Origin of the sequence: Bradyrhizobium sp. (assembly GCF_047605465.1) — a bacterium.
In the GTDB taxonomy this organism is placed as follows: domain Bacteria; phylum Pseudomonadota; class Alphaproteobacteria; order Rhizobiales; family Xanthobacteraceae; genus Bradyrhizobium.
Genome location: NZ_JASGFS010000001.1, coordinates 1 through 110,849, shown reverse-complemented (window position 1 = coordinate 110,849; position 110,849 = coordinate 1). Strand labels below are relative to the sequence as shown.

Here is a 110,849-nt window from a genome sequence, read left to right as displayed (position 1 = left end):
AACCCGATCGACCTTGTGGTGACCGTGTGCACGGTGCTCTCGCCGGCGACCTGCGAAGAGCAGCATCTCGTGTTCAACTATGCAGGCTCGCTGACGCAATGCGCCATGGCGGCGCCGCCCTATATCGCGCAATGGGTCGGCGAGCATCCGAAGTGGCACGCGGTGCGGTGGCGCTGCGAATATCCGCACCCGAACGACAAGGCGTAGTGTCTCAGGAAACCCTGATCGCGGGAGCGCGGCCACGATTGCGACCCGCCGGCGCTACTTCGTGCAGTCCTTCAGGTCCTTGTCCGCGATCGAGAACACCGCGTCGGCCTTGATCTCGATGTCGCGCACCACGCATTGCCGCGCGTTGGGATAGCTGACCCTGGCGTCGTAGAGGCCGGGCTCGACACCGGTGATGCGCAGCCGCTCGTCGTGGTCGACCTCCTTGTCCTTGTCGTTCAGGGTCTGGTTCGGTCCCCATTCCGTCTTGCCGGCGGGCGAGAGCTGAAAGCCGGAGATCGTCTCCGACGTCAGGTTCCAGAGCCGGATGCCCTTGCCCTTGGCCTGCGCGAGCGCCGTAGCCGGCATCGCCGTCAACAGGATGCCGATCGCAATCAGCGTATGCCGCATGGTGACCTCCCTCGAAACGCTTGATGCAGTTGACCACGAATTTTCAATTCGCTTCAAGCCGCAATGCCGCGAGCTCGGCCCTGATCCTGACGAGTTCGGCATTGTCGCGATGCGCGCGCGGGACCTCGATCGGCACCTCCTGAACGATATGGGCCGGCCGCGGCGACAGCAGGAACAGGCGATCGCCGAGACGGATAGCGTCGTCCAGGCTGTGGGTGACGAGCAGCGTCATCACGGGGCGGCTCGCCACCAGCGCTGCGATCTCGTCGCGCAAGCGGCTCGCGAGCGCGTCGTCGAGCGAGGCGAGGGGCTCGTCGAGCACGAGGAGATCGGGCTCGACCGCAAAGGCGCGGGCGAGCGCGACGCGGCGTGCGAGCCCCAGCGATAATTCGCCGGGAAAGTGGTTGCGGTGGGCCTCCAGTTTGAGGATGCCGAAAAGCTCCGAGAGCCTGGCGTTGCTGACATCGGGCGCCGCGAGCCGAACGTTCTGTTCGACCGAACGCCACGGCAGCAGCCGCGGCTCCTGGAACACCATCCCGATCCGCGCCTCCGGCGGACGCGCGATGTGTCCCGCGAAATCGCGGTCGAGCCCGAGGATGACACGCAGCAGCGTGCTCTTCCCGCAACCGGACGGCCCGATCAGCACGCCGACTTCGCCCGAACGCAGCGCGAACCGGATCGGCGCCAGCACCTCGTGCGATCCGCCCGCGGCATTGCTGAAGGTCTTGCCGGAGATGTCGACCTCAAGCCGCACGGGGGCGCCACCTCGTTGCGCGGGCTTCGAACGGCTGCACCAGCGCGGTCTCGATCACGAGAACGACGGCGGCAAAAGTCAGTGAATAGGCGAGCAGCCGCGGCGTGTCGAAGAGCTGGAAGGCGACGCCGATCTCGAAGCCGACGCCGTTCGGCCGCCCCAGGAGCTCGGCGACCAGCACGATCTTCCACACCAGTGACAGTCCGGAGCGCGCGGCCGCGGCGACATAGGGTGCGAGTTGCGGCAGCACGACATGCCGGAACGCGCGCCAGCGCGGCATCGCGAACACTGTCGCCATCTCGTCGAGCGAGCGGTCGAGCGCACGGGTGCCCTCGCGCAAGGTGACGACGGCGGTCGGCAGCTTGTTGATGGCGATCGCCGCGATCGCGGCGGCCTCCGTGAGCCCGGCCCAGATATAGGCGAGCACGATCACGACCAGCGCCGGCAGGTTCAGCAGCAGGATCAGCCAGGGATCGCCGAGCCGCACACGCCCCATCAGGTAGCCGATGGCGCTGCCGAGCGACATTGCCAGCACGAAGGCGAGGGCGACACGGGCGAGGGTGGCACCGAGATGCAGGAACAGCGCGCCGCTCGCTGCCTCCGCGGCGATCACGTTGAGCACGGCGGGCGGAGAGGGCAGCTTTGCACCGCCGACCAGCAGCGCGGCAATCCACCAGATCGCAACGAACAGGACAAACGAGAGAAGACGCAGCACCTCAGTCTCCGGGGACCGCATGATAGAACGTGCCGGCATCGAGTTCGGGCGCCGGTCCGACCAGATCGGGGCCGCCGATGCCGGCCAGCACGCGGTAGAGCACGCGCGCGTCGGCTTCCTCGTCATCGATGCTACGGCGCGGTATGCCGTCGCGGTAGCGGTCGCGATAGGTCTTGAGCATCGCCGCGTCGGTCGCTCCTGTCAGTGGCGCGACCCTGTCCCAGGCGGCATCGGAGGTCACCAGCAACTGCTTGGCCTTGCGCGTCATTGCAATGAAACGCGCGACCGCGTCGCGATGGCTTGCCGCCCAGTTGTCGTCGAAGACATAGCCGACGGCAGAGACCGGCCCCTTGACGCCGAGCTTCGGCAGGATGTCCTCGATGCCGGCGAGGCGCCGAAAGCCTCTGGCTTCGAGCTGTGCGCAGAAATTCCAGAAGTTCAGGCTCGCATCCATTTCGCCGTCGATCGCCTTGGCGGCGATCAGGGGCGGGGCACCATAGACGATGGTGGCTTCCGACTTCAGGTCGATGCCGTCCTGCTTCATCCGCGCCTGCAGCAGCAGCCAGCTCTTGTCGATCGGTCCGCCGCCGACGGCGAGTTTGCGGCCCCTGAGGTCGGCCAGCGTCTTGATCGGCGAAGATGCCGGCACCATCACCGCACCCAGCGCGCTGGAATAGGGATAGAACGTCAGCCTGGCGCCGAGTGCGCGCTCGCGCGACACCCACAACCAATCCGACAACATGATGTCGGCATTCCCGGCGCGGAGCGCGATCTTGCCGGCCTCGGGACTTGCGAGCTCGGTCACCTCGAGCGAGAGGTTCGCCTCCTTGTCCAGACCTTCGGCGCGGATCGTCGCAAGTTCCCAGGAGAATGTTCCGGTTTTCTGCACCGCAAGGCGGATGGTGTCCGCGGCGCGCCCGGGGGCGGCCAGTGTCAGCAACAGTGCCACCGCGAGCGCGAATGTTCGACCAGATCCCGTCATCACCTTGTGAGCCGTTTCTCGAAGGGAGTGCTTTTCACGACAATACGCATAGCATAGCTTTCGTCGCAACCACGGGAGGACGCGCATGAGCTTTGCCGGACAGCTACGGCCGATCGTCGTCGCGTTGGCGGCGCTGGCTGCGGCGGTGTACGCGGCGCGAGCCGAAGAGGCCAACGATTACCCGACGTCCGCGCGTGCGGAATATGTCTATGGCTGCATGAAGGCGAATGGCGAGACGCGGCAGGCGATCGAGCAATGCTCCTGCTCGATCGATGTGGTCGCCTCGATCGTGCCCTATGAACGCTACGTCACCGCGGAGACGGCGCTCAGCATGTCCCAGGTGCGCGGCAATCTCGGCGTCCAGTTTCGGACATCGGAGCAGGCCAATTCCGCCGTGAACGATCTGCGCCGCGCGCAGGCCGAGGCCGAGGTGAGGTGTTTCTGACGGCAGATGCGTGCAAAGTCTCTCGTCATGCCCGGGCTCGTCCCGGGCATCCACGTTCCGACGTCAAGCGTGAAGATCGTGGATGGCCGAGGCGAGCCCGGTGTCACAACCGCGATACTCACGTCCCTGACTTCTCCACGTCCCACGCGTTGCGGAACACATGTCCGTCCGTATCCTTGGCTTCCGCGCGAAAGTGCTTGGCGCCGTTGGAAACGTAGGTGAAGCGCAGATTGGGATCTTCGGAGATCGAGATGCCGCCCTCCATCGCCAGCACCAGGCTGTCGTCCTGCGTCAGTCTCAACTGGTTGACGAAGAAGGCGGGAATGTAGAAGTGCGTCACCTGATCCATCTGCAGGCCGGAATTGTTGGGGTGGCCGATCATGATCTGGGCCTCGCGGGTGCGGCTTGCAGGCGTGTCCTCGCGCGCGAACTGCCGGTAACGCATCTGGCCGAGCCGGTTCCTGGCTTCCTCGGGATTCTTCACCGCCGGCGCCGAGCAGCCGCCGGACGCCTTCACATAGGTCTTCGCGACATAGAGCTGGCCGTCGCTGAGTTCGGCGACCGCATGGACGTCGGTGTAGTTGTTGACGCGCACGCGCGTCGAGATTTCCGTGACATTGGCGTCCGTGCCGAGTTCGAACTTCGCCGCCATCGGTGCCGGATTGCGGTCGATCACGAGTGTGATCGAGCGGATGCGGCGGCTGTCACCGGCTGACAGCTTACTGCGCAGGGTCACGGGCACGATGGCCGCGTCCTCGGCACGATACGGCATCTCGATGCCGATCACGTCTGTGCCGTCGTTCATCGGACGATTGCTGAAGATGTCCTGCACCAGCCCCGGCCAGGGATCATATGCTTCTTCCGCACGCGCGGGTGCAACGATGGCGATGCCGAGCAGCGCGGTCATCAAGGTGAAGCGGAGCGTGTATCCGATCATGGCCATGATCCTCAGGGACAGCATGACTGATCCCTGAACGAGCCTAGCGCGCCCGCTACTCCCATTCAATTTCGGAGAATGCTGCGGTTGCGTTACGGGCATTGTAGTCGTCGAACAGATCCCAATGCGGGCGTTCCGATGCGGCCGCCTTCCCAGCGGCGATCTGAATCGGCTCGCCTTTCTTGTTCGAGGCTCGGACATCGGTCAGGAGTGTCGACAGATAACGCCGCTCGTCGGCGAGCGCTGCAGGCCATTGGCTCACGGGGCCGTGACCGGGCACGACCCGCTGCGCCGGAATGGCTTCGAGTTCCCCGAGCAGGTCGAGCCAGCCGCGGATGCTTCCGTCGACCACCGGAATGTGGCGGAGAAAGACCAGGTCGCCCGCGAACAGGGTCTTCGTCGTCTCGTCGAACACGGTCAGGTCATTGTCGCTATGTGCAGGCGGCCAGGCTCGCAAGGTGAGGCGGCGCGATCCGAGATCGAGCGTCAGGGTGTCTGCGACGAGTATTGCGGGCGGCACGAGCCTGACTGGATCGATCAAGTCCCCGCCCATGATGCGTCGGAAGCTGTCGAGATAATACGGCCCGCGTGTCGCCATCGCCTGCGGGAGCCTGCTGTGCCCGACGAAGCGCGTCCCTTCGGCGACGAAGGCCGCGTTGCCGAAGACATGATCCGGATGGGCGTGCGTGTTGATGACGTAGCGGATCGGCTTCGTGGTGCGGGCGCGTATGGCCGCCAGCAGTGCCTCGCCCTCCCGCACGCTGCCGCCGGTATCGATCACGGCGACCGCGTCTGTGCCGATGATGAAGCCGACATTGGCGATGTCGCCCTCGTTGTCGCGCGTCATCAGGGCAATGCGTCCAGCATGCACGAATATTCCTGGCGCGACTTCGCTCACAGGCAATTCAGCCGGTTCAGCGCGTGCTAGCGTCGATGCTCCCAACAGGGCAACGACCGCGATCATTGAAGCGATATGAGCCATCTTCCCGCCTCAGTTCCTCAACAACGCGCTATTGCACTGCAACAAGACGTGCCGATGCGAAGTTCGGCGAAACATGGCGCGACGAGCGTTGCATGAATAGCATTTGGACAAAACCAGGAGGAAGCGCGATGACGGAGGCCGGACGACATCGTCGCTGGTGGTGGTTGCCGTTCCTGGTGGTTGCCTCTGGCGCGCTTGGCGACTTCGCCACGGCGCAGACGAGCGAGAGCGGCGATCTCTCCTTCGAGCTGGTCGATCCGAAGGTCCTGCGCGTCTGCGCCGATCCGCGCAACCTGCCGTTCTCGAACGAAAAAGGAGAGGGATTCGAGAACAAGCTGGCCGAGTTGTTCGCGGAGAAGCTCCAGAAGAAGCTCGACTACGTGTACTTTCCCCAAGCCACGGGCTTCGTGCGCATGACGCTCGGCGCGCACCGCTGCGACGTCATCATGGGGTTTCCGCAAGGCGATGACCTCGTGCAGGGCACCAATCCCTATTACCGCACGACTTACGCGTTGATTGCGAAAGCCGGCGGCGGGCTCGAGGATGTCGATACGCTCGAGGATGCGCGGCTCAAAGGCAAACATGTCGGCGTCGTCGCCGGCACGCCGCCGGCAACCAACATGGCCGTGGCCGGCCTGATGGGTGATGCCAAGCCCTATCCGTTGATGATCGACACCCGGTTCGACAATTCCGCGCAGGCGATGGTGGGCGATCTCGCCGCCGGCAAGATCGACGCCGGCGTGTTGTGGGGGCCGATGGCCGGGTTCTACGCGAAGAAAGCCGGAGCCTCGCTGCACGTCACGCCGCTCGTCAGGGAGACGACGGGGCCGAAGCTGGTCTATCGCATCGGAATGGGCGTTCGTCCCGCCGACCAGAACTGGAAGCGTCAGCTCAACAAGCTGATCCAGGAGAACCAGGGCGAGATCAACAAGATCCTGTTCGATTTCGGCGTGCCCCTGCTCGACGAGAACGACCGGCCGCTCGGCGCGGAGACGGCCAAGAAGGCGCCATGAGGTGGCGCGTTGCCGTTGCGCTCGTCGCCGTGATGCTGGCGGCTCCGGCGTCGGCGCAGCAACAGGAGCCGTTCGAGCCCGAAGGCTTTCGAACCGACAATTATCGTGCGCCGGTGCCCGCGACGCTGAAAGGCGCACGCGTGCTCACGACGGCCGAGGCGGAAGCAATCTGGCGTGAGAAGAGCGGGGTCTTCGTCGACGTGCTGCCGCGCCCGCCGAAGCCGAAGAATCTTCCGGAAGGGACAGTCTGGCGCGACATGCCGCGCCGGAACATTCCCGGCAGCATCTGGCTGCCGGATACCGGCTACGGTGTGCTGCCGCCGGCCATGGATGACTATTTCCGTCGCGGCCTCATGCGCGCATCTCACGGCGACAAGGCTGCGCTGCTGGTGATTTATTGCCTGGCCGATTGCTGGATGTCGTGGAACGCGGCGAAGCGTGCGCTGGCCGAGGGCTACGCGAACGTGGCTTGGTATCCCGAAGGCACTGACGGCTGGGAGCACGAGAAGCTTCCCACGGACGAAGCACAGCCGGAGACGCGTCCCGCGCAGGAGTGAAGCGCCGGAAACTTATTCGCGCTCACGACGCTCCGCGCAAGGCGAGCCTGGAAAGCCTCGACTACTGCTTTTCCAGCTTGGTCAGCGTGCCTGTGCCATCGGTGTCGGTCGCGGAGTAGGTCACCCTGTCGCCGGCATGGACGGCGTCGAGCATCGCGGCGTCCTTCGTCTTGTACTCCTGGAGCGCTCCGGCGCCGCCTGCGTTGCCGACCGTTCCCTTCTGCATTTGCTGGATCGAGATCGTGTTGTTGAGCCGATCGATCCGCGTCACCATGCCTGTCATATCGTCAGCGGCGAATGCGCTGGATGCGAGCACGCCGAGGGCGGCAGCGCCCGCGAGGATGAATCGTCCTGTTCCCATCGTAGCCTCCCACGTCTCGGGTTCATGTCGACAAGACATCGCGGATCGATTTGGTTCCGGCAGATATCGCGTCAAAGGTTAACGTTTGGGCCGGAAAATCGGGAACCTTTCCCAAGGCGGTCAGCGACACTGACGCTCTATTCGAGTTCCTGCTGGATGACGCGGCCGAGCGCGAACAGGCGCTGGTCGATCGAGGTCGGGACCTCGCAGACGAAGCGCACCACCTTGCGGCGGTCCTCGAAGATCCGGGTCTCCCAGACCAACTGGTTGCTGAGCGCTTCGACTTTCGCATCGTCGCGCGGCGTTGCGTCCTGCAGTGCCTGGAGCTGGATCGTCTCCTCGCGGATCCTGTCGGCGGCGTCGCGCTGCTTGCGGCTGACGCGTTCGAGCCCGTTCATGACCTGGGAACGCTGCCCGTTGAGCGTGTCGAACAGGCCTGCGAACAACAGCTTCGCGTTCGCGGTCTTGTCGGATGCGGAGCCGGCCAGAAACTCCTTCACCGATTTCTCGGCTTCGTCCAGAGGGATCTTGCGCGCCGACAGTTTCGAGACCAGAGCGCTGACTTTGGTATCGTCTTTCCATCTGGTCTCGGCATCGTCGAGCGCGGGGCCAGCCCAGACCGCCGCGAGCGAGATATCCGGCACCTTTGCTTGTGCGCAGGGCCAGTCGGGATAGCGCGGATCGGCCGCGTGCGCGGCTGCGCCCGACAGCGCAAGCACCAGAGCAGCCACGGTCGAGAGTCCCGATCTCATCCTTCGCCTCCCGCGGGCCCGCGGCGTGCCAGCCCGCGCGATGGATCATAGGCATAGATCGCGCCGATCATGAACACGATTGTGCAGCCCGCGACCACCGCCAGCGAGGCCCAGTTGATCTGTCCGTAGAGTGCGAAACGGATCAGTTCCACCGCGTGGGTGAACGGGTTGGCCTGGCACACATAGTAGAGATAGGGGCTGCCCTCCTGGACCCGCCAGAGCGGGTAAAGCGCGGAAGAGGCGAAGAACATCGGGAAGATCACGAAGTTCATCACGCCGGCGAAATTCTCGAGCTGCTTGATGCCGGAAGAGATCAGCATGCCGAGCGAGCCCAGCATCAACCCGGACAGGATCAGCGCCGGCAGCACGGTGAGGTAGCCGATCGGAGGAGGGGTGATATCCCAGAACCAGGCGATCACGAGGAACGTATAGACTTGCAGCAGTGACACGGCGGTCCCTGCGAGCAGCTTGCAGAACAGCAGGAACCAGCGCGGCAGCGGGCTGACGAGCAGCGTGCGCATGTTGCCCATCTCGCGGTCATACACCATCGAGAGCGAGGACTGCATGCCGTTGAAGAGCTGGATCATCGCCATCAGTCCGGGCGCGATGAAGACCTCGTAGAGAATGTAGGTCTCGTAAGGCGGGATGATCGAGATGCCGAGCACCTGACGGAAGCCGGCCGCGAAGATGAACAGCCACACCAGCGGACGCACCAGCGCGGAGACAAAGCGTTCGCGCTGATGCAGGAAGCGCAGGCCTTCGCGCCAGACGATGCCGGTGAGGCAGGTCGTGTATTCGGCGAGCGAGAAGCCGCGCGGGATATCCTTGACCGTGATGCTGCTCATGCGCCGCCTCCCGGCATGGTCTGCGCACCGGTCAAGCGCATGAAGGCGGTGTTGACGTCCTGCGCCCCGGCCTCCGCGATCACGCGGCTGACGGGTCCCTGCGCCAGCACCTTGCCCTGGTGCAACACCACGAGATCGTCGCCCGCCGTCACCTCGTCGAACAGGTGCGTGGCCCACAGCACGCCGATGCCCTGGTCCGTCACGAGTTGGCGGACATGGCTGATGATGTCCGCGCGTGCCTTGACGTCGAGGCCGACGGTCGGTTCGTCCAGCAGCAACAGGCGCGGCCGGTGCAGCAGCGCGCGCGCGATCTCGAGCCGCCGCATCTGCCCGCCGGAGAGATCGCGCACCTTGTTGCCGGCGCGGTCGGCGAGACCGATGCGGGCGAGCAGCTCCGCGCTGCGCGCGGCGGCATCGCGCCGGCCGATGCCGTGTAGCGCGGCGTGGTAGAGCAGGTTCTGCGTCAGCGACAGGTCGAGATCGAGCGTGCGCGGCTGGAAGACGACGCCCAGCAATCGCAATGCCTCGCCCGGATTGCGGCTGATGTCGTGGCCGAAAATGCCGACGCGCCCGGACTGGATGCCGAACAGGCGCGTGATCAGCGAGAACAGCGTGCTCTTGCCGGCGCCGTTGAGGCCGAGCAGGGCGGTGAAGCTCGCAGGCGGAACGTTGAAGGAGACGTCGATCAACGCGCGGCGTTGGCCGTAGGCATGGCTGATGCCGTCGATCGACAGCGCCGGCACGGCGGCGGGATCGGGCCTCGTTGTCTCGCGCTGTTCTGCGATGGAGGCTGGGCTGGTCATGGCGCGATCGTGATGCCCCAGGGCAGTTCGCCTACCTGGATGGTCTTGATCACCTTCTGCGCGGCGACGTCGATCACCGAGACGTCGTTGGAGACGCCGTTGGTGGTGAGCAGGTATTTTTCGTCGGGCGTGAATGCCATGTGCCAGACGCGCTGGCCGACCAGCAGATATTTCGCCACCTTGCGCGTAGCGGCATCGACCACAGCGACACGGTTGGCGGGGCCGAGCGCGACGAAGGCGATCTTGTCGTCCTTGGTCATGCCGATGCCGACCGGCTGGATCGCCTCGCGGCGCAGGCCGGGAATCTCGAAATTGACCTTGCCGATGACCTCATGCTTCCCGGGATCGATGATCGAGACCGTGCCGCCGATTTCGGAGGATACCCATAGTTCCGAGCTGTCGTGCTTGAATTCGGCAAAGCGCGGCCGCGCGTCGACCAGCACGTTGGCGACGATCTGGCGCGAGGCCGTGTCGATGAAATGCGCCATGTTGGTCGTTTCCGACGTGTTGATCAGCGTCTTGCCGTCGGGGCTGATGGTCATGCCTTCCGGCTCGACGCCGACCTGGATGTCGCCGAGCCGGGTGCGCTTCTCCAGATCGATCACGGTCACCGTGTTGTCGTTCTCGTTGGCGACATAGAGCGTCTTGCCGGCCGCATCCTGGGTGAACAGCTCCGGGTCGGGACCGGACGGCAGGGTATCCACGATGGTCTGCGTCTTGGCGTCGATCATTTGGATGGTGTCGTCGTCGCCGACCGCGACCATGACGAACTTGCCGTCGCGCGTGAACTCGATGCCGCGCGGGCGCTGGCCGACCTTGACGGTGCCGGTCACCGTCCAGCTATCGGTGTCGATCACCGAGACGGTGTTACTCTTCTCGTTCGAGACATAGGCGATGTAGGCGTGCGCCGGCGTGGCCGCGAGCGCCAACCCGGACAGCAGCCCCACACGCCAGATGCGCGACATCATCGTCCTCACTTCAGCTTGCATTTGCTCTCCGGGCGGTCATAGCCGAGCGTGTCGAGCTCCGAGACCTGGTGCAGGAAGCCTTCCTGCGGCGACACCGAAACCACCATGCGGCCATCGGCCAGCAGGACCGGCTGGCGAAGCTGCAGGTTCCAGTCGCGCACGGTGAGGCGCGTGCCCTTGAAGGCGGCGACCGAGAAATCCGGTCCCTTGATGAAATCGACGACCTTCTTCACGTCGCCGGAATTGGTGCGCGAGGTGGCTTCGCCGATCATGCGCACCGCGGTCCAGGCCTGCATGTCGAGCGGCGTCATCCGGCGCGCGTTCAGTCTCATGAAGCGGCTCTGCATCTGGGTCGCGCCCCACTGGTCCTGCGCCCCGTCCCAGCTTCGCGGGACGAGGCCGGCCGAGCCGGCGACGGGGCGCGGATCCCAGGTGCGATAGGGCAGGTAGGCGGCGAACACCTCGCTCTCGTCGGCGGCCACCAGCACGTCGTAGGCGGGAGCTTGTTGCGTGAACACCGGCATCTGGCGCTGGATCAGCGTGATGCCGCTGTCGGTGCGGCGCGCGCCGCCGGTGTCCTCGAAGGTGCGTTCCTGCACAATCTTGGCGCCGAAGCGCGTCGCGGCACGACGCAGCGCGTCGGCATAGAGCTTGTCCTCGTCGTGCGAGCCGACCACCAGCAGCCATCGCTTCCACTGTTTCCACACCAGATACTGCCCGATCGCATCGGCCAGCATCGACCGTGTCGGCGCGGTGTGGATGACGTTGGCGCGGCAGTCGGCCTCGCGCAGCCGCTCGTCGATCGCGCCCGCATTGAACAGCAGCGTGCCGCGATCGCGCAGGGCGTCGGCGACCTTCAGGAGCGCATCGGCCGGCAGGTCGGCGATGATGAAGCCGTTGTGTGCGGCGAGCGCGGTCGCGGCCTCGACCGCATCCTCGCCGTTCTTGAGGCGGCGCTCCTCCAGCGTGAAGTGCTGGTTGAGGAATTTTCCGGTGGTGTTGTTGTCCTCGATCGCGAGCTTCGCGCCGGCGGTGCCGTCGTTCTCCGCGGGCTGCTCGACCAGCGACAGGGTCGATCTGATGGCGGCGAGGCGGAGATAGCCGATGCCGATCTCGACGGGGTCGGCCGCGAGCGCTTGCGTCGCCGCAAGGCTCAGGCCGATCAGGCCGAGCAACCACCGGATCATGTTTCCTCCGTAGAACCTCCCCGGCTTGACCGCCGGTGGAGAATTGTCTCTGTTGAGCATGACCGATTTGGCCGGGCTTGCAACCCCGCATTTCGCGGTTGCAACGTGAAGAGCTGGAATCACGATCATGCGAGCGCCGCTCTCGATCGTCGTTTTGCTGTTGACGGCGACGATTGCGTTCGCCGATCCGCCCAGGCTCGCGGTATTCGATTTCGAATTGATGGACACCAGCCTGCCCGGCGAATTCTACGGCTCGAAGCCGGAGCTGGCGCGGCTCGATCGCATCACCGAGCAGCTGCGAACGGAACTGACGCAGTCGGGCCGGTTCCAGGTGCTCGACATCGCGCCGGTCCGCGATGCCGCTCATCACAGCAATCTGCAGGCCTGCGGCGGCTGCGATCTCGAATTGGCGGGGCAGCTGGGCGCGGATCTCGAGATCACGGGGCTGGTGCAGAAGGTCTCGAACCTGATCATCAATCTCAACATCTACCTGCGCGACGTGCACACCGGCAAGATGATCACGGTCGCCAGCGCGGACATGCGCGGCAACACCGACGAATCCTGGTCGCGCACGATGAGCTATCTGATCCGCAACCGCTTGCTGGCTCCCAATTACGGCAAGCCGTGATCGCCACGGCTCCGCGCCGTGACGTTGCTGCTCCGATTTCGTCGGGATGGAAGGCGTTCTAGTGCGGCGAGACGCTGAACGCGGTGGCGCTGCCCGAGGAGCCGAGAAGAAGCGGGGTCTGCGCCGTTCCTCCCGTGCCGGGGGAAGACGTCGTGAGGGCCGGGGTTATTCCGGAGTTGCTGCCGAGAGGACCGCTGGACGGTGAAGTGGGGCCGCCGCCACCACCTCCTCCGCCGCCGGCTCCTCCAATGCTGCCAGTGGTCAGGGAATCTTCCGCCTGGGCAAAGCTCATCGGACTGCACATGCCGTTGCATGCGGAGTCGAACGACCATGTCGACGACGGCTGAAGCTCGATGTTGATGCGGCTCCCGTTCGCCGTGATGACGGCCGCATCGCCGACCTTCGCCAGCTCGACGCAATTGCCGCCGGCACAGACGCGCGAGGCGCCCTCCTTCAGGACGACCGTGTTCTTGAGCAGTTCGAGGTGGAAGTCGAGGATCGTGCCCCGGACACCGAGGGTCGCGAGTGGCGTCGTGATGGCGTAGGATTCCTTGGCCGACATTCCCGTGATGAAGCGGAACGAGCCAAGCGTGAGCTTGATCGCGATATCGCCGACGCCCTGCTGATCGGAGAACACCGCACGGTCGAGCTTCATCTTGGAATTGGGGCCCAGCATCAGGTTCGTGCTGTCCTTGAGCACGAATTTGGCATTGCTGTCGGCGGATGTCTGCACGACCTCGTCGCGGATGACGTCGTCGCCCTTCAGGATCTTGGACGTCGCGGGTTCGATCTGGGAGACGTCGTTCCGGACGATGACGGCAAGCCCGATCCGTTCCGCCGCGGCCAGCGCCGGAGACGGCAACAGGGGCAGGATCGCCAAGGCGATCGACGATCCGGAGATGAAAACGGCAGGCTTACGCACGACGATTACTCCGAAAGTCGTAAAACTATCACGATTTTGGAGCGCAAATGCGGCAGCGGGCCTAGCACATTCCGACTAGTCGGCCGGCGAATGCTGAACGATTTCAGTGGCGAGAGAGGACAGCATTGCTGTCCTGATTTCCCGACGGCAGGCCGGCCACGAGGTGCGGTGCCCGAATTGAGACAAGGCGCGAGGCCGGCCGCAGCGGCAGACCGCGCTGCGCCACCGTCAGCCGGAAAGCCCGCGCGCGCGGCTCTTCCGCCGGAAAGAGGACGGCAAACGGCGGCTTACGCCGTCAGCCGTTCCGCATGCCAGTGCAGGTGGTCGGTCATGAAGGTCGAGATGAAATAGTAGCTGTGATCGTATCCCGGCTGCCGCCGCAGCGTCAGCGGGATGTTCGCCTTGGCGCAGGCGGCCTGCAGCAGATCCGGCTTGAGCTGTTCCTTCAGGAAATTGTCGGCATCGCCATAATCGACCAGGAAACCGGCGAATTTCGCGCCGTCCTCGATCAGCGCCACCGTGTCGTGGCTGCGCCAGGCTTCCCTGTCGGGCCCGAGATAGCCGGTCAGCGCCTTGATGCCCCAGGGCACCTGCGAGGGAGCGACGATCGGCGCGAAGGCGCTCGCGGCGCGATAGCGATGCGGATTGCGCAGCGCCACCGTCAATGCGCCGTGGCCGCCCATCGAATGGCCCATCACCGATTGGCGCCTGGCATCGACCGGAAAATTCTCTGCCACTAGTTTGGGCAACTCGTCGGTGACATAGCTCCACATGCGGTAGTTGCGCGCGAACGGCGCCTGTGTCGCGTCGACATAGAAGCCAGCACCGAGACCGAAATCATAGGCATTGTTGGGATCGCCCGGCACGTCGGCACCGCGCGGACTGGTGTCGGGCGCGACGAAAATGAGGCCGCGCTCGGCGCAGGCGCGGCGGAATTCACCCTTCTCGGTGACGTTGGCATGCGTGCAGGTGAGGCCGGAGAGATACCACACCACCGGCAGCGTGGCGCCATCCGCATGCGGCGGAACGTAGACCGAGAACACCATGTCGGTTCCGGTCGCCCGGCTGGCGTGGCGATACACGCCCTGCACGCCGCCATGGGATTCGTTCGTCGAGACAGTCTGAATCGTCATGCCAATTGCTCCGTGGCATTCAACCACATCAGGATTGCAACGCTTGTGTGACCGAAGTCGTGGCGGCCGTTGCGCGCGGTCAGGCCACGCCGCTGTCGATCGCGAGCCGCACCAGCTCGACCGAGGTCTTCACGCCGAGCTTCTGTCGCATGATCGAGGAGGTGTTGGCGACCGTTTTGTACGACGATTGCACCAGCCAGGCGATCTCCGACAGGCTCTTGCCGGCGCTGAGCAGTCTCAGGATCTCCATCTCGCGGGCGTTCAGCTTCGCCAGCGGGTTTTGCGCCAGCGAGGGACCCGCAAAGGCGATGCTGCGTGCGATCGCGCTCGGCAGGTAGGTTTCGCCCTTGCCGACCGCGCGGATCGCCTGGACGAGATCGTCGGGATCGCCGGTCTTGGAGACGTAGCCCCTGGCGCCGCATTCGATCGCGCGCGCCGCGAAGGCGGGGTCGTCGTTCATGCTGAACATGATGATGCGCGCCTCGGGCGCGCGATCGAGGATGCGGCGGGCGAGTTCGAAGCCGGAGACGGTGGGCAGGTTGATGTCGATCACGCAGAGGTCGGGGCGTTCCACGATGAAGACGCACTCGCCGCTTTCGGCGTCGGCGGCTTCCAGGATGTCGATATCGCCCTCATCGGCCAGCACGGCGCGGCAGCCGGAGGCGACGATAGGATGATCGTCGACGATCAGAATGCGCATAGGCGTTCCCCGCAGCATCACCAGTCTGTTTTGCGGCGCATGATGCCGAACAGGGGAAACACGCGCGAGCGGCGCGTCCCACGTCGGGTCATGCAACCCGGCCGGGATTGCTGTACGCTTCCGATTAGATATCGGGCGCTTCGGGTCTGTCAACGTTGTCGGACGGTCACGGGCAAACCTTGGCGGGCATCGGGCTAGAGCAATGTGGCAAAACCTATCCCTGCGTGGACGCATCAATCTGCTGCTGGCGCTGCTGCTTGCGCTGGGTCTTGCCGTCAATATCGGCCGTCAGGTCGCGGAGGCGGGGCCGCGTGTCCAGGCCGAGGACCAGAGCGTGATCCGGCTCGCGCGCGAGTTCATCGAGATGATCGTGGCGGATCTGAACGAGGCGCCGGATCCGGACGCAAGGCTGAACCAGATCGCGCGCGATCTCAGCCGCCTGCGCCATGTCAGCATCGCGCTGGCTGACGCCGCCGGGAACCCGCTGACGCCGCCGCGGACTGATCTCGACGAGGAGGCGCCGGGACCGCCGGCCTGGTTCGTCAGTCTGGTTCATCCCGAGCAGACGTCGGTGAGCGTGCCCGTTTCGGTCCACGGCAAGCCCGGCTCGCTCGTGATCACCGCGCATCCCAACGACGAGATCGCCGAGATATGGGATGCCATCGTGACCCAGCTCGAGGTCGGCTCCGCCATCGCGCTGGCGCTGTTCCTCGTCACGATGAGCGTGGTCGGCCGTGCGCTCCGGCCGCTGCAGTCCCTGGCGCAAGTGATGGCCGAGCTCGAAGGCGGCCGTTACGATGCACGCGTGACGCCCGGCGGCGCGCCCGAGCTCGCGGCCATCTGCACCAAGCTCAATCATCTGGCCTCGACGCTGGGCGAGGCGGTCGAGGACAAGCGGCGTCTCGCCGAGCGCGCGGTGTCGCTCCAGGACGTCGAGCGCAAGGAGATCGCGCGCGAGCTGCATGACGAGTTCGGGCCGTATCTGTTTTCGCTGCGCGCGCATGCGAGCGCGCTGACGAAGGTCGTGGACGCGCAATCGCCGGGCGCGGACTCCGTGCGCAAGCATGGCAGCGCGATGCTCGAGCAGATCAATGCGCTTCAGCAGTTCAATCGCCGCGTGCTGGAGCGGCTCCGGCCGGTGGGCCTCGCCGAGCTCGGCCTGCGCCAGGCGCTCGAATCGCTGTCGCGGTTGTGGCGGGAATCGCATCCCGACGTCGCGATCAAGACCACGATCTCGCCCGCGCTCGGGCCGACCGGCGAGACCGCCGATCTCACCATCTACCGTATCGTGCAAGAGGCGCTCACCAACGTATTCCGTCATGCCGGGGCGACTTCGGTCAATGTCGTCATCGAACCGGTCGAGCAGTCCGGACGCGACGGCCGTGCCTGTGCCCGTGTGCGGGTCAGCGACAATGGCCGCGGCATGGAGGCGGGCCAGAAGCTCGGCTTCGGTCTCGTCGGCATGCGGGAGCGGATCCTGGCGCTGGGCGGCACGCTCAACGTTGCCTCGGACAAAGGCGGCGTGACCGTCGAGGCCCTGATTCCAACGGCCGTGTCTTGATCGCGGCTCGCCTCATGCCGGGAGGATTCGAATGTTCGGCCGATGGCTCGTTCTGACTCTGGCCGCATCGTTGTTGTCGGGACCTGCCTCGGCGGCCCCGCGCGAGAGCTCGGTCAGGACATTCGATACGGACAATGATGGCACCCTCGATCATATCGAGGTGAGGAAGGCCGCCACCACCTTCTTCGCAAGGCTCGATCCGGATCATGACGGCACGCTGGATTTGCGCGAGTTGCGCGGCAGGCTGAATGCGCGGGAGATCGCTGCGGCCGATCCCGATCATGATGGGACGTTGACGGTGAACGAGTATCTCGCGGTGGTCGAGCAGCGGTTCAAGGCGGCCGATCAGGACCATGACGGGACCCTTGACGCCAACGAGTTGAGATCGCCCGCCGGCCGCGCACTGCTTCAACTGCTGCAATAGGTCGGAAGGCCGGGAGCGATTTCGGGCGATGGGCTCAGCGACGCATCAATTGGTGCGCCGATTGTGGCTTTCGTCCTCGTCCGCCAATTCGCGTGCACGACGCAGCAGGTCGCTGGTGCGGCGGATGCCGAGCTTGAGTCTCGCGCGCTTGATCAGCCGGGCGACGGCCCGCGGTGTGATTCCCAGCCCTTCGGCAATCGCAGGTTCCGAGTGACCTTCCCCGAGCAGGCCGAGCGCCTGCTTTTCGCGGGGCGTCAGGACCGCGGCGGGGCGGGCTTCCGTCATGTCGGGAAGGTGCACGCCGCGCAGGTCGATGCGGTCATCGACATAACGATGTCCCGACCGAACCTGGCGCACCGCTTTCGGAAGTTCGTCCGGCGACGAGTCCTTCAGCAGATAGCCGATGGCCCCGGCCTTGATCGCCGAAACGACGATGTTGGCATCGGCGTGCATGCTGAAGACCAGAATGCGCGCCAGCGGCGCGTCCGAGGAAATCCGGTGCAGCAGGTCGACGCCGCCGAGCGCTTCTCCGGGGAACGTCAGATCGAGAATGACCACGCCCGGCTGGTGCTCCTGGAACGCTTCATATCCGCGCCTCACGTCGCGCGCCGCCACGATGTCCTCGACATCTCCAAGCACGACACGGCAGGCTTCCGCGATGATGGGGTGGTCGTCAACGACGAGTATCGAACTCAATGGGGTCCTCTGGATAACCTGCATTTCAATGATGTGAAATCATGCGTTGGGCCGTGGTTGAACGCGTCGGCTGCGGCACGACCGGTGCCGCAGCCGCGCTTGTCTTGTCATTTCGGCCGGATCGCGTCGGCGGTGCCCTGGATGAAGGCCTGGATCTTCACGACGTCCTGCTCGGTCAGCTTGCCGGTGAAATCCGGCATGCCCCTGTCGCGGAACGGACCCTTGAACACGATGTCCTTCAGGTTCGCGATCTCTTCCGTCGGCACGTAACCGAGATTGCGGACGTTGCCGCCCTTGTCGACGCCGGGCACACCATGGCAGGTGGCGCAGGCCGCGACATAGAGCGCCGTGCCCTCCGGCACATCAGCGGGATCGTATTTCACGCCCTTGAGCAGGCCCTCGGTCTGGTACTTGACGAACTCCGGCAAGGCAGCCTTGCCGTTGAGTGCGAAGGTGTAGACCGTTCCGGGGTTCTGCCGCTCGGTTGCGCGCTGCGCGATGCCGTAGACGCCGCCCCAGCCCACGGCGATCGAGACGTATTGGACGTCATCGATCATGTAGGTCGATGCTGCCGCGACCACGCCTGTCCCGGTCGGCGTCTCCCACAACGTCTTGCCCGTCTTGGCGTCATAGGCAACGAAGCGTCCGTCGGCTGTACCCTGGAACACGAGGTTGCCCGCGGTGGTCAGCGTGCCGCCGTTCCAAGGCGAGGCATATTCGACGCGCCAGACCTCCTTCTGCGCGACCGGATCCCAGGCCAGCAGCCGCCCGAACGGGAGGCTCTTCGGCGGTGTCCCGTTGAGCACGAATCCGACGTTCCAGCCGGTCGTGCCGCCGAACTTGCCCGGCGTCGCGGCGTTCTGCTGGAAGGTCTTTTCCGGCATCAGGTTCAACGGCACGTTCTGCGCCGGCAGATAGGCAAGCCCGGTTTGCGGGTTGAACGACATCGGATGCCAGTTGTGAGCACCATAGGGACCGGGGATCGAGTCATAGGGCTCGTCGCCGCGCGCGGCCGGGATCTCCATCGGCCTGCCGTTGGCGTCATATCCGGTCGCCCAGTTCACATCGACGAAGTTCTTCGCCGAGATGAACTTGCCGTTGGTCCGGTCGATCACGAAGAAGAAGCCGTTCTTCGGCGCGTGCAGGATGACCTTGCGCGGCGCGCCGTCGATCGTGATGTCGGCCAGGATCATCGGCTGGGTGGAGGTGTAGTCCCAGTTGTCGCCGGGCGTTTCCTGATAGTGCCAGGCATATTTTCCGGTGTCGGCGTTCAGCGCCACGATCGAGGCGAGGTAGAGGTTGTCGCCGCCGGAGGGGCTGCGCACCTTTCTGTTCCAGGGCGCACCGTTACCCGTGCCGACATAGACCAGGTTGAGATCCGGATCGAAGGTGATGGTGTCCCACGGCGTACCGCCGCCGCCATTGAGCCAGTACTTGCCGGCGGGATCCCAGGTCTTGGCCGCCTTCTCCATCGACTCGTCCTCGAACGGTTTCGACGGATCGCCGGGCACGGTGAACCAGCGCCAGAGCTGGTTGCCGCTCTCGGAATCATAGGCCGTGATGTAGCCGCGCGCGCCGTACTCGGCGCCGCCCTGTCCGATCACCACCTTGCCGTTGAAGACACGCGGCGCGCCGGTGATCGTGTAGGAGTGCTCGTGGTCGATCAGGGTGTCCTTTTCCCAGACCTTCTTGCCGGTCGCCGCGTCGAGCGCGAACAGGCGGCCGTCATAGCTCGCAACGAAGACCTTGCCCTTGTAGAGCGCGACGCCGCGATTGACAGTGTCGCAACAACCCTTGTAGCCGAGCTCGCGATTGACCTCGGGGTCGAAGGTCCAGATGCGCTTGCCGGTGCGCGCATCGATCGCATGCACGACGCTCCACGATGCGCTCTGGTACATGATGCCGTCGACGACGACGGGCGTGGCCTCGACGCCGCGAGAGGATTCGAGGTTGTAGGTCCAGACCAGACCCAGTCCCTTCACGTTGTCGCTGGTGATCTGGTTGAGCTTCGAGAAGCGCGTTTCCGCGTAGTCTAGGCCGATCGTCGGCCAGTTGTTGGAGGTTGCCGTGTTGGCTTTGATGTAGCTGCTGTCGACCTGGGAGATGGCCGCCTTGATGCGCTCCGGCGTCGGGCTTTTCGATGCATCCTGCGCCGAGGCCGCCGTCAGCGATGAGCCGATGCCAAGGCTGATACCGAGACCGATACCAAGGCCGATGGCGAGGCTGCTCCGGGCTCCCGGCGTTTGTCGCGGTTTCAGCGCGGACCGATTGGAAAAACGAGCCCACCGTGAATGAGCCATCATGTCCTCCCCTGTTCTTGCTTGCCGTAAAAGCACCCCGCCGAGGAGGCGGGGTGAGTCTTACGGATGAATGACTTGCGATATTCGCGAAGTCGGCACCAAGGATTGCACAGAGGTCGTTCGTCCGGTTGGGCATAAAGTCTCGCGAGAGCCGGGAATAGTTCCCGGGCAGGTCCCGCCGAACCGCCGCCTCGGCTGAAAATCGGGAATAATTCCCGATATGGTCGGGAATTAACGCCCTGGATGGGGCCGACCTTTTACGGCTGGTCCGTTTTGGCCGATGGCCTGTATCGTTCGCTCAAACCGGCGGGGACAGAAGTTAGCCGGGAAAGCGGGTGGAGACGGCAGGCATGAGTGTTCGTGGCCTCATCATCTTTTCAATTTCCGCGGGAATGTTTGCCTCGACTGAAGCGGTAGCCGCACAGGACGAGGAGACAAATGTTCAAAATCTGCCGCCGGTCGAAGTGGTGGCACCTCAGCCGGCCGCGCGCCGCGCGCCGACACGGGCTGCGCCCGCACGAACCGCGGCTCCCGCCAAACCTCAGACCAGGCTCTACGTCTATCCGACGTCGCCCGGCGCCTCGGGCAGCATCGATGTCGACAAGATCCCGGCCAGCGTCAACGCGGTCGATCCGACCCAGATCAAGCGCACGGGATCGTTGAACATCGGCGATGCGCTCCAGCAATACGTGCCCGGCGTCAATCTCAGCGAGGTCACCGGCAATCCGTTCCAGCCCAACATCGAGTTTCGCGGCTATGTCGCTTCGCCCCTGGTCGGTACGCCGCAGGGGCTCGCCGTCTACCAGAACGGCGTGCGGATCAACGAAGCCTTCTCCGATGCCGTGAACTGGGACGCGATCCCAACCGCGGCGATCCGCTCGGCCACCATCGTCACCAACAACCCGGCCTTCGGCCTCAACGCGCTCGGCGGCGCGGTCAATCTGCAGATGAAGGACGGCTTCACCTATCAGGGCGCCGAGATCGACATCATGGGCGGCTCGTTCGGCCGCATCCAGGGATCGGCGCAATGGGGCAAGCGCATCGACAACAACTGGGCGGTCTATGGCGCACTCGAAGGCGCGCATGACGACGGCTTCCGCAATTTCTCGTCTTCCGACATCCGCCGCTTCTACGGCGATGTCGGCTATCGCTTCGAGGGCAGCGAATTCCACGTCAACATGGGCGTGGCCGACAATTACCTTGCCGGGCCGAGCACCGTTCCGGTCGAGCTGCTTCAACAATATTGGGGCGCGTCCTACACCACGCCACAGACCAACGCGAACAAGATCGGCTACATCAACCTGACCGGAAAGGTCGAGGCCACCCCGACCTGGACCTTCGAGGGCACGGCCCATGTGCGCGGCTTCAACCAGAAGACCCAGGACGGCAACCCGACCGATGCGCAGCCGTGCAGCGCGCCGGCCGGATTCCTGTGCTTCGGCGACGATACGACGCCGGCTTACGGCCTGAACGGCGCTCAGCTTGCCAATCCCTTCCCGTCGGGAGCGGTGCTCGGCGAGATCGATCGCACCACGACGCGGTCGACGACGTTCGGCATCTCCGGCCAGGCCACCAACAGCGACCAGTTGTTCGGTCATGAGAACCGTCTCGTGCTCGGCGCCAGCTACGACCTCAGCGTGACGCATTTCGACGCGAGCTCCGAACTCGGCACGATGGGCGAGAACTACGTTGTCTCAGGCAGCGGCATCTTTCTCGGGCAGTCCGGCGATCCGACCTCGATCGGCCCGGTATCGCTGCGCACCGTCAACCAGTATCAGGGCCTCTATGCGCTCGATACGTTCAACGTGACGGACGCGCTCGCCATCACGGCGGGCGGCCGGTACAACGCCGCGCGTGTCACGTTGGAGGATCAGCTCGGGACCGCGCTGAACGGCGATCACACCTATGATCGTTTCAATCCCGTGGTCGGGGGCACCTACAAGATCACGCCCGAACTGACCGCCTATGCCGGCTACTCCGAAGCCAACCGCGTACCGACGCCGCTCGAACTCGGCTGCGCCGATCCGAACAATCCATGTCTCATCGCGGCGTTTCTCGTCTCGGACCCGGCGCTGAAGCAGGTCGTCTCGAAGACCTTCGAGGCCGGGTTGCGCGGGACCAAGGAATTGAACATCGGTTCGCTCGGCTGGAAGCTCGGCGGCTTCCGTGCCACCAACTATGACGATATCCTGGCGATCCCGATTCCCGGTCTTCAGGGCTTCGGCTATTTCCAGAACGTCGGTTCGACGCGCCGGCAAGGCATCGAAGCCGAGGTCAGTCTGAAGTCGAATGCGGTTCAGTTCCATGCGAGCTACGTCTTCGTGGATGCGCGCTTCCTCGATGCGCTGCAGGTCGGCTCGAACAGCCCGTTCGCCGATAGCGACGGCAACATCCAGATCTCGCCGGGCAACCAGATTCCGAATGTCCCGCGCCATCGCGTCAAGGCGGGCATCGAATATGCCGTGACCGACGCCTGGAAGGTCGGGGGCGACGCGCTGTGGGTCTCGAGCCAGTATTATGTCGGCGACGAGTCCAATCAGGCGCCGAAGCTGCCATCCTATGCCGTGTTCAACCTCCACACCTCCTATCAGGTCACCAAGAACCTCCAGCTCTATGGCAAGGTCGATAACGTCCTGGACAACCGCTACGCGACCTACGGCACGTTCTTCGACACCACCGCGCTGCCGAACTTCGCCAATGGCGGCGCCAGCTTTACCGACCCGCGCTCGCTCAGCCCGGCAAGGCCGCGCGCGTTCTATGCGGGCGCACGGGTGACATTCTGAGTTTGGCCGTGTGAGGCCGGCGATCCCCGGCCTCACACGCGGACCCGTCCTCGCCGGTGCCGGGATGGCGCCGGCCACGCTTTGTTTTTGCATCTGCAATCCCCGGCGTCACCGCTTCTCAAATCGTCCGTGACCCGCCATTGTGCGCCGCCACAGTTCATAGCGGAGAAGCATCAATGTCGGAGAAGGTCTCGCGTCGCCGGTTTGCGAAGCTCGCGGGATTGTCCGCTGCGGGGATTGCAAGCCCCCTGGAGGTCCACGCCGCCCGGTCGGTGCGCGCGCCGCGGGGCGCGGGTGGTTTTCCGCCCGGCTTCGTCTGGGGCACGGCGACGTCGTCCTATCAGGTCGAGGGCGCGGTCAGCGAGGACGGGCGAGGGGCCTCGATATGGGATACCTTCACCCGCATCCCCGGCAAGATCGAGGACGGCACCAACGGCGACCGCGCCAACGAGCACTATCATCGGTACAAGGACGATATCGCTCTCATCAGGGAACTGGGCTGCAAGGCCTATCGCTTCTCGATCGCGTGGCCCCGCGTGTTTCCGGACGGTGATGGCAAGCCCAATCCGAAAGGGCTCGATTTCTACGATTGCCTGATCGACGAGTTACTCAGGAACGGCATCGAGCCGTGGCTGACCCTCTATCATTGGGATCTGCCCCAATCGCTCCAGGACCGCTTCGGCGGCTGGCGTTCGACCGAGACCTGCAAGATCTTTGGCGACTACGCGGCCTATGTCGCCGCGAAGCTGACCGACCGCGTCAAGAACGTCTTCACGCTGAACGAGAGCGGCCGCTTCGTCTATTTCGGTTACGGCATCGGCATCGACGCGCCGGGCCTCACGCTGCCGCAGGCCGAAGTCAACCAGATCAGGCACCACAGCGCGCTCGCGCATGGCATCGCGGTGCAGGCGGTGCGGGCTCACGGCCGGCGCGGCACGCGAGTCGGGCCGGCCGAGAACATCGACGCCTGCGTTCCCGCGATCGACGCGCCCGAGCATGTCCGCGCCGCCGAAATCGCGCTGCGGGAGATGAACGCCGGCTATCTCAACGTCATCATGGAGGGCCGCTACACCGACGCCTTCCTGACGTTCGCAGGTCGCGATGCGCCGAAATACACCGATGCCGAGCTCAAGATCATTTCATCGCCGGTGGATTTCCTCGGCCTCAACATCTACGCGCCGCAGCACTACATCGTCGCGTCGGATCAAGGCGCCGGCTTCGCGCCGCTGTCGATCCCGAAATCCTTCCCGCACATGAACTCGGACTGGCTGCGCGTCGGGCCGGAGACGATCTACTGGGTGCCGAAGCTCGCATCGCGGATCTGGAAGACGGACGCGATCTACATCAGCGAGAACGGCGCGTCCGGCGATGACCAGGTCACGCCCGACGGCAAGATCTACGACACCGACCGCATCATGTATCTGCGCAACTACCTCGCGCAGCTCCAGCGCGCGACCGCCGAGGGGGTGCCGGTGCGCGGCTACTTCCTGTGGAGTCTGATGGATAATTTCGAATGGGTCTACGGGCTCAACGAGCGCTTCGGGCTCTATCACGTCAATTTCGACACCCAGGTCCGCACGCCGAAACTGAGCGCGAGCTTCTACCGCAACGTGATCGCGAGGAACGCGGCGGGGGCATAGCGCGACAGGCGTAAGCGGGTCGTTCCCACCGCGATTTTACGTGCAGCGGAAAATCCAGCGTGCGGCGCGATGATACCTTGTTGCGCCTGTTTTGCCCGACGTGTCAATCGGCACCGAAAGATGCGGCATGCCTGGATTTCTACTGTGCATGGGGTTGTTTTTCAGTTTTTGCGGGGAGGGGGCTGCGCGCCGCGCATTGACTCCGCTCCTGCGCTGATTCAAAACGCCTTCAACTCCATAAGAAGAGGATAACGCCAATGGCTGACGCGCTGATCATCGATGCCTGCAGGACGCCGCGGGGCGTCGGCAAGGCCGGCAAGGGAGCGCTGTCCGGAATTCATCCGCAGCAATTGGGAGCGACCGTGCTGCGCGCGCTCGCCGATCGCACTGGTATCGACACCGCCGATGTCGACGACATCGTCTGGGGTTGCAGCGCGCAGGTCGCGACCCAGGGCGGCGATCTCGGGCGGATGTCGGCACTCGATGCCGGCTACGACGTGCGCGCGAGCGCCGTGACGCTCGACCGCTTCTGCGGCTCCGGCATCACCAGCGTCAACATGGCGGCCGCCTCGGTCATGTCGGGCGCGGAGGATCTCGTCATCGCCGGCGGCTGCGAGATGATGTCGATGGAGGGACGCCGCGGCGGCGGCCCGATGATGATGGACAGCGGCAATCTGCGCCTGCGCGCGCGTCATCCGCAGTCGCATCAGGGCGTCTGCGCCGACGCGATCGCGACCTTGGAAGGCATTTCGCGCGGGGATGTCGATGCGCTGGGCCTGGAAAGCCAGAAGCGTGCGGCCCATGCGATGGCGAACGGCCACTTCAAGAAGAGCCTAGTGCCCGTTCATCGCGAGGACGGCACTCTCGCGCTCGATCACGAGGAATATCCGCGCCCGCAGACCACGATGGAGGGCCTTGCGGCGCTGAAGCCGGCGTTCCCGGCGATCGCCGACTACGCGCTCGACGACAAGGGGACGACCTATCGCGGTCTCATCCTGCAGAAATATCCCGACCTCGAGATCGACTTCATGCATCACGCCGGCAATTCCTCCGGTGTCGTCGATGGCGCCGCCGCGATCCTTCTCGCCTCGCCCGCTTATGCCAAGGCGCATGGCCTCAAGCCGCGCGCCCGCGTGGTGGCGATGGCCAATATGGGGGACTCGCCGACGCTGATGCTGAACGCGCCGGTGCCGGCCACCCGCAAGGTGCTGGCGAAGGCCGGGCTGACCATCGACGACATCGACCTGTTCGAGATCAACGAGGCCTTCGCGGTGGTCGCGGAAAAATACATCCGCGATCTCAGGCTCGACCGGGCCAAGGTCAACGTCAACGGCGGCTCGATCGCGCTCGGCCATCCCATCGGCGCGACCGGCTCGATCCTGATCGGCACCGTGCTCGACGAACTCGAAAGGCGTGATCTCAGGCGCGGTCTGGTGACCATGTGCGCCGCCGGCGGCATGGCGCCGGCCATCATCATCGAACGCGTCTAGCCTTGTTTTCCAGCATGAATCGCGACCGGCCTCCGGCAAAGAGGCCGGTCGTCGCTTGTCGAAAGCATCGAATCAGCTTTAGCAAGGCGGCGTGCGGGCCTTTGAAACAAGCCAAAAACCGCTGCTCGAAGCTCCTTCCGCTCTGGAAATAGCTAAAAAGCAGGGTTTTTTGCCACAGGGGGCCAAAAAAGCCCGTAAATTCGCGACAAAACTGTGCAGAAGGCTATAGGCCTTCAACGGTTGGTCTAATATGCAAGCGGCAACGAATCAGAGGAGACACGATGCCAACCCAACTTTCCAAATCGCAGTTGATCGAAAAGATTGCGACCGCCACCGAGCTTTCCAAGCGCGACGTCAAGAGCGTCATGGAGACGCTGACCGATGTCGGCCACAAGGAGCTGAAGAAGAACGGCCTGTTCCTGGTGCCGGGCTTCGCCAAGTTCGTGGTCATCAAGAAGCCCGCGACCAAGGCGCGCAAGGGCACCAACCCGTTCACGGGTGAAGAGATGATGTTCAAGGCCAAGCCGGCCCGGAAGATCGTCCGCGCCCGCCCGGTCAAGGCTGCCAAGGACGCCGTGGCCTGATAACGCAAAGGCCCCCTCGAAGGAGGGGGCCTTTTGTCTTGGGGCACTGCGGGGGCTGAGACTGAGGGGATCATCTCCTGCGGCGCTTCACCCGGACCGGAACCGGCTGAAGCCGTGGCTCCGGTACCGCAAGCGCATCGCGCACCCGGTCGATCGCACGGCCGAGCAACTGGCGCAGGCGCCGTGCTCTCCGCGACTTCCTCACTCCTTCCAGCAATCCGCCCATCGCCTTACTCCGCCGCCTCGACCTTGGCCTCGGCCGGCTCGAGCGCCGCCGCGATGGCTTCGTCGACACGTTCGAGCCAGATGAATTCGAGGTTGTCCCGCGCGCTCTGCGGGATGTCGTCGTAGTCCCGCTTGTTGCGCGCCGGCAGCATCACCCGCTTCAATCCGGCAGCGGCCGCAGCCACCACCTTCTCCTTGATGCCGCCGACCGGCAGCACCAGGCCACGCAGCGAGATCTCGCCGGTCATCGCGGTGTCGCTGCGCACCGTGCGATTGGTCAGCAGCGACGTCAGCGCCGTGAACATCGCAACGCCCGCGCTCGGTCCGTCCTTCGGGGTTGCGCCCGCAGGGACGTGAACGTGGATGTCGCTCTTCTCGAACAGCGACGGATCGATGCCGAGCTGCGAGGCCCTGCTCTTCACCAGTGTCAGTGCCGCCTGCACGCTCTCGCGCATGACCTCGCCGAGCTGGCCGGTCAGGATCATGCCGCCGCGGCCGGGCACGCGCGAGGCCTCGATGAACAGGATGTCGCCGCCGACCGGCGTCCAGGCAAGGCCGGTGGCCACGCCCGGAATGCTCGTGCGCTGCGCGATCTCGCCTTCGAAGCGCGGCTGTCCCAGCACCGCGGAGACGTCCTTCGGACTCACCACGACCTTCGAGGCGGTGCCCTCGGCGACCTGCACGGCAGCGTGGCGGAACACCTTCCCGATCTCGCGCTCCAGGTTGCGGACGCCGGCTTCGCGGGTGTAGCCCTTGACGATCAGCTTCAACGCGTCAGGCTCGATCTCGGCCTGGTCGGTCGTCAGTCCGTTGGCTTCGAGCTGCCGCCGCACCAGATAGCGCCGCGCGATCTCGAGCTTCTCGTCCTCGGTGTAGCCGGCGAGGCTGATCAGCTCCATGCGGTCCAGCAGCGGACCCGGAATCTGGTCCAGCATGTTGGCGGTCGCGATGAACACCACGCGCGAGAGGTCGAAGGGCACGCCGAGATAGTTGTCCCGGAACGTTCCATTCTGCTCGGGGTCGAGCACCTCCAGCATCGCGGCCGACGGGTCGCCCTGAACGCCCCGGCCCATCTTGTCGATCTCGTCCAGCATCATGACGCAGTTCCGCGCACCCGCCTTGCGGATGCCCTGGATGATGTTGCCGGGCAGCGCGCCGATATAGGTGCGACGGTGGCCGCGGATCTCGGCCTCGTCATGTACGCCGCCGAGGCTGACGCGCACGAAGGGGCGATCCATCGCGCGTGCGATGGACTGGCCGAGCGAGGTCTTGCCGACGCCGGGAGGGCCGACGAAGCAGAGGATCGGGGCCTTGCCCTGCGGCGCAAGCTTGCGCACCGCCAGATATTCGATGATCCGGCTCTTGATCTTCTCCAGCCCGAAGTGATCCGCATCAAGGATGCGTCGCGCCTCCTTGATGTCGATCGGCTTCTCCTCGGGGAGCGCCCAGGGCAGCTCGATCAGCCAGTCCAGATAGGTGCGGACCATGCCGGCTTCGCCGGCGGCCTCCGGCATCCGCTCGTAGCGGCGCAGCTCCTTCTTGGCGTGTGCGTCGGCCTCCGGCGGCATCTTGGCAGCCGCGATCGCAGCCGTCAGCTCGGCGACTTCGGCCGCCTTGCCGTCGCCTTCGCCGAGCTGGCGCTGGATCGTCGCCATCTGCTCGCGCAGGATCGCCTCGCGCTGTCGCTCGTCGAAAGCGGCGCGGGTCTTCTGGCCGATTTCGTTGGAGATGCGCAGCACCTCCAGCCGCTCAGCCAGGTGCTTCGACACCTTCTCGACGCGCAAGGCGAGGTCGACGGTCTCCAGCACCTCCTGCTTGTCCTGCGGCTTGATGTCCATGAACGACGTCGCCAGATCCGCCAGCGCGCCGGGCGCGGTGGTGTTCTGGAACATCGTGACCAGTTCCGGCGGCGCCTGCGGCAACAGCTCGATCGCCTCGATCGCCTGGCGCTGCAGATTCAAGGCACGTGCCTCGATCTCCGGCGAGGAGGTGGTGGGCTCCGGAATCTGCTGCACCCGCGCGGCCGGGAACGGCGTGCCCGGCAGGAAGTCGAGAACGCGGGCGCGCTGGACGCCCTGGCAGACGATGTGATGGGTGCCATCGGGCGCGGTGATGTAGCGCACGATGTTGGCGACCGTCGCGATCCGGTAGAGATCGTCAGGACCCGGCTCGTCGGTCTCGGGGTTGCGCTGCAGGAGGATGCCGATCGGCCGCTGCTCGCGCAGCGCCTGCTGTGCGGCGGCGACCGACTTCGGCCGCGCGATCGCGATCGGCGCGATGGCGCCGGGAAACAACACCATCTCGCGCACGGGGATGATGATCAGCGCGTCCTCGGGGATCTTAGTGTCGGGACCGGTCTGTGCGGTATTCATCTGTTCGGTGGCCATGATCGACCTCAGGATTTGGCGAGGCGCAGAGCGACGCAGCCGTCCATCACGAAGCGGCTGATGGCGTAGCGGCCGACGGGAAGGGCGATGCGGCGCTCGAAGCGCCCCTGCGGCAGCTCGAGCCTGTGGATGCGGGCGTTGCGGAGCTCGGGCGGCAGCGTCCGCTGGCCCGAAATGACGAGCACGCCGTCGTGGATCACCGTCTCCACATTGTCGGGATTGACGCCCGGAAGCGCGACCAGGATCAAGAGTTCGCGCTCGGTTTCGAGCACGTCGATGGGCGGTTCCCAATAGGCTTCCTGGCGGCCGAACTGCTGACGCAGACGCTCGGCGCGGGTCAGCGAGTCCAGGGCTTCGGACAGCATCCAGTCGAGGGGATTTTTCGGTTGCATGGGCAAGACTCTGGGGGAGACGCTGCGATTGGAAGATCAGCATATGGGGATGGTTCCCCGAAAATCCAGCATCGCGCTCCCGAGCATGCCTGGCCCCCGAACCGGAGGCCCACGCAGTCGTACGCCCTCGACGCCGCGCGGACATTCCGCGGCGCCGAAGGCAATAGTTGGGCGCGCCGATCACGCGGCGGCGCGGTAATCCTCTTCGGCTTCGAGGTTGATGACGGAAGTGGCGAGTTCGCTCAGCGTATGATCCGTCGCCTCTTCCTCATCCAGCGTTTCCTGCAGCAGTCTTGCCGCGTCCGGCATGCCGAGTTCCTCGGCCCAGGTGCGCAACGTGCCGTAGCGGGAGATCTCGTAATGCTCGACGGCCTGGGCCGCGGCGAGCAAGCCGGCGTCCAGCGCAGGGGCGTTCTTGAAGTCCTTCATGATCTCCGCGCCTTCCTCGGTGATGCCGTTGATCGCCTCGCAGGGCTTGCCGCGCGCGGGCTTGCCCAGCATCTTGAAGATCTGGTCCAGACGTTTGACCTGGCCCTGGGTCTCGCGCAGATGCTTGTTGAAGGCAGCCGCTAGATCCTTCGAGTGGGCGGCCTTGGCCATCTTCGGCAGCGTCTTGATGAGCTTGTTCTCGGCGAAATAGATGTCCTTCAGTGTCTCCAGGAACAGATCGCTCAGCATCTTCGGTGCCTCGCGGGGGCGGCGCGCCGCGGTCTTCCCGGCCGCGCGTTTCTTGGTGGTGCGTTTTGTCGTTCGTCTAGCCATAACTCCTCCTCATGAGGCGACACGGGAAGGCTCGCCCTTCCTCAATCCTCCGGCGATCAAGCGTCTCCGAATGCAAATGTTCCTCGCGAAGGCCGCCACGAGCCGTTATGGCTTGCGGTCTCATCATGCCCGCCGAGACGCCTGACCCATGCTCGACTTCGCCCTGTCCGCCTTCGTGACGCTGCTGCTGGTGATCGATCCCGTCGGCCTTGCGCCGGCGTTCCTCGCTGCTACCGGAGGGATGCCCGACAAGGTCAAGCGTACGGTTGCGCTACGTGCGCCGCTGATCGCGGCATCGATCCTGGTGACGATCGCGATGGTCGGAAACTGGCTGCTGCGGCAACTCGGGATCGGCATCCCCGCGTTTCAGATCGCCGGCGGGCTGCTCCTCTTCGGCGTCTCCTACCAGATGATCTTCGGAGACCGTCCGCACCGCGAGGCGCGCGAGGCCGACAAGGCGACGTCGGAGCACGCTTCCGATGTCGCGGTGTTTCCGCTGGCGATCCCGATGATGGCCGGTCCGGGGGCGATCGCGACCACGCTGCTCCTGGCTGGCGATGCCGGCTACGGGGCCCGACTCGCGATCATCATCGCTGTCGTCGTTTCGGTCTGCCTTCTCTGCATGCTCTGTTTCGCCTCCGCCGCGCTGATTGCCCGGACGCTCGGACGTACCGGCAATGCGGTGCTCTCCCGCGTGCTCGGAATGCTGCTCGCGGCCTATTCCGTGCAATTCGTGATCAACGGTGTCGCAGCGGTCCGGGCCGGCCTGCCATAGGTTTGCGACAATCTGTTAATTTGTTGATTTTACGATCTATTTCGCGAGACTTTGGGGCGCCGGCGCGACGGCAGGCAAACCGGTCGCTTTTTCTTGCACTGCCATATTGCTTTGACGTACTTCCCCTCCCACAAGCTCCCATCGCCAGGAAATCGGGATGTCGATGACAGCGGACGAACTCGACAAGAGGAAGGCCATCATCGACGCCTGCCGCCGCATGAATGCGCTCGGCATCAATCAGGGTACTTCGGGCAATATCAGCGTGCGGCACCGGGACGGGTTGCTGATCACGCCGACCAGCGTTCCATATGACGTCATGACGCCCGACGGGATCGTGTTCATGGCGATGGACGGCTCGCATGCCCCCGATCAGAAGCCATCGAGCGAATGGCGCTTCCATCTGGACATCCTGAAGTCCCGGCAGGACGTCAACGCCGTCGTCCATGCGCATCCGCCCTATTCGACGATCCTGGCGATCATGGGCATGGAGATCCCGCCGGTGCACTACATGATCGCGGCGGCCGGAGGCGACAGCATCCGCTGCGCGCCCTATGCGACGTTCGGCACAGCGGAACTGTCCGAACACGCCGCGCGGGCGCTGGAGGGGCGGCTTGCCTGCCTGCTCGACCATCACGGGATGATCGCGGCCGGCAAGACGCTGGACAAGGCGATGTGGCTGGCCGTCGAAGTCGAGGCGCTGGCACGGCAATATCATGGCTGCCTCCAGATCGGGAAACCGCCGCTGCTCTCGAGTGCCGAGATCGAACGCGTGCGCCAGCGCATGGCCGGTTACGGCCTGTCGGACGGCTAGGGGCGGGGATCGGGCAGTGTTCGCGCGGATCAGGCACATCGTCGATCGCAAGGGCTCGAGCCGCGTCATGGTTCGCCTGCGCGCGCTCCTGCGCAGCAACGAGTTCTACCTGATCCCGCTGGCGCTCGTGATCGGCACGCTTGCCGGCTCTGTGGTGACGCTGATGGCCGAGATCGCGCAGATCGCCCATGTGGTGATCTACGGCATTCCGGTCGACGTCCGCCTTTCCGCCCATGCGAGCGTCAGCCCCTGGGCGGCGCTGCTCGCGCCTGCGCTCGGCGGACTGTCGCTCGGCATCATGGAATGGTCGCGGCGGCGGATGAAGATATCGAACGCGGTCGACCCGATCGAGGCGAACGCGCTGCGCGGCGGCAATCTGTCGATGCGCGACAGCGTGGTGGTATCGAGCCAGACACTGATCTCCAACGGTTGCGGCGCTTCCGTCGGCCTCGAGGCCGGCTACACCCAGATCGGCTCCGGCATCGCTTCGCTGCTCGGCAAGTTCTTCAATCTTCGCCGCAACGATTTGCGCCTGATCGTCGGCTGCGGGGCGGCCGCCGCGATCGCGGCGGCGTTCGGCGCGCCGATCACGGGCGCCTTCTACGCCTGCGAGCTCATCGTCGGCGTCTATTCGGTCGGCAGCGCGGCGCCGATCCTCGCTGCCTCGCTCGCGGGTGCCTTGACCGCGCAATGGCTCGGTGGCGCGCCGTACTCGATCGAAATACCGAAGGTCAGCGCCGTCGGCGTCGAGCAATATCTGGCGTTGATCGGGCTTGCGCTCGTGACCAGCGGCGTCGGTATCGCCGTGATGCGCTCGTCGTCGACGTTCGAGCGCCTGTTCGCCTGGCTGCCGGTCTGGCTGCGCCCGGTGATCGGTGGCCTCATCGTCGGCAGCTTTGCCATCGTCACGCCGCAGGTGCTGGCGGCCGGCCACGGCGCGATGGTGCTCGACCTCTTCCACGACATGACGATCGGCCTGATCGCGGTGATCATTGCGCTGAAGCTCACGGCGTGCCTGGTCTCGCTGTCTTCCGGCTTCCGCGGCGGCCTGTTCTTCGCATCGTTGTTCGTCGGCAGTCTGATCGGAAAGTTCTTCGCCGCGGTGCTGCTGCTGGTCAGCCCGAACTTCGCGATCGACCCGCTGGTCGCCATGCTGACCGGCATGGCCACGCTCGGCGTCGCGATCGTCGGCGGTCCGCTGACGATGTCCTTCCTCGTGCTCGAGATGACCCGCAATGTCGACGTCACCGCCGTTGTGCTGGCCGGCTGCATCGTCACCTCGATCTGCGTCCGCTTCATGTTCGGGCATTCCTTCTCGACCTGGCGCCTGCATCTGCGCGGCGAAACAATCCGCAGCGCCAACGACGTCGGCTGGCTGCGCAATCTCACGGTCGAACGCCTGATGCGCTCCGACGTCGGCAAGGTGCCGTCGACCACGACGATCGCGGCCGCCCGCCGCGAATTCGCGCTGGGGTCGCGGCCCGGTGTCGTCATTGTCAACAACGCGGACGAATATGTCGGCCTCGTCATGCTGCCCGATCTGTTTTCCAGCGATCTGGACGCCATCGCCGACGACATCCAGGTGATCGAACTGGCGCGCTTGACCGATATCGTGCTGATCCCGGAAATGAACGTGAAGTCGGCCATGGCGGTGTTCGACGAAGCGGAAGCCGAAATGCTCGCGGTGGTCGATTCCACCGACAGCCGCAAGGTGGTCGGGTTCCTCACCGAGACCTTCGCCCGCCGCCGCTACGTCGAGGAGATCGACAAGGCCACGCGTGGTGTGCTCGGGGCATTGTCCTAGAACGGGCCACACGGGCAAGTTGACGCTGACACGCGCAGCGGACTTGCAAGATCGTTCACAACCTCTAGGCTAGGCGACGGTCTGGTCATCGCCGAGACCGTGCTCAGCGACGAGGTCCGCGCAATGTCAGACACGCTTCGCCTGTTGCTTGCCTTGCTCGAACTCGGGCCGCGGTTGAAGGATCTGCTGGGTGATCGGTGGCCGCCTTACGGCGATGAATTGCTGGTGCTCGCGGGACGCGCAGACCATGGCGAAGATCCGGAGACGCTTCGCCCCGCGCTCGACGTGCTGGTCGCGCGGCTGCTGACGGAGCCGTCAGCCATGGAACTCATCGAACAGGTCTTGGTGGAGACTGCGCCTGTCCCGGTCCCCGCGCCGGAGACTGTGACGCGGCGCGGCCGGGTTTCGCCGCTTATTGTTCCGGACATTGCCCAGCCGAAGACGGATGAGGCAACCGGCGTCGTCACGATTCCGGTCTTCTACGGCACCGATCGCGCCAGGGGCGACGACAAACCGGCGAGCTACTTTCGCGGCGAGCGTGGGGCACCCGCATTCGGGATCGCCGAGGTCAGCGTGCCTACGCGTGGCCGCGAACTTGGGGAACTGACGAGCCCAAGCTGGTGGCGTCTCGAATTCTCTGCGGATCCGGAAAAGCATGTCATCCTCAAGGCGGTCGGAACGCTGGATCGGGATGCGTTCGTCGCCAATCTGAAGGGCTCGCTTGCAGCTGCAGATCAGCGCGATGTCCTGATCTTCGTGCATGGCTACAACGTAACCTTCGAGGATGCGGCGCGGCGAGCGGCGCAGCTGGCGGTGGACCTGAAATTCGCCGGAAGGACGCTGCTGTACAGCTGGGCCTCGGCGGCGGACACCAAGAAGTACACCGTGGACGAAAGCACGATCGACTGGTCGCGCGATCATTTCGAGGTGTTTCTCCAGCTTGCGCTCGGCGAGATCGGTGCCGGCAAGGTGCACATCATCGCCCACAGCATGGGCAACCGTGCAGTGATCAACACGCTCGAACGCGTCGCGTCCTGGCAGCTGCCGGCCGGTAGTGCGACGCTTGGTCAGGTCATCTTCGCCGCGCCGGACATCGACCGCGATCGCTTCGTCCAGCTCGCCGCGAAGTTCAAGGGCTGTGCTGCGCGCGTTACGCTCTATGCTTCGTCACGTGACGTCGCGCTGCTGGCCTCGAAATTCGTGCACGGCTATCCCCGGGCGGGTGAAGCCGGCGATGCGCTGCTCGTCGTCGACGGCGTCGACACGATCGACGCGTCGCTGGTCGACACCAGCCTGGTCGGGCTGCGCCATTCCTATTTCGGCGAGAAGCGGTCGATCCTGAACGACATGTTCAGTCTGATCGTGCGGCAGCTCGCGCCCGACCAGCGCTTCGACCTGCAGGCCACAGGCGATGCGCCCAGACGGTACTGGAGCTATCGAACCTGAAGTGGAATCCGCAAAAAGCGAGGGCGCTTTTCCGCAGGGTTTATCCTCGAACACCAATACCTGGGGGTCTCGTCGTGCTCGAGAGGTTGAACGCCGTTCATTCGAGCTGATCGACCTCACGCAGCGCCGGAAACAACTTCATCCACAGCAGCGCAATGGCGATCGTGCCGAGGCCGCCGAGCGCGGCTGCCGGCATCGCACCGAGCAGTGCCGCCGCCATGCCACTCTCGAACTCACCGAGCTGGTTGGAGGCGTTGATGAAGAGGAAGTTGACGGCGCCGACGCGGCCGCGCATCGCATCCGGCGTCGCCAGCTGCACCAGCGCAACGCGGACGACGACGCTGATGGTGTCGGCCGCGCCCATCGCGGCCAGCGCGATGATCGAGAGCCAGATGGTTTTGGACAAGGCGAACACGATGGTTGCGATCCCGAAGGCGATGACCGCCTGGAACATCCGCAGGCCCGCGCGCCGCGCGATCGGGTGGCGTGCGATGATGGCCGTCATGCAGAGCGCGCCGACCGCGGGTGCCGCGCGCATCACGCCGAGCGCCCAGGGGCCCGCCTGCAGGATGTCCTTGGCGTATATCGGCAGCAGCGCGGTGGCGCCGCCGAGCAGGACCGCGAACAGGTCGAGCGAGATCGTGCCGAGGATCGCGGGGTTGCTGCGCACGAAGTGCAGTCCAGCGAAGAGACCGTCGACACCTTCGTGCTCGGAGGGAGCTGTTCGCTCGACCCGGATCAGGCCGCTGAGGCCGCTCGCGATCAGCGACAATATTGCCATCAGGATGAACGGCGCGCTTGGTGAGAGCGCATAGGCGAAACCGCCAACGGCCGGGCCGCCGATGGTTGCGACCTGCCAGGCGCCGGTCGAGAGCGCGGTCGCCCGCTGCAGCATGCCTTCCGGAGCGACGGCCGGCAGCAGCGCGGACGAGGCCGGGCTTTCGAAGGCGCCGGCCAGTCCGAAGATCGCGAGCACGACGAAGATCTCCGGCGCACTCAGCGTCCCGGTCAGCAGCCGCGTGCCGAGCCAGGCCGCAGCAAGGCCCTGCACGAGCTCGCAGAGCTGGACGATGCGACGGCGGTCGTGGCGGTCGGCCACATGGCCGGCGACAAAGACCAGCAATGCGCTCGGAATGAATTGCACGAGACCGGCCAGACCAAGGTAGAAGGCGCTGCCGGTGAGCGCATAGATCTGCCAGCCCACCGCCACGGTCGCGACCTGATAGGAGAATTCCGACAGGGTTCGCGAGGTGATGTAGAGCAGCAAGGGACGATGTCGCGACAGCGCGACGGGCGAAGATGGATGTGTGGAAACTCGATCCAAAGTAGTGAGCAATCTGGAAGCGGGACGGCCGGCACGATGGCCGCCGTCCGCGCCGGCTATTGGCCTGGTTGGGAAGGGGCTGCGACGAGGCCGGCGACGATCCGGCGGACCATCGGCAGCACGACGAGCAGGATGGGGAAGGCGATCAGCCATGACAACGCCCAGGCGCCCGGCCATGTCGCAGGGAATGCCGGCGTCGCGCCGAGGCTTCTGAGGGTTGAAATGACCGACACCACGGCTGTCATGACGATGGACAGCACACGTGGCATCACGATCGGCGCATAGCGCACCGGCAGTTTGCGAACTGCAATCATCTGATGTCTCGCAAGGAAAAAAGCGCGTCAGTCACGGTGAACCCTGAAAAAGCATCGATCCCGACGGCGTCGGTTGATGCGTTGGTTCACGTGAACGCTTACGGCAGCCGAAAAAATCAGCGTGGCTGTTCAATAGCCGCTCAGGCTTGGTCGATCAAGGTGGATCTGGAAGCTTCGTTTACAATCGTTCAAAGCGTGGCAGATTGCCGCGATCACGAAACCATTTCAGTGGTTTGCGCATTGTTTGTCGTTTGCATATCTCTTCTTTGGACGAGAACAGAGGATGTTGAGATGAGTGACAGGCCCGTCAATTCGAGAGCTGCCCGTAGCGTGACACTGGCCGCATTCACCAGTTTCGCCCTGATCGCGGCATCGATGTCGCCGTCGGCTGCGGCGTCCCCGACGCCGGCCAAGGCGCGGCCGGCATCGGCTGCCGTGGCGGGGCAGGGCTCATCCAGCGCTACCGATTTCAGCGCCGCGCGACGCCGTCACCACTACCGGCGCGGGCCGAACGCGGCAGGCCTCGCCTTCATGGGCGTGGCGGCCGGCTTGATCGGAGGCGCGATCGCCGAGAGCCGGCGTCAGGAGTACTACGACAACTATTATTATGGTGGCCCGCGCCAGTATTATGGTCCCGGCTACGGCTATTATGGCGGACCGCGTTATTACTACAGCCCGTACTGACGGTGGCTACGATGGACGCGGTATAAGTCGCTCTGACGGCTCGAGCTTGGCGCAGCAAGGCTGATGCGTTGCTGCGCCGTCGAACTCTGAGGCTTCCAGAATCACCTGCCGGCCGGCGCCGACATCGCACCGTTCGCGTAGCGCGACCAGTCGGGCTCGGCGGGCTGCGCCGGCCAGAAGGCGGCGTTGGCGTTGCGCGCCGATTGGGTGACAGGAGCTGGGTGAGCCTTGCGGGCATGGTCGCGATCGCTCGCGGCTGCAGTCTGCACCGTAACGGCGGTCAGCAACGTCGCGCCGAGAATTGTCAGGGTCGTTCGCATCGTCGTCTCTCCCGGTCTGACGCCCGGTGTGCGAGAGGGGATGTCCTGTCCGGGCGTTCGCCAGCTGAGATGGCGATCAGGTCTGCCGAACGGCACGTGCGCCGCCATCACGATGGGGCGAGCAAATTTTTTGGTCTCGGCTAAATATTCAGCAATCGCGCCCGCGCGGGCCGATAGACTTGATCCCAACAATCCGGTTCAATGGGATCAAGTGGGGTCCCGAGCGACAACGATGTCGAGATATCTCCTGCTCCTTCTGCTGGTCGCCTCGCCGGCGGCCGCGCAAGTCAAGCTGGCGCCCAAGGCGACGGCGGCGCATCCTGATCCCTGTGCCCCGATCGGGCGCACGGCGGACGGCAAGCTCGTCTACTCGATGAAATGCGAGAACCTGCCGGCGCCCCCTCCGCCTCCTCCGCAAGCGGAACTGAAAGAGGCCCCCGGGCCGGCTGCTGAGCCCGAGCCGGAGGTCCGGCGAAGCGGCATTTTCGGCTGGTCATACGACCGCAGGTAGACCGGTCCCGGCACTTGCGCGAGACGGTCTGGAATGCTCTTTGCTTGAAAGTTCCCTGTGGGGCCTCCGCCTCCGACTCAGAGAGATGAGATGAGCAAACTCGTTATCCGTGCCGGCGATTTCAGCTTCGAGGCTCGTTTCGAGGAGCAACTGGCGCCCAAAACCGTCGCCGCGTTCCGCAAGGCGCTGCCGTTCGAAAGCCACATCATCCATGTGCGCTGGAGCGGGGAGGGCGTATGGATGCCGCTCGGCGACCTCGATTTCGGCGTCGGCTATGAGAACCACACGAGCTATCCCGCGCCGGGCCAGATCATCCTGTATCCCGGCGGCATCAGCGAGACGGAGATCCTACTCGCCTATGGCGGCGTGCATTTCGCGAGCAAGATGGGACAACTCGCCGGCAACCATTTCATCACGCTGACGTCGGGTCTCGACAATCTCGCGACCCTCGGCAAGAGCGTGTTGTGGAAGGGCGCCTTGCCGATCCGCTTCGAGGAAGTCTGAGTGACGGACGCCCGCTATCCGCGCGATCTCCGCGGCTACGGCCGTACTCCGCCGCATCCGGAATGGCCGGGCAACGCGCGGGTGGCGGTGCAGTTCGTCGTCAATTTCGAGGAGGGCGGCGAGAACAACATCCTGCACGGCGATCGTGCCTCCGAGGCCTTTCTCTCGGACGTGCTCGGCGCGCAGCCGTGGCCGGACCAGCGCCACGCCAACATCGAGTCGATGTTCGAATACGGCTCGCGCGCGGGTTTCTGGCGGCTATGGCGGATCTTCACGGCGCGCAAATGGCCCACCACCGTGTTCGGGGTCGCCACCGCGCTGAAGCGCAATCCCGAAATCGTCGCCGCCATGAAGGAGGCGGGCTGGGACATCGCGAGCCACAGCCTGAAATGGATCGAGCACAAGGATATGAGCGAGGCGCAGGAGCGCGCCGAGATCGCCGAGTCGATCCGCGTGCACACCGAGGCGACAGGCGAGCGGCCGCTTGGCTGGTACACGGGGCGTTCTTCGTTCAACACCAACCGGCTGCTGATGGAGGAGGGCGGCTTCCTCTACCTCTGCGACTCCTATGCCGACGATCTGCCCTATTGGGTCAGGGACGCGAAGGGCAAGCAGCTCATCATTCCCTATACGCTCGATGCCAACGACATGCGCTTCATCAATGCGCAGGGATTTGCCGAAGGCGAGCAATTCTTCACCTATTTGAAGGACGCATTCGACGTGCTCTATGCCGAGGGCGCCACCGCGCCGAAGATGATGTCGGTCGGTCTGCATTGCCGTCTCGCGGGGCGCCCGGGTCGTGCGGCGGGCCTGATCCGCTTCCTCGACTATATCGCCGGGCACGAGCGCGTCTGGGTGCCGACGCGGTTGCAGATCGCCCAGCACTGGCACGACAAGCATGCCGGTCTTGCCGCCAATGCATTCGAGATCGGCTGAGGGTCTGATGTCGCGAATTACGCTCTCCGATCTCAACACCGCAAGCGCGGCGGACTTCGTCGCGGCGCTCGCCAACGTGGTCGAATATTCGCCCTGGATTGCCGAGCAGGTAGCGGGGCAGCGGCCATTCGCCGGGATCAACGATTTGTACGCCGCGCTGAAGGCGGCGATCCAGAGCGCGGAGCCGGACGTGCAACTGGCATTGATCCGGGCGCATCCCGATCTCGCCGACAAGACCCAGCGCGCGGCTGGGCTCACCGTGGAATCGAACGAAGAGCAGAACAGCGCCGGCCTCGATCGGTTGTCGGACGCTGAATACGCTGCCTTCGAACGCGTCAACAATGCCTATCGCGATAAGTTCGGCATTCCCTACATCGTCTGCGTTCGCCGTCACAGCAAGGATTCCATCCTGCGCGACTTCGAGACACGGCTGCGCAACATCGCCAAGACCGAGACCAGGCGTGCGATCGAGGAAATCGGACGCATCTCCGCGCTGCGGCTCGATCAGCTCGTCATCGCCGACGACAGGCTGAAGGTGCATGGCCGGCTCTCGACCCACGTGCTGGACAACCATTCCGGCAAGCCGGCCCCGGGTATCGCCGTCGAACTTGTCGAGCTCGCAAGCCTCGGCGAGAGCCGGGTGATCGCGCGCGCCGTCACCAATGACGACGGCCGCACCGATCAACCGTTGATCGGCGGACGACCGCTGCCGATCGGCCGCTATGAGCTCAAATTCAGCGTCGGCAAATATTATGCCGAGCGCAACGTGTCGATGTCCGATCCGCCCTTCCTCGACGAGATTCCGCTGCGTTTTGCGATCAGCGAACCCGAGGGACATTATCACGTGCCGCTCCTGGTCACGCCCTGGAGCTATTCGACCTATCGCGGCAGCTAGACGTGCTGGGCCGATGAAGCAACCGCCGCGGCATCGGCCTCCGCGGCAGCTCCGCCGCTCAGGCCGTTGAAGAACGCATTGAGGACGACCGAGACAATCGCGCAGAGCAGGATCCCGGATTCCAGCAGGGGCTGCAGGTCATGCGGAAAATTCCGGAAGAAGCCGGGCGCGGCGAGCGGAATCATTCCGAATCCGATCGATATCGCGACGATGAAGAGATTGTAGCGATTGTTGCGGAAGTCGACCGCGGTCAGGATACGCGCGCCGGTGGCCGCGACCATCCCGAACATCACGAGGCCGGCGCCCCCGAGCACGACTAAGGGGACGGCCTCGACCAGCGCGGCGAGCTTCGGCAGCAGGCCGAGCACCAGCATGATGCATCCGCCCGTCACCGTTACCCAGCGCGAACGGATGCCGGTCACCGAGACGAGGCCGACATTCTGCGAGAACGACGTGTAAGGGAAGGTGTTGAAGATGCCGCCGAGCAATGTGCCGACGCCATCGGCGCGCAGGCCGCGGCTGAGGGCGTCGCGATCGATTGACTTGCCGGTGATGTCGCCGAGCGCGAGGAACATGCCGAGCGACTCGATCATCACCACGATCATGACGATGCACATCGTGACGATCGGCACCAGGTGAAATTGCGGCATGCCGAAGCGGAACGGGATGACGATCGCGCCCCACGAGGCGGCCGCGACCTTGTCGAAATGCATCACGCCCATGATGCTTGCGAGCACCGCGCCCGCGATGATGCCGAGCAGGACCGACACGTTGGCGACGAAGCCGGTCCCCCATTTGATCAGGCCGAGGATGAATAGCAGAACGAACAGCGAGATGCCCAGGCCTTGCAACTGGCCATAGGCCGGATTGGGAAAGCTGCCGGCAACCCCGTCGACGACCTTGGTGAGTGTCGGCAGGCCGCCGCCGGCCCAGTTGATCCCGACCCGCATCAGCGAGATGCCGATGACCAGGATGATGCTGCCGGTGACGACGGGCGGAAACAGCGGCAGCAGCCGGCTGACGAACGGCGCGGCGACGATTCCGAATAGACCGGCTGCGATCACCGAGCCGTAGATGCCGAGGAGGCCGATATCCGGTGCCACGGCCATGGACAGCATCGGGCCGACGGAGGCAAACGTTACTCCCATCATCACGGGAAGGCGGATGCCCACGCCGGTGAAGCCGAGGCACTGCACCAGCGTCGCAAGCCCGCAGGCGAACAAGTCGGCGCTGATGAGGTATGCGACATCCTCCGGCGGCAGCTTGAGCGCGCGGCCGATGATCAGCGGCACCGCGACCGCGCCCGCATACATCACCAGCACATGCTGAAGGCCCAGCGCCAGCAGGCGCGGTACCGGCAGGACCTCGTCGACCGGATGGATTTCGCTGCTCATGAGTGGCTCCCCCGAAACATCTGACTAACCAAACTTGTCGTGCAGGGCCGGAAACAACCTGTCCGGCTTGAAGGGCGGCGCAGTGAAACGGATGCCGGTGGCATTGGCGATCGCGTTGCCGAGCGCGGCGGCGACCGGATTGTAGGGACTCTCGCTCATCGACTTGGCGCCGAGCGGTCCGATCGTATCGGAGGTTTTTGCAAAGAAGACCTCGGTGCGTGGTACGTCGGCAAAGGAGGGCAGATGGTAGTCACGGAACTTCGGGTTGGTGACGCGCCCGGTCGAGTCGATCACCATCTCCTCGTAGAGCGCTGCGCCGAGCGCCTGGGCTACGCCGCCCTCGACCTGTCCACGGCACTGCATGGGGTTGGCGACGACGCCGGCGTCCGCCGCCTGTACGCTCTTGAGGATCTTGATCTCGCCGGTGCCCTTGTTCACCGCGACACGAAAGCCTTGCACGTTGAAGCCGACGGAGCGCGGCGTGCCGGCGGAATTCCCGCTAGCCGCAAGGAGTTGACCGCGCTCATGGGCGAGCTTCGCCAAGTCCGCAAAGGACATCCGCCGGACTCCGCTGATGACTGCATCGCCCTCAAGCACGCAACTCGCGGCATCGCAGAGCCACGCGCCGGCCGCGGCTTCCCTGAGTTCGTCTGCGAGCCGCATGGCTGCCGCATGTGTGGCTTTGCCCGCGACGAACGTGCCGGCACTGCCATAGGCGCCAGTGTCGTGGCCGCCATGAGCGGTGTCGGACTGGCGCAGGTGAATGCGTTCAACCGTGGTCGCGAGCGTCGTCGCCGCGATCTGCCGATGTACCGTGCTGGTGCCGTTCCCGAACTCGGCGGTGCCGACGGTGAGATCGAAGCCACCGTCGTCGCGCAGCGCGATCATCGTATCCGCGATATGGCCGGCCGGAGGCACCGTATCGATCATGGTCAGCGCAATGCCGTCGCCGATCAGCCACTCCGGTGACAGGTCGGGCGGCGGCACGTCCGCCCGCATCGCACGCTCGACGAGGTCGAGGCACTGGTCGAGACCGTAGGAGCCGTAGAGCACGTCGTGATAGTCGGACGGCGGCGGCGACAGCATCGGATCGCCTGGCTTGACGATGTTGCGGCGACGCATTTCGTAGGGACTGATGCCAAGCTGCCTTGCCAGCTCGTCGATTGCGGCTTCCACCGCAATCAGCGTCTGCGGCAGGCCATAGCCGCGGAATGCGCCCGAGGGCACCGTGTTGGTGTAGACGGCGGCGCCATCGACCTTCTTGTTCGGGCAGTTGTAAACGCTGATGCACTCGGCGACCGCATGAAACATCACGGGACCGGCGTGATTGCCGTAGGCGCCTGTGTTGGAGCGCACGCCGAGCTGCAGGGCGGTCAGCTTGCCGCCCGCATCGGCTCCGGCCTTGACGTGTACGCGCATCGGGTGCCGGGTCGAGGTTGCGACGAACTGCTCTTCGCGGGTGAGTTCGAGCTTGACCGGCCGCCCGGTCTTCAGCGCGGCAAGGGCCAGGATGTCCTCGACGAACATCTCCTGCTTGCCGCCGAAGCCGCCGCCGACGCGCTCGCAGAACACCCGGACCTTGTCCATGGGAAGATTGAAGATGTCGGACAGCGCACGCCGGGTCAGGAACGGGACCTGCGTCGAAGAGCGGACGTTGAGGACGCCGGAGGCATCCAGCCAGGCCATTCCGCCATGGGTCTCCAGTGCCGCATGCTGCACCCGATGGCTGTGGAAGATGCCCTCGAAGGTGACCGCCGATGTCGCGAGCGCGGCTGCGACGTCGCCAAATTCGCCATGTGTCTCTGCGACGAGGTTCCGCCCCGAATCCGCGACGCGGTTCGCGGTGGTCCGGTCGGGATGAACCAGCGGTGCTCCCGGAGCCATCGCACGTTCCGGATCGATGAGTGCCGGCAGTGTCTCGTAGTCGACCTTCAGCTGCCGGCAGGCCTCTTCGGCGGCGGCTTCGCTCTCGGCCACGACGGCCGCGACCCTCTGTCCGACGAAGCGGACGACGTCGTCGAGGATGCGGGTATCCTCCGGGTCCATCCAGTCCTTCTCGTGTCGTGCGGTGGAGAACAGCACCTGCGGCGCGTCCTCATGGGTCAGCACCGCGTGCACACCGGGAATTCCGAGCGCCGCGGATCTGTCGATCGCGGCGATCCTGGCGTGGGCATGCGGCGATCGAAGCAGCTTGACGTGGAGCAGGCCCTCCATCGCGGTGTCGAAAGTGTAGCGCGCCTTGCCGCGAACGATGTCCGGGCCGGCAGGGGCGGGCAGACTGCGGCCGAATGCGGCGCCGGCCTCGACGCTTTCCTCGACATTGGTTTTGCCGAGGATTGCATCCTCGATCGCGCGGTAACCCGTGCAACGGCAGATGTTGCCCTTCAGTGCCGCGCCAAGGTCGGTGCGTTGCGCCTGGTTCAGCGAAGCACAGGTCAGGATCATGCCGGCGGTGCAGAAGCCGCATTGGAATCCCTGCGCGTCGAGAAAGGCCTGCTGCATCGGGTGCGCGCCGCTGTCTCCGCCAAGCCCTTCGATCGTGGTGACGGCGCGTCCGTCGGCGCGGAAGGCCGGGATCAGGCAGCTGTGCACGGGCTCGCCGTCGAGCAGCACGGTGCAGGCGCCGCAATCGCCGGCATCGCAACCCTTCTTCACGCCGTAATGACCGAGCTCGCGCAGGAACGTGCGCAGGCATTGACCGGCGCGCGGCTGTTGCGGAAAGGTTGCGCCGTTGATTTCGAAGCTCATGGCGGCGCCGTGTCCAGCAATTCACCGCGGATCTCCTCGGCGAGCCGCAGCGTCATCTGCCTGCGCCAGAACGGCTTGCCATGGATGTCGGTGTGATAGAGATCATCAGTAATCAGCTGCGCGATCGTATCGCGAAGCGTGCTCGCGTCGGGCGGCGTTCCGAACACCAGCCGCATCGGGCGCACCGTCGATGCGGTGATCGTCAGCGCCAGCGCGCCATCGGCATCGAGGCTTCCGATCAGAAGCGCCGCCGATCGACCGACGGGCGCCAGCGAGATCTGGCGAAACGCCGAGCGTCGCTTCAGCGCGGCCATCGGAATATCGATCTGTCGCAGCAGGTCACCCGGCGCGAGGCGGTTGCATTGGTTGCCGGTGACGAAATCGGCAACGGAAATGCGCTCCTCGCCGCCTGCGGATTTCCAGACGGTGCAGACGCCGTCGAGCGCAGCGGTGAGCGAGATCATCGGTCCAGCGGGCAGCGACATGCAGAGATTGCCGCCGACGGTTGCCGTCTTCCAGATCTTGAAGGAGGCGAGGAAGGCGCGGCAGCACTGGTTGATCAGCGGCGCTGCAAGCCAGTCGGTCGGACAGGCGAGGGCGTCGAGCTGCGCGATGGTGCAGGTCGCGGCAATGGTGAGATGACTCTCCGTGATGGTCAGCGCGGGCCATTTCAGGTCGGTGAGATCGACCAGGCGCGTGAGGTGGATCTGCGGCTCGGAGAACAGCCAAGTGCCGCCCGCGAGCCAAGCATCACCTGGCGTCCAAACGGGCAGTTGCGCGCGCGTTTGCGGATGGGCCACTGCCGTGATGGTATTCAAGTCCATGGCGATGCCAACGCTTCGAGCGAATGCATTGTTCTGCGGGAAAGTCTTGCAAGACCGGCGCCAAGTCGCAACAACAAGTCGAAGAGACGGAGCTATCGGGCTGGCCCCTGCCTTGCAGGCCGTCTGCCAGCGGATGTGAGGAGAAGCACGATCATGGGCGATGCAAAGCCGATCTGGATCAGGGATCCCCTGGCCATCCTGGCCGACGGCGCCGAGCGCGGAATCGTGGTGAAGGATGGCCGGATCAGCGAGCTCGTGCCGGCCGGCGGCACGCCGACAGCGTCCGATGTGACGGTGCTCGATGCCGGTGAGCATGTCGTGCTGCCGGGCCTCATCAACACGCATCATCATTTCTACCAGACGCTGACGCGGGCGTTGCCGGCGTCGATGGACCTCGAGCTATTTCCCTGGCTGCAGGCGCTCTATCCGGTGTGGGCGAGGCTGACGCCGGAATCGCTCGAGCTCGGCGTTACCGTGGCGATGTCCGAGCTTTTGCTGTCGGGCTGCACCACCACGACGGATCATCACTACGTATTCCCGGCCGGGCTGGAGGAGTCCGTCGATATCGAGGTCGGAGTTGCAAAGCGGCTCGGCATGCGCGTGTTGCTGACGCGCGGCTCGATGAACCTGTCGCAGCGCGACGGCGGGCTGCCGCCGGACAGCGTCGTCCAGGATGAGGACACGATCCTCGCCGACAGCGCGCGCGTGGTGGCGCAGCATCACCAGCGCGGCGAAGACGCGATGGTGCAGATCGCGCTTGCGCCATGCTCCCCCTTCTCGGTGACGACATCCTTGATGCGTTCCACCGCCGATCTCGCCGGCAAGCTCGACGTCCGCCTGCACACTCACCTGGCCGAGACAGAGGACGAAAACAGGTTCTGCCAGCAGATGTACGGCTGTCGCCCGCTCGACTATCTCGAACAGTGCGGCTGGCTCGACGCGCGGACCTGGCTCGCGCACGGAATCTTCTTCAATGCGGACGAGATCAAACGGCTCGGCCGGGCGAAAACGACCATCAGCCATTGTGCCTGCAGTAACCAGATTCTGGCGTCCGGCTGCTGTCCCGTATGCGAGATGGAGGAAGCCGGCGTCGGCATCGGCATCGGGGTCGACGGGTCGGCCTCGAACGATGCCTCCAACCTGATGCAGGAGGTACGCGCGGCGTTTCTGCTGCAGCGTGCACGCTATGGTGTGACGAAGGTCAGTCACAAGGATGCGCTGCGCTGGGCCACCAGAGGATCGGCCGCATGCGTCGGCCGGCCGGAGCTCGGCGAGATCGCCGTCGGCAAGGCTGCCGATCTCGCCCTGTTCAGGCTCGACGAATTGCGCTTCTCCGGCCATGGCGACCCGTTGGCCGCGCTCGTGCTGTGCGGCGCGCATCGGGCCGACCGGGTGATGGTGGCAGGAAAATGGGCGGTGGTCGACGGCGCCATCCCCGGACTGGACGTGGGGGAACTCATCCACCGGCACAGCGCGGCGGCGCGAGCGATGCATGCGGGTTGAGCTGATCCGGACGGAACATTGAAAGAGGGGGCAACCACCAGTGCCGGGTGCTCGTGGCTGCCCCCTCCGGGACCTCCTCCAGGAGGAGCAGGTAGATTTCCCTAAGCAAGAAGCGTGCTACTTGCCGGGAAGCTTGTCGTCGATGCCTTTGACGTAGAAATTCATGCCGAGGATCTGGCCGTCGTCCAGGTGATCGCCGCCCTTGCACTCCACCGGATTGCCGTCCTGCCCAACGATCGGGCACTTGAACGGGTGCAATTTGCCCGCGGTGATCGCGGCTTGAGCATCCTCGGCGATCTTCTTCACGTCGTCAGGCATATTGGTGTACGGCGCCATCGCGAACATGTGGCTGTCGAGGCCGCCCCAGCTATCCTCGGACTTCCACGTGCCGTCGAGTTCGGCCTTGACGCGGGCGATGTAATAGGGCGCCCAGGTGTCGAGGATCGAGGTGAGCTGGGTCTTGGGACCGAACTTGATCATCTCGGAATCCTGGCCGAAGGCGAGCTTGCCGCGTTCGCTGGCGATCTGCATGCCCGCCGGCGAATCCGTGTGCTGCATGATGACGTCGGCGCCCTGATCGATCAGTGCCTTTGCGGCATCGGCTTCCTTGCCCGGATCGAACCAGGTGTTGGCCCAGATGATCTTGACCTTGATGTTCGGGTTGATGGTCTGCGCCGCGAGGATCGTCGCGTTGATGCCGGAGACGACCTCCGGGATCGGGAACGAGCCGATATAGCCGAGCACGCCGGACTTCGACATCTTGGCCGCGATCAGGCCCTGGATGTAGCGGCCCTGGTACCATTTCGCCGAATAGGTCGACATGTTCGGATTGCGCTTGTAGCCGGTCGCATGCTCGAAATGCACGTTCGGATATTTCTTCGCGACCTTCAGCGTCGGATCCATGTAGCCGAACGAGGTGGTGAAAATCAGCTTGTTGCCGGCGCGGACGAGTTGTTCGATGGAGCGCTCGGCGTCAGGACCCTCGGGCACGTTTTCGAGAAAGGTGGTTTCGATCTTGTCGCCGAGTTCCTTCACCAGCGCCTGGCGGGCAAGCTCGTGCTGATAGGTCCAGCCGAGATCGCCGACCGGGCCGAGGTAAATGAAGCCGACTTTCAGCTTGTCGGCGGCAGAGGCTGCACTCACGCTTCCGGCAAGCAAGAGCCCGGCAGTCAGCGCAAGAAAAGATTTCCTCATCGTCAATCTCCAACATCAGGGGAAGCCGCGATCCGTGACGTACGCGCCCCATCGCGCACGTCACGGAAACAGGTCAGCGATCAGGCACGAACACGGTGCCGAGCGCGGCCGGCGCGGTCGAACCGCCGGTGCGCGCGCGGGAGAGCAGGACAAGGACGATCACGGTGGCGAGATAAGGCAGCGCCGACATGAACTGCGAGGGAATGCCGACGCCCCAGCCCTGCGCATGCAGCTGCAGGATCGTCACCGCACCGAACAGATAAGCGCCGACGACGAGCCGTCCCGGCCGCCACGACGAGAACACGACCAGCGCCAGCGCGATCCAGCCGCGACCTGCTGTCATGCCGGGGATGAAGAACGGCGTGTAGGCAAGCGGCAAATAAGCGCCGGCCAGCCCGGCGCACGCTCCGCCGAACATCACGGCGAAGGTGCGGATGCGCAGCACGGGATAGCCGAGCGCATGAGCGGAGACGTGGTTGTCGCCGCAGGCGCGCAGGATCAATCCCGGGCGCGTGCGATAGAGGAACCACCAGACGCAGATGATCAGCGCCAGCGAGAAATAGACGAAGGCATCCTCGCCAAACAGCACGCGGCCGACCAGGGGAATGTCCGTGAGACCCGGAATGTAGAGATGCGGCGCGGGCGTAATCCGTTCGCCGACGAAGCCCGCACCGATCAGGCCCGAGAGCCCGACCCCGAGGATCGTCAGCGCGAGGCCTGTCGCAACCTGATTGACCGCCAGCCCGAGCGCCATCAGTGCAAAGATCAGCGACATGAGCGTTCCCGCCACGATGCCGAAGATGGCGCCGATGAAGATCGAGCCGGTCAGCCACGCGCCGGCAAAGCCGCAGGCCGCGCCGACGATCATCATGCCTTCGACGCCGAGGTTGAGGACGCCGGAGCGTTCGGTCACGAGTTCGCCGGTCGCCGCGATCAGCAGCGGCGTCGAGGCGGCGAGCACGGCCAGGATGATGGCTTCAACCAGCTCCACGGGCCACCTGACGGTTCGGGAAGATCAGCTTGAAGCGATAGAGAATGAGGGAATCGCAGGCGAGCACATAGAAGAGCAAGATGCCCTGGAAGACCTTCGTGACGTCCAACGGGATCTTCATCGCGATCTGCGCCTGCTCACCGCCGATAAAGGTCAGCGCGAGAAAAAGGCCTGCAATTAATATTCCAATCGGGTTCAGCCGGCCGAGAAAGGCGACGATGATCGCGGTGAAGCCGTAACCCGGTGAAATGCCTGGCTGGAGATGGCCGACCGGGCCCGCAACCTCGATGATTCCGGCGAGGCCGGCCAGTGCGCCTGACACCGCGAAGGTCAGGATGATCAATTGATTGGCGTTGAAGCCGCCGAACCGGGCCGCGCGGGGAGCGGCGCCCACCACGCGAATCTCGAATCCCTTGATGGTCCGCCCGAGCAGGATCGCCGCTGCCGCGACGACGAGCAGAGCGATGATCGAGCCGAGATGGAGCCGTCCGCCTTCGATTAGTAGCGGCACCGTTGCCACCGGATCGAATTCGGCCGTGGTCGGGAAGTTGAAGCCGTGCGGATCGCGCCATGGGCCGCGTACGAGATAGTCGAGGAAGAGGTCGGCGACATAGACCAGCATCAGGCTGGTCAGGATTTCGCTGGCGCCGAACTTCACCTTGCAGATGGCGGGGATCAGCGCATAGAGCGCGCCCGCGAGCGCTGCGAGCAGCAGCATGGCCGGCAGCACCCAGGCGCCGGCATCGGTACCTTGCGTCCTCACCGCGATCCAGCTTCCCGCCACCGCCCCGATCAGGAACTGTCCCTCGGCCCCGATATTCCAGGCGTTGGCGAGGTAACAGAGCGACAACCCGATCGCGATCATGACCAGGGGCGTCGCCTTCACCGCGATCTCCTGCAGTGAATAACCGTCAGTAAGAGGCGCGATGAAATAGGCGTGCAGCGCCAGAAGTGGATTCTTGCCAAGGATGGTGAACAGGATCGTCATGGTCGCGATCGTGAGTGCGATCGCGATCAGCGGGGAGATCAGCGCGATCGTGCTGGAGCGTTCGGCGCGCTTCTCAAGCACCAACTGCATGCGCTGCCTCCTTCGGCTCCAGGCTGCTGCCGCCCATCAACAGGCCGAGCTTTTCACGGGTGGCGTCCGTGGTGGCGAGCGGCGCCGACAGGCGGCCGTGGAACATCACCGCGATACGGTCGGCGATCTCGGCAAGTTCGTCGAGGTCCTGGCTGGTCACGAGCACGGCGGCACCCGCCGTGGCGAGATCGAGCAGCGCCTGCCGAATGACGGCGGCCGCGCCGGCGTCGACGCCCCAGGTCGGCTGGCTCACCACCAGCACCGCCGGGTCGCGCAGGATCTCGCGGCCGACGATGAACTTCTGCAGATTGCCGCCGGACAAGCTCGCGGCTTCCGGATCGCGCTTGGCCTTGCGGACATCGAAGGTCTCAGTCGCGCGGTCGACGGTCTTCAGCGTCGCCGCGGTGTCGATGAAGCCGTGGTGGACCATGCCGCTCGCCGCATGTCCGGTGAGCAGCGCGTTCTCCGAGAGCTTCATGCGCGGCGCGGTGCCGTGACCAAGCCGTTCCTCGGGCACGAAGGCCGCGCCCAGCTTGCGGCGCTGCGTGATCGACAGGTGGCCCGCCGCGATGCCCTCGATCACCACCGTTCCGGGATCCTTCGACAATCGCTCGCCGGACAGTGCGGCGAACAGTTCGTCCTGGCCATTGCCGGCGACACCGGCGATGCCGAGGATCTCGCCGCCCCTGAGCTCGAACGAGATATGCTCGAGCCGCACGCCGTGTGCCTCGCCGGGGGCGAGCGAGAGGTCGTTGACGACGAGCCTCGGCACCGTGGTCCGCCGGCCGGCAGCGGCCTTCACTTCCTTGATTTCGCCACCCACCATCATGCGCGCGAGCGAGGCCGCGGTCTCGAGTCTCGGGTTGCAGGTATCAACCTTCTTGCCGCCGCGCAGGATCGTGGCGGTGTCGCAGAGGCGCTTCACTTCCTCGAGCTTATGGCTGATGTAGAGAACGGCACGGCCTTCGGCCTTGAGCCGCTCCAGAACGATGAAGAGTTGATCCGCCTCTTGTGGTGTCAGGACCGCCGTGGGCTCGTCCAGGATCAGGAATTTCGGATCCTGCATCAGCGCGCGGACGATCTCGATGCGCTGGCGCTCGCCAACCGACAATTGCCAGACCTCGCGCCGGGGATCGAGCGGCAGCCCATAGGTCTTCGACACCTGCTCCAGCCGCGCCGACATGTCCTTGAAGGACTCCTTGCCGTCGAGGCCAAGCGCGACGTTCTCGGCCACGGTGAGGTTGTCGAACAGCGAGAAGTGCTGGAAGACCATGCCGATGCCTCGGCTGCGTGCCTCCGATGGACCGGTCAGCACGATCGGCGTGCCCTGCCAGCGGATCTCGCCGCCGCTGGGCTGGATCAGCCCGTAGATCGCCTTCACCAGCGTCGATTTTCCGGCACCGTTCTCGCCCAGCAGCGCGTGGATCTCTTTCGGCCAGATGTCGATGTCGATGGAATCGTTGGCGAGGAAATCACCGTAACGTTTGGTGAGCCCGAGCGCTTGAAGCAGCGGGGGCTCGCCGGAATGCAGGCCGTTAGGCGTCGAATCTGACATTCGCTGATGCGCTTGCGTGGGATGGGTTGCCTCAATAGTGAGCTAGTTTGAACCGCGGCGTAAGTAGCGAAAAAGCGTCATCCCTTGCTCAACGCTTCGGCAGGGCGGCGGTCGCTTGTTGTGCCGCTGCGTTCGGGAGGCGAGCGCTCCTCACGCCGCAACTGAGGTCGCTCTCGACCAATGATCGTTGTTGCAAATTTGTGACGGTCAAAGCGAAATCGGAACCCGCTAGGCACACTCGACGTAAAGTTGTGCAATCTCGCGCCACGGCGCGTATGCATTTTCGCGAGGTCATGGCGATCGTTGCCGGCAATCGCGCGGTCCGTTGTGCCGCCGATGCAAAAGCCAAACAAAATCAAACGGGAATGTCCGGCAAGCATTCGCATCGCGTCGTTGCCCGCAAGCGGAAACGAAGCTGCGAAAACCCTCCAAATTGCGCGGCGAAACGCAGCTTTCTGCCGAAAGATGCGGCATGCCTTGGAAAAAGTTGAGGCTTCTCACTCCAGGATATCGGCGCAAGTGTCGCACCCAAGGCGTTCATTTTTACGTGTCCAAACTTGGGGGAATGAGGATGTCGTTTCGCTTCACGGCAATTGCAGCAGCGGCGCTGTCACTTGCTACGTTCGCCGCCGGCGGCGTGACTCACGCTGCGGACCTGCCGGTCAAGGCCGCCAAGAAAGCTCCGGATCTTCCGTTCTTCCTGGTGATCGACAACCGCGTCACCTACTCGTACATCTTCGACGCCTCCCAACCCGGCATGTGGTCGCTGAAGCCGGACGGCACGGTGAACAGCAAGACGACGAAGCAGGTCTACTCCTTCACTCACTTCGATCTCTGGGGCTACGGCACCAACTTTTTCACGATCTCGATGTTCAAGTCGGATCATAATGATCCGGCCGGCCCATGCACGAATGCGGGCGTGACGATCACCGGCGCTTCGGCAACATGCGCGGGCGCGACGGAGATCTACGGCCTGTTCCGCTCCACCTTCGGCTGGAACGAACTCTTCAACACGAAGGCCTTCACGATGGGGCCGCTGCACAATATCTCGTTCGAAGTCGGCATGGATGCCAATACCGAGAACCGATATTTCGGCGCAGCCAAGCGTGATGTGGTCGCCGGTCTGCAGTTCGCGTTCGATCTTCCCTACAAGGGCTACGTCAACGTCGCGCCCTTGATGTACTGGGAATTCTACAACCACAATTCGTTCAGCCAGTGTGGATTGTTCGGTCCGGGCACCCCTGGCGTGACCTGCCTTCAGGACGGCAATACGTCTTACAAGCCAACCTGGGCTGTCGAGATCAACTACTACATGGACCTCGGCTTCCTGCCGCAGAATATGCAGTACTTCTCGATCAGCGGTCGCGCAGGCTGGTATGGCAAGAAGGGCACCGACACCGAACCCCTTCCGTACAATCCGGGCAACAACGTGTTCAACACCGCGATCGAGCTGAACTCCGAGCCGATCCGATTGACCTTCGACGCGTCGAAAGCCGTCTGGGGCGACAAGTATTCTCATTTCGTCGACGTCTGGGTCGCTTATCGGTATTGGCAGAACAAGTTCGGTCTCGATCACAATGCGCCGTCGGTGGCCTGCTCTGCCACGGTGGGCGGCGTCACCCGGCCGAGCGGAGCCTGCACCGAGTCCTCGCTCTACTCCGGCATCACGGTCAAGTTCTAATCACCTGATGGTCTCCAGGTGAGTGAAGGTAGCGCCGCGCTGAACCTCCGCGCGGCGCTACTTTCTTTTAGACGAGATGGGGCGCAATGGAATTCGAGCTGGCGGCTACTTCGCCCAGGCGCCGTCATGCAGCGCCGCGGCCTCATCCTCAAGAAATGGCCCCAGGACCTCGGTCGGCCGTTGACCGCTGGCAAACACATCCCTGCATGGCAGGTCGAGCGTCGGGTTTTCCGGGTGGTTGCCGGTGATAGCCCGCAGGCGGTGTTCGCTGAGACCGTAGACAACACGGCCGATGCCGGCCCAGTAGATCGCGCCCGCGCACATCGCGCAGGGCTCCGCCGAGGAATAGAGAGTGGCCTTGGCCAGCACCTCGCCGCTCAGTGTGCGGCAGGCCTGGGTGGCCGCCAGGCGCTCGGCATGCGCGGTGCCGTCGCGATCCGGCATGTAGCCGTTCTCGGCCTCGATGAGCACCTTGCCGGCCGTATCGACGACGACGCAGCCGAAGGGGTGGTTGGCATGGGTGAGGGATCGGCGGGCGATGGCGAAGGACAGGCGCAGAAAGTGTTCGTCGCGTTCGCCTGCGCCGCTCATCGCTCCTCCGCCGTCAGTGACCCGCCATGTGCCGACCGACCTCGGTGAGATCGGCGTCGCTGGTTCGTGCTTCATAAACGAATTCGCCGTGGAACATCACCACCAACCGGTCGGAAAGTTCGAGCAATTCGTCGAGATCCTCGCTGACCAGGAGCACCGCGGCACCGCGATTGCGCGCCGCCATGATCTCGGCGTGGATCTGCGCCACCGCCGCGAAATCGAGACCGAAGCAGGGGTTGGCCGCGATCAGCACCTCGACGTCCTTGCCCAGCTCCCGCGCAAGCACGGCGCGCTGCACGTTGCCGCCCGATAGCGCCGAGATCGGCGTCTCCGGCGTACGAGTCTTGATCTTGTATTGGGAAATCTTCTTCCCGGCGTCGTCGCGGAAGGCGCCGCGGTTAAGCCACCAGCCGCCGCTGGCGAAGGGCGCGCGATCGAACTCGCGAAAGGCGATGTTGTCGGCGACGCTCATGCCGCCGACGCACGCGTTCTTCAGCGGCTCCTCCGGCAGGATCGACATCCTGTGCCGGCGCATTTCCTCGCGGCTCGCGTGATAAAGAGCACCCGCGACGCGGATCTGGCCACGCTCGGCGTCGCGCTGGCCGGCCAGAACCTCGACAAGCTGGCGTTGGCCGTTGCCAGAGACGCCGGCGATGCCGACGATCTCGCCGGCGCGGATCGTGAGCGAGACATCGTGCACCGCGAGTGCGCCGGCATCATCGAGGGCGCGGATCTTGTCCAGCTCCAGCCGGGCCTTGCCGGCGTCGCCGGTGCGCGCCGGCTGCACGGTCAACTCCTCGGCGCCGATCATGGTGCGGGCCATCGCATCCGGCGTCAGCTCGGCGACCTTGCCGGCACCGGCGAGCTTGCCGCGGCGCAGGATGGTGACTTCATCGGCGAAGGCCATGACTTCGCGGAACTTGTGCGTGATCATCAGGATCGTCAGCTCGCCCCTGACCACCATGTCTCGGAGCATGCCGAGCACCTCGTCGGCCTCCGCCGGCGTCAGCACCGAGGTCGGCTCGTCCAGGATCAGGAAGCGGCGCTTCAGGTAGAGCTGCTTGAGGATTTCGCATTTCTGCCGCTCACCGGCCGAGATGTCCGAGACCCTGGCATCGAGCGGTACCTTGAACGGCATCCGCGCGAGAAACGCTTCGAGCTCCTTCTTCTCCCTGGACCAGTCGACCATTGCGGGCACATCGTCGCGTGCCAGCACGAGGTTCTCGGCGACCGTCATGGCCGACACCAGCGTGAAGTGCTGGTAGACCATGCCGAGGCCGAGCGCATGGGCGTCCTTCGGATTGCCGATCGCTTGCTGTCGTCCGCCGACCATGACCTCGCCCTCGGTCGGGTGGTAGTACCCCATGATGCACTTGACGAGCGTCGACTTGCCGGCACCGTTCTCGCCGAGCAGCGCGTGGAATGAGCCGGGGCGCACTTTGAGCTCGACATTGTCCAACGCCAGGAAATCGCCGAAGCGCATGGTCATGGCGAGCGCATCGACACCGAAAGCTCCGCTCGGCGGAGGTATTTCGCCGATGATCACGAGATCGCTCCGATGAAGGCATCGGAGGTCGAGACCGCACCGAACACGCCGCCCTGCATCTTGATCATCTTCAGCGCGTGGTCGTGATTGCTCTTGTCGGTCGCGCCGCAGCAATCGTGCAGCAGGACGCATTCGAAGCCGCGGTCGTTGGCCTCGCGCATGGTGGTGTGAACGCAGACGTCGGTGGTGATTCCGGTCAGAACGATGTTCTCGATGCCGCGCACGCGCAGGATCAGTTCGAGGTCGGTGGCGCAGAACGAACCCTTGCCGGGCTTGTCGATGACCGGTTCGCCCGGAAGCGGCGCGAGTTCCGGAATGATGTCCCAGCCGGGCTCGCCACGCACCAGGATGCGACCGCAGGGGCCGGGATCGCCGATGCCGGCCCCGATCTGGCGCGATCGCCAGCGCTTGTTGGCGGGAAGGTCCGACAAATCGGGGCGGTGGCCCTCGCGGGTGTGGATGATGTGGAAGCCTTGCCGCCGCATGACCGCGAGCAGCTTCTTGATCGGCTCGATCGGCGCCCGCGTCAGCGAGAGGTCGTAACCCATCTTGTCGACATAGCCGCCGATCCCGCAGAAATCGGTCTGCATGTCGATGATGATGAGCGCCGTGTTCTCAGCACGAAGATCGCCGTTGTAGGGCCAGGCATAGGGCTCGGACTTGATGGTGCGCTCGGGCATGATTTCGCTCTCTAGCGGGTGATCGACAATTCGGCGGGCGCCCCGGTCAGCGTGCGCTTCGGCGAGCAAGTGATGATCATGATCGCCAGCGTCAGGATGTAGGGAGCGGCGTTGAAGAGGTGATAGCCGGAGGTGACGCCGACCGATTGCAACGCCGGTCCCAGCGCCGCAGCGCCGCCGAAGGCGAGCGAGGCCCAGAGGCAGAGCAGGGGATCCCAGCGCGCGAAGATCACCAGCGCCACCGCGGTGATGCCCTGTCCGGAGGACAGGCCCTCGTTCCAGCTGCCCGGATAGAACAGCGACAGGAAAGAGCCGCCGACACCGGCGAGGAAGCCGCCGACCATGGTCGCGCGCAAACGGATCAGCAGAACGGAGTGGCCCATGGCGCGCGCGGCGTCCGAGCTTTCGCCGGCGGTGCGGATCAGGAGGCCCCAGCGCGTGGTGCGGAAGGCCCAATAGAGGATCGGCGCGAGCGCGACGCCGATCAGGAAGAGCACGTTGACGCGCAACGCGGCGCGGACTTGCGGGATGTCGCTCCACCAGCCGAAATCGATGGCGGGCAGTCGCGGCGCGGTGGGCTCGATCAGTGGCTTGCCGAGATAGAAGGCAAGGCCGGTGCCGAACAGCATCAGCGCGATTCCGACCGCCACGTCGTTGACGCGCGGCAGAGAGCAGATGCCGGCATGCAGCGCGCCGAGGAGGGCGCCGGTGATGCCGGCGGCGAGCACACCGAGCCAGGGCGAGCCGGTCAGGTAAGAGATGCCATAGGCGCTCATCGCACCCATGACCAGCGTGCCTTCGAGACCAAGATTGATCCGGCCGGAGCGCTCGGTGATGCATTCCCCGAGGCTCACGAACAGGAACGGGGTTGACACGCGAATGGCGCCGCCGAGTACGGCGAGGGGAACGGTCCAGAGTCCGATCGATCCGTCCGCCATCTCAGGATTTTCCCTTCAGGAAGCCGATGCGGCCGTAGAGCGCATCGCTGGCCAGAACGAAGACGAAGATGATGCCCTGCAGCACCAGCACGGATGCATCGGGAAGTCCGAGGCGCCGCTGCAGCAGGCCGCCGCTGGCGCTGATGCCGCCGAGCAGGATGGCGACGGGAATGATCGCGAGCGGGTTCTGCCGGGCGAGAAAGGCGACCAGAATGCCAGTGAAGCCATAGCCGGCGGCGAGATTGGCGTTGGTGCGTCCCTGCACCGCGGCGACCTCGACCATGCCCGCAAGACCGGCGGCGCCGCCGGCGAGAAAGCAGATCGTCAGGATGAGCTTGCTGACGCCGAGACCGACGAGTTTCGCGGCGCGGATGTTGCCGCCGGCAACGCGCGCGGCGAAGCCGAACACCGTGTGATAGATCAGGATGTAGGCAGCGATCGCCGCGATCAGGCCGAACACGAGGCCCCAATGCACGTCGGTGCCCGGAATGGTGCCGATCATATTGACCGCGCCGATCTCGCGCGTCGACGGCTTGTTGAGGCTCGCGGGATCGCGCATGGCGCCTTCGACGAGGTGATTGAGGACCGCGAGCGCGATGTAGACGAGCAAAAGGCTCGAGATCGTCTCGTTGACGCCGCGGTACTGCCGCAAAGCGCCCGCCAGCATGATCCACAAGCCGCCGCCGATGACGCCGGCGCAGACCATGGCGATCTGGACGGCGAGCGGCGGCAGTCCCTGGAGCGCCAGCGCGGCGCTGGTCGCCGACAGCGCGCCGATCAGCAGCGCGCCTTCGCCGCCGATGATGACCATCCCCAGCTGCGCGGGAAGCGCCGTGCAGAGTGCGGTGAGGATGAGCGGGGCAGCGCGCGTCAGCGTGTTCTGCCAGGAGAACCAGGTGCCGAAGGCGCCCTGGTACATGTAGAAATAGAGGTCGAGCGGATTCTTGCCGAACAGCATGACGAAGATGCCGAAGACCACGAGCGCGCCGGCGAGCGCCGCGCCCGGGATCAGCACATATTCGATCGTGCCGCCGTGGCGCTGGAGAAACCCGGGATCGGCGGCCGGGGCAATTGCTCCGACCGCCTCCGCGGAATCCGCCGTTTCCGCCGTCACGAAGTCGCTCCGATCACGCCTTCGACGAGATAGTCCATCTTTTCGAGCTCGGGATCCTTCTGGCCGCGATCGGTACCGGCCGCGATGACCGTCTTGCCCTTGTTGTCGACGAGGCCGCCCTTGAAGATGGCGTAGCCTTCCTCCGACAGGAACTTGGCCTTGATGTCGTCGGCGTGCTTGCGCGCCTCGGCGGAGACGGCATCGCCGTAGGGCGAGGTCTTGACGATCTCCTCCTTCAGTCCGCCGCGATAGAAGTTCGGAATGCTCTCGCCGGCAGCGATCATCTTCACGAACTTCGGATACAGCGCTTCCCAATTCCACTCGGCGCCGGTGAGATAGGATTTCGGCGCGAGTGCCGCCTGGTTGGTGTGATAGCCGCACACGAACGCACCCCGGCGCGCGGCATTCTCGACCATGGTCTTCGGACCGTCGACATGGCAGGTGAGGACGTCAACGCCCTGGTCGATCAGGCTGTTGGTGGCCTCGGCTTCCTTGACCGGCATCGACCAGTCGCCGGTGAAGATCACCTGCGTCGTGGTCTTCGGGTTGGCGAGCCTGGCGCCGAGCGCAAAGGCGTTGATGTTGCGCAGCACCTGCGGGATCGGCTTTGCCGCGACAAAGCCGATCTTGCCGCTCTTGGACGTGTAGCCCGCGATGATGCCGGAGATGTACTGGGCCTCGTCGATATAGCCGAAATAGCTGCCCGCGTTCTTCGGGTCCTTGTCGGTCCACAGGCCGCCGCAGTGCTCGAAGCGCAGCTTCGGGTACTTGTTGGCCATCTTGATCATGTGCGGATTGTAGTAACCGAACGATGTCGGGAAAAGCAGGGTGGCGCCGTCGAGATTGATCATGGACTCGATCGTCTTCTCGACCGCGTCGGTTTCCGGCACCTTCTCTTCCTCGACGACCTTGAGGCCCGGGATCTTCTTCAGTGCCGCCGCGCCCTGAGCATGGGCCTGATTGTAGCCGTAGTCATCGCGCGAGCCGACGTAAATGAAGCCGATGGTCGTTTCGGCCGCGAAGGTCGGGCGGATGCCGGCTGCGGCACCGAGGGTGAGGGCCGCGCCGCCCTGCAACAAATGACGTCGTGAAATCCTGCCAAAATCCATTGGTTGCTCCCTTGGCGAGTGGACCGCCTTGAAATCTTTCGGCTGCGCCGGCTTGGCGGAGCCTGGACCACCATGTCGCAAGGTTCGTGCCAGTGGTTAAATGACGGGCAATTTGATTTATCTATATGAAATATAATTATATTTATGAGATTGCGAATCCTGGCGAGTAAATCGGCAGGCTAAAATATAGGCAACATATTTGTGTTGTATGCAGTTGGGTTGAGCAGCCGAAGCCCACGCGAGCGCCTCGCCGACGACAGCCGCCGATCTGCCCGCGACACACATTCATGCTAACGACACCGCTGACTTCGGCGCGCCGGCCGCGCGATTTTGCTGGCACTGAACTTGTATCGACGATCACGGGGCTGCCATGAGCCGTGGTCCCAGAGGATGGAAAGCTCGCCGAGATGGGTGCCGACAACGCCGTTCAGGATGCATCGCTCGGCGAAGAGATCGTCCGCCGGATCAACGAGCTTGGTGCGATCTCCGAAGAAGCCGATCAGCTCACCCGCATCTATCTCAGCAAGGAGCTTCGCGCCGCGTCCGACCTTATCCTCGGCTGGATGCGCGAGGCCGGCATGAGTGCCCATCTTGATGCGATCGGCAATGTCTGCGGCCGCTACGAAGGCGAGCGACCGGGGCTGCCCTGCCTGATGCTCGGCTCGCATTACGATACCGTGCGCGACGCCGGCAAGTGGGACGGGCCGTTGGGTGTGATCACCGCGATTGCCTGTGTCGCGGATCTCAACCGTCGCGGCCGGCGCTTGCCATTTGCGATCGAGGTCGTCGGCTTTGCCGACGAGGAGGGCGTGCGCTTCGCATCGACGCTGCTCGGCAGCCGCGCCGTGGCCGGCACCTTCGACGAAAGTCTTCTGAACACACGGGATCGCGATGGCGTGTCGATGCGCGATGCGCTCGTGCAGTTCGGGCTCGACCCCGATCATATCGGCGCGGCGGCGCGGGCCCGGCGCGAGTTGCTGGCCTATCTCGAACTGCACATCGAGCAGGGGCCGGTGCTCGAGGCGCAAGACCTGCCCGTCGGGGCGGTCACCGCAATCGCGGGAGCGACCCGGCTCGCCGCGCGGCTGAGCGGCATGGCCGGCCATGCCGGCACCGTTCCGATGGCGCTACGCCGTGACGCACTCGCCGGGGCGGCCGAATGCATCGGGGCGATCGAGCAGTTTTGCCGCACCGATCAGGCTGGGCTGGTCGGTACTGTCGGCTACATCCAGGCGAGGCCCGGTGCGACCAATGTCATCCCGGGTGAGGTGTCCTTCACCATCGACATGCGCGCGCCGACCGACATGCACCGCAAGCGTGCCGTCGCCGACGTCGTCAGGCAGATCGAAGCGATCGCGAAGCGCCGGCAACTGGCGCTCCAGCTCGATGTCACCCACGAGAACCGCACGGTGCCTTGCGCGCCATGGCTGAAGGATCAGATCGGGCTGGCAATCCGGACAGAAGGTCTTCCGGTATTCGAACTGCCGAGCGGTGCGGGGCACGACGGCATGGCCATGATCGATGTCGCGGATGTCGGCATGATCTTCGTCCGCTGCCGGGGCGGCGTCAGCCATCATCCGGACGAGCACGTAACGCTTGCTGATGCCGACGCGGGCGCCCGGGTGCTGCTCCGCGTCGTCGAGAATTTCAGGCCCCGGGAGGGGTAGGCCCACTCCCGCAAGTCACCGGGTAGAGACACGAATCAGGCAGGTCTAGAATGGCCGCCGGACACCGCCGGGATCACGAGACATCATTCGACGCATATGAACAGCGATATTTCCTTGCCATCCCATCGCGAGAACCGGTTCTACCGGGGCCTGGCCGCGACCTTCGTGGCCAACGCGCTTCAGGCGGTGAATTTCCTCGGTGATCGGTTCCTGAGGAAGTCACATCATTCGTCCTCGGCCATCGAGGACCTCTACCGACACTCGGTGGACAGTGCCTTTTCAGTGACCGAGGCCTTTCTCGTCACGGGGGCGCCGCACGCTTCCGCCTATTACCCGCGCGACTTCGCCTGGTTCTATCCCGACGTGCTCGATCCCGCGACCATCATGGATTCGCAGGACGCGGTTCGGCGGGTGCGCCTGCTCGAAAAGAGCGTGCGTCTGCTGCTCGAAGCGGTGCGTGCGGACGTCGTCACGACGACGATCGTCCCGGCGGGGCGCGGCCGGTATCTTGGCGTGAACTATTTCTCGCGGCCGTCGGATACGCTGCTCGGCATCCTAGCCGGCCTCCAGCAGATGATCTCCGCCGAGGAGCGGGCGTCATCCTATCTGGCGATGTCACAATGTGCGCATGCCGGCCGTCTGTTGCTGGCCGAGTACGGTGTCGACCTGAAGCGGGCGATCCTGCAGCTCGCAAGCGAGCTGGAGCCGTTCGACGATGGCGGCGTCAGGTATCTGCTCTGTGATGCCCGCGCGCCGCGCTCCGCTGCGACGGACACCCGTGCGGAGCGGAGGCGTTTCGTCACCAATGCCTGCGTCTACACGACGTTCATGTGGGGTGTTCAGCTCGGCGTCGTGGAGGAGAGCGAGCTGAAGCGGCTGATGGGACGCGACCTCGCGCAGTACAAGAAAGACCTGCTCCGCCTGTTCGGAAAGGACGGCTACATCAGGCACTCCCTGGACGGACGGTCCGGCTCGCCGGTGTCGTCGGTCGCGCTGGATTTCGTCGGCGTGCACCGCGGATTTTGGGACATGAGCGAAGAGAGCGAGCGCGCGTTGTTTGCGGCGACCGCCGATCTGATCATCGCCGAGCCGCGCTTTCGCATCCCCAGTACGTTCCACTTCCTGGTGTCGGCCGACAATCCGCGAAACAAGATGATCCACAAGATCGCGGCCCCCGCCTATCAGGGGCGCTCCTCCTGGCCGACCTTCAACGTCGAATTTGCCGATCGCATGCTGGACTATGACGAATTCACCGGGGGTGACACCTACCGTGCCTGCGCCCAGGGAATTCTGAAGGACATTCGCACCGCGACCGAGGTTCACGGCGGATACCAGGAGCTCATCTCGGAGCAGGGGCTGAAGTATCGCACCTGGGCTTACAAGGGCGCCGTGGCTCACTCCTGGTTTCCGCGCTTCCTGTCGGTCTGGAGCAGGGCGTTCGGAACGCCCTTGCTCCACTGGAACGAGTGATCCGCGCTAGCCGGCTGTCACATCCACCAACTCGCCGCCGGCCAACACCTTGGCCGCCTTGTCGCGGTCGAGGTCGCCCTCCCAGGCAGCGACCACCACGGTCGCGACGCAGTTGCCGATGAGGTTGCCGGCGGCGCGGGCCATGCCGATGAACCAGTCGACCGACAACACCAGCACGAGGCCGATCGCGGGAATGCTCGGCACTGCGTTCAACGTGGCCGCGAGGATCACGATCGCCGAGCCCGGAACGCCATGGGCGCCCTTCGAGGTGATCAGGGAGACGCCCAGCACCAGCAACAGGTCGCCGAAAGACAGCGGCGTGTTGGTCGCCTGAGCGATGAACACGACCGCCAGGGTCAGGTAGATCGAGAAGGCGTCGAGATTGAAGGAATAGCCGGTCGGGATGACGAGCCCGACGACGGAATCCTTCACGCCCATCCGCTCCAGCTTCTTCATGATCTGTGGCAGTACCGCGTCGGAGGAGGCGGTCGCGAGCACGATGGTCAACTCCTCGCGCAGATAGGCGAGGAATTTGAGGATGTTGATGCCGGCAAATGCCATCACGGCACCGAGCACGCCCAGCACGAAGATGCCCACCGAGACGTAGAACAGCATCACCAGCGAGACGAGCTGCTTCAGCGAGCCGACGCCGTATTTTCCGACCGTGTAGGCGACCGCGCCGAGCACGCCGAGCGGGGCGACCCGCACCACCAGGCCCATGACGCGGAACAGCACCGTTGAGGCCGCATCGATAATGGAGGTGACGAGCTGCCCTTTCTCGCCGCCGACCAGCGCAAGGCCCACGCCGAACAGGACGGCGAAGAACAGCACCTGGAGCACGTCGTTGCGCGACAGCGCATCGAAGGAAGTGGTCGGGATCACGTTGAGCAGGAAAGCGCCGATGCCGGCCCCCTGCAGCTTGTGGGCATTGTCGGCATAGGTGTTGAGGGCCTTGGCGTCGAGCGTCGAGGGATCGATGTTCATGCCGTGGCCGGGGCCGAAGATGTAAGCCAGGATGAGTCCGACCACGAGCGCGACGGTCGTCATCGCCTCGAAATAGACCAGTGCCTTGACACCGACGCGGCCGACCTTCTTGAGGTCACCGGCGCCGGCAATGCCGTGCACGACGACGCAGAACACGATCGGTGCGACGATCATCGAGATCAGCTTCAGGAAGGCGTCGCTCAGGATCTTGAGCCCGATGGCAAAGTCGGGAACGACCACGCCGAGAATGATGCCGAGGATGAGCGCGGCGAGGACCTGGACGAACAGCGAGGTGTAGAGCGGTTTTGGCTCGGCGGCCGGGGCCGCGGCAATGGTCGACATGATGGCTCCCCCGTTTCTGACGACGTCTTGATCGTCATAAAGGAGCAACAACCATGCCAGATTGTCGCGGTCAGGGGCAGACGGGAGCCCGGTCCGCCGGCATGCCGATTTCGGTCCCATCAAACGCCAGAACCGATAAGATGCCGTCTGCGAAGACGATGGCTCGGAGGAACTGATGCAAGTTCAGTTTTGGGGCACGCGCGGTTCGATACCGAAGCCTGGACCGGCGACAATTCGCTACGGCGGAAACACGCTCTGTGTCGAAGTCCGCACGGCGCGGGGAACGCTCGTGATCATCGATTGCGGAACCGGTCTTCACGGCTTGGGGCTGAAGCTGATGTCCGGGGGTGCCAAGGGCCTCAGCGGCCATATTCTGATCAGCCACACGCATTGGGATCACATTCAGGGTGTCCCGTTCTTCGTCCCCTTCTTCGTGCCCGGAACCAAATGGGACATTTACGGACCGAAGGGGCTGAACCAGTCGCTGCGGGAAACCCTCGCCGGGCAGATGCAGCATACGTACTTCCCGGTCACGACGGACGAATTCGGCGCGACCCTTCGCTATCACGACCTCGTGGAGGGCACGTTCGAGATCGACGACGTCAAGGTCACGACGCAGTATCTGAATCATCCGGCCTTGACCCTGGGGTATCGTCTGGAAGCCGACGGCGTGACGCTCGTGTATTGCTGCGACCATGAGCCGTTCTCCCGCGCCTTTGCCGAGGGACATGGCGAATTTTCAGGCCTGGATCAACGGCACGCCGATTTCGTCAGGGGCGCGGATCTGTTGATCCACGATGCGCAGTACACCGCAGCGGAATACCCGTCCAAGGTTGGATGGGGTCACAGCACCGGCGAGTTTGTCGTCAACCTGGCAAAGCGCGCCGACGTGAAGCATGTCGTGCTGGCGCATCACGATCCGCTCCGAAATGACGACGCGGTCGAGCGCATCGTCGAAAAGCTGAGGGCTGATCTGAGCCTTGACGGATCGCCTCTGCAGGTCTCGGCGGCGGCTGAAGGAAAGCTCATCACGCTGGAAAGGTCCGGCCCGGAGCCGGAGCATGCCACGGGAAGGGAGTTCAGCGCTCTGACGCCGCTGGAGGCCGCACTCGTTCAACGTTCGATACTGATCAGCGTCACGGATCCCAAGATTGCGGCGGCGCTGACAGGCGCAGCCCAAGCCGAAGGGCTTCGCACCAATTTCTGCGCAAGCGCCGAGGCCGCACGCGCGATCATCGCAAGGGATCCGCCCTCACTCGCGATCATCGACCGTGATGCCGCCCGGCCGGACAGCCAGGGCGTCTGCGCCGCGATCCGCTCGGTGGAGGATGACGGGCTTCCGATCGTCGTGGTTGCCGGCGATGAGGATCATGCGGATGGCGTCAAGGACTGGTTGATCACGCCATTCACCGACAGCTATGCGCGGACGAAGATGCGCGCATGGGTGCTGCGGGAGGCGTGCCGCTGGGCAAGGGCCCCCATTCCAAAGGACGAAGAGAGGAGGCTGACGCTGACCCGCGCGCTCATCGACAGTCAGCCTGAGCCGCAGCTCGACCGGATCACGCGTCTCGCGACAGCCCTGTTCAACGTGCCCATGGCGACCATCACTCTCATCGACGAGAAACGCCAATGGTTCAAGTCCCGGCACGGCGTCGCCGCGCAGGAGAATCCCCGCGACGTCTCGTTCTGCGCCCATGTCGTTTATCTTCGCGAACCGATGGTCGTGACCGACGCCTTCCTGGACGACCGCTTCGCCGACAATCCACTGGTGCGCGGGGAGCCGCGGATCAGGTTCTATGCAGGCTACCCGCTGGAATGCGGGGACGGGACCTGCATCGGCACGCTGTGCTTGCTCGACACCCGACCGCGGGCCATGTCCGAGGACCAACTCGACCGATTGAGGGATCTGGCGCATATCGCCACGGATGAAATCCGGGCGATGGAGGTCAAACGGGCGCGGTCCGCGTAGCAAGGAAAGTTGATCTTCGAGCCGCGGGGCTGCTTCGCGGCGGGCGAGCCTTTCAGGCGACCAGGTCGAGCAGTCGGCACGATCCGCGCACCAGCACTTTGCGGCCGGTCGCAGTCATCGCGGGCACGCCGTCATCAATGGCAACGAGTCCCAGCTTGACGAGGCCTTCGAGAAGATAGGCCTTGGAGAGGCGACCGTTCGATGCCGGATTGCGAAGCGCCTTCAGGGCTTCCCACTGGTCCGGCGAAAGATCGAAATCGACGTCGATGTTCATGTTGCCTCGAGGGATAGTCACGTTCGCGCGCCCCTGTTAGCGGCGCTGCATGAAGACCATGCGACGACAATGAGTCCGGAATTCGGTGAGCTGTTTAGAATGTCTCTTCACGAATTGCCGCACCTCGTTGCGTCACAAGAGTTAAGATCGCCTGCGAACGAATATCGTCCCGAGCGGCGATCACTAATTGATGATTGGCGGTTGATGCTGCGACGCAAGCTACCGCAGTGCACGGGTAACGTCGCTGTCCCATTCCGCGTCGCGATATGCACAGACATAAAAATTGTGCGACGTGATCTCGCGGACTCTGTTACGTTCATCGCGGCGGATGACTTCACGCGACGGGAGTGGAGTGCATGAACAGGCTGGTGGAAATTCGCAGTCAGGAATTGCTTTGCCGCGAGCGTGCCGCGCTCGATTCGGATCGCCGTGTGTTCTGGCTGGCGCAGGCCCAGGAATGGGAACAGCGCGCGCTGGACGAAATCGCCTATCATTTCCGCGAATGCAACGCGGTCTCCGCGGAACTTACGCGGGCCTGACAGTTACGCGGGCCCGACATTTGCTGTGAGCGTGCGATTTATTGATACGTCGCCACGATATCGGATACAGCGCGCTCGAGCTGTTGCGCGGTGGCGCATTGGCGCACCACGCTGCAGAAGGTCGCATAGCGCGGCATCTCGGAGTCGCCGAACCCCCAGGCCAGCCGTCCCTCGGGATTGAGCCAGACCAACCGCTTCGAGCGCTCGGAGATGCGGCGAAGGATATCGGCGCGCGGGTCGAGGTTGTTGCTGCGGGCATCGCCGAGCACGATCACCGTGGTCTGCGGCGTCAGCGCGCTCATCCAGTCTTTCTCGAAGTCGACGAGCGAGGATCCATAGTCCGAGGAGCCGAAGCCGACCTTGGACATGATCTCGGCCATCGCCTCCTGAGGCGATTTCGTTTCGAGGATGTCGCTGACCTCGATCAGGTGCGAGGAGAAGGCGTAGGAACGGACGTCGTCGACCACCTCGTGCAGCGAATGGATGAGGAGCAGGAAGAAGTCGGATACCTGCGCCACCGAGCCGGAGACGTCGCAGAGCGCCACGATCTTGGGCTTGTCACGGTGCTTGCGCTTCCAGGCGGTTAGGAAGGGGACGCCGCCCCAGGCCGCATTCCGGCGCAACGTACGGCGGACGTCGAGGTGGCCCCGGCGCTGGCGCTTGCGCGGCTTTGAAAAGCGCTCCCGCAGGCGTCGCGCGATCTGGCGGATGAGGGAACGCATCTCCTCGACCTGGCGCCGCTCGATGCGCGCGAGTGGTGCGTTGCGCAAGATCTCGTTGCGGAGGTTTTCGGCTTCCTCGCGGGCGTAGAGCGCTAGCCCTTGCGAGACGGTGTCACGGACGGCCTCGCGCAGGCCGTCGAGCGCGGTGCGCAGACGCTCGGCAAGCGCCGGGTTGGACGCCGTCAGCGCGTCGAGGTCGTCACGCAGGCGCTGAAGGCCCATGGCATCGAGGATGCGGCTGGAAAATATCCCGCGCTGCGTGGAATAGCGGATGTCGGACAGAGACGCCGCGCCGGCGGCGCTCGCGATCGCGGCTGCGATCGCATTGCTGTCCTGGGACAGCAGCATCTGTGCGAGCGGGCCCAGTTCCTGCGGCGGCTGACCGCCGTCCGTGTCGCCCGAGGGAGCGGATGGCGGCGACTGATCCGTCTCCTGCGACGCATTGTCTTCGTCGCCGGTCTCGGACTGATCCTGCCGCAGTTCGGGCTGGCTGAAGAACAGGTCGAAGCAGTCGCCGAGCGCCAGTTTCTCGTCCTGCGACTTGGCGAGGGTCAGAAGAAGCGAGTCACGCAGGATGGCGCGATCGGAGAAGCCGACCCGCGCCACCGCACGCATCGCATCGATGCTTTCGGCCGGCGAGACGTGGACGCCGGCCCCGCGTGCCGCCCGGAAAAAGCGATGGAGGTTCTCGCGCATCGGACTCAGCCGAAGACGTTGGATCGCGCCGCCTTGGCAATGAAGGTCGTGATCTGGGGCGATGCGGCCTCGATGTCCGCCTCGTATTTGAGGAGGACGTTGAGTGTGTCCTTGACGATCTCGGTATCCAGCTCGGAGACCTGGAGCAGCACCAGCACGCGTGCCCAGTCGATGGCTTCGCTCACGGAGGGCAGCTTCTTCAGGTCGAGCGAGCGGATTTCATGGATGAAGCCGACCATCTGCCGGCGCAGCGTCTGCGAGATGCCGGGGACGCGGCTCTCGACGATGCGTTCTTCCAGCCGCTGTTCGGGGAAGCCGATATGCAGGTGCAGGCAGCGCCGCTTCAGCGCATCGCCGAGATCGCGTTCGCTGTTGGAGGTCAGGATCACGGTCGGCGGCGTGATCGCGGACACGGTGCCGAGCTCCGGAATCGTGACCTGGAAATCGGACAGGATTTCCAGCAGCAGCGATTCGAACTCCGCATCCGATTTGTCGATCTCGTCGATCAGCAGCACGCAGCCGCCCGGCTGCTCGAGCGCCTGGAGCAGCGGGCGCGGCTCGACGAATTCCTTGGAGAAGAACACGTCGCCGAAGTCGTGCAACTGGCCGAGCGCGGCGTGCAGCGTCTGCGCTCCACCGAGAACCTCGCCCAGCTTGTCCTTCAGGATCTGCGTGTAGAGCAGCTGCTTGGCGTATTTCCACTCGTAGAGGGCCTTGGCTTCGTCGAGGCCTTCATAGCATTGCAGGCGGATCATCTTCATGCCGCGCCAGGCGGCGATGGCCTTGGCAAGCTCGGTCTTGCCCACGCCCGCGGGGCCCTCGACCAGGATCGGCTTCTCGATCTGTTGCGACAGATAGACTGCGGTCGCGATCTGCCGGCTCGCGATATAGCCTTGCGCGGCGAGGCCGCTCTCAACTGCCTCGATCGACGTCGAGGCCTTCTGTTCAGCCACGAATGGGCGCTCCCAAAGGTCTTGCTTGGGGCTTGTTCTGCCTGCGTTCCCGGCAAAGAACAAGCCTTGTTTGGGAGGCACCAGACCCACGCGAGCGCCGCTTTTTCCGCTTAGCGCAATACCCGGGCGATGGCCGATCGCACGATCAATGCCGCAGCAGCTCCGGCTTTCGGATGGTCTGCCTGAGCTCGGCGCCGCACTCGGCGCATTCATATACGAAGTCGATCTTGGCGAGGCTCCAGTGCGGCTCGACCTCGCGCACGTACATCGGCAGGAAGCCCATGCAGGTTGGGCAGTTCACGGGGGCAATCTCGACATCCTGGTGATGCTGTACATAAGCGGGCATCTCGACTCTCCGTCGCAGGCGACCACCAACCCCGGCGCGAAGTTACCGCCGACGGTGCCAGTTCCGTCATCAACTCTCTCGAACAGACGAGGAACGGCCGACGTTTGCGGCTCGTTGTGACATTCTTGTCGCGCCTCGCTACTGTAACGGCCGGACCAAATACCTATTTCACAGGCCGATCGGGTCTCGGACTCTCACTCCAACGATAAGGGACAACGCCCATGACGCATGCCATTCGCTTTCACAAGACCGGTGGTCCGGAGGTTCTGGTCTGGGAGGAGGTCAGTGTCGGCAAGCCCGGACCGGGTGAAGCGCGCATCCGCCACACCGCCGTCGGTCTCAACTTCGTCGACATCTACAATCGGTCCGGTCTTTACCCGGCGCAATTGCCGAGCGGGCTCGGCAGCGAAGCAGCCGGCGTCGTCGAGGAGGTCGGATCCGGCGTGACCGATCTGAAGCCGGGCGACCGCGTCGCTTATGGTGCGTCTCCGCTCGGTGCCTACTCGGAGGCACGGCTGATCCCCGCGGACCGCCTGCTCAAGCTGCCCGACGGCGTCGACGACAAGACCGCGGCCGCGATGATGCTGAAGGGCCTGACCGTGCAATATCTGATCCGCCAGACCTATCGGGTGAAGGCGGGCGATACCATCCTGCTCCACGCCGCGGCCGGCGGCGTCGGCCTGATCCTGAGCCAGTGGGCCAAGCATCTCGGCGCGACCGTGATCGGCACCGTCAGCAGCGACGAGAAGGCGAAACTCGCCAAGGCGCATGGCTGCGATCACGTCATCATCTACACCCGCGAGGATTTCGTGAAGCGCGTCGACGAGATCACCGGCGGCAAGAAGGTGCCGGTGGTCTATGATTCCGTCGGCAAGGACACTTTCCTGAAGTCGCTGGATTGTCTTGCGCCGCTCGGCGTCGCGGCGCTGTTCGGCCAGTCGTCCGGTTCGGTCGAGCCGCTCAATCTCGGCCTGCTGGCGCAGAAGGGGTCGCTGTACGTGACGCGTCCGACGCTGTTCACCTACGCCGCCAAGCGCGAGAGCCTCGTGGCGATGGCCAACGAGCTGTTCGACGTCGTCAAGTCGGGCGCGGTTAAGGTCGAGGTGCGCCAGACCTATCCGCTGAAGGACGCCGCCAAGGCCCATGCCGACCTCGCCGCGCGCAAGACGACGGGATCGACCGTTCTGCTCGTGTGATCTTCCGCGGGACGATGGCACGCGTCGGACGTTGGCGCAGCCCGAAGGTCTGCGTCACGTCCGTTCGTGCTTGCGCAGGTCGCGGGCGTGATCGAGGCGGATCGCCTGGAGATCGATGTCGTCGGGCGGGATCCGGGGCAGGGCGGCCTCGGCCAGGACGGCCTCGGTGACGTCCTCGACCGCGCTCTCGACGATCTCGTGGACGAAGGAAATGTTCCGGTACTCGCCCGAGGCGATGCGGGACACGACCTCGCGCCGGGTGATCTCGGGATCGACCACCGCCTCGCGTCCGCGCCGTCCGTAGTCGATCATCACGACGAAATACTGCATCAAACGATCCTGCCGCGCCCCGACCGGGAGCGCGGCAGAGTATTTCCGAAAAACGGAATCAGGTCAAGCGTATTTTCGAAAAATCGGAAATCGCGGCTTGATGTCTACTTGCCCTTCTTGCGGGACCGCGCGGACTTGGCGCGCAGCCGTTCGAGCTGCCCCTTGGGCATCCACAGGCATATCTCCCCCACCCATTCGAGCTTGACGCCGACGATCGGCTTGGCGTTGAAGCTGTTGAGGTTGACGAGGGAAGGGGATTTGCCCCGCTCGATCGTCTTCAGATAGCGCTCGCCGGTCTTGAGCCGGACCACGGCCTCTTCGCCGTAGAAGCTCGACAGCGGGTAGCGCTGGTCCTTGTACACCACGATCACGTCGCCGCTCTCGTATTTGGGCAGCATCGAATCGCCCATCACCTCGAAGGCGACGGTTTCCTCCATGATGGGAAAGGGAAGGGCGATTTCGCCGAGCCCTTCCGGCGGCACCTGCTCGAAATCCGGCTCGATCACCGCGCCGGCGCCGACACGGCCCATGATCGGCGAGAGATTGAGCTCGAGATATTCCATGATCGGCAGGATCTCGGAGGCCTTCACCAGCCGTTCGCCGCCGAGGATCTCCGAGACCGCGCCGGGCCGCACGCCCATGGCTGCCGCGAGGCCGCCCTTGCTCTTGCCGGTTTTCTCCAGGCCCCGCTCGATCATCGCAACGTCCAACATGGTGATTCCCTCGATTACCATCGCCCCGTCTCTTGTAATCCGAAATTCGGAATTGATGCAATTATGAATTTCAGAAGTCGGCTTGACTTCTAGTTCGGAATATCGGAATGTTAGTGCGATCTCATCGGCCGCTGCGGCCGCGCATCACAGGACAATCAGAATGGAACCGGGCTACTGGCCGTCGGAGCACTCCGACGCGCTTCGCGACTATTTTCTCAAGGGAATGTCCTATGCGGAGATCGGGCGGGAGATTAACGCAAGGTTTGGAACGGCTTACACGCGCAGCGCATTGGTCGGCCGCGCCAAGCGGCTCGGCGTCGCCGCGCTCGGCGGCGTGAAAAGCCCGTCGATCGTGCCGTCCTTGCCCGGCGAAGCGGTTCCGGTGTCGCCATCCCGCCCGACGTGGCGCAGCCGGAATTTGCCGCCGAAGTCCGCGATGAAGCCCGCCTCATCGGTCAAGTTGCGCTGTGTCGGCATCCAGCCGCGCCTGCTTTCGCTCGTCGACCTTGGCCCTTCGGATTGCCGCTATCCCTATGGGGGCGACAAGGACGGGGAGGAGATCGCCTTCTGCGGTCATGCGCGCCAAGCGGGGTCGAGCTACTGCGCGCCGCACGCCCGCTTGACCCGCGGGCCTGGAGCGTCGCCCGGACGCGTCGCCGGTCCTGCCATGCTCAGGCTGGTCTTTCCCGTCTGACCGCCGGCCATCCGTTCAGTCGTCAATTTCATGGAGGAGCATCCGAGTGGCACGTGCCCGACGCAACAAGTCCTACAAATTGGCTGGAGTCTATGACCGCCGGTCGCGCGAACTGCCGTTCAATGCTGATGTGGCGGAGGTCCAGGTCGACAATCCGCTGGCGCTCGAACTCGACGAGAAGATCATCGCCGTCCGGTCGGTTCGCGGCGACCCGCTCGGACGGCTGCACTCGCATCACCAGATCAACGAGGCGCAGTATCGCGGGGGACGTGCCTTCCAGAGCGATTGGGAGCGGGCGGAGCGCGGGCCTCAGGCGGTCGATCCGACTCGCGAATACGTCGACGGCACTCGTTCCCGCGAGCCCATCACCGAGAGCCAGCGCCAGGCCGTGCTGCGGCTGAACCGGGTCGAGCACGAACTCGGGACGGACGGTGCCGCGCTGGTGCACGACGTGCTGGTGTTGGGTCTGACCATGGATCAGATCGGGCAGCGTCGCGCCGTTCAGACGCAGCGTTGGAACGACTATTTCGCGCGGCGCTTTCGCGAGTGTCTCGATCGGCTGGCGCTGATCTACGGTTTTGCGACGGAATCGGGCGGTGCGCGACGTGGCGAACCGGTCCGATGACGGTGGCGTGCCTGCGGCCTCGTCCGCAGGCGCGCCGTCGGCCGCCTAGGGATGCGGCACGATCTGGTACGGCGTCGTGTAGGGTTCGACGCGAAGCGAAGCGTTGGCTAGAAGTCCGATCCTGGCCGTCGGCGCCTGCTGCAATTCGCCGTTTGGACCGCGATGCACATTGTACTGCCAGACCGTGAGGTCGCCCTTCTGTGCCAGCGCGTGAGCAACCGCGCTGGCGTCGCTGCCGCCGAGCGCCTGGAGTTCCTCCGGTGACAGGCCGATGACGATTTCGTCCTTGATGGTGACGACCTTGAACAGGTTCATCCTGGTCTCCTGGGCGCGTGCGCCTTGTACAGAGATGGTGAGAAGCGCGACCGCGGCGCCCTTGATGAGATCGCAGCGAGAAAGCATGCCGTCGTCCTTTGGTGCTGACGCGCGCCCGAATCCGAGAATCACCAGCCATGGCGCCCGTGGTGCGTGGCCGTTTCGCAACCGCTTGGACGTTCGATCGTGAATAACGGTTCACGAGTTGAAAAATATCGGAAACGATGAACTTCGATGCGGGCAGCCGCGTCCAACTCCGAGAGCTCGAGGAGGGGACCAGTCAGATGCAATCCGCCGGCGCCGTTTGCCTTCTCGTGTTGTTGGGCATCGCGAGCCCCGCGGTGGCCGCCGATCCCTTCTATGTCGGAAGCTGGACGTTGACGTCCGCCGCGGTCGCGCCATGGGCCGATGCGGAGCGCAAACCTGACGATACCGAGCGGGGGCGGCTGATGGGCAAGGTGATTGTTTTCAAGGCGAGGCAGATCTCTGGCCCGCGTCCATTTGCCTGCGCAAAGCCGCAATACAGGCTCACCGACTACGGCCCCGACATGATCTTCCAGGGCGCGTTCGACGAGATGCAGCGAGCCGACAGGAAAGCCGATCCGAAGGCGCTTGCTGCCTCGCTCGGTTTCAGCGGTCCCCGGATCAGGACGCTGGAGACGGGATGCGAGATCGACATTCATTTTCTCGACGACACAACCGCCGAGGTCGGGCTCAACAATTACGTGTATACGCTGAAGAAGCGATGATCATTTGCCGATTTCCGTTCATGCGGAAACACGGCGAAACGCCGTGCCGATTGACAACGATCGAGGCGTGCGTGATCGATGCTGCTTCTTGACGCAGGTGGGTGACGGCTGTCCATATTCCTGTTAACGGGAACTTGCGGTGGCGCGATGCTGTTAGAGGCATCGCCGCGCTGGTGGTTGGGCTTGCCGGAACAGTTGTTCCTTGGCATAGTTGCAACCTCTCGGGTTGGGCCCGCCGTTCGGATGTGCAGTTCAGAGTGCCAACTTGCCGGGATGTCCGGCCGAGAGTTCGTCGTCGCCATGCTGTTCGGTAATGGCATTTGGTCCTCGAGTTGGACCCGACGTCAGATCACGAAGGCCGAATTCTTGTCCTAGGTGCGAGATGAAGAACCTCAATTTCGCGGCTGAACTGCATCTCAAGCTTGGCGCGCCCGCAAGCAGCACCGTTGAGAGCCTGCGGCTGCTGCGCGCCTTCTTGAAACTCGAGCCCCGGCAGCGCTTCGAGGTCATCAAGCTTGTCGAAGACCTCGCCACTGACGAAACCTTCCCCGAACGCCCCCTCTCTTGAGCCCTGCCGGGCGCCGAACCGGTGATTTTCTCCGGATTCCCGCCGCAGCCGGGCGTCCGGGTGGTGTCTGCCGTCAGGTCTGGCGGCTGGAAGGCAATCGGGCAAGTGTGGTAGTCAGGTGGAAAAAGGGAGGAGTGCGATCATGATCGAACCGAAGCTCGAAGTTCCGGCCGAACTGCGTGACCTGGCCGAAAAGACGATCGACCAGGCGGAAAAGGCATTCGGCATGTTTTTCGACGCCGCCACCAAGTCGATCTCGTCGGTGCCGGGGGCCGGAACCGACGTGTCGAAACAGGCGCTCGCCTTTACCGAGCAGAACATGAAGTCGGCATTCGAGCATGCGCGCAAATTGGTTCATGCCACCGACCTTCAGGAAGCCATGCGCATCCAGTCCGACTTCCTGCGCAGCCAGTTCACCAGCGCCGGCGACCACATGCGCCAGATGACCGGCAGCTTGATGCAGTCCGGCAAGGGCAAGTCCTGATTTCGGAAGACGTCCTGATTTCGGAGGCGACGGCGGACTGCCCATAAATTGATCTTGCGTGATGGCGAGAGGCGCATTTCAATCGCCCGTGCAGGTCCATGATGGGCCACCGAATGATCCTCATTCGCCGTCCATCATCCTTTCTGCTGATCCCTGTCGGTTCAACCGGCAGGGATTTGCATTTTCCGGGCACGTCGCAAAAAGCGGCGTCAGCCGCAGCATGATCCCGGGAACTGGGAAAGATCGATGCGGGCGATGATCGAGCGGAACAGCTTGCGGGTCGAACGATAGATGTGCCGTACGAATCCCGGCACTTTCGCAGCCGGCCGGCCAACGCTTTCGGTGTAATGAGACACATGCTTCTCCGACGTTGTGCGGATTTCTAACGCACCGGGATCGGAGCAGCCTTGATCTCGCGCAAGACGGCCGCGCTAGTAATCGCCGGGATTCATGATCATCGGGCTCCTGGTATCGGCCGGCGCGAGCTGGCTGCTTGCGCTGTCGCGCAGGAAGTGGTCGAGGGTCGCCTGGATCTTTTCCTTGACCGCATCGGGGCCACGGTCGCTCATATCGGTGTGCTGGGCGCCGGTATGGATGATGTCGATGCCGCGAGCCTTGGCCTCTTCCGGCGTCGGCAGGACGCCGGGGTCGGTCACGAAGTTCGGATCCTTCGAGCGGAACGAGAGGATCTTCAGGTTATCGCTGAGCACGAAGGGCACGCGCAGATTGTCGAGCGTGATGACCTTGGACACCAGCTCGGGATGCTGATGGGCGACATACATGGACACGTCGCCGCCATTGGAATGACCGACGAGGGTGATGTGGTCGTAGTCGGCGTTCTCCTGCCGCCTCTTGAGCTCGTTCAGGACGTAGAGAATGTTGGCTTCGCAACGGATGTAGACCTCGCGCCGGCCGACATAGGGCTGGCCGACATGGGTCATCAGGGGCGGGTCGCTCGGCAAGTCCTGCTGGATGCTGGCAACGAGATAGCCGCGTGCCGCAAGCACGTTGGCGAGGAAGGAATATTCGGTCGCCTTGACCGTGTTGCCATTGCTGATGATGGCGAGCGGCAGCTTCCACAGGCCGAGATTGGCCTTGGTCTCGTAGTCGCGGCGCACCGCGATCTCGACCGAGATCGGGCGTTGGCGCGAGGCGTCGAACAACGTCAGCAGCTCATGGCGGATCGCCAATTTGCTGACCAGGAAATATTCGCCGACCCCCAGCACGCAGAGAAAGGCGAGAATCGTAAAAACCCTCTTCATGGTTCCGTCCCGATCACTTTTCACTGAAATAGGTATTCAGAACCCGCGGATCGAGCGATCGTGAGAGTGGTGCGGGATTAAATTTAGGCAAGTCTCGTTGGGCAAGTCTGGTTGGGCAAGCCGCGTTTGGGCGAGTCTCGGCGGCTACCAAGCCGTCCTGTAAAGCCTCGCCCGTCAGTCCCTTGGACCGGGCGTCGCGCGGCTAGAGACAGCTTCCCTTGCCGCGCTCCGGGCACAGCCGAAACGCGCTCGAGAGCGTGAACAGGAAGCGCGGGCTACGCCGCGTATTGTCAGGCGCGCGATAGCTGAGCGGCACCGCGACGCCGAAATCGGCCTGGATATCGTCCCACAGGAAGAAGCGCACCCCGGCCCCTGCGGAGGTCAGCGACAGTCCGTCGCTCAGGCGGTAGCCATCGTTCCAGACCGCGCCGGCATCGCCGAAGGCGTAGAGCTCATATCCGCTCCAATAGCGGAAATTAAGTTTCTGGTCGAAGCGAAGCTCGAGCGAGCCGGCAAGGCCGTTGTCGCCGCTGATCTCAGCTGCGCCATAGCCCCGGCCGAAAGCTGCGCCGCCGAGATAGAATTGCTGCGAGATGAACAGCGGTCGGGATGCCATCTGGCCTGCAGCGGAGAATTTCAGCGACCAGGCGTCATTGAGCGTCTGATAGCGGGTGAACCAGAGGTTCAGCACCGAGAAGTTCGATGAGGCACCGTCGCGCGACAGGAGGTCGTCGTCGAAATGCGAAGCGCCGAAGATGTCGAGGCCCTGGCGATAGGTCAGCGTCGCATAGCTCGTGCCGCCGAGCCGATCCTGCAGCCGATAGTCCGCGGTCAGGCTCGCGGTCCTGATATGATCATTGTAGTACGCGCCGAACAGATCGTGCTCCGAGACGTTGCTGGCCGTCGCTGCCAGCGTGAGCGTGAGCGCCGACCATTGCGACATGAAGGGGACGGTGCTTGCCCGCACCTCGAAGGCTTCAGTCGTGGTGATGTCGCTGTCGAGGCGACGGGCATCGCCAGGCCGCACGGCGCTGTAAAGGACGGAGGCACCGAGACGCACGCCGTCGACGCCCACAGGTGCGTCATATGACAGGCGCGCGAAGCCGAGTTCGCGGGGGTCGTTGGCGATGGTCGACAGGTTGACGGCCAGCGTATCGCCCGGCGTCAAGTAGGAGTTGAATGCGCCCGTCGCGTAGGTCTGCCATGGTCCGACCGACGATGATCCGAGATTGTCCAGTCCGAGCGACGTGAAGACGTGCCAGGTCTTGAGGTAGACGGTGAGACGGAAACGACCAGTCGGGCCGCCGATTTCCTCCAGCGCGGTATCGTTAATCCGGACGCCCGGCCGGCCGTTGATCAGGAACAATTGGCGTTCGAGCGTTGCCAGCCGCGACGGCTGCTCCGCCAGAACCGGTCCAAGCATCGGTCTCACGCCGAACTGCTCGGCGCCGTCACCCTTCAGCTCGGCTTGCACGATGGCGCCTTCGATCACCTGAACCCGGACGCGTCCGTCGGTGATGTCCTGCGGCGGCACGATGGCCCGGCTCAGATGGAAACCATCGGCGCGGTAGAGATCGCTGATGGCGCCGCTGATGGCCGCGAGGTCGGCTTGCGAGACCTTCTTGCCGAGATAGCCTTGATAGACTGCGGCGATGCGTTGGTGCTGGATCGCATGGGCGCCGCTGACGTCGATGCCGCGCAGTACGAATTGCGGCTTGCTGTCACCGCCGGTGCTCGGCTGGCCGATTGTCGGCAGCTTGACCGGGGGCCGGTTCAGCGTTTCCTGGTCGGACTGGTTCTCGAAATACTTTTCGGGTTGGCGCGGATCGAACCCCGGCTGGTTGGCTTGCTGCGCCAACGCCTGAGGGATTCCCAACATGAGAACCATGATTGCGGCAACGAGATACCGTCGGTCCCTGCTCTTCGAGACCGGCTCTCCGTAGTTCAACGGAGGGCCTCGCCGGAGCCGGTAAGGAATCGTTAGCCGCATGATTTTTCTTAGTTTTTTATGGTCAATGAAAAGTTAACGCGGTCACGCGACTCGCCCGTTCCGGCTAATTCAATCTTGAGTCATTTCCGGTACGCCTCATCTCCGGCTGGTCAGCGGACTGAGGATCGTGATGCTCGGCAGAGTTGGACTGCGGCGCGTCCTGATGGCCGCGCTGTTTCTGGGAATGACGTCCGGTGCATCCGCCGCCGATGACGGTGTCTGGTCGGTCAGCAAGGCCTCGGGCGAGGTGTGGGTTGCGACCGACGGCGCGCAGCAGATCTCGGTGAACCAGGACGAGACGCTCAAGGCCGGCGATACCATCCGGACCGGACGCAATGGACGGGTTCTGCTGGTCCGCGGCGAGGAAACAATCCTGATCTCACCGAATTCGGTGGTGGGCTTGCCGGCCGAGAAGAAGGACGGTCTCGCAACCACTATCCTTCAGCAGGCCGGTTCGATCCTGCTCGAGGTCGAGAAGCGGAACGTCAAGCATTTCGAGGTCGAGACGCCGTATCTCGCCGCCGTAGTCAAGGGAACGCAGTTCAGCGTCACCGTGAATGCCGGCAGCACCAAAGTCGGCGTGCTCCGCGGCCAGGTGGAAGTATCCGACTTCAAGACAGGGCAGATCGCCCAGGTCATGCCGGGACAGGCGGCAACCGTCTTCGAGCGTGGCAAGCCGGGTCTCAGCCTCAGCGGCGCCGGGACATTCAATCCGATCGAACAGGGCAAACCGCGCGCCTCGACGATCGAGCGGATTCCCGTGCCGAAATCCGGACTGTCGGCGCCGCGTCATGCGGCAAGCGGTCACGTGATCCATGCGCTCGGCCCGGTCGACAAGGGCAGCAAGGCGGGCGCGCCGACGCAGCCGCATCAGGTGGCCGCAGCTCCCAAGGCCGGGGTGGTACGCATCTCGAGCACCCTCGGCGAGGTCAAGCTGAACTTCCACAAGGTCACGAACGGATTGGCCCATGGCGCGGTCGCGCCGGGCCGCGTGCGCAGCTCCAACGCCGACACCGTGTGGAGCGATACGAAGGCCAGCACGCCGGCGACGAGCGCGAACAGCTCCGCCGTGACAGCGGCGATCTTGAGCAGCAGCGCGCCCGCGACAAGTGCTGCGACGACGTCGTCGAGTACGACGACGGCCGCCACGACCTCCGGTTCGAGCAGCGATGTGTCCGGAGGGACTTCAGGCAACGGAAGCGGCGGCACGACCGGCAACGGGGGCAGCGGCAACGGTAATAGCGGAAATAGCGGCAACAACGGTCGCCACTACGGTTGGTGGTGGTGGGGCCGCGGCCATCGCTAGCGACGCGCTGTCGTCGACAGAGGCACACCGCGGCGTCCGCCGTCCGTGCAGGGGAGCAAGGTGAAACGTTATCGACCGCATATTCTGGTTGTGATCGCGCTGGCGGTCGTGCTGTCCACGGGATGGCACGCCGCGCTTCGCAATTCGCTGACCGATCTGCGGTTCGCATGGCAGTCGCGTGCGGCCAGCGGTGACGTCGTCGTCGTGGCCATCGATGCGCCCTCGATCGACCGGATCGGGGTGTGGCCCTGGCCGCGCCGCCTGCATGCCGAGTTGCTGCAACGACTTGAAAGCGCGGGGGTCGGCGATATCGCCTTCGACGTCGATTTCAGCGCGCCATCGGATGCGGCCTCCGACGAGGCCTTCGTCAGGGCGCTCCGTGATGTCGGCGGATCGACCGTCCTGCCCTCGTTCAAGCAGCCGGCGACGAACGGCGGTGCCGCGCACATCAATCGCCCACTGAAGCCGTTCAGCAACCAATCCTGGCCGGCTGTCGTCAATGTCGCGGTCGAGCCTGACGGCCTCGTCCGCCGCTATCCGTTCGGGGAGAAACTCGGCGACAGCTTCGTGCCATCGATGGCCGTCGTTCTGGCCGGCCAGAATGCAAGCCGGATCCCGCCGTTCCTGATCGATTTCGGTATCCGCGCGGAGTCGATCCCGCGCGTCTCCTATGTCGACGTGCTGCGTGGCGACGCCGCGACGCTTGCAGGTCTCAAGGGCAAGAAGATCATCGTCGGGGCGACCGCGCTCGAGCTCGGTGATCGCTTCAGCATTCCGAACGGCGGCATTGCGTCGGGACCCATCCTGCAAGCCCTCGCGACCGAGTCGATCCTGCAGAACCGGATGCTGCGCTGGACCTCCGGTGTCGGCATGATCCTTGGGCTGGCGGCGCTTTCCCTGCTGATGATGTTTTCATGGCGCCCGTTCGTTTCCGGTGTCCGCGTTGCGATGCTGGTGGCGGCGGCGGCCGTGGTCGAAACGACCGCCGTGATGGTGCAGGCGAAGTTTCCGCTCGTCATCGACACGTCGCTGTTCCACATCGCCATCATTGCCTACCTGACGGCGATCGCGCTCGACGAGATTGATTTTCGCGGGCTCCTGGGACGCATCGCCGAGAGCCGTTTTCATCGCATCGCGATGTCGCTCGGCGATGGTCTCGTCTGTATCGGGCAGGATCATCGGATCACCGTGTGGAATCCCGGCGCCAGCGCGATCTTCGGCTACTTGCCGGCCGAGATCATCGGCCGCTCGTTCGAAACCCTGTGCGCGACGCCCGAGGGCAGTGTCGGGCCTTTCTCCATGCGCGACGCCGCCCGTCAGGCACTGCTGGTCCCGGGCGGCGCCGTCGTGGTCGAATTCGAAGGCCGGCGCAAGAACGGCGAGACATTTCCCGTCGAGGCGAGCTTCTCGGGGTGGGATGGAGCCGACGGCTTTCAATATGGTGCAATCCTGCGCGACATCTCGTTGCGCAAGCGCGAGGCCGAGCACGTCAGATTTCTCGCCGAGCATGACGCGCTGACAGGTCTTGCCAACCGCGGCACGCTGCACGCGGCTCTTGTCGATCTGATCGGTGCGGCGGAGCTCCAGTCTTCCGAGGTTGCTCTGCTCGTCCTCGGGCTCGATGGCTTCCAGCAGATCAATGACATGTTCGGGCACTCGGCCGGCGACCTCGTGCTGCAGGCGATCGCGGAGCGCCTGACGCGCGAGGCGGGCGAGCGCGCCACCGTTGCGCGGCTCAGCGGGGACGAATTCGCCATTGCACTGCCTTGCGCGGAAGCGGGCGGGCCGATTGCCGATTTCGCGCGGCGTATCGCTCACGCATTCGAAGCGCCGATCGCGACGGGCACGCGGCAGCACCGCGTCAGGATCAGCACCGGCGTCGCAGTCTATCCCGAGGGCGGACGCAGCGCTGACGATCTCCTGAGCAACGGTCACCTCGCGCTCAGCCGCGCCAAGGCGACTCGACGCGGCAGTCATGTGATCTTCGAGAGCCACATCAGGCAGGAGTTGGAGAACAGGCTCACGCTGGAGAGCGAGCTTGCGCTTGCCGCCGACCGCAATGAGTTCGAGCTGTTCTACCAGCCGCAGGTGCGTCTGGCCGACGGCAGCCTGGTCGGCGCCGAAGCCCTCATCCGTTGGCGGCATCCGGTTCGCGGCTACGTATCGCCCGGGGAGTTCATGCCGGTGGTCAACACCTCGGCGCTGTCCGAGCGGATCGCGAACTGGGTCATGGAAACGGCCTGCCGGCAGGCGCGGGCGTGGGAGCTGTCCGGCAACAGGGTGCGTGTTGCGATCAACCTGTCACCGTCGCAGCTGCACTCCGGAGATCTCGCACATTCGGTCGCGGCATTGCTCGAGGCAACGGGGCTCACGCCGTCACTGCTGGAGCTCGAGGTCACCGAAGACATCCTGCTGCACGACGAAGGTCGTGTGCTCGATATGTTCAAGCGGATTCAGGAACTCGGTGTTCGCGTCGTGTTCGACGATTTCGGCACGGGTTATGCGAGCCTGAGCTATTTGAAGAAGTTTCCGCTCGACGGGCTCAAGATCGACAGGTCGTTCGTGCTCGATCTCCTCGCCGATTCCGACGATGCGGCAATCGTGGGCTCAACCATCGGCTTGAGCAAACAGCTTGGGCTCACGGTGGTGGCGGAAGGTATCGAGAACCGCGCGACGGCCGAAATCCTTGTCGAAATGGGATGCGAGGAAGGTCAGGGATATTTCTTCGGCCGCCCGATGCCGGTGGATGCGTTCGAACGCCAGTTCCCCGCTGTGGCGAATTCGGTCGTCAGCGCTGCCTGAGCCGCGCTGCCGGAAGCGATCTTCAGCGCCGCCGCGCGACTGCAACGCCAAACAGGAATGCGACGAAGAGGCTGGCGAGCGGGGCTTCCCGCGTGATCGCTGCAACGGTCGAGAGTGGCCGGCCGGGCTTTCGCGCTTCCTCGATCGCGTAGGCGAGGCGATCGACCGCGGCACGCAAACCACCTGCGACCTCGCCGATCGTTCGGGAGGCATCGGTTGCCGCATCGATGGCGCGCTCGGCCATGCCGGGCTGGGGAGTGGGCTGCGGTGCGTCCATGCTCAATGCCGTGAACTCCACTCGTGGAGAGATGATAGAGGCCGGCACCTTTGGCTATCCGCGCGTGCGCTCGTTTTGAACAGCGGGTCAGACGACCTTTGGCTATCCGCGACAGGCGCCGTATTGAACGGCAGGTGCCGGCCTCGGATAGGAAATTCGAGGCGTGCGATTTTGTTCCGCGGCGAACGAGAACAACGCTCGGCCGCCGGACAATCCCGGGGAAACGTTGGACGCGAATCTCTGTTAGGCTGGCGCAACGTTCCCGATGTGGAGACCGCCGTGACCGATCAGACCAGGCCGGATCGCGCCCGGCGCATCGCTTTGCTCGGCGCGCCCATCGACATGGGCGCCTCGCAGCGTGGGACGTTGATGGGGCCGGCCGCCCTGCGCACTGCCGGTCTTGCGACATTGCTCGAAGGACTCGACCTCGAAGTCATCGACTACGGTGATCTTTCCGCGACCGAGATCGTGGATCTCGCCGACCGTCCGCCGGAGAAAGCCAATCACTATCGGGAAATCCAGCGCTGGACCCGGGTGCTGAGCCGCCGCGGCCATGAGATCGCGAGCACCGGAGCAATTCCGATCTTCCTGGGTGGCGATCACACGCTGTCGATGGGCTCGGTCAACGCCATGGCGCGGCATTGGCAGGAGCACGGCCGGGAGCTTTTCGTGCTGTGGCTGGATGCGCATGCCGATTACAACACGCCGGAGACGACGATCACGGCCAATATGCACGGCATGTCGGCGGCGTTTCTGTGCGGCGAACCCGGCCTCGACGGTCTGCTCGGTGAAGATCATCGCGCCTCGATCGTTCCTGACAGGCTCGATCTGTTTGGCACGCGCTCGATCGACAAGCTCGAAAAGGAATTGATGCGCGCACGCCGCGTCAGGGTGGCCGACATGCGCCAGATCGACGAATTCGGCGTCGCGGTCCTGATCCGACGCGTCATCGAGCGTGTCAAGGCGAGCAACGGGGTGCTGCATGTCAGCTTCGATGTCGATTTCCTCGATCCCAGCGTGGCGCCGGGCGTCGGGACGACGGTACCCGGCGGGGCTACGTACAGGGAAGCGCACCTGATCATGGAACTCTTGCACGATTCCGGGCTGGTGCGATCGGTCGATATCGTCGAGCTCAATCCGTTCCTGGACGAGCGCGGCCGGACTGCGCGCACCGCGGTCGAGCTGATCGGCAGCCTGTTCGGCCAGCAGATCACGGACCGGCCGACGCCGAGCAATGCGATCGCGCCGGGCGAGTAAGCCCGTCCGGGGGACGTTTGTGCGCCGCAAAGAAAGGAACTGCTCCGGCTGCCCGCGGATTTAGGTCAGTCCTGATCGAAATCGCCTGCATTTGAAATACGCGCGAATTGCAAATGCGCGTCGCTGCGGATTTCATGTGGGCTCAGCGCCACCCGAGGGGCAGCAATGAGCCGCACCATCAACACCGACGACAAGCCCGCGCGGACCACGCGCCGCCGCTTTCTGCAAGGCAGCGTCACGGCGGCTGGAGGCGCCGTCCTGGCTGCGGGGACATCGGTTGCCGCAGAGACCGAGAACCTCCCGCCGAATGTCCCGGAATGGATGAAAGCGCCGGGCGAGCCGATGGGAAGTCAGCCCTATGGTGCGCCCTCGCCATACGAGAAGAACGTCGTCAAGAACATCGCGAAGAACCTGAAGCAGTACATTTCCGCTTCCGGCCGGACGCCGTTGCAGGATCTCGATGGCATCATTACACCGAACGGGCTCTTCTACGAACGGCATCATGGGGGCGTTCCAACCATCGACCCGGCGCAGCATCGGTTGATGCTCCATGGCCTCGTCGAGAATCCCTTGATCTTCACGATGGACGATCTGCGACGCTTCCCGTCGGAGTCGCGCATCCACTTCCTCGAATGCTCCGGAAATCCCGGCTACAGCAAACCCTATGGCAAGACGGCATCCGACCTCGTCGGTCTGGTGAGCTGCGCTGAATGGACCGGCGTGAGCCTGAAGCTGGTTCTGCAGGAAGCCGGTCTCAAGCCGGGCGCGAAATGGGTCGTGGCCGAAGGCGCCGATGCCGCAGCGCTGACCCGCAGCATCCCGATCGAGAAATGTCTCGATGACGCGATGCTGGTCTACAGCCAGAACGGCGAGCGGTTGCGACCGCAGCAGGGCTATCCGTTGCGGCTGTTTCTGCCCGGCTTCGAAGGCAACATGAGCGTGAAGTGGTTGCGGCGGCTGCATGTGGCTGCGGAGCCGGCCTATACGCGCGAGGAGACATCGAAATACACGGATCTGCTGCCGGACGGGACCGCGCGCGAATTCTCCTTCTACATGGAAGCCAAGTCGATCATCACGCGCCCGTCAGGCGGCCAGCATCTGAGCGGGCCCGGTTTTCATGAGATCACCGGTATCGCCTGGAGCGGTCACGGCAGGATCAAGCGTGTCGAAGTGTCCGTCGACGACGGCAAGACCTGGCAGGAAGCGCAGTTGCAGAATCCGGTGCTGACGCGCGCCTTGACGCGTTTTCGTCTGCCCTGGCGATGGGACGGCAAACCGGCGGTGATCCAGAGCCGTGCCATCGATGAGACCGGCTACGTCCAGCCCACGCTTGCCGAACTGCTTGCGGTACGCGGGGAGAATTATTTCTACCACAACAACGCGATCTGGCCCTGGCGCATCGCACCCGACGGCGAGGTGACCAATGCGCTGGCGTGAGACCTGCTGCATCACCGTTGCGATTGTTCTGGGTGCGTCCGCAAGTGCGGCGCGGGCGCAGAGTCCTTATGGCATAGGGCGGCCGGCAACAGCGGCGGAGATCGCGGGCTGGAACATCGATGTCGGGCGCGATGGCCGCAATCTGCCGGCGGGACGCGGCACCGTGAGCCAGGGACGCGAGGTGTTCGCGCAGCAATGCGCCGCCTGCCACGGCGACAAGGGTGAGGGCGGTCTGGGCGATCGTCTCGTTGGCGGACAGGGAACGATCGGCACGCCCAAGCCCATCCGCACGGTCGGCAGCTATTGGCCTTATGCGACCACTCTGTTCGACTACATTCGCCGCGCCATGCCGCAGAATGCGCCACAGTCGCTCAGCAATGACGACGTCTACGCGGTATCGGCCTACATCTTGAGCCTGAACGGGCTGATCGGAACGGACGCAACGCTCGACGCCAAATCACTCGCGTCCATCAGAATGCCGAACCGCGACAAGTTCGTCGGCGATGCACGGCCCGATGTGAAGCATTGATGGGATGCTGTCGGATTTTCGCGCATTGGCTCGGAACTTGCTTAGCTTCCGGTGGAACTCGTCGGGGCGTCATTGAATTAACCCGCGAGAGGAAAAGACATGGATTCTTCGATGACAACAGGTCGGTTCGCGAATTCCGTCTCCATAGCGCTGCGTCATCCCGGCGTGATCGCGTTGATCGTGGCCGGCGTGACGATTGCCGCAATGCTGCTCGTCGACCATGGGCCCTGGAGCCGCGCAAAGACGCAACCGGCCCGTGTCGCCATGTACGCGACGACAGGCGAGGCGGCGCACGCCGCGGGCGCCGTCGTGCTTCCCACCGAGCAGAAATCGCCGGTCGAACCCGAACGCCCAGGGCCCAAGACGTCGCCAACCGTCAACCCAATAACGCCGTAGATATCTTCAGGTCTTGCGGCCGTAGTTGAGAAGGCCGCCGGTTGTCTTCGGCGGATGCGCGCGCAGTGCCTCCTCGTTCGGTTCTGTGCCCCAGCCGGGTCGATCCGGAATGACCAGATGACCGTTCTGGATATCCGGCTCGTGACTGAAGAGCTCGCGGTCCCAGGCGAGCCGGTCGATGTCGATCTCCATGATACACAGGTTCGGTACGGCGGCGCAGAAATGCGCATTCATCATCGAGCAGAGATGGCCGTAGAAATTATGCGGCGCGACGTTGACCTCGAACGCGTCCGCAGCTGCTGCGATCTTCATCGACTGCCACACGCCGTTCCAGGGCGTGTCGATGATGGCGACGTCCATCGCCTGCTCGTGGAAATAGGGCAGGAATTCGCGCAGGCCCAACAGCGTCTCGCAAGACGAGATCGGATGCGGGCTCTGCCTTCGGATGTAGCCGAGCGCTTCCGGATTGAAGCTGTCGATCTCGATCCAGAACATGTCGAGGTCGGCAATGGTGCGCAGGATCTTCAGGTAGCCTTCGGTCTTGGCGTTGAAGTTGCAGTCGAGCAGGATATCGACGTCTGGCCCTGCTCCGTCGCGGATCGCTTCAAGGTGCATGTGCAGATCACGCAATATCTTGCGATCGACGTTGATTTCGGGGGAGAAGGGCGAACCGAAGCCGGGCCGCCAACCTGTCGGCTTGCCGTCGTCGTAGGAGAAGATGTTGGTCTTGAGGGCGGTGAACTTCTTCTCGCGCACCTCGCGGCCGATCGCCTTGACGCCGTCGAGGTTTTCGATCGGCGGCTTGTACCACGATGGGTGATTGATCCGCCACGTCGCGCAATGCGACCAGTACACGCGAACGCGGTCGCGGATCTTGCCGCCGAGCAGCTCGTAACATGGCACGCCGAGACATTTCGCCTTGGCATCGAGCAGTGCATTCTCGATCGCGCCGAGGGCCTGGGCCACCACGCCGCCGGCCGCGGGACGCGTCGCGGCGAACAGTTCGGCGTAGATGCGCTCGTGCTGGAAGACGTTCTGACCGATCACACGCGCGGAAAGACGCTGGATCGCGGCGCCGACGCCGGGCGAGCCGAAGCCCTCGTCGAACTCGCTCCAGCCGACGATGCCGTCTTCCGTCGTCAGCTTGACGAAATGGTAGTTCCGCCAGCCAGCGTCGCAGGCGAGGATTTCAAGATTTGTCGCTTTCGATGAACTGGTCATGTCGCTCCCCGTGGCCCGGCCGAGCCTTTTTCTTATGGTCCGGCCGCAAGCCGGCTTCCACCGCAACTGTAGGGCCAAGGACGGACCGCCGTGAAGCCCGCCCAGGCTTGGCCGAAAGCCCCAGCCGCCCTGTTTGGGGGGGAATCTGGCGGAAATTGCGGAATTGGCCATGATGTTTCCCGGGATCGTCGCGAAATTGCACCAAGCTCCGACTTTTTTGGCCACAATCGGAACCGACCCTGGGGTCATGAAGTTCATGGCCATGATCTCGATTCTGGCGCTCCTTACGGTGAGCGGGGCCGTCATTTCCGATCAGTTTCTGACGGCAGACCAGCACGTCGCACCAGGGGTGGAGTAGCGCGCGGCGGGTGAGGGCGATCCTGGCCTTGTCTTGATCTTGTCTTGGGGGAGACAGCGATGCTTTCGGTAGACCAGTTCCTGCGATTCATCAGCGTGCCGGCCGTGTTCGCGGCCTTCATTCTCGCGTCCCAGATCTCGGCGGCGCTGTCGCCGGCCTAGCGGCGCTTCGTCGCCTCAGCCGAGCAGGAACGAGCCGAGCAGGGCGAGGACGGCGAGCGCCATCAGCGCGGTGCCGAGCCAGCCCAGCGCAACCAGCCACGAGCGGGCCCTGAAGCGGCCCATGATGGCTTCGCTCGAGACGATCAGCATCATCATCATCATGATCGGCACGGCGACGATGCCGTTGAGCACGGCGCTCCACACCAGCATGTGGATGGCATCGATGCCGGTGAAGCCGAGGCCGAAGCCGATGATCGTCGCGGCCGCGATGATGGTGTAGAAGCCGACCGCCTCGTCCGGCTTCGCCTCCAGCGTGGCGTTCCAGCCGAACACCTCCGCCACGCCGTAGGCGGCGGAGCCGGCCAGCACCGGGATCGCCAGCAGGCCCGTGCCGATGATGCCGAGCGCGAACAGGAGGAAGGTGAAGTCGCCGGCCAATGGCCGCAGCGCTTCGGCGGCCTGTGTCGCCGAGTTGATGTTGGTCACGCCGTTGGCGTTCAGGACCGAAGCCGTGGTCAGGATGATGAAGAAGGCGATGCCGTTCGACAGCAGCATGCCGGCGGTGGTGTCGACCCGGATGCGCGCGAGTTCGGGATCGCCGCCGCGGCGCGAGAGCTCGCGCAGCGGCCGGTCCGGCTTGCCCTGGTTCATCTCCTCGACCTCCTGGGAGGCCTGCCAGAAGAAAAGGTAGGGGCTGATGGTGGTGCCGAGTACCGCGACCACCATCATGAAATAGTCGGTGTTGACGGTCGCCTTCGGCCACACCGCGGCGAGCAGCGCCGTGCTCCAGGGAATGTGGACGGTGAAGGCGGTCGCGACATAGGCGAACAGCGTCAGCGTCAGGAATTTCAGCACCGGCGAGTAGCGGCGATAGGGCATGAACACCTGCAGCAGGGTCGAACCGGCAGCGAAGATCAACGCATGCTCGTGGTTCAGCCCGCCGATGACGAGCGAGAGCGATTCCGCCATCGCGGCGATGTCGGCGGCGATGTTGAAGGTGTTGGCGGCGACGAGCAGCGCGACCAGCCCGAGCACGGCCCAGCGCGGCGCAAGCTGCATGACGTTGGCGGCAAGGCCCTTGCCGGTGACCCGGCCGATCTGCGCGCTGACCAGCTGGATTGCGATCATGAACGGCGTGGTCAGGAATACCGTCCAGAGCAGCCCGTAGCCGAATTGCGCTCCGGCCTGCGAATAGGTGGCGATGCCCGACGGATCGTCGTCGGCCCCGCCGGTGACGAGGCCGGGTCCGAGCCGCTGCAGCATCATCGGCGCGGATTTCGCCGGAGCGAAAGCGCTGTCGTGCTTGGACGGAGGGCGTTTCGAGCGGTTCGACAGGGTGTGTTTTCCGGATTTACGAATTCACGTCTGAAATGCCATCATAGCCGCAAAGTTCCAACACCGGCCAGCACGACGCGGACCGCCGCGCGCGCCGTCCGGCACGCCGGGCAAAATACCTGTAGGCCCATACCATCACAGACATCGTCGAGCTCTTGCCGTCACCGCTCGCGGGCTCGTCTCGTGTCCGGCTGGCTCTGCAACGCCCTGCTTGTGCCGCGCCGGTATCGCGCGCGAACGCGCGAGCCGCCGAGGAACGAGAACGCGGACGCGACGTTTTCACGGCAGGAGGTAATACCCATGAAAACGACGGCTCTTGCCTTGGCGATCGTGCTGGCCGTTCCGGCGGGTTATGCGTCGGCTCACAGCGCCAAGAGACATCATCACGGCTGGTTCAACTCGATGAACATGATGCATGGTCCCGGTCGCACCGCCGCGCGCACCGACCCGAACGGGACGGCGGGCGGTCCGACCAGTGTCAGCGGCACCGGTTCGTCGAAATTCGGCGGCCAGATTCCCGGATCGAGCGGCGCCACGCGGCAGTAGATGTCCGCGATTGGAGCCATGGACGAAGCGGTTCGGCCGTCACACGAGGCCGGGCCGCAGCTCATTTCATGCTGACGAACATGCCCCATGCGGCGGCGAGCACCGCGCCGGTGAACACGATCACGGGGCTGTCGCAGAACGTGCTGCCATAGGAGCACACGTCCGCGCCGAACTGGCCGAGTTCGTGATGGCTCGCGGAGTAGAACAGTCCTGCCAGTCCCAGCAATATTGCGGCGACGTAGTACATCGAGCGTCTCCGAAGCTTTCCCGGTCGCGTCATCGCGAGGGACATTGCCCCATCATGGCGCAAACAGTTTGCTTTTAGCCAAATTCGCTTCGATGCATTTTAGATAAAATTTGACGCGTCGGGCAAAACACCGGCAAGACGGCAGGGGCGGTGGCGTGCCCGCGCGTATCGGCGTCCGCCGCGAACCCCGCGCCAATCCGTCGCTTTTTCAACATTCATGCTGCCGCACGAAGGGCAGTTTCGCGAACAGCAGAACGACGGCAATGCCGATCGCGCCTCCGAGGATCGTCTCCCACCCTCGCGCGACCAGGACCGCGACGGGATATTCCCCGCTCGCGCCCATGGTGACGACGAGTGCGAACGCATAGGCCCCGCAGGCGATCTCGTAATGTTCGGGCAGCGCCATCGCATAGATGATGATGGCGATGGCGGCCATCACCCAGACCACCAGCGGCATGTGCGCCGCGACCGGCAGGCAGGCTAGGCCGAGCGGCACCCCGACCAGCGTGCCCGCAACGCGCCGCCGAATGCGATCGACGGTGCCGGCAAGCGAGCCTGTGACGACATAGGTGCAGGCCGCGATCGCCCAGGCGGATTCCGTCAGTCCCAGCATCTGTCCGAGGACTGCGATCACCAGCGAGGCGGAAGCTGCCTGCAGACCCATGATCATTTCGGTGAAGGCAACGTCGCCGTCGGCGGGAGTATCGGCTGAAGGCGAGAGCGCCGGCTTTTCGGCGGGGCCGCTCAGCATGCGGGGCACGACCGAGGCAAGCCCCGCGAGGGATACGGCGAGCGCGATGGTGCCGAGATCCCGCAATGTCGCGCCGGAGGTGAAGGCCAGGAGCTGTCCGATGAAAATCTGCGATCCGACGCCGGCGCCGAGCACGCCGTAGCGCTTCAGATACCCGACGCAGAAGGCTCCCGTGACGAGCGTGAGTTCATCCCAGCGTGGGCCGAGCACCGGCTGCAGCACGGCAAAGAGCGAGGCGCCGATGCCGGCCGCGAGACAGAGGATCAGGAGATCGCGCGCCGAGCGGTATCGGGTCGATTGTCCCTCCGACACGCTTGCCCATAACGCGAAGCCGGCCGCGAGCACGCCGAGCAGCGTTTCCCGTCCCTCCGCGAGGGCGGGTGTGGTGGCAAGCATCGCGGCAAGGCCATAGGCCGTGGCAAGGCGTAATCCCTTGACGCGCCGATGCGTGCCCGGATCGATCCTGTCGAGCCAGGCACCGAGCACGGCAAAGCTTGCATTATGCGGATCTGGTCTCATCGCGGATCGTTCCGTTCGGCGCGACCAGACAGGCTTTCTCCTGCCAATGCAAATAGCGATCGGTTATGTGCCTATCCCCCGGCGCGATAGCCTGCGCCCTGCGCGAGCGAGGCCGGGTTTGCGCAGGAAATTGCCGTGGTCGCAGTCGTGTGATGAATGTCACAAAGGTCTCGCGCCGAACTGGCCCGGACCGTTACGGCTCACGGAGCGGAGGTGCCGTCAGTCCCGGCAATGTGCCGGCGACGCTGTCGTCGAGCGTTTCTGAAGTCTGGACATTGCCCCGGTCGACGCACACCGCATTCCAAGCCCGAAGGAGGCAATCTAGACGATCCGTAACTCGTCGACGGGTCGTCCAGGCTCCTCGATCCGGGGCGTCTGACCGCCGCGCAGCACGGAATTCCCCTCGTAAAGGGTCCTTTGGTCGATGGCGGCCGGAGCGAGCCAATGCTGTTCGTCCATCTCGCCGTTGAGCCCGTAGACCGACAATGCATTGCCATAGACGACCTTCCGGATCGCATCGGCACTGATCCCGCGTTGCGCCATCAGGCGCGCGGTCTTGGCCACTGCGAGCGGATCCGAGACGCCCCAATCGCAGGCGGAATCCACGATGAGCTGCCCGGGCCCGTAGCTCTCGACGAGCGCGGCCATGCGCTCGCTGCCCATCTTGGTCTGCGGATAGATCGAGAAGGCGCACCAATAGCCCTGGTCGAGGACTTCGCGGATCGTCTCCTCGTTGTTGTGGTCGATCACGCAGCGCGAAGGATCGAAATTGTGCTCCTTCAAGACGCTCATCGTGCGCAATGTGCCGGCACGCTTGTCGCGGTGAGGCGTGTGAATCATGATGGGAAGCGAATATTCCTTGGCGAGCTCGATCTGCGCCCTCAACGCCTTGTCCTCGAGCGGCGTCTGTTCGTCGTAGCCGAGTTCTCCCATGGCCACGACGCCTTCCTTGACGAGAAAGCGTGGCAGCGCATCGATCACGGCCTCGGCCAATGCCTCGTTGTTCGCCTCCTTCGGGTTCAATCCGATCGTGCAATAGTGCCTGATGCCGAACTGGCCGGCGCGAAAGCGCTCGAAGCCGGAGATCATGGTGAAGTAGTCGATGTAGCTTCCGACGTTGGTGCGTGGCTGCCCCAGCCAGAATGCGGGCTCGATGACCGCGACGACGCCGGCCTTCGCCATGGCTTCGTAATCGTCGGTCGTTCGGGAGATCATGTGCGCGTGCGGATCGATGATCATTCCGGCTGCCGGGGCGGAGCCATTCGACGCCGGGCCGGCCTGCTCTTGCCGATCGTTCGCAAGTCGTTGCACGTCGCCGAGCAGGCGCGCGAGCTTCTCCGCTGTGAGCGGACCGTCACAACACGGGCACGTCAGGGTCTTGCCGGCCATCAATTCCTGCAGCGTGCCCGCATCGCAGGCGAAGGAATCATTCAGGGGGGATTTCGTCATTTGTCGAGCGTCCTCACATAGGCGACGATCTTCAACATGTCGTCCTGCTTCATCCCGCGGCGATGAAACGATTGCATCGCGCCGCTGGCGCCCCCGTAGATGATAGAAAACATCCCCGGATCAGTCAGTACCTGTTTGTACACAACGTCCTTACCGACCAGGGTCGGACCCATCTTGCCGGTTCCATCGGCGCCATGGCAAATCACGCAGTTCGACACATAGAGCTTCTTGCCGTCAGCCACGGCATCGGCGTTACCACGATAGTCGTTGTCGCCGGTCTGCTTGAATTTAGTGACTGCGGGTGTCTCGACCTCACCGGACAGAAGCTCGAATTTGATCGGTGAGCCGTCGAGCGGGCTCTTGAAGTCCGCCACCTCTCCGGCAAGTCCGAGCGAAACGATGATGGTGTTGGCGGCAATCGCCGCGAAGAAACGAGAATTGTATCGACGAAAGCGATTAGACGGCATTGCGTTTGATCCCATCCATTCCAAAACGATCATCGCCCGCAACGGCGCGGGCGATGATGCTTTCATGACGTTGCTTCACTTGGCCTTTGCGAGCTCCGCGCCCGAGGGCACCTTGTCCGCCGGCAGAATGCGCCAGAGCGCGCCTGTCGGATTGGCGTTGGGGCCCTTGTCGTCGGTGTAGAAGCAGTAGCAGTTCACGGCCAGAACGGTGCCGTCGGCATCGAGGTTGCCCGCAGTGAACTGAAGCTGGGTCTGCATGAACTCCTGCAGCTGCCATTTCTTCGCGGTATCGTCCCAGGCCGTCCCGAACAGTCGGCCGGAGCACCAGTCGCCGATCAGGTAGGTCTTGGTCATGCCGCCGTAATTGGCGACACCGAGGCCTTGCGAAGAGCAACCGCCGGTGTTTGCCTTGGTCCCGTTCTCAAACGCCTCATTGTGCGGGTACTCGGCAATGGGAAGAACACCGACAATCGGGCACTTTTGATCGGCCGACATGGCGGGATGGCAGTAAGATCCTTCGTTGAACTTCCAGCCATAGTTCTCGCCGCCCTTGGACGACGCCGGCTGGTAGTTGATCTCCTCCCAATGATTCTGGCCGACGTCGGCAATGAAGAGATCACCGGACTTCGGGTCGAAGTGGAAGAGGTAAGGATTACGCAGGCCGTAAGCCCAGATTTCCGGCCGGGAGCCGATCTTGTTCAGGGCAAAGCCCTGCTCGTTGATCCCGAACAGCGACATGAGTTGCGGCTTGTCGGCCTTTGCGAACGGATTGTCCTTCGGGATGGCGTAAGGCGTGTCGTCGTCGGTGTCCACGTCGATACGCAGCAGCTTGCCCCAGAGGACGTTGAGGTTTTGTCCGGCGTTGAGAGGATCGCCCTCCCAGCCCGCGTCACCCTTGCCGATGTAGAGCTTGCCATCGGGGCCGAACGCGATCATGCCGCCGTAGTGATTGTAGTAGGGCTGAGGAATGTTCATCAGCACCTTCACGGACTTCGTGAGCTGCTCCTTCGTCACCTGATCAGGGCTTTTCGGATCGACCGTAATTCTGGCGATGATCGACGCGCCGTTGAACGGCAACGAAGCGTAATGAACGAAGACGTATCCGTTGTCCTTGAACTTCGGATGGAATGCGATCGACCACAGGCCCTGCTCGACGAAACCTGTCTGTACGTCCGAGCCGAGAGGATTGAAGTTGGTCAGGTCGATGAAAGGCTCGGGCAGGACCTTGCCCGACTTGTCGACGATCCTGACACGACCGGCGCGCTCGACGACGAAGATGCGACCGGATCCGTCGTTTGCGGCGGTGACCCCGACGGGATCATGAAATCCATCAGCGACCTTGGCGAGCGCCAGTTTTGGGGCGCCCGGTACCTTTCCCCCGGGCTGAGCAACGTCGGCCGGATTTGTCGGCACTTGTTGCGCAGACGCTACGGGCATGCCTACGCATGTCGCTGCCAAGATGGCAGCGAGCGTCAACATTCTCATGACGGTTGACTCCCTATTCGTTTCCTGGCCGACGAAAATTTATGAGTTTTGTGATGCGGCCGATCGGGATCGTAGCGCGTTCCATCGAAGCTGCAACAGCAAATCGGTGCAACTCATCGCCGTCGATCATGCGTCTCGCGATTGCGTTCTGCACGGATCGAAATTCCCGAGTCGATGGTGGAGAATTCCCGATCGATTGCTTTGAGACCTAGTCCAACAAGCCCACCGCGAGTGCGGCTGCGATCAACAGCAGAAGCGCCGCATCCAAAGCATGCAGGCCTATGCCGATCGAGAGGCGGCCATCGATGGCGCGATGCGCCAATACATATTGCAACGCGATCTGCAGTAACGGAGTGCAGGCAAGCAGCATGCGCCATGTGCGTGGTGGGCCGGCTTGCCATGCAAGAACCGGAAGCGGCACGACAAGCCATTGAAAGATGTTGACCCAGGCGCTGTGATACGACCACCACGTCGGATCGGTCATGGCCGCCATGCCGGCGATGAAGAACTGCACGAGCAGGCAGATCGTCAGCAGTGCGGCCAACGCGCGAAGCAAGAGCCGCGCAACCGGCGGCCGCAACCATGCGCTCATGAGAGCGCTTTCCAGCCAATTCCCTCGGACGCCAGGCGGGACTGGAGCGTCTTCACTTGCTGCCGCGACTCCGGCCTCTCAAACAGGGCATCCACGCGATGCTCGCCCGCCTGCTGCAACGCAAGCGCGACGGCCAGGCGTTCTTTGTCGTCGCCTGTATCGAACGCGCGCACCAATGCCGCGTCGCCCACGTTGTCTGCATGCGGAGCCACGCAGCGCCACACTTCGCCGCTGACCGGGCGGCCCGCGGCCCATCTCTCCTGAGCCAGGTCGACCAGCATGCGCGCCAACCGTGGATTGCCGCGCCGGTCGAGAGCCTGGATCGGCCAGAGGTGGGCGCCGATGAAGAACGCCTTCACCACCATCTGATTCCAGGCGTCTTCCGCGAAATATTCGACCGGGTAGGGATTGCAGTGCGCGACGGCTTCAAAAACGGGCCTCATGCCCGACCGGACAGCCTCCCGCGCACGGGGCTCGATCAGCGTCGGCGCCGGATAAACGGGAAGTCCGCGGCAGAGCGCGATCAGTTCGTTGATGCCGGCCGTGGCACAAAAGCCGTCGAACCAGCTGACAAACGCGGCGTCGTCGCCATGATGACTTGCGACCGAAAACGCGATCCGGGCCGCCTGGTCGATGCTCCAGTCGCCGGGGTCGAGGTTGGCTCGGATCGCCGCTGCCTGTGTCCTGTCTTCCGCCGAGAGGGTCAGGTCGGCCTTGCCCAGGCGCCGCGGCGCGAGGCCGATTGCGAAGGCAAGTCGTGACGTGTCCGCGGAATGCCGAATTCCGTCGAGCGTGGTGTTGAACCAGTTTCGCCCGTCTTCGGTCGCGGATCGCGAGATCCACGCCTGCACCAGCTCGATGAATGCGATACGAGCCTGGTCTCCCGAAGGGCTTGTCCCGCTTTGCCCCGACGCTAGAGAGTCTTTCATCACGTTCCCGGAATGAAGGTCTGGAAAAGCCGCGTGAGAACGAAACCGCAGGCACACAGGGCCGCCAGCGCGACGCTGCCGCCATAAAGCGCCACCGCGAGTGCGTCGACCAGACAGATCGCGGCGATGAGTGTCGAGACGGCCCGGGGCACCGCGCCAGGCTTCGCGCGTTTCGCAAGCAGCCGCACGGCAAAGACGTCTGCGATGCCGAGCAGGAGAGCGCTGACCACGACCAGCCATCCGCTCGACAGGCCGGGCAGCGCCATCAACAGAGGAACGCTCAAAATCCCAAGCGGCCACAAATGGCCGACTTCGTTCAGGTTCTCCTGCTTGGCCGCGTAGGTCAGTCCGACGACGTGAGCGGTGAGGGCGACCGCACCGGCCACAAGCGGCAGGCGGATGTCGCCACTCACCGCAGCGCCGGTCCCGACGTAAACCAGCGCGCGGCAGAGACCCATGATGACGGGGGCGATCGTGTTTCCCTTGTGCCAGCCGTCGTAGAGAAGGATCGCACCGGCAAGCGCCAGGCCCAGCACGACGGGCAAGGTCCCGAACGGTATGAGAAGGACGATCCCGATCGCGAGCAGTATGAAGCCGATGGTTGATACGGTGTTCGCTCCGATCTCTCCGGCATGGATCGGTCTGCCAGGTCTTTCGCGGGCGTCGATCTCCCGGTCGAAGAAATCGTTGAGATACATACCGCCGACGTAGAACGCGGTCATGGATAGGCCGATCACCAGAAGATCGGCCGCGGTCGCTGCCGGATTGGCGATGATGGCGCCGGCCAGAACGTTGGTCCAAACCGTCGGGAGATTGGACACGCGACCAAGCTTCAGCAAAGTCAATGCACTTGGTGTGCGCAGGGCGATGCTGCTCATCCGACGAGCTCCTGCTGACAAAATGCGATCTCGCGAGCGATTGCGGCCGATTTCGAGCCGGTTCTCAGCTTGTCGGGCAACACGTCCCACGTATATGTCTCGACCTCGAGGTGAGACGAACGGGTTTTCCCGCGCAAGGCGGCAAGCGTCGCAACCAGATCGCTTCGGGTCGAGCTGATCTCACCGAGATTGTCCAGGAATACCGGGACGTGGCAGTGGATGCGCCACTCGCCATCCGCGTGTCCTTCGTCGAAGGCCGCCATGGCGTCCGGCAGATCGGTGTGGCGCACCAGATTATCGTCTCGACGCACGATCGATTGATGCAGATAGACCCCGTCGTTGAACTTCATGACGGGATCGACGAGGTCTTTCCTCATCGTGGGGATGCGCATCGCCGCGGACAGCTGGATCTTGGGAATCGCGATGCCGGCGGCGATCAGCCGATCCAGCGATCCGACGATGTCCTCATACTCGACGGCGCCGTGACAGACGTCGTAGCAGATCCCGATGTGCCGGTGCAGCAGGGCTTCGGCATCGCGCCTGGAGGCGCCCGTCAATGCGCTGAGTTGTTCGATCGTGTCCGGCTTGAAGAGTTCATCCTTGAAGAAGGCAATGCTTTCCTCGGTCGTTTCGAGGAAGCAGCAGGGCTCCGGTTCGAGAGCAAGCGCGATGCGCTTTCCCGTCCGGCGCTCGACGTCGACGAGATCGGCGACCGCCATCGTCAAGTTGGTCGTCATCGCGGCAATGGACTCGCGTGAGCGTCCGTTCGGCTTGAACGCACCAGGCACGGTGGAAATGCTTCCGTCGATCCCATCGGGAAGGATCGCTGCCAGAACCGCTGCGCTGTTGGCCGTGAAGGCGACGCGCTCGCGCTCGCGCCAGTCCGGCAGGTAGACGTGCTCTTTGACGCGCACGCCGTGGAAGGGACCGTAGGGGAATGCGTTGATGGTAAAGACGTAGGCGCCGAGCTTCGACAATTGATCCCGGAACGAGGCCAGCGCCTCCGGTTGTCTCGCCGCGGCAGCGGCTTCGCCGGAGAGGCGCAACCCGAGTCCCATGGGCTGGTGCGGCGAGACCGTCGCTTTGATCGCAGGAACGTGCTCATCGAGGCTCGCCCGGATGTCGTCCCAGCGTTCCCCGGCGTGGATATTCGTGCAGTAGGTGAGATGAACGTTTCCGGAAAGCTGGTCGAGTTTCATCCGCGATCACTTCCGTTGTTTCAGCCAATCGATGCTCTGGCTGATCAGCCTGTCGTCCATCTCGTGGACCTCCAGGCCTTTGCCGATCCCGGCGAGCAGGGTCACCGTCAGTTCGCCACCCAAATGCTCTCGGAAGTCGGACAGCCCCTTCAGGAGGAGCAGATGGCCGTGGGCATCGGCGTGCTCCAGCGCGTCGTGCCACAGGCTGAAACCGAGTTGCTCGAGCAGTCTTGCGACGCGTTCGTCTTCACCGGCGGCCAAGCGGCCCGAAAGCACGGAGTAGCGCGTGTCGAGGGCGATGCCGATCGCGACCGCTTCGCCGTGATTGACTTCGTTGCGTGTGAGCTGTTCGAGCTTGTGCGCGGACCAGTGCCCGAAATCGAGCGGCCGGGCGGAGCCCATCTCGAAGGGATCGCCGCCATGTGCGATCTGGCGCATATGGAGCGCGGCGCTCTCCTTGATCAGGTGATCCATATGAGGGCGCGAAAAGCGGATCAGCTCGTCCGCATGGGATTCCAGCCACTCGAAGAACCTGCCATCGCGAATGAGGGCAACCTTGATGGCCTCGGCCATGCCGGCGCGCTTTTCACGCGGCGGCAGCGCATCGATGAAGACGCTGTCGTTGATGATCGCCCAGGGCGGTGCGAACGTACCAATGAGATTTTTCAATCCGAACTGATTGACTGCATTCTTCACCCCGACGCCGCTGTCGTCCTGCGCCAGAACCGTCGTCGGAAAACGAATATGGCGAACGCCGCGGTGGAAGATCGCCGAGGCGTATCCGACCGCATCCAGAACGGCGCCGCCGCCGATCGCGATCGTGTAGGAGTGCCGATCGATCGCATGCCGCGACAGCGCTTCGAGAAGCCGGGGCGTCGTATCGGGATCGTTCTTGCAGATCTCGCCGCCCGGGACCGGGACGAGAGGCCCGACCAGGTCCATTCGCCCGGCATGCGCGGCCGCGTAGTTTTCAATCTGGCAGGAGAGATCGGGGAGCGATGTCAGGACGCCCTGATCGGCGAAAATCAGACACCGATGACGCTTGTGAGGCTCGCGGCGCGCGAGGACATCGATCAGGCTGCGGTTACCGAGTGCGAACGCGTCTCGCGTAAATACCACGGGGTATTCGTAGGCGACGCTGAACGATTGCAGGCGAACATCCTCGACCCTTTGGGAGGGCGTATCCAGCATGGCATTCTCCCCCGCCGGTGCCCTTCTTGTTGTGGTGTCATGGGGCCGGCGAACCCGCAAACCGATCGACCAACGTTTCGACGTTGCCTACCGCGATGCGAAATCCAATTCGCTGGACAGCGTGCCATTTTGCTTGGCAGTTTGGCAAGCCGTTTCGCCTGTTGCGTTGCGGCCTTCGCGCTGAAGACGCGAAGGCATCGTTGGGGGGACTCCATTGAAGCCAGTGCTTGCCATGATCGTGGTCGGATTGACGCCACGGCATCTGGGACTGATGCCGCGGCTGTCGGCATTGGCGCGCGACGGAGCCATGGCGAACCTCGATACGGTGAGCCCCGCCGTGACCTGCAGTGCGCAGGCCACCTTCATGACGGGCGTGTCACCGAGAGATCACGGCGTCGTCGGAAACGGCTGGTTGTTCCGCGATCAGATGGAAGTGCTGCTGTGGCGCCAGTCCAATCGCCTCGTCGATGGCGAAAAGGTCTGGGACGCCGGCAAGAAGCGCGACAGCGCCTTCACCTGCGCGAACATGTTCTGGTGGTACAATATGGCGTCGAGCCACGACATCGGCGCGACGCCCCGGCCGATCTACAAGGCGGACGGCCGCAAGCTTCCGGATTGCTACACCGTGCCGCCGCAACTGCGCGAGCGGCTGACCGAGCGTCTCGGACAATTCCCGCTGTTTCAGTTCTGGGGACCGGCCACGACGATCGCATCGACGCGCTGGATCGCCGAGGCGACGAAACTCGTGATGGCGGAGAACGATCCGACCTTGACGCTCGCCTATCTGCCTCACCTCGACTACGACCTGCAACGTTTCGGACCGGACGAGTCGAACCCTGCGGTGCGGCAGTCGCTCGCCGACATCGACGCCGTCGCCGGCGATCTCGCGGACGCCGCGCGCGCATCCGGCAGGTCCGTGGTGGTCCTTTCGGAATACGGCATCACTCCCGTCGATCGGCCGATCCACATCAATCGGGCGCTGCGCGATGCGGGGCTGCTGGCTGTTCGCGAGGAGGATGGAGGCGAACTGCTCGACCCGATGGCGTCGCGAGCGTTCGCGCTTTCAGACCACCAGATCGCGCACGTCTATGTCGCCGATCCGAAGCTGTTGCCGGATGTGCGAGCGCTGGTCGCGAGCCTGCCCGGCGTCGAGCACGTATATGGCGGCGACGAGCGGAGAGCGATTGAACTCGATCACGCGCGCTCCGGCGAGCTGATCGCGATGGCCGATGCGCGATCCTGGTTCACCTACTATTACTGGAAGGACGACAGCATGGCGCCCGACTTCGCGCGGACCGTCGAGATCCATCGCAAACCGGGCTACGATCCGGTCGAGCTGTTCCTCGATCCCGCGATCAAGGCGCCGAAGGCGGCGATCGGCAAACGCCTGCTGTTGCGCAAGCTCGGATTTCGCGCGCTCATGGATGTTATTCCCCTCGATGCGTCGCTCGTCAGGGGCTCGCACGGTCGCTTGACGGACAAGGCCGAGGACGGACCTCTGGTGATTTCCGATCGCCGCGATCTTCTCAGGCGCGACCGTCTCGCCGCCACCGATATCAAGCCATTGCTGCTCGACGCCGTCTTCGCGCAGTGAGACAGCCTTCAGCGCGCGAAAGGCGCGGCTCGGAAAGCGTCGCGTGGTGAGCCTGCTCCGGCAGTCGGATTCTCCTGCAGAAGCTCCGCGTGGTCGCGCAAACCGCTTCGCGTCGTAGCCCGTGATCCGCGTCTGCTCACGGAATCGGAGCCGGCGTGATGCCATGTTGCGTCTGCTTCTGGAGATGGCCCGTACGCCGACGTCGCCGTGATCGAAGTCGATGTCGTCGTTAACCAAGCCGGCCATGACAGCGGTGTGATGGAGGTCACTAAGGTTCCGTTTTATCAGCGTTTTTCGGCGCCGTTCGGTTCCAAAATGTCGCGCAATTGCAACGCTTGTCGGGAAAACGAAGCACTTCGGGGCTGTGGGTCCAGTTTTGAATCGTCGCTTAAGGCGTGTGGGCGTACGATCCGTTCATTGCTGAATTTTCTTACTGGTTAGGAGACTTCCATGAAGTTGCGACTGACCCCGATTCTTACGACACTCATGTTGATGGCCGGCCTCGGGGCGGCTTCCGCTGCAGACATGGCGGTCAAGGCACCGCCGATGGCGCCGCCCGTTGTCGATAGCTGGACGGGCTTTTATCTCGGCATCAACGGCGGCGGCATCTGGGGGAGCAATCATCTGACTGCCGCGCCCGCCGACCCCGGCACGACGGCCTTCTGGGCTCCGTGCTTCGCCGCAGGCGCCTGTCCGCGCGATTACGGCCGCAACACCGGCTCGAGCGGTGAAGTCGGCGGTCAGCTCGGCTACAACTGGCAGATGAATTCGATCGTGCTCGGCATCGAGACCGATCTTCAGTGGACGGATGTGAAGTCCACCGCATCGGCCGTCACGACCGGACTCGGCTTCACGGACTTCAACGGCGCGGCGAGCTCGAAGCTCGAATGGTTCGGTACGACGCGCGGCCGGCTCGGCTTCCTCGCGGCGCCGAACCTGCTGCTGTATGGCACCGGTGGTCTCGCCTACGGTTCGGTGGCGAGCTCCTGGACCGCCAACTTCCCGGCACCGTCCAACCAGTTCGTCGCCGGCTTCAACCGCTCGACCCAGATCGGCTGGGCCGCCGGTGCGGGCGCCGAGTGGAAGTTCAACCGCAACTGGATCATCGGTGTCGAATACATGCACATGGAGCTGCAGTCGCGGTCGTTCGGCGCGACGGGAGCCGGCAGCGCCGGTTGTACGGCGCTGAATTGTAACTTCAACATCAGCGCGGACAGCTTCAAGACCGACATGGTTCGCGCGCGGCTGAGCTATCAGTTCGGCGGCCCGGTGATGGCCCGTTACTGAGCGCAGACCAGGACATCCTCGACGGAAAAGCCCCCTTCGCAGGGGGCTTTTTCTTGGGCCGTCCTGCCGCGCCCCCTCGTGGCGGGTGTCCTGGCGCCGAAGACGGCCTTCGCAAGCCGGGTCAGAGCCGTCGCGCGCATGTCGATTTCGACGAACTCTCATCCCGAAACCAACATTTGTTAGGGAACCGCCGCGCCCCTCTGGTAAATTCCAATGACCACCGCCCGGCTCTTGGCATATATCGGTGTTGAGATCGCTCATTGCGCTCCCGCCTTCCTCTCATGGAAAGGAGCGCGCCATGTTCAAGCGGCGTCGTTTCAAGCAACAGCTCACATTGCAGGATCGCCTGGCGGCCTGGTCGAAGGCCGTTCACGAGCAGGCGGCCGCGCTGCCCCCGGGGCCGGAGCGGGATGCGCTCATCAAGAAGGCGCGGCAGGCCGACGTCGCGAACCATCTCGACGATTGGGTCAGGTCCACCGGGCTTCAGCCGCCGGAATGATGCCGTCGCCCCCACGCCCCGAGTCCGACCGCGTCCGGCGCGCGGCTTCGCGCGCGGAATATTCGCTCGTCGTCCTGGACGGGGCGTCCGTGGAGGCGGCGATTGATCTTGCGAGGAAGATCGCGGGACGCACCGGTTGCTCCGTGTCGGTGATCGACGCGGACGGCGTGCAACTGGACGTGATCCCGGGCGCGATCACGAACTGATCGTGACCCGGCGGTGATGCCTTGCGCCTCCACCGCGCCGGCGCTGCGTTGCAAATTGAATCGAATGTCCGTCGATGTTCCGACGTCGCCTGCCGGTCGCGATCTTCACGCTGGGCCTGCATGCGGGACGGTGCTAAAAAGTCCGGCAAGCTGAGCTGATTGCTTTTCACTGTCCCGACCGCGTCCGCCCTCCGGCCGACATCGAGCCAGGGGTCGCCGCACCTGGTCTCGCGCCAAGACGAATGTGGGGGGCTGACGATGAAGATGCTGGCCGCGACGTTGATATCGGCGCTCGTCGTTTCCGCGTCCGCGCGGGCCCAGGGCACCGTTCCCGTGACGCTGGACAAGTTCGCGCAGGCCGAGTCCGATTTCTATTTCGGGAATGCCATCAAGGAAGCCGGCGGCATCGGCAAGTTCTCCCACAATCGCGCGCCCGCCGACATCGACAAGCAGATCATCATTCGCATGAACCGCGACACGCTCTATTCGTCGGCGGTGTTCGATCTCGACGCGGGGCCGGTGACGATCAAGCTGCCTGACTCCGGAAAGCGCCTGATGTCGCTCGAGGTCATTTCCGAAGAGCACTACGCGCCGATGGTGGTCTACGCGCCCGCCACCGTGACCCTCAACCGGAAGACCGTCGGCACGCGCTATGTCATGGCCGCGGTGCGCACGCTGGCCGATCCGAACGACCCCGAAGACCTCGGGAAGGTCGCCGCGCTGCAGGATGCGATCGGCTTCGAGCAGCCGAACGGGCCGGGCACGTTCGAGCCGCCGGACTGGAACACGCAGCAGCAGAAGGACATCCGCGATGCCCTGCTGGTGCTGGCGAAATACAGCGGCGGGTTTCGCAACGCGATGGGCCCGAAGGGCACGGTCGATCCGATCAACCATCTGATCGTGACCGCGGCCGGATGGGGCGCCAATCCCGACAAGGACGCGACCTATCTCGGTGTCGATCCGAAGAGCGACGGCAAGACCGTCTACAGGATGACCGTGCCGGCCAATGTGCCGGTCGACGGCTTCTGGTCGATCAGCGTCTACAACGCGAAGGGGTTCTTCGAGAAGAATTCCGCCGGGGCCTATTCGGTCAACGACATCACCGGCACGAAGAACGCCGACGGCAGCGTCGCCATCCAGTTCGGCGGCTGCGACGGCAAGATACCGAACTGCCTGCCGATCACCGACGGCTGGAACTACATCGTGCGCCTGTATCGGCCGCGCCCGGACATCCTCGGCGGCAGCTGGACGTTTCCCGAGGCGAAGCCCGTGCAATAGGCGGCTCTTGTTCCGGCGAAACACGCCTGAAACAGTCCTGAAACCCGATCGTGCTGAACTCCATCGCCGCCGGCCCCGACCAACGGAGCGAGAAGGAGACACGTCATGATCCAGGTCGGTTCCAAGGAAGAGGTCGCGTTCCTGCTGGCGCTGTTCGGCACGCACACCAAGCCGGTGCCGAAGCCGAAGCCGAAATCCGCGCGCGGGTGAGCGCCGATGCCGGGTTTGGCCGAATGCCAGAGCCTGTTGCGCCTGCTGATCGCAAGGGGCGATCCGCGGGCGATCCCGCTCGCCAAGGGCGCCATCGATCAATATCTCGACGCCGCGCCGGTGAGCGCGCGCGGCCGCGGCCTGCGCGTGCTCCAGCGTGACGCGCTCGACCAGCACCTGGCCGCGGTCGGCGTGCAGCGCTCCTTCGCCGAGACGGTGGATGCCTACATCACGGGGAAACTCGCGCAGGAATGAGGCCGGCATCCGCGCTTCGGCTGTAATCCATTTCACATGCCGATTCCGATTGTGCCGTTAGGCTGGCTGCCAGTGTCGCGCGCCTGTTCGGCGCATGCCGGAGCTGCTGATGATGAGTGCACTCGCAAAGGCGATATCCCGGGCCACGGGCACCAGTGTCGACGTCGAAACCCTCAAGGTGCTCGTGATCTTCTCGGGGGCGGGCCTGCTGCTCTCCCTCGTCACCGCGATGATCTTCGGATCGGATCTCGCCGCGGCCTTCTATTGAGAGCCGCCTGTCATGGGTGGGCGGGCGATCCCCGTTCGGGCTGCTCGGCCTGCAGCAGGCCGATCTTGCGGTCGAGCCGCCAGACCTCGACATTGCCCTGCTGCGCGAACTTCCGGGCGAAGCGGAGCGCGGCGGCGTCGGACAGCGCCTCGAACGCTTCGGCGGAACGGAACACGCCGTTGTCGCCGACCAGATAGGCGCGATATTGCCGGCTCATGTCGGTGCCCTCAGGCCGGGTGAGAGCAGCCAGGCTTCGATCCGCATCGCGGTCTCGTCCTGCCGCGCCCTGCGCAGCAGCATGTCGCGGCGGCGTCCGGGCGCGAGCGTCGCCGCTTCCTCGCGAAGCTGCGCGATCTCGTCGGCGAGTTGCTGGTGAGCGGTTTTGGTTCGTCTCAAGCTGCGTCGTGTCAGCATGGCGCTGCTCCCTCGTGCGAGTGGGCGGGAGCGCAACAGGCGTTCTCGTCACCGATCGATGCCAGGGGCCTTGCGGTGATGGCTGACTCTACGCCTGTTTCGAACGGGGAGTCCGTATCTTTTTATACGTGCGGCAAGACTATTTGCGCAGGTCCATCGATGCGCGGTTTTCGCCTTTTGAGCGGTTTGCTCAGTTTGCACTCGGGCCGGATGACGACGGCGAAGTGCGCAACGCGATCGTGGCCGGGAGGGCGAAGTGCGGGCAGCGGTTGGCGGCGTCGAAATTGGTCACCCATGAGGCCCGGGCCGCTCCCACGTCGTCGTCTCACGCACGGATGCGTCCGCCTAGAAGCAGTGCCGCGATGCCTTCTTGCAATCCGGGACCGGCCAAATAGCGCGGGAATGGGGAACCGTGTTGACATCGTTCTCTTTTTGTTCTATTGAGGTCACGCAACCTGTGGTCGAGGCGTGGTGACAAACGCATCACGTCTCAAAACAAGTCCTGGGGGAGGGTAATGAGTAGCTCGTTTCTTGCGGTGGTCTTGCTGGAGACTCCAGTAATTCCAGACATGTCTGCGCTTGCCAAGGCCATTCGCGCGCGGCATCCCGAATTGCCGATAGAGGCCGATGGAGGCAAAGAGGGCCAAACTTCGCCGCTCCTTCGCTGCGGCGATGATACCGTCGCGGTGATGTCGATGCCGTCGCCCGCTCCCGCGGACCCGGGGCTATGGTTACGTACGTCGGCGACGTGGCCACAGGGGGAAGCAATTGCGGCGCGGCACCGGGGGCATGTGATCGTTTCTGTACTTGGCAAAAAGCACGAGCCGCTGCGCGCCGCTCGTCTGACGACGGCTGTCGTCGGCGGGTTGATTGCGGCCGTGCCTCAATGCTGCGCCGTTCTCTGGAATGGAAAGGTCGCAAGAGCGACCGATCTCTGGTCGGACATGTCGAAGCAATCGTTTGCGCCGTTCCCGGAATATCCTTTCTCGCTATGGATCGATGTACTGCCGTTTCGATCTGATAGTGGAATTGGCGCGGTGACGATGGGGCTGTCGGCGTTTGCCGAACGCGAAATCGAATTCGAGACCCACAAGCTGTCGCTTGCGGAACTGATGGACAAGGTACACGGTCTGGCCGTCTACCTGGTTGAGCACGGTCCCGTGGTCAAAGATGGCGATACGTTTGGTAGCAACGAGCGCGAGCGCTTCACCGTGTATTACAAGAATTCCGATACGTTCGGTGGCTTACCCGTGTTTTACTGCACCGATGATCCGGCAAAATAAAATGGGATGATGCCCGGAAGGGCTCGGAGCCATGCTGGTCCGAACATGTCGTTTGACACGTCGGGCAAAACACCGGCAGAGTGGCATCATAGAGATGAATTTGGATCAAGCTCGCGGAGACCCCGCGGGCTTTTTTGTTGAATCGTTGTGGTTTGTTTTCCGCATGCCGCTGTTCTCCGCGCGGAGTTTGAAACAATCTGATGCATGACAGCGGCGCGACGATCCGACCTCTCGGGAGAGGCAGGGACGATCGCAATGGGAAATGGCGCTTTCGTTAGATGCGCGGGTGATCTGAAGGGAGCGTGGACAGCCGAATGTCGAAAAATGCCCCAGGCCACGCAAATCGCCAGTTCTACAGAATGTCGTTTTATCGGGGTAGTTCGCTCCGCGTGCTCAGAGACGATCGCAGGGCCAGCAGGCAGCCGGATCATCTGTCGGATGATCCCTGGTCGCTAAGGCCCGCATTCGACAAATCGAAGGGCGTCTTCTCCGAGACTTCGAGCGCTTGTACTGGTTCCGGCTGATTTTGGACCAAGCAAAGGCAATGTTCGAGTCTTCGACCCGGAGGCGTTTTCATCTGATGGTACGCGTTGCTAGCTTTGCGACCGGATCGGAAACCATCGATGCCCTGGATCAATGTCTGCCAAAATTGGAGATCGGAATTCGCAGACGATCCCACTCACCAAGGCTTCGGAAGAAGTTCTACCGGTTCACGATGATGGTGCGAACTCGTCCTCAATGGAGAGGCGGTCGGACTGAGCGGATGGTGTTCAACAATCTCTTTGGTTTTGGTGGTTGATGTCCGGTCGCACCTGAATGTTTCAAGCTCACTTCTTGCCGATGTTCGATGGCAATTGACGGTTTCGTGGCGGTGATATCTGACGAGCCTGAGTCAGGTAGACCGTCAGATCCAATGGTCTTTGCAACTCTCCTTGTTGTCTTTGAGCTGCGCCGCCATGAATGATGGCTCGGCTGAGCCGGTCTCCTAGCCGCGCCGCTGGTCACCCACAAGAGCGAAAATCATCGAAATTTCACAAGCGAGCCTTCGGCTCCTTGATCGCACTGGCCTCGCCTTACGCTAGGCGCGGCCTACGTTTGCGCGCGTCGCATGCATCCCTCGATTTCTTTCTGAGGCTTGGCGGCATTCCGCGGAAATCAATCACCCAACACATCCAGAAATTTTTGAAAGCTCGAGGTAGGGCATGTCAATTTTGTTCGGGCATCATATGATACCGGAACGTTTCAAACATCATGAAGCGTTCGATGGCATCGATCAGAAAACTCTCGGAGTAGAATCGGAACTCAATCTAATCTATTTGCCCTATAGCCGTGAGTTGGCTCGACGGATGGGCATAGCCTCGCACCCGGGCGGCCATGCGGATCTGTACTACGAAGCGATTGATGTCGCTCTCAAACAAATCGCAAAAGAAGCTGACCTGGACATTCGCGCCGTTGAGATAAGGAAGTTGTTTGATGCGTTGCGTATTGGCTTCGCCAATGGAGACCTCCACGCGAACATACCCGCCGGGATGACCCTCGAAGAATTTAAGGAGAGGATCGTTAAGGTCATTAAGAACCGCGGGGCATATGTGGAGCGGAATCCCGGTTCGCTCCAAAGAATTTGGGATATCGAACGGGAAGGCCTAGACTCTGGAATGGACCATCTGTTGCGATGGTTCGCAATTGTCGGCAACTCCGAGAGAGAGAAGCTGCTCATTGAGGCGATCAGAAATAATCCCGGCGCTAATGTCACTTCCGGGAACAAGTACCTCCGCGGAACGCAGTTCCTCAAGTTTGCGCCTGTTGACGATACCTTTGATGTGCCGCCATCGAGTTCAATCGATCCGGGCGACGTGCCTCTCCTGCCACCCTCCCTTCCACCTTCTCTCGGAAGTGCGATCGAGCCAGAAGGATTCACGCGAGGTGATCCACGCTTTGCGGGCCGATTGCCGGGCTTTCCTGAGGCCGGTCCGGACGAGCAGCGGTTAGGGCAACTACCGCCCAGTGTGGCCATGCCGCCGCCACCTCAAGTCCTGCAATTCAATCCTGAGACAAGTGATATTCTCAAGTTTTCCGATGGGTCACCCATGATGGGACCAAATCCGGACGATTTACCTCACGACCCGGCTGATGGCCCAGCTTTGCTGGGTGGAATGGCGCTCTTTGCGGCCGCAATGGCTGCGCCAGCATTGATACCGCTGTTGCCGGCTTGGGGGACGGCGGCCGGGGCCCTTGCACTGGCCGGAGCCGCGGCGAACTCTGTCGCGCGTGCGGAGCCGACAAGCAGTGGGGAGAACGAAGCCTCTGTCGCAGGACCCAAGCCGGGCAATCAAGATGCGGAGCCGGCGGCGACCTTCTCCGATCGCTTTGGAGCTTTGATTGGTACACCCGCCGGCGACTTGCCCGCCCAGGCCCCGTCAGAAGCGCAAGCCAGTTCTGCTGCGGATGCCGTCGCTCCCGAAGAGATTCGTCGTCTCACTCGAATGAACGCATCGAACGCCGGTAATGTGTTCGCATCCGGCAGTGCGCCAGTTCCGTATTTGCTTTCTAAGGAATTCAACGATCGGTTCGGCAATTGGAGCACGCCGACTAGCGCAAGTCCGCCTCATCAGACAACCAAACCGATCGACACGTTTGCTGGCGAACCGAATTATATGATTCCGCCCCCAATCTTTCGGGCGGATAATCCGGGTCTTCCGCGCAACGATGCCGAAGAATGGTTCTCTCGTTGGATACAGCCGTTCCTCCGGCCCGATCAAAGGCCGTTTCAGTAATCTTAGCGGATGCCGCTGCGAGGTCGATCGCTTGACACGTCGGGCAAAACACCAGCAAAGTGGCATCATCGAAAATTTGCGTTGATCTAATCGTCCTGCGATAGATCGCCCGGCTTGGTCGGCAGGTCGATGGCCCCGCCATCGCCGTGAACGAGATCGCGGCCGGTGTCCTCGGGATCGCCGGCGTTCTCGATCTCCATATTCTGCGCGTCGCGCTCTTTCTCGCTGCCGGTCTTCGGCGCCGTGGGATGTCGCGGCGCGGTCGACATCGGGCTCCTGGGTGTCATTCTTCCGATCCTCCCGATCGGCTAACGCGCGCCCGGCCCATTCGTTCGTTTGACACGTCGGGCAAAACACCGGCAAAGTGGCATCATCGAAACGAGTTTGGTTCGGCCCGCACGGAATGATCCGCGGCGGGCTTTTTCATGCCGCGGCGACATCGCGATGCCGGCGGCGGCCGATGGGGCGGCATCCGGAGTTTGACACGTCGGGCAAAACACCGGCAGAATGACATCATCGAGACGAGTTCGGTTGACCCGCGCGGAGAAATCCGCCGCGGGTTTTTTCGTCTCGGTCTGAATCGGACGGCGGCCGCGCATCCGGCCACACACGCTGAAGATGGAGCGCCGATCGGCGCGCCGCCGTCCGAACCATTGCTGGCCGTGCGCGCGCGAACGTGCCGGCCTCGCGGCGCGCGCGGGGTGGGCGCGGCGCTGCGGTCTCCGGGGCCCGGGATAGGGTTAGCGCC

At 64.0% G+C, this 110,849-nt stretch carries 112 protein-coding genes (1 of these 112 running past the window's edge); 49 read left to right on the top strand and 63 right to left on the bottom strand.

Going from position 1 to position 110,849, the window contains the following annotated elements; all coding sequences use genetic code 11:
* A protein-coding gene (locus tag QM712_RS00560; protein ID WP_415021065.1) for a hypothetical protein crosses the window boundary here: on the top strand, positions 1-207 show its 3' portion. Its footprint begins 3 nt before the window's first position; only the last 207 of its 210 coding nucleotides appear in the window; its start codon lies off the left edge, out of view; its stop codon occupies positions 205-207.
* Positions 208-261: 54 nt separating this feature from the next.
* Here the strand turns inward: QM712_RS00560 and QM712_RS00555 are convergent, their stop codons facing one another.
* The 4 genes from QM712_RS00555 to QM712_RS00540 are packed head-to-tail and all read right to left on the bottom strand — an operon-like array spanning position 262 to position 3,066.
* A complete protein-coding gene (locus QM712_RS00555) occupies positions 262-615 on the bottom strand; it encodes a hypothetical protein (protein ID WP_415021064.1) in 354 nt (117 codons plus the stop codon).
* Between the two features lie 43 nt (positions 616-658).
* Positions 659-1,369, bottom strand: coding sequence for an ABC transporter ATP-binding protein (locus tag QM712_RS00550; protein ID WP_415021063.1), 711 nt, complete (start codon positions 1,367-1,369; stop codon positions 659-661).
* Positions 1,359-2,084 carry an ABC transporter permease gene (locus QM712_RS00545; protein WP_415021062.1) on the bottom strand — a complete coding sequence of 242 codons (726 nt, stop codon included), beginning with the start codon at positions 2,082-2,084 and terminating at the stop codon, positions 1,359-1,361. The genes QM712_RS00550 and QM712_RS00545 overlap by 11 nt, the downstream gene beginning before the upstream one ends.
* A gap of 1 nt (position 2,085) precedes the next feature.
* The gene (locus QM712_RS00540) at positions 2,086-3,066 is read right to left on the bottom strand and encodes an ABC transporter substrate-binding protein (protein WP_415021061.1); all 981 of its coding nucleotides are present in this window, start codon (positions 3,064-3,066) and stop codon (positions 2,086-2,088) included.
* An 85-nt stretch (positions 3,067-3,151) separates the two neighbouring features.
* Here QM712_RS00540 and QM712_RS00535 point away from each other — a divergent pair, with 85 nt between their 5' ends.
* Positions 3,152-3,511 carry a hypothetical protein gene (locus QM712_RS00535; RefSeq protein ID WP_415021060.1) on the top strand — a complete coding sequence of 120 codons (360 nt, stop codon included), beginning with the start codon at positions 3,152-3,154 and terminating at the stop codon, positions 3,509-3,511.
* 118 nt (positions 3,512-3,629) lie between these two features.
* On the opposite strand, the gene QM712_RS00530 is transcribed toward QM712_RS00535, so the two are convergent.
* Together QM712_RS00530 and QM712_RS00525 are read right to left on the bottom strand one after the other, a co-directional pair.
* Positions 3,630-4,448, bottom strand: coding sequence for a quinoprotein dehydrogenase-associated SoxYZ-like carrier (locus QM712_RS00530; protein WP_415021346.1), 819 nt, complete (start codon positions 4,446-4,448; stop codon positions 3,630-3,632).
* A gap of 55 nt (positions 4,449-4,503) precedes the next feature.
* Positions 4,504-5,430 (bottom strand): quinoprotein relay system zinc metallohydrolase 2, encoded by a 927-nt coding sequence (locus tag QM712_RS00525; protein ID WP_415021059.1) that lies wholly within the window; start codon positions 5,428-5,430, stop codon positions 4,504-4,506.
* Between the two features lie 128 nt (positions 5,431-5,558).
* Between QM712_RS00525 and QM712_RS00520 the strand changes: the two genes are divergently transcribed.
* Both QM712_RS00520 and QM712_RS00515 read left to right on the top strand, forming a co-directional pair.
* Positions 5,559-6,443, top strand: coding sequence for a substrate-binding domain-containing protein (locus QM712_RS00520; protein WP_415021058.1), 885 nt, complete (start codon positions 5,559-5,561; stop codon positions 6,441-6,443).
* Positions 6,440-7,000: a PQQ-dependent catabolism-associated CXXCW motif protein gene (locus QM712_RS00515; protein ID WP_415021057.1), complete on the top strand. Its 561-nt coding sequence runs from the start codon at positions 6,440-6,442 to the stop codon at positions 6,998-7,000. The genes QM712_RS00520 and QM712_RS00515 overlap by 4 nt, the downstream gene beginning before the upstream one ends.
* A 61-nt stretch (positions 7,001-7,061) precedes the next feature.
* Here the strand turns inward: QM712_RS00515 and QM712_RS00510 are convergent, their stop codons facing one another.
* From QM712_RS00510 to QM712_RS00485, 6 genes are all read right to left on the bottom strand, one after another.
* Positions 7,062-7,361, bottom strand: coding sequence for a copper-binding protein (locus QM712_RS00510; protein ID WP_415021056.1), 300 nt, complete (start codon positions 7,359-7,361; stop codon positions 7,062-7,064).
* Positions 7,362-7,498: 137 nt separating this feature from the next.
* Positions 7,499-8,113, bottom strand: coding sequence for a hypothetical protein (locus tag QM712_RS00505; RefSeq protein WP_415021055.1), 615 nt, complete (start codon positions 8,111-8,113; stop codon positions 7,499-7,501).
* Entirely contained in the window at positions 8,110-8,958 is an 849-nt protein-coding gene (locus QM712_RS00500; protein ID WP_415021054.1) for an ABC transporter permease, read from the bottom strand. The genes QM712_RS00505 and QM712_RS00500 overlap by 4 nt, the downstream gene beginning before the upstream one ends.
* Positions 8,955-9,761, bottom strand: coding sequence for an ABC transporter ATP-binding protein (locus tag QM712_RS00495; RefSeq protein ID WP_415021053.1), 807 nt, complete (start codon positions 9,759-9,761; stop codon positions 8,955-8,957). Before QM712_RS00495 ends, QM712_RS00500 begins: the two co-directional genes overlap by 4 nt.
* Entirely contained in the window at positions 9,758-10,726 is a 969-nt protein-coding gene (locus QM712_RS00490) for a YVTN family beta-propeller repeat protein (protein WP_415021345.1), read from the bottom strand. The genes QM712_RS00495 and QM712_RS00490 overlap by 4 nt, the downstream gene beginning before the upstream one ends.
* Before the next feature lie 8 nt (positions 10,727-10,734).
* Positions 10,735-11,916, bottom strand: coding sequence for an ABC transporter substrate-binding protein (locus QM712_RS00485; protein WP_415021052.1), 1,182 nt, complete (start codon positions 11,914-11,916; stop codon positions 10,735-10,737).
* A gap of 127 nt (positions 11,917-12,043) precedes the next feature.
* Here QM712_RS00485 and QM712_RS00480 point away from each other — a divergent pair, with 127 nt between their 5' ends.
* On the top strand, positions 12,044-12,544 hold the full coding sequence (locus tag QM712_RS00480) for a DUF3280 domain-containing protein (protein ID WP_415021051.1): 501 nt from the start codon (positions 12,044-12,046) through the stop codon (positions 12,542-12,544).
* Positions 12,545-12,602: 58 nt separating this feature from the next.
* Here the strand turns inward: QM712_RS00480 and QM712_RS00475 are convergent, their stop codons facing one another.
* From QM712_RS00475 to QM712_RS00465, 3 genes are all read right to left on the bottom strand, one after another.
* Positions 12,603-13,466: a FecR domain-containing protein gene (locus QM712_RS00475; protein ID WP_415021050.1), complete on the bottom strand. Its 864-nt coding sequence runs from the start codon at positions 13,464-13,466 to the stop codon at positions 12,603-12,605.
* A 287-nt stretch (positions 13,467-13,753) separates the two neighbouring features.
* Positions 13,754-14,599, bottom strand: coding sequence for an S-formylglutathione hydrolase (gene fghA / locus QM712_RS00470; protein WP_415021049.1), 846 nt, complete (start codon positions 14,597-14,599; stop codon positions 13,754-13,756).
* A gap of 79 nt (positions 14,600-14,678) precedes the next feature.
* Complete coding sequence (locus QM712_RS00465; RefSeq protein WP_415021048.1) at positions 14,679-15,299, bottom strand: response regulator; 621 nt, start codon at positions 15,297-15,299, stop codon at positions 14,679-14,681.
* Between the two features lie 202 nt (positions 15,300-15,501).
* Here QM712_RS00465 and QM712_RS00460 point away from each other — a divergent pair, with 202 nt between their 5' ends.
* Both QM712_RS00460 and QM712_RS00455 read left to right on the top strand, forming a co-directional pair.
* Positions 15,502-16,860: a histidine kinase gene (locus QM712_RS00460; protein WP_415021047.1), complete on the top strand. Its 1,359-nt coding sequence runs from the start codon at positions 15,502-15,504 to the stop codon at positions 16,858-16,860.
* 31 nt (positions 16,861-16,891) lie between these two features.
* The gene (locus QM712_RS00455) at positions 16,892-17,284 is read left to right on the top strand and encodes an EF-hand domain-containing protein (protein WP_415021046.1); all 393 of its coding nucleotides are present in this window, start codon (positions 16,892-16,894) and stop codon (positions 17,282-17,284) included.
* A gap of 45 nt (positions 17,285-17,329) precedes the next feature.
* Here QM712_RS00455 and QM712_RS00450 read toward each other — a convergent pair whose 3' ends face one another.
* Both QM712_RS00450 and QM712_RS00445 read right to left on the bottom strand, forming a co-directional pair.
* Positions 17,330-18,004 carry a response regulator gene (locus QM712_RS00450; RefSeq protein WP_415021045.1) on the bottom strand — a complete coding sequence of 225 codons (675 nt, stop codon included), beginning with the start codon at positions 18,002-18,004 and terminating at the stop codon, positions 17,330-17,332.
* Between the two features lie 83 nt (positions 18,005-18,087).
* Complete coding sequence (locus tag QM712_RS00445; RefSeq protein ID WP_415021044.1) at positions 18,088-20,280, bottom strand: PQQ-dependent dehydrogenase, methanol/ethanol family; 2,193 nt, start codon at positions 20,278-20,280, stop codon at positions 18,088-18,090.
* 350 nt (positions 20,281-20,630) lie between these two features.
* Here QM712_RS00445 and QM712_RS00440 point away from each other — a divergent pair, with 350 nt between their 5' ends.
* The 4 genes from QM712_RS00440 to QM712_RS00425 all read left to right on the top strand — a co-directional run bounded on the left by QM712_RS00440 (position 20,631) and on the right by QM712_RS00425 (position 26,777).
* Complete coding sequence (locus QM712_RS00440; protein ID WP_415021043.1) at positions 20,631-23,063, top strand: TonB-dependent receptor; 2,433 nt, start codon at positions 20,631-20,633, stop codon at positions 23,061-23,063.
* Between the two features lie 176 nt (positions 23,064-23,239).
* On the top strand, positions 23,240-24,703 hold the full coding sequence (locus QM712_RS00435; RefSeq protein ID WP_415021042.1) for a GH1 family beta-glucosidase: 1,464 nt from the start codon (positions 23,240-23,242) through the stop codon (positions 24,701-24,703).
* A 257-nt stretch (positions 24,704-24,960) separates the two neighbouring features.
* Complete coding sequence (locus tag QM712_RS00430) at positions 24,961-26,193, top strand: acetyl-CoA C-acetyltransferase (protein WP_415021041.1); 1,233 nt, start codon at positions 24,961-24,963, stop codon at positions 26,191-26,193.
* A gap of 281 nt (positions 26,194-26,474) precedes the next feature.
* Entirely contained in the window at positions 26,475-26,777 is a 303-nt protein-coding gene (locus tag QM712_RS00425) for an HU family DNA-binding protein (RefSeq protein WP_148771079.1), read from the top strand.
* Between the two features lie 230 nt (positions 26,778-27,007).
* Here the strand turns inward: QM712_RS00425 and lon are convergent, their stop codons facing one another.
* From lon to QM712_RS00410, 3 genes are all read right to left on the bottom strand, one after another.
* Complete coding sequence (lon, locus tag QM712_RS00420) at positions 27,008-29,389, bottom strand: endopeptidase La (RefSeq protein ID WP_415021040.1); 2,382 nt, start codon at positions 29,387-29,389, stop codon at positions 27,008-27,010.
* An 8-nt stretch (positions 29,390-29,397) separates the two neighbouring features.
* Positions 29,398-29,781 carry an Hsp20/alpha crystallin family protein gene (locus QM712_RS00415; protein WP_415021039.1) on the bottom strand — a complete coding sequence of 128 codons (384 nt, stop codon included), beginning with the start codon at positions 29,779-29,781 and terminating at the stop codon, positions 29,398-29,400.
* 180 nt (positions 29,782-29,961) lie between these two features.
* Positions 29,962-30,543 (bottom strand): ferritin-like domain-containing protein, encoded by a 582-nt coding sequence (locus QM712_RS00410; RefSeq protein ID WP_415021038.1) that lies wholly within the window; start codon positions 30,541-30,543, stop codon positions 29,962-29,964.
* 148 nt (positions 30,544-30,691) lie between these two features.
* On the opposite strand from QM712_RS00410, the gene QM712_RS00405 reads away from it, so the two are divergent.
* The 4 genes from QM712_RS00405 (at position 30,692) to QM712_RS00390 (ending at position 35,379) form a co-directional block, all read left to right on the top strand.
* Positions 30,692-31,318 carry a MarC family protein gene (locus QM712_RS00405; RefSeq protein WP_415021037.1) on the top strand — a complete coding sequence of 209 codons (627 nt, stop codon included), beginning with the start codon at positions 30,692-30,694 and terminating at the stop codon, positions 31,316-31,318.
* A 157-nt stretch (positions 31,319-31,475) separates the two neighbouring features.
* Complete coding sequence (locus QM712_RS00400; protein WP_415021036.1) at positions 31,476-32,129, top strand: class II aldolase/adducin family protein; 654 nt, start codon at positions 31,476-31,478, stop codon at positions 32,127-32,129.
* 16 nt (positions 32,130-32,145) lie between these two features.
* The gene (locus tag QM712_RS00395; protein ID WP_415021035.1) at positions 32,146-33,933 is read left to right on the top strand and encodes a chloride channel protein; all 1,788 of its coding nucleotides are present in this window, start codon (positions 32,146-32,148) and stop codon (positions 33,931-33,933) included.
* Between the two features lie 123 nt (positions 33,934-34,056).
* The gene (locus QM712_RS00390; RefSeq protein ID WP_415021034.1) at positions 34,057-35,379 is read left to right on the top strand and encodes an alpha/beta hydrolase; all 1,323 of its coding nucleotides are present in this window, start codon (positions 34,057-34,059) and stop codon (positions 35,377-35,379) included.
* Positions 35,380-35,476: 97 nt separating this feature from the next.
* On the opposite strand, the gene QM712_RS00385 is transcribed toward QM712_RS00390, so the two are convergent.
* Both QM712_RS00385 and QM712_RS00380 read right to left on the bottom strand, forming a co-directional pair.
* On the bottom strand, positions 35,477-36,646 hold the full coding sequence (locus tag QM712_RS00385; protein WP_415021033.1) for an MFS transporter: 1,170 nt from the start codon (positions 36,644-36,646) through the stop codon (positions 35,477-35,479).
* 113 nt (positions 36,647-36,759) lie between these two features.
* On the bottom strand, positions 36,760-37,017 hold the full coding sequence (locus tag QM712_RS00380; protein ID WP_415021032.1) for a DUF2798 domain-containing protein: 258 nt from the start codon (positions 37,015-37,017) through the stop codon (positions 36,760-36,762).
* 291 nt (positions 37,018-37,308) lie between these two features.
* On the opposite strand from QM712_RS00380, the gene QM712_RS00375 reads away from it, so the two are divergent.
* Complete coding sequence (locus tag QM712_RS00375; RefSeq protein WP_415021031.1) at positions 37,309-37,701, top strand: hypothetical protein; 393 nt, start codon at positions 37,309-37,311, stop codon at positions 37,699-37,701.
* A gap of 101 nt (positions 37,702-37,802) precedes the next feature.
* Here QM712_RS00375 and QM712_RS00370 read toward each other — a convergent pair whose 3' ends face one another.
* Positions 37,803-38,021, bottom strand: coding sequence for a hypothetical protein (locus QM712_RS00370; protein WP_415021030.1), 219 nt, complete (start codon positions 38,019-38,021; stop codon positions 37,803-37,805).
* 232 nt (positions 38,022-38,253) lie between these two features.
* Between QM712_RS00370 and QM712_RS00365 the strand changes: the two genes are divergently transcribed.
* The 4 genes from QM712_RS00365 to uraD all read left to right on the top strand — a co-directional run bounded on the left by QM712_RS00365 (position 38,254) and on the right by uraD (position 40,867).
* Entirely contained in the window at positions 38,254-38,532 is a 279-nt protein-coding gene (locus QM712_RS00365; protein WP_415021029.1) for a hypothetical protein, read from the top strand.
* 90 nt (positions 38,533-38,622) lie between these two features.
* Complete coding sequence (locus QM712_RS00360) at positions 38,623-39,036, top strand: DUF3830 family protein (protein WP_415021028.1); 414 nt, start codon at positions 38,623-38,625, stop codon at positions 39,034-39,036.
* Positions 39,037-39,972: an allantoinase PuuE gene (gene puuE, locus QM712_RS00355; protein WP_415021027.1), complete on the top strand. Its 936-nt coding sequence runs from the start codon at positions 39,037-39,039 to the stop codon at positions 39,970-39,972.
* Between the two features lie 7 nt (positions 39,973-39,979).
* Positions 39,980-40,867 (top strand): 2-oxo-4-hydroxy-4-carboxy-5-ureidoimidazoline decarboxylase, encoded by an 888-nt coding sequence (gene uraD / locus QM712_RS00350; RefSeq protein WP_415021026.1) that lies wholly within the window; start codon positions 39,980-39,982, stop codon positions 40,865-40,867.
* On the opposite strand, the gene QM712_RS00345 is transcribed toward uraD, so the two are convergent.
* Genes QM712_RS00345 through QM712_RS00335 form a run of 3 tightly spaced genes read right to left on the bottom strand, consistent with a single transcriptional unit; the run spans position 40,864 to position 45,833 of the window.
* A complete protein-coding gene (locus QM712_RS00345; RefSeq protein WP_415021025.1) occupies positions 40,864-42,261 on the bottom strand; it encodes a nucleobase:cation symporter-2 family protein in 1,398 nt (465 codons plus the stop codon). The two genes, uraD and QM712_RS00345, sit on opposite strands and share 4 nt — an antisense overlap.
* Before the next feature lie 24 nt (positions 42,262-42,285).
* The gene (locus tag QM712_RS00340) at positions 42,286-45,009 is read right to left on the bottom strand and encodes a molybdopterin-dependent oxidoreductase (RefSeq protein WP_415021024.1); all 2,724 of its coding nucleotides are present in this window, start codon (positions 45,007-45,009) and stop codon (positions 42,286-42,288) included.
* Positions 45,006-45,833 (bottom strand): FAD binding domain-containing protein, encoded by an 828-nt coding sequence (locus QM712_RS00335; RefSeq protein ID WP_415021023.1) that lies wholly within the window; start codon positions 45,831-45,833, stop codon positions 45,006-45,008. The genes QM712_RS00340 and QM712_RS00335 overlap by 4 nt, the downstream gene beginning before the upstream one ends.
* A gap of 153 nt (positions 45,834-45,986) precedes the next feature.
* Between QM712_RS00335 and QM712_RS00330 the strand changes: the two genes are divergently transcribed.
* Entirely contained in the window at positions 45,987-47,336 is a 1,350-nt protein-coding gene (locus tag QM712_RS00330) for an 8-oxoguanine deaminase (protein ID WP_415021022.1), read from the top strand.
* A 117-nt stretch (positions 47,337-47,453) separates the two neighbouring features.
* On the opposite strand, the gene QM712_RS00325 is transcribed toward QM712_RS00330, so the two are convergent.
* The 4 genes from QM712_RS00325 to QM712_RS00310 all read right to left on the bottom strand — a co-directional run bounded on the left by QM712_RS00325 (position 47,454) and on the right by QM712_RS00310 (position 52,154).
* Entirely contained in the window at positions 47,454-48,530 is a 1,077-nt protein-coding gene (locus QM712_RS00325) for a BMP family ABC transporter substrate-binding protein (RefSeq protein WP_415021021.1), read from the bottom strand.
* Positions 48,531-48,603: 73 nt separating this feature from the next.
* Positions 48,604-49,521 (bottom strand): ABC transporter permease, encoded by a 918-nt coding sequence (locus tag QM712_RS00320; RefSeq protein WP_415021020.1) that lies wholly within the window; start codon positions 49,519-49,521, stop codon positions 48,604-48,606.
* Positions 49,508-50,599, bottom strand: coding sequence for an ABC transporter permease (locus tag QM712_RS00315; protein ID WP_415021019.1), 1,092 nt, complete (start codon positions 50,597-50,599; stop codon positions 49,508-49,510). The genes QM712_RS00320 and QM712_RS00315 overlap by 14 nt, the downstream gene beginning before the upstream one ends.
* Positions 50,583-52,154 (bottom strand): ABC transporter ATP-binding protein, encoded by a 1,572-nt coding sequence (locus QM712_RS00310; RefSeq protein ID WP_415021018.1) that lies wholly within the window; start codon positions 52,152-52,154, stop codon positions 50,583-50,585. Before QM712_RS00310 ends, QM712_RS00315 begins: the two co-directional genes overlap by 17 nt.
* Positions 52,155-52,447: 293 nt before the next feature.
* Here QM712_RS00310 and QM712_RS00305 point away from each other — a divergent pair, with 293 nt between their 5' ends.
* Positions 52,448-52,645, top strand: a complete 198-nt coding sequence (locus QM712_RS00305; protein ID WP_415021017.1) for a hypothetical protein — start codon at positions 52,448-52,450, stop codon at positions 52,643-52,645.
* A gap of 80 nt (positions 52,646-52,725) precedes the next feature.
* Entirely contained in the window at positions 52,726-53,835 is a 1,110-nt protein-coding gene (locus tag QM712_RS00300) for a hypothetical protein (protein WP_415021016.1), read from the top strand.
* Between the two features lie 105 nt (positions 53,836-53,940).
* On the opposite strand, the gene QM712_RS00295 is transcribed toward QM712_RS00300, so the two are convergent.
* The 7 genes from QM712_RS00295 to QM712_RS00265 all read right to left on the bottom strand — a co-directional run bounded on the left by QM712_RS00295 (position 53,941) and on the right by QM712_RS00265 (position 60,403).
* Positions 53,941-54,426 carry a nucleoside deaminase gene (locus tag QM712_RS00295; RefSeq protein ID WP_415021015.1) on the bottom strand — a complete coding sequence of 162 codons (486 nt, stop codon included), beginning with the start codon at positions 54,424-54,426 and terminating at the stop codon, positions 53,941-53,943.
* A 13-nt stretch (positions 54,427-54,439) separates the two neighbouring features.
* Complete coding sequence (locus tag QM712_RS00290) at positions 54,440-55,972, bottom strand: ABC transporter ATP-binding protein (protein ID WP_415021014.1); 1,533 nt, start codon at positions 55,970-55,972, stop codon at positions 54,440-54,442.
* Entirely contained in the window at positions 55,969-56,652 is a 684-nt protein-coding gene (locus QM712_RS00285; RefSeq protein WP_415021013.1) for a cysteine hydrolase family protein, read from the bottom strand. Before QM712_RS00285 ends, QM712_RS00290 begins: the two co-directional genes overlap by 4 nt.
* Positions 56,653-56,663: 11 nt before the next feature.
* Positions 56,664-57,590, bottom strand: coding sequence for an ABC transporter permease (locus tag QM712_RS00280; protein ID WP_415021012.1), 927 nt, complete (start codon positions 57,588-57,590; stop codon positions 56,664-56,666).
* A gap of 1 nt (position 57,591) precedes the next feature.
* Positions 57,592-58,704: an ABC transporter permease gene (locus tag QM712_RS00275; protein ID WP_415021011.1), complete on the bottom strand. Its 1,113-nt coding sequence runs from the start codon at positions 58,702-58,704 to the stop codon at positions 57,592-57,594.
* Positions 58,701-59,813, bottom strand: a complete 1,113-nt coding sequence (locus QM712_RS00270) for a BMP family ABC transporter substrate-binding protein (protein ID WP_415021010.1) — start codon at positions 59,811-59,813, stop codon at positions 58,701-58,703. Before QM712_RS00270 ends, QM712_RS00275 begins: the two co-directional genes overlap by 4 nt.
* A gap of 290 nt (positions 59,814-60,103) precedes the next feature.
* Positions 60,104-60,403 carry a hypothetical protein gene (locus tag QM712_RS00265; RefSeq protein ID WP_415021355.1) on the bottom strand — a complete coding sequence of 100 codons (300 nt, stop codon included), beginning with the start codon at positions 60,401-60,403 and terminating at the stop codon, positions 60,104-60,106.
* On the opposite strand from QM712_RS00265, the gene QM712_RS00260 reads away from it, so the two are divergent.
* Both QM712_RS00260 and QM712_RS00255 read left to right on the top strand, forming a co-directional pair.
* On the top strand, positions 60,296-61,480 hold the full coding sequence (locus QM712_RS00260; RefSeq protein WP_415021344.1) for an allantoate amidohydrolase: 1,185 nt from the start codon (positions 60,296-60,298) through the stop codon (positions 61,478-61,480). The genes QM712_RS00265 and QM712_RS00260 overlap by 108 nt on opposite strands.
* Positions 61,481-61,576: 96 nt before the next feature.
* On the top strand, positions 61,577-62,950 hold the full coding sequence (locus QM712_RS00255; RefSeq protein WP_415021009.1) for a hypothetical protein: 1,374 nt from the start codon (positions 61,577-61,579) through the stop codon (positions 62,948-62,950).
* A 6-nt stretch (positions 62,951-62,956) separates the two neighbouring features.
* Here the strand turns inward: QM712_RS00255 and QM712_RS00250 are convergent, their stop codons facing one another.
* Complete coding sequence (locus tag QM712_RS00250; RefSeq protein ID WP_415021008.1) at positions 62,957-64,276, bottom strand: dicarboxylate/amino acid:cation symporter; 1,320 nt, start codon at positions 64,274-64,276, stop codon at positions 62,957-62,959.
* A 175-nt stretch (positions 64,277-64,451) separates the two neighbouring features.
* Here QM712_RS00250 and QM712_RS00245 point away from each other — a divergent pair, with 175 nt between their 5' ends.
* A complete protein-coding gene (locus tag QM712_RS00245) occupies positions 64,452-66,245 on the top strand; it encodes an MBL fold metallo-hydrolase (protein WP_415021007.1) in 1,794 nt (597 codons plus the stop codon).
* Positions 66,246-66,297: 52 nt separating this feature from the next.
* On the opposite strand, the gene QM712_RS00240 is transcribed toward QM712_RS00245, so the two are convergent.
* Complete coding sequence (locus tag QM712_RS00240; RefSeq protein WP_415021006.1) at positions 66,298-66,519, bottom strand: hypothetical protein; 222 nt, start codon at positions 66,517-66,519, stop codon at positions 66,298-66,300.
* Between the two features lie 356 nt (positions 66,520-66,875).
* On the opposite strand from QM712_RS00240, the gene QM712_RS00235 reads away from it, so the two are divergent.
* Positions 66,876-67,058: a hypothetical protein gene (locus tag QM712_RS00235; protein WP_415021005.1), complete on the top strand. Its 183-nt coding sequence runs from the start codon at positions 66,876-66,878 to the stop codon at positions 67,056-67,058.
* 38 nt (positions 67,059-67,096) lie between these two features.
* On the opposite strand, the gene QM712_RS00230 is transcribed toward QM712_RS00235, so the two are convergent.
* The 3 genes from QM712_RS00230 to QM712_RS00220 all read right to left on the bottom strand — a co-directional run bounded on the left by QM712_RS00230 (position 67,097) and on the right by QM712_RS00220 (position 69,775).
* Positions 67,097-68,476, bottom strand: a complete 1,380-nt coding sequence (locus QM712_RS00230; RefSeq protein ID WP_415021004.1) for a vWA domain-containing protein — start codon at positions 68,474-68,476, stop codon at positions 67,097-67,099.
* A 5-nt stretch (positions 68,477-68,481) separates the two neighbouring features.
* On the bottom strand, positions 68,482-69,429 hold the full coding sequence (locus QM712_RS00225; protein ID WP_415021003.1) for an AAA family ATPase: 948 nt from the start codon (positions 69,427-69,429) through the stop codon (positions 68,482-68,484).
* A 145-nt stretch (positions 69,430-69,574) separates the two neighbouring features.
* On the bottom strand, positions 69,575-69,775 hold the full coding sequence (locus QM712_RS00220; RefSeq protein ID WP_415021002.1) for a hypothetical protein: 201 nt from the start codon (positions 69,773-69,775) through the stop codon (positions 69,575-69,577).
* 221 nt (positions 69,776-69,996) lie between these two features.
* Between QM712_RS00220 and QM712_RS00215 the strand changes: the two genes are divergently transcribed.
* Complete coding sequence (locus QM712_RS00215; protein ID WP_415021001.1) at positions 69,997-70,971, top strand: quinone oxidoreductase family protein; 975 nt, start codon at positions 69,997-69,999, stop codon at positions 70,969-70,971.
* A 54-nt stretch (positions 70,972-71,025) separates the two neighbouring features.
* Here the strand turns inward: QM712_RS00215 and QM712_RS00210 are convergent, their stop codons facing one another.
* A complete protein-coding gene (locus QM712_RS00210; RefSeq protein WP_415021000.1) occupies positions 71,026-71,301 on the bottom strand; it encodes a hypothetical protein in 276 nt (91 codons plus the stop codon).
* A gap of 104 nt (positions 71,302-71,405) precedes the next feature.
* Positions 71,406-72,014, bottom strand: a complete 609-nt coding sequence (locus QM712_RS00205; RefSeq protein ID WP_415020999.1) for a S24 family peptidase — start codon at positions 72,012-72,014, stop codon at positions 71,406-71,408.
* Positions 72,015-72,174: 160 nt separating this feature from the next.
* Here QM712_RS00205 and QM712_RS00200 point away from each other — a divergent pair, with 160 nt between their 5' ends.
* Both QM712_RS00200 and QM712_RS00195 read left to right on the top strand, forming a co-directional pair.
* Positions 72,175-72,708 carry a GcrA family cell cycle regulator gene (locus tag QM712_RS00200; protein ID WP_415020998.1) on the top strand — a complete coding sequence of 178 codons (534 nt, stop codon included), beginning with the start codon at positions 72,175-72,177 and terminating at the stop codon, positions 72,706-72,708.
* A gap of 46 nt (positions 72,709-72,754) precedes the next feature.
* Entirely contained in the window at positions 72,755-73,333 is a 579-nt protein-coding gene (locus QM712_RS00195; RefSeq protein ID WP_415020997.1) for a hypothetical protein, read from the top strand.
* A 45-nt stretch (positions 73,334-73,378) separates the two neighbouring features.
* Here QM712_RS00195 and QM712_RS00190 read toward each other — a convergent pair whose 3' ends face one another.
* Positions 73,379-73,735, bottom strand: a complete 357-nt coding sequence (locus tag QM712_RS00190) for a hypothetical protein (RefSeq protein WP_415020996.1) — start codon at positions 73,733-73,735, stop codon at positions 73,379-73,381.
* A 197-nt stretch (positions 73,736-73,932) separates the two neighbouring features.
* On the opposite strand from QM712_RS00190, the gene QM712_RS00185 reads away from it, so the two are divergent.
* The 3 genes from QM712_RS00185 (at position 73,933) to QM712_RS00175 (ending at position 75,449) form a co-directional block, all read left to right on the top strand.
* Positions 73,933-74,397 carry a hypothetical protein gene (locus QM712_RS00185; protein ID WP_415020995.1) on the top strand — a complete coding sequence of 155 codons (465 nt, stop codon included), beginning with the start codon at positions 73,933-73,935 and terminating at the stop codon, positions 74,395-74,397.
* A gap of 382 nt (positions 74,398-74,779) precedes the next feature.
* Positions 74,780-74,965, top strand: a complete 186-nt coding sequence (locus QM712_RS00180; RefSeq protein WP_415020994.1) for a hypothetical protein — start codon at positions 74,780-74,782, stop codon at positions 74,963-74,965.
* A 142-nt stretch (positions 74,966-75,107) separates the two neighbouring features.
* Positions 75,108-75,449 carry a phasin gene (locus tag QM712_RS00175; RefSeq protein WP_415020993.1) on the top strand — a complete coding sequence of 114 codons (342 nt, stop codon included), beginning with the start codon at positions 75,108-75,110 and terminating at the stop codon, positions 75,447-75,449.
* 431 nt (positions 75,450-75,880) lie between these two features.
* Here the strand turns inward: QM712_RS00175 and QM712_RS00170 are convergent, their stop codons facing one another.
* Both QM712_RS00170 and QM712_RS00165 read right to left on the bottom strand, forming a co-directional pair.
* Complete coding sequence (locus tag QM712_RS00170) at positions 75,881-76,711, bottom strand: alpha/beta fold hydrolase (protein WP_415020992.1); 831 nt, start codon at positions 76,709-76,711, stop codon at positions 75,881-75,883.
* A 202-nt stretch (positions 76,712-76,913) separates the two neighbouring features.
* Entirely contained in the window at positions 76,914-78,701 is a 1,788-nt protein-coding gene (locus QM712_RS00165; RefSeq protein ID WP_415020991.1) for a ShlB/FhaC/HecB family hemolysin secretion/activation protein, read from the bottom strand.
* A gap of 130 nt (positions 78,702-78,831) precedes the next feature.
* Here QM712_RS00165 and QM712_RS00160 point away from each other — a divergent pair, with 130 nt between their 5' ends.
* Complete coding sequence (locus QM712_RS00160; RefSeq protein ID WP_415020990.1) at positions 78,832-80,007, top strand: FecR domain-containing protein; 1,176 nt, start codon at positions 78,832-78,834, stop codon at positions 80,005-80,007.
* A gap of 60 nt (positions 80,008-80,067) precedes the next feature.
* Positions 80,068-82,809 carry an EAL domain-containing protein gene (locus tag QM712_RS00155; protein ID WP_415020989.1) on the top strand — a complete coding sequence of 914 codons (2,742 nt, stop codon included), beginning with the start codon at positions 80,068-80,070 and terminating at the stop codon, positions 82,807-82,809.
* 22 nt (positions 82,810-82,831) lie between these two features.
* Here QM712_RS00155 and QM712_RS00150 read toward each other — a convergent pair whose 3' ends face one another.
* On the bottom strand, positions 82,832-83,086 hold the full coding sequence (locus QM712_RS00150; protein ID WP_415020988.1) for a hypothetical protein: 255 nt from the start codon (positions 83,084-83,086) through the stop codon (positions 82,832-82,834).
* A gap of 279 nt (positions 83,087-83,365) precedes the next feature.
* Between QM712_RS00150 and rocF the strand changes: the two genes are divergently transcribed.
* From rocF to QM712_RS00130, 4 genes are all read left to right on the top strand, one after another.
* On the top strand, positions 83,366-84,343 hold the full coding sequence (rocF, locus tag QM712_RS00145) for an arginase (protein WP_415020987.1): 978 nt from the start codon (positions 83,366-83,368) through the stop codon (positions 84,341-84,343).
* Positions 84,344-84,508: 165 nt separating this feature from the next.
* Positions 84,509-85,780 carry a sulfite dehydrogenase gene (gene soxC / locus QM712_RS00140; protein WP_415020986.1) on the top strand — a complete coding sequence of 424 codons (1,272 nt, stop codon included), beginning with the start codon at positions 84,509-84,511 and terminating at the stop codon, positions 85,778-85,780.
* A complete protein-coding gene (locus QM712_RS00135) occupies positions 85,767-86,309 on the top strand; it encodes a c-type cytochrome (RefSeq protein ID WP_415020985.1) in 543 nt (180 codons plus the stop codon). Before soxC ends, QM712_RS00135 begins: the two co-directional genes overlap by 14 nt.
* Before the next feature lie 99 nt (positions 86,310-86,408).
* Positions 86,409-86,705, top strand: a complete 297-nt coding sequence (locus QM712_RS00130) for a hypothetical protein (protein ID WP_415020984.1) — start codon at positions 86,409-86,411, stop codon at positions 86,703-86,705.
* A gap of 6 nt (positions 86,706-86,711) precedes the next feature.
* Here the strand turns inward: QM712_RS00130 and QM712_RS00125 are convergent, their stop codons facing one another.
* Both QM712_RS00125 and QM712_RS00120 read right to left on the bottom strand, forming a co-directional pair.
* On the bottom strand, positions 86,712-87,926 hold the full coding sequence (locus QM712_RS00125; protein WP_415020983.1) for a mandelate racemase/muconate lactonizing enzyme family protein: 1,215 nt from the start codon (positions 87,924-87,926) through the stop codon (positions 86,712-86,714).
* A gap of 534 nt (positions 87,927-88,460) precedes the next feature.
* Positions 88,461-89,711, bottom strand: coding sequence for an NRAMP family divalent metal transporter (locus QM712_RS00120; RefSeq protein ID WP_415020982.1), 1,251 nt, complete (start codon positions 89,709-89,711; stop codon positions 88,461-88,463).
* Positions 89,712-90,080: 369 nt separating this feature from the next.
* Between QM712_RS00120 and QM712_RS00115 the strand changes: the two genes are divergently transcribed.
* The gene (locus tag QM712_RS00115) at positions 90,081-90,326 is read left to right on the top strand and encodes a hypothetical protein (protein ID WP_415020981.1); all 246 of its coding nucleotides are present in this window, start codon (positions 90,081-90,083) and stop codon (positions 90,324-90,326) included.
* Between the two features lie 61 nt (positions 90,327-90,387).
* On the opposite strand, the gene QM712_RS00110 is transcribed toward QM712_RS00115, so the two are convergent.
* From QM712_RS00110 to QM712_RS00065, 10 genes are all read right to left on the bottom strand, one after another.
* Positions 90,388-90,573 carry a hypothetical protein gene (locus QM712_RS00110; protein ID WP_415020980.1) on the bottom strand — a complete coding sequence of 62 codons (186 nt, stop codon included), beginning with the start codon at positions 90,571-90,573 and terminating at the stop codon, positions 90,388-90,390.
* 208 nt (positions 90,574-90,781) lie between these two features.
* The gene (locus QM712_RS00105; protein ID WP_415020979.1) at positions 90,782-91,843 is read right to left on the bottom strand and encodes an FUSC family protein; all 1,062 of its coding nucleotides are present in this window, start codon (positions 91,841-91,843) and stop codon (positions 90,782-90,784) included.
* A 321-nt stretch (positions 91,844-92,164) separates the two neighbouring features.
* Positions 92,165-93,292 (bottom strand): TatD family hydrolase, encoded by a 1,128-nt coding sequence (locus QM712_RS00100; protein ID WP_415020978.1) that lies wholly within the window; start codon positions 93,290-93,292, stop codon positions 92,165-92,167.
* On the bottom strand, positions 93,289-93,825 hold the full coding sequence (locus tag QM712_RS00095; protein ID WP_415020977.1) for a c-type cytochrome: 537 nt from the start codon (positions 93,823-93,825) through the stop codon (positions 93,289-93,291). Before QM712_RS00095 ends, QM712_RS00100 begins: the two co-directional genes overlap by 4 nt.
* Before the next feature lie 9 nt (positions 93,826-93,834).
* Positions 93,835-95,196, bottom strand: coding sequence for a PQQ-dependent sugar dehydrogenase (locus QM712_RS00090; protein WP_415020976.1), 1,362 nt, complete (start codon positions 95,194-95,196; stop codon positions 93,835-93,837).
* 256 nt (positions 95,197-95,452) lie between these two features.
* Positions 95,453-95,836 carry a DUF6220 domain-containing protein gene (locus QM712_RS00085; RefSeq protein WP_415020975.1) on the bottom strand — a complete coding sequence of 128 codons (384 nt, stop codon included), beginning with the start codon at positions 95,834-95,836 and terminating at the stop codon, positions 95,453-95,455.
* Positions 95,833-96,765: an EboA domain-containing protein gene (locus QM712_RS00080; RefSeq protein ID WP_415020974.1), complete on the bottom strand. Its 933-nt coding sequence runs from the start codon at positions 96,763-96,765 to the stop codon at positions 95,833-95,835. The genes QM712_RS00085 and QM712_RS00080 overlap by 4 nt, the downstream gene beginning before the upstream one ends.
* Entirely contained in the window at positions 96,765-97,643 is an 879-nt protein-coding gene (locus tag QM712_RS00075) for a UbiA family prenyltransferase (protein ID WP_415020973.1), read from the bottom strand. The genes QM712_RS00080 and QM712_RS00075 overlap by 1 nt, the downstream gene beginning before the upstream one ends.
* Entirely contained in the window at positions 97,640-98,842 is a 1,203-nt protein-coding gene (gene eboE, locus QM712_RS00070; protein WP_415020972.1) for a metabolite traffic protein EboE, read from the bottom strand. The genes QM712_RS00075 and eboE overlap by 4 nt, the downstream gene beginning before the upstream one ends.
* Positions 98,843-98,848: 6 nt before the next feature.
* Positions 98,849-100,033, bottom strand: coding sequence for a 3-dehydroquinate synthase (locus tag QM712_RS00065; protein ID WP_415020971.1), 1,185 nt, complete (start codon positions 100,031-100,033; stop codon positions 98,849-98,851).
* Positions 100,034-100,256: 223 nt separating this feature from the next.
* Here QM712_RS00065 and QM712_RS00060 point away from each other — a divergent pair, with 223 nt between their 5' ends.
* From QM712_RS00060 to QM712_RS00030, 7 genes are all read left to right on the top strand, one after another.
* On the top strand, positions 100,257-101,627 hold the full coding sequence (locus QM712_RS00060; RefSeq protein WP_415021343.1) for a nucleotide pyrophosphatase/phosphodiesterase family protein: 1,371 nt from the start codon (positions 100,257-100,259) through the stop codon (positions 101,625-101,627).
* Between the two features lie 450 nt (positions 101,628-102,077).
* Positions 102,078-102,914, top strand: a complete 837-nt coding sequence (locus QM712_RS00055; RefSeq protein WP_415020970.1) for an outer membrane protein — start codon at positions 102,078-102,080, stop codon at positions 102,912-102,914.
* A gap of 298 nt (positions 102,915-103,212) precedes the next feature.
* Entirely contained in the window at positions 103,213-103,413 is a 201-nt protein-coding gene (locus tag QM712_RS00050; RefSeq protein WP_415020969.1) for a hypothetical protein, read from the top strand.
* Positions 103,410-103,619 carry a hypothetical protein gene (locus tag QM712_RS00045; protein WP_415020968.1) on the top strand — a complete coding sequence of 70 codons (210 nt, stop codon included), beginning with the start codon at positions 103,410-103,412 and terminating at the stop codon, positions 103,617-103,619. The genes QM712_RS00050 and QM712_RS00045 overlap by 4 nt, the downstream gene beginning before the upstream one ends.
* Before the next feature lie 258 nt (positions 103,620-103,877).
* The gene (locus tag QM712_RS00040; RefSeq protein ID WP_415020967.1) at positions 103,878-104,897 is read left to right on the top strand and encodes a DUF1214 domain-containing protein; all 1,020 of its coding nucleotides are present in this window, start codon (positions 103,878-103,880) and stop codon (positions 104,895-104,897) included.
* 216 nt (positions 104,898-105,113) lie between these two features.
* Positions 105,114-105,362 carry a hypothetical protein gene (locus tag QM712_RS00035; RefSeq protein WP_415020966.1) on the top strand — a complete coding sequence of 83 codons (249 nt, stop codon included), beginning with the start codon at positions 105,114-105,116 and terminating at the stop codon, positions 105,360-105,362.
* A 112-nt stretch (positions 105,363-105,474) separates the two neighbouring features.
* The gene (locus QM712_RS00030) at positions 105,475-105,630 is read left to right on the top strand and encodes a hypothetical protein (protein ID WP_415020965.1); all 156 of its coding nucleotides are present in this window, start codon (positions 105,475-105,477) and stop codon (positions 105,628-105,630) included.
* A gap of 10 nt (positions 105,631-105,640) precedes the next feature.
* Here the strand turns inward: QM712_RS00030 and QM712_RS00025 are convergent, their stop codons facing one another.
* Complete coding sequence (locus tag QM712_RS00025; protein ID WP_415020964.1) at positions 105,641-105,847, bottom strand: hypothetical protein; 207 nt, start codon at positions 105,845-105,847, stop codon at positions 105,641-105,643.
* Positions 105,844-106,044, bottom strand: a complete 201-nt coding sequence (locus QM712_RS00020; protein WP_415020963.1) for a hypothetical protein — start codon at positions 106,042-106,044, stop codon at positions 105,844-105,846. Before QM712_RS00020 ends, QM712_RS00025 begins: the two co-directional genes overlap by 4 nt.
* A 515-nt stretch (positions 106,045-106,559) precedes the next feature.
* Here QM712_RS00020 and QM712_RS00015 point away from each other — a divergent pair.
* Positions 106,560-107,327 (top strand): DUF4261 domain-containing protein, encoded by a 768-nt coding sequence (locus QM712_RS00015; protein ID WP_415020962.1) that lies wholly within the window; start codon positions 106,560-106,562, stop codon positions 107,325-107,327.
* Between the two features lie 1,202 nt (positions 107,328-108,529).
* Complete coding sequence (locus QM712_RS00010; protein ID WP_415020961.1) at positions 108,530-110,101, top strand: AHH domain-containing protein; 1,572 nt, start codon at positions 108,530-108,532, stop codon at positions 110,099-110,101.
* 86 nt (positions 110,102-110,187) lie between these two features.
* Here the strand turns inward: QM712_RS00010 and QM712_RS00005 are convergent, their stop codons facing one another.
* Positions 110,188-110,388 (bottom strand): hypothetical protein, encoded by a 201-nt coding sequence (locus QM712_RS00005; protein WP_415020960.1) that lies wholly within the window; start codon positions 110,386-110,388, stop codon positions 110,188-110,190.
* Between the last annotated feature and the right edge of the window lie 461 nt (positions 110,389-110,849).

What these genes read in the sequence shown, in the direction of transcription:
- QM712_RS00425 (WP_148771079.1), top strand. Translation starts at nt 26,475, where the DNA reads ATGCCAACCCAACTTTCCAAATCGCAGTTGATCGAAAAGATTGCGACC.
- QM712_RS00360 (WP_415021028.1), top strand. Translation starts at nt 38,623, where the DNA reads ATGAGCAAACTCGTTATCCGTGCCGGCGATTTCAGCTTCGAGGCTCGT.
- QM712_RS00065 (WP_415020971.1), bottom strand. Translation starts at nt 100,033, where the DNA reads ATGCTGGATACGCCCTCCCAAAGGGTCGAGGATGTTCGCCTGCAATCG.
- QM712_RS00010 (WP_415020961.1), top strand. Translation starts at nt 108,530, where the DNA reads ATGTCAATTTTGTTCGGGCATCATATGATACCGGAACGTTTCAAACAT.
- QM712_RS00310 (WP_415021018.1), bottom strand. Translation starts at nt 52,154, where the DNA reads ATGTCAGATTCGACGCCTAACGGCCTGCATTCCGGCGAGCCCCCGCTG.
- QM712_RS00370 (WP_415021030.1), bottom strand. Translation starts at nt 38,021, where the DNA reads ATGCGAACGACCCTGACAATTCTCGGCGCGACGTTGCTGACCGCCGTT.
- QM712_RS00175 (WP_415020993.1), top strand. Translation starts at nt 75,108, where the DNA reads ATGATCGAACCGAAGCTCGAAGTTCCGGCCGAACTGCGTGACCTGGCC.
- QM712_RS00450 (WP_415021045.1), bottom strand. Translation starts at nt 18,004, where the DNA reads ATGCAGGTTATCCAGAGGACCCCATTGAGTTCGATACTCGTCGTTGAC.
- QM712_RS00510 (WP_415021056.1), bottom strand. Translation starts at nt 7,361, where the DNA reads ATGGGAACAGGACGATTCATCCTCGCGGGCGCTGCCGCCCTCGGCGTG.
- eboE (WP_415020972.1), bottom strand. Translation starts at nt 98,842, where the DNA reads ATGAAACTCGACCAGCTTTCCGGAAACGTTCATCTCACCTACTGCACG.
- QM712_RS00185 (WP_415020995.1), top strand. Translation starts at nt 73,933, where the DNA reads ATGCAATCCGCCGGCGCCGTTTGCCTTCTCGTGTTGTTGGGCATCGCG.
- QM712_RS00515 (WP_415021057.1), top strand. Translation starts at nt 6,440, where the DNA reads ATGAGGTGGCGCGTTGCCGTTGCGCTCGTCGCCGTGATGCTGGCGGCT.
- QM712_RS00235 (WP_415021005.1), top strand. Translation starts at nt 66,876, where the DNA reads ATGAACAGGCTGGTGGAAATTCGCAGTCAGGAATTGCTTTGCCGCGAG.
- QM712_RS00035 (WP_415020966.1), top strand. Translation starts at nt 105,114, where the DNA reads ATGCCGGGTTTGGCCGAATGCCAGAGCCTGTTGCGCCTGCTGATCGCA.
- QM712_RS00255 (WP_415021009.1), top strand. Translation starts at nt 61,577, where the DNA reads ATGAACAGCGATATTTCCTTGCCATCCCATCGCGAGAACCGGTTCTAC.
- fghA (WP_415021049.1), bottom strand. Translation starts at nt 14,599, where the DNA reads ATGACGATTCAGACTGTCTCGACGAACGAATCCCATGGCGGCGTGCAG.
- QM712_RS00180 (WP_415020994.1), top strand. Translation starts at nt 74,780, where the DNA reads ATGAAGAACCTCAATTTCGCGGCTGAACTGCATCTCAAGCTTGGCGCG.
- QM712_RS00130 (WP_415020984.1), top strand. Translation starts at nt 86,409, where the DNA reads ATGGATTCTTCGATGACAACAGGTCGGTTCGCGAATTCCGTCTCCATA.
- QM712_RS00305 (WP_415021017.1), top strand. Translation starts at nt 52,448, where the DNA reads ATGGCGATCGTTGCCGGCAATCGCGCGGTCCGTTGTGCCGCCGATGCA.
- QM712_RS00480 (WP_415021051.1), top strand. Translation starts at nt 12,044, where the DNA reads ATGCGAGCGCCGCTCTCGATCGTCGTTTTGCTGTTGACGGCGACGATT.
- QM712_RS00530 (WP_415021346.1), bottom strand. Translation starts at nt 4,448, where the DNA reads ATGATCGGATACACGCTCCGCTTCACCTTGATGACCGCGCTGCTCGGC.
- QM712_RS00075 (WP_415020973.1), bottom strand. Translation starts at nt 97,643, where the DNA reads ATGAGCAGCATCGCCCTGCGCACACCAAGTGCATTGACTTTGCTGAAG.
- soxC (WP_415020986.1), top strand. Translation starts at nt 84,509, where the DNA reads ATGAGCCGCACCATCAACACCGACGACAAGCCCGCGCGGACCACGCGC.
- QM712_RS00015 (WP_415020962.1), top strand. Translation starts at nt 106,560, where the DNA reads ATGAGTAGCTCGTTTCTTGCGGTGGTCTTGCTGGAGACTCCAGTAATT.
- QM712_RS00520 (WP_415021058.1), top strand. Translation starts at nt 5,559, where the DNA reads ATGACGGAGGCCGGACGACATCGTCGCTGGTGGTGGTTGCCGTTCCTG.
- QM712_RS00295 (WP_415021015.1), bottom strand. Translation starts at nt 54,426, where the DNA reads ATGAGCGGCGCAGGCGAACGCGACGAACACTTTCTGCGCCTGTCCTTC.
- QM712_RS00050 (WP_415020969.1), top strand. Translation starts at nt 103,213, where the DNA reads ATGTTCAAGCGGCGTCGTTTCAAGCAACAGCTCACATTGCAGGATCGC.
- QM712_RS00165 (WP_415020991.1), bottom strand. Translation starts at nt 78,701, where the DNA reads ATGCGGCTAACGATTCCTTACCGGCTCCGGCGAGGCCCTCCGTTGAAC.
- QM712_RS00190 (WP_415020996.1), bottom strand. Translation starts at nt 73,735, where the DNA reads ATGCTTTCTCGCTGCGATCTCATCAAGGGCGCCGCGGTCGCGCTTCTC.
- QM712_RS00490 (WP_415021345.1), bottom strand. Translation starts at nt 10,726, where the DNA reads ATGTCGCGCATCTGGCGTGTGGGGCTGCTGTCCGGGTTGGCGCTCGCG.
- QM712_RS00110 (WP_415020980.1), bottom strand. Translation starts at nt 90,573, where the DNA reads ATGTACTACGTCGCCGCAATATTGCTGGGACTGGCAGGACTGTTCTAC.
- QM712_RS00400 (WP_415021036.1), top strand. Translation starts at nt 31,476, where the DNA reads ATGTCGATGACAGCGGACGAACTCGACAAGAGGAAGGCCATCATCGAC.
- QM712_RS00100 (WP_415020978.1), bottom strand. Translation starts at nt 93,292, where the DNA reads ATGACGAAATCCCCCCTGAATGATTCCTTCGCCTGCGATGCGGGCACG.
- uraD (WP_415021026.1), top strand. Translation starts at nt 39,980, where the DNA reads ATGTCGCGAATTACGCTCTCCGATCTCAACACCGCAAGCGCGGCGGAC.
- QM712_RS00045 (WP_415020968.1), top strand. Translation starts at nt 103,410, where the DNA reads ATGATGCCGTCGCCCCCACGCCCCGAGTCCGACCGCGTCCGGCGCGCG.
- QM712_RS00095 (WP_415020977.1), bottom strand. Translation starts at nt 93,825, where the DNA reads ATGAAAGCATCATCGCCCGCGCCGTTGCGGGCGATGATCGTTTTGGAA.
- QM712_RS00210 (WP_415021000.1), bottom strand. Translation starts at nt 71,301, where the DNA reads ATGCAGTATTTCGTCGTGATGATCGACTACGGACGGCGCGGACGCGAG.
- QM712_RS00270 (WP_415021010.1), bottom strand. Translation starts at nt 59,813, where the DNA reads ATGGATTTTGGCAGGATTTCACGACGTCATTTGTTGCAGGGCGGCGCG.
- QM712_RS00230 (WP_415021004.1), bottom strand. Translation starts at nt 68,476, where the DNA reads ATGCGCGAGAACCTCCATCGCTTTTTCCGGGCGGCACGCGGGGCCGGC.
- QM712_RS00120 (WP_415020982.1), bottom strand. Translation starts at nt 89,711, where the DNA reads ATGATGCTGCAGCGGCTCGGACCCGGCCTCGTCACCGGCGGGGCCGAC.
- QM712_RS00205 (WP_415020999.1), bottom strand. Translation starts at nt 72,014, where the DNA reads ATGTTGGACGTTGCGATGATCGAGCGGGGCCTGGAGAAAACCGGCAAG.
- QM712_RS00335 (WP_415021023.1), bottom strand. Translation starts at nt 45,833, where the DNA reads ATGGACTTGAATACCATCACGGCAGTGGCCCATCCGCAAACGCGCGCG.
- QM712_RS00390 (WP_415021034.1), top strand. Translation starts at nt 34,057, where the DNA reads ATGTCAGACACGCTTCGCCTGTTGCTTGCCTTGCTCGAACTCGGGCCG.
- QM712_RS00125 (WP_415020983.1), bottom strand. Translation starts at nt 87,926, where the DNA reads ATGACCAGTTCATCGAAAGCGACAAATCTTGAAATCCTCGCCTGCGAC.
- QM712_RS00245 (WP_415021007.1), top strand. Translation starts at nt 64,452, where the DNA reads ATGCAAGTTCAGTTTTGGGGCACGCGCGGTTCGATACCGAAGCCTGGA.
- QM712_RS00380 (WP_415021032.1), bottom strand. Translation starts at nt 37,017, where the DNA reads ATGATTGCAGTTCGCAAACTGCCGGTGCGCTATGCGCCGATCGTGATG.
- QM712_RS00465 (WP_415021048.1), bottom strand. Translation starts at nt 15,299, where the DNA reads ATGCGCATTCTGATCGTCGACGATCATCCTATCGTCGCCTCCGGCTGC.
- QM712_RS00040 (WP_415020967.1), top strand. Translation starts at nt 103,878, where the DNA reads ATGAAGATGCTGGCCGCGACGTTGATATCGGCGCTCGTCGTTTCCGCG.
- QM712_RS00540 (WP_415021061.1), bottom strand. Translation starts at nt 3,066, where the DNA reads ATGACGGGATCTGGTCGAACATTCGCGCTCGCGGTGGCACTGTTGCTG.
- QM712_RS00135 (WP_415020985.1), top strand. Translation starts at nt 85,767, where the DNA reads ATGCGCTGGCGTGAGACCTGCTGCATCACCGTTGCGATTGTTCTGGGT.
- lon (WP_415021040.1), bottom strand. Translation starts at nt 29,389, where the DNA reads ATGGCCACCGAACAGATGAATACCGCACAGACCGGTCCCGACACTAAG.
- QM712_RS00410 (WP_415021038.1), bottom strand. Translation starts at nt 30,543, where the DNA reads ATGGCTAGACGAACGACAAAACGCACCACCAAGAAACGCGCGGCCGGG.
- QM712_RS00105 (WP_415020979.1), bottom strand. Translation starts at nt 91,843, where the DNA reads ATGAGACCAGATCCGCATAATGCAAGCTTTGCCGTGCTCGGTGCCTGG.
- QM712_RS00030 (WP_415020965.1), top strand. Translation starts at nt 105,475, where the DNA reads ATGAGTGCACTCGCAAAGGCGATATCCCGGGCCACGGGCACCAGTGTC.
- QM712_RS00315 (WP_415021019.1), bottom strand. Translation starts at nt 50,599, where the DNA reads ATGCAGTTGGTGCTTGAGAAGCGCGCCGAACGCTCCAGCACGATCGCG.
- QM712_RS00240 (WP_415021006.1), bottom strand. Translation starts at nt 66,519, where the DNA reads ATGAACATCGACGTCGATTTCGATCTTTCGCCGGACCAGTGGGAAGCC.
- QM712_RS00440 (WP_415021043.1), top strand. Translation starts at nt 20,631, where the DNA reads ATGAGTGTTCGTGGCCTCATCATCTTTTCAATTTCCGCGGGAATGTTT.
- QM712_RS00435 (WP_415021042.1), top strand. Translation starts at nt 23,240, where the DNA reads ATGTCGGAGAAGGTCTCGCGTCGCCGGTTTGCGAAGCTCGCGGGATTG.
- QM712_RS00160 (WP_415020990.1), top strand. Translation starts at nt 78,832, where the DNA reads ATGCTCGGCAGAGTTGGACTGCGGCGCGTCCTGATGGCCGCGCTGTTT.
- QM712_RS00505 (WP_415021055.1), bottom strand. Translation starts at nt 8,113, where the DNA reads ATGAGATCGGGACTCTCGACCGTGGCTGCTCTGGTGCTTGCGCTGTCG.
- QM712_RS00170 (WP_415020992.1), bottom strand. Translation starts at nt 76,711, where the DNA reads ATGAAGAGGGTTTTTACGATTCTCGCCTTTCTCTGCGTGCTGGGGGTC.
- QM712_RS00215 (WP_415021001.1), top strand. Translation starts at nt 69,997, where the DNA reads ATGACGCATGCCATTCGCTTTCACAAGACCGGTGGTCCGGAGGTTCTG.
- QM712_RS00340 (WP_415021024.1), bottom strand. Translation starts at nt 45,009, where the DNA reads ATGAGCTTCGAAATCAACGGCGCAACCTTTCCGCAACAGCCGCGCGCC.
- QM712_RS00325 (WP_415021021.1), bottom strand. Translation starts at nt 48,530, where the DNA reads ATGAGGAAATCTTTTCTTGCGCTGACTGCCGGGCTCTTGCTTGCCGGA.
- QM712_RS00150 (WP_415020988.1), bottom strand. Translation starts at nt 83,086, where the DNA reads ATGGACGCACCGCAGCCCACTCCCCAGCCCGGCATGGCCGAGCGCGCC.
- QM712_RS00020 (WP_415020963.1), bottom strand. Translation starts at nt 106,044, where the DNA reads ATGCTGACACGACGCAGCTTGAGACGAACCAAAACCGCTCACCAGCAA.
- QM712_RS00115 (WP_415020981.1), top strand. Translation starts at nt 90,081, where the DNA reads ATGAAAACGACGGCTCTTGCCTTGGCGATCGTGCTGGCCGTTCCGGCG.
- QM712_RS00525 (WP_415021059.1), bottom strand. Translation starts at nt 5,430, where the DNA reads ATGGCTCATATCGCTTCAATGATCGCGGTCGTTGCCCTGTTGGGAGCA.
- QM712_RS00265 (WP_415021355.1), bottom strand. Translation starts at nt 60,403, where the DNA reads ATGGGCACTCATGCCGGCCTCGCGCATCCAGCCGAGGATAAGGTCGGA.
- QM712_RS00220 (WP_415021002.1), bottom strand. Translation starts at nt 69,775, where the DNA reads ATGCCCGCTTATGTACAGCATCACCAGGATGTCGAGATTGCCCCCGTG.
- QM712_RS00080 (WP_415020974.1), bottom strand. Translation starts at nt 96,765, where the DNA reads ATGAAAGACTCTCTAGCGTCGGGGCAAAGCGGGACAAGCCCTTCGGGA.
- QM712_RS00200 (WP_415020998.1), top strand. Translation starts at nt 72,175, where the DNA reads ATGGAACCGGGCTACTGGCCGTCGGAGCACTCCGACGCGCTTCGCGAC.
- QM712_RS00250 (WP_415021008.1), bottom strand. Translation starts at nt 64,276, where the DNA reads ATGTCGACCATTGCCGCGGCCCCGGCCGCCGAGCCAAAACCGCTCTAC.
- QM712_RS00485 (WP_415021052.1), bottom strand. Translation starts at nt 11,916, where the DNA reads ATGATCCGGTGGTTGCTCGGCCTGATCGGCCTGAGCCTTGCGGCGACG.
- QM712_RS00300 (WP_415021016.1), top strand. Translation starts at nt 52,726, where the DNA reads ATGTCGTTTCGCTTCACGGCAATTGCAGCAGCGGCGCTGTCACTTGCT.
- QM712_RS00535 (WP_415021060.1), top strand. Translation starts at nt 3,152, where the DNA reads ATGAGCTTTGCCGGACAGCTACGGCCGATCGTCGTCGCGTTGGCGGCG.
- QM712_RS00330 (WP_415021022.1), top strand. Translation starts at nt 45,987, where the DNA reads ATGGGCGATGCAAAGCCGATCTGGATCAGGGATCCCCTGGCCATCCTG.
- QM712_RS00375 (WP_415021031.1), top strand. Translation starts at nt 37,309, where the DNA reads ATGAGTGACAGGCCCGTCAATTCGAGAGCTGCCCGTAGCGTGACACTG.
- QM712_RS00460 (WP_415021047.1), top strand. Translation starts at nt 15,502, where the DNA reads ATGTGGCAAAACCTATCCCTGCGTGGACGCATCAATCTGCTGCTGGCG.
- QM712_RS00345 (WP_415021025.1), bottom strand. Translation starts at nt 42,261, where the DNA reads ATGAGCAGCGAAATCCATCCGGTCGACGAGGTCCTGCCGGTACCGCGC.
- QM712_RS00455 (WP_415021046.1), top strand. Translation starts at nt 16,892, where the DNA reads ATGTTCGGCCGATGGCTCGTTCTGACTCTGGCCGCATCGTTGTTGTCG.
- QM712_RS00090 (WP_415020976.1), bottom strand. Translation starts at nt 95,196, where the DNA reads ATGCCCGTAGCGTCTGCGCAACAAGTGCCGACAAATCCGGCCGACGTT.
- QM712_RS00555 (WP_415021064.1), bottom strand. Translation starts at nt 615, where the DNA reads ATGCGGCATACGCTGATTGCGATCGGCATCCTGTTGACGGCGATGCCG.
- QM712_RS00365 (WP_415021029.1), top strand. Translation starts at nt 38,254, where the DNA reads ATGTCGAGATATCTCCTGCTCCTTCTGCTGGTCGCCTCGCCGGCGGCC.
- QM712_RS00445 (WP_415021044.1), bottom strand. Translation starts at nt 20,280, where the DNA reads ATGGCTCATTCACGGTGGGCTCGTTTTTCCAATCGGTCCGCGCTGAAA.
- QM712_RS00025 (WP_415020964.1), bottom strand. Translation starts at nt 105,847, where the DNA reads ATGAGCCGGCAATATCGCGCCTATCTGGTCGGCGACAACGGCGTGTTC.
- QM712_RS00500 (WP_415021054.1), bottom strand. Translation starts at nt 8,958, where the DNA reads ATGAGCAGCATCACGGTCAAGGATATCCCGCGCGGCTTCTCGCTCGCC.
- QM712_RS00280 (WP_415021012.1), bottom strand. Translation starts at nt 57,590, where the DNA reads ATGGCGGACGGATCGATCGGACTCTGGACCGTTCCCCTCGCCGTACTC.
- QM712_RS00085 (WP_415020975.1), bottom strand. Translation starts at nt 95,836, where the DNA reads ATGAGCGCATGGTTGCGGCCGCCGGTTGCGCGGCTCTTGCTTCGCGCG.
- QM712_RS00005 (WP_415020960.1), bottom strand. Translation starts at nt 110,388, where the DNA reads ATGACACCCAGGAGCCCGATGTCGACCGCGCCGCGACATCCCACGGCG.
- QM712_RS00285 (WP_415021013.1), bottom strand. Translation starts at nt 56,652, where the DNA reads ATGCCCGAGCGCACCATCAAGTCCGAGCCCTATGCCTGGCCCTACAAC.
- QM712_RS00415 (WP_415021039.1), bottom strand. Translation starts at nt 29,781, where the DNA reads ATGCAACCGAAAAATCCCCTCGACTGGATGCTGTCCGAAGCCCTGGAC.
- QM712_RS00430 (WP_415021041.1), top strand. Translation starts at nt 24,961, where the DNA reads ATGGCTGACGCGCTGATCATCGATGCCTGCAGGACGCCGCGGGGCGTC.
- QM712_RS00405 (WP_415021037.1), top strand. Translation starts at nt 30,692, where the DNA reads ATGCTCGACTTCGCCCTGTCCGCCTTCGTGACGCTGCTGCTGGTGATC.
- QM712_RS00495 (WP_415021053.1), bottom strand. Translation starts at nt 9,761, where the DNA reads ATGACCAGCCCAGCCTCCATCGCAGAACAGCGCGAGACAACGAGGCCC.
- QM712_RS00055 (WP_415020970.1), top strand. Translation starts at nt 102,078, where the DNA reads ATGAAGTTGCGACTGACCCCGATTCTTACGACACTCATGTTGATGGCC.